Origin of the sequence: Nocardioides endophyticus (assembly GCF_039543845.1) — a bacterium.
GTDB lineage: Bacteria > Actinomycetota > Actinomycetes > Propionibacteriales > Nocardioidaceae > Nocardioides > Nocardioides endophyticus.
Genome location: NZ_BAABKN010000032.1, coordinates 56,610 through 161,046, shown reverse-complemented (window position 1 = coordinate 161,046; position 104,437 = coordinate 56,610). Strand labels below are relative to the sequence as shown.

At 70.9% G+C, this 104,437-nt stretch carries 103 protein-coding genes (1 of these 103 running past the window's edge); 42 read left to right on the top strand and 61 right to left on the bottom strand.

The genetic code is table 11. From position 1 onward, the window contains the following. The first annotated feature begins 173 nt into the window (after positions 1 to 173). The gene (locus tag ABEA33_RS24030) at positions 174 to 1,475 is read left to right on the top strand and encodes an HNH endonuclease signature motif containing protein (RefSeq protein ID WP_345529632.1); all 1,302 of its coding nucleotides are present in this window, start codon (positions 174 to 176) and stop codon (positions 1,473 to 1,475) included. Positions 1,476 to 1,620: 145 nt separating this feature from the next. Continuing rightward, positions 1,621 to 3,633 carry a sensor histidine kinase gene (locus ABEA33_RS24025; protein ID WP_345529631.1) on the top strand — a complete coding sequence of 671 codons (2,013 nt, stop codon included), beginning with the start codon at positions 1,621 to 1,623 and terminating at the stop codon, positions 3,631 to 3,633. 66 nt (positions 3,634 to 3,699) lie between these two features. Here ABEA33_RS24025 and ABEA33_RS24020 read toward each other — a convergent pair whose 3' ends face one another. After that, the gene (locus ABEA33_RS24020; protein ID WP_345529630.1) at positions 3,700 to 4,767 is read right to left on the bottom strand and encodes an LLM class flavin-dependent oxidoreductase; all 1,068 of its coding nucleotides are present in this window, start codon (positions 4,765 to 4,767) and stop codon (positions 3,700 to 3,702) included. A gap of 34 nt (positions 4,768 to 4,801) precedes the next feature. Here ABEA33_RS24020 and ABEA33_RS24015 point away from each other — a divergent pair, with 34 nt between their 5' ends. The 3 genes from ABEA33_RS24015 to ABEA33_RS24005 all read left to right on the top strand — a co-directional run bounded on the left by ABEA33_RS24015 (position 4,802) and on the right by ABEA33_RS24005 (position 10,494). Beyond that, positions 4,802 to 8,029, top strand: a complete 3,228-nt coding sequence (locus tag ABEA33_RS24015) for a response regulator (protein ID WP_345529628.1) — start codon at positions 4,802 to 4,804, stop codon at positions 8,027 to 8,029. 9 nt (positions 8,030 to 8,038) lie between these two features. After that, a complete protein-coding gene (locus tag ABEA33_RS24010) occupies positions 8,039 to 9,316 on the top strand; it encodes a hypothetical protein (RefSeq protein ID WP_345529627.1) in 1,278 nt (425 codons plus the stop codon). Between the two features lie 86 nt (positions 9,317 to 9,402). Beyond that, positions 9,403 to 10,494, top strand: coding sequence for a Glu/Leu/Phe/Val family dehydrogenase (locus ABEA33_RS24005; protein ID WP_345529626.1), 1,092 nt, complete (start codon positions 9,403 to 9,405; stop codon positions 10,492 to 10,494). 145 nt (positions 10,495 to 10,639) lie between these two features. Here the strand turns inward: ABEA33_RS24005 and ABEA33_RS24000 are convergent, their stop codons facing one another. The 3 genes from ABEA33_RS24000 to purF all read right to left on the bottom strand — a co-directional run bounded on the left by ABEA33_RS24000 (position 10,640) and on the right by purF (position 13,608). Next, entirely contained in the window at positions 10,640 to 10,828 is a 189-nt protein-coding gene (locus ABEA33_RS24000; protein ID WP_345529625.1) for a DUF3073 domain-containing protein, read from the bottom strand. A gap of 142 nt (positions 10,829 to 10,970) precedes the next feature. Beyond that, a complete protein-coding gene (gene purM, locus ABEA33_RS23995; RefSeq protein WP_345529623.1) occupies positions 10,971 to 12,035 on the bottom strand; it encodes a phosphoribosylformylglycinamidine cyclo-ligase in 1,065 nt (354 codons plus the stop codon). Positions 12,036 to 12,063: 28 nt separating this feature from the next. Beyond that, on the bottom strand, positions 12,064 to 13,608 hold the full coding sequence (gene purF / locus ABEA33_RS23990) for an amidophosphoribosyltransferase (RefSeq protein ID WP_345529622.1): 1,545 nt from the start codon (positions 13,606 to 13,608) through the stop codon (positions 12,064 to 12,066). An 88-nt stretch (positions 13,609 to 13,696) separates the two neighbouring features. Between purF and ABEA33_RS23985 the strand changes: the two genes are divergently transcribed. Beyond that, positions 13,697 to 15,475: a sensor histidine kinase gene (locus ABEA33_RS23985; RefSeq protein ID WP_345529621.1), complete on the top strand. Its 1,779-nt coding sequence runs from the start codon at positions 13,697 to 13,699 to the stop codon at positions 15,473 to 15,475. 59 nt (positions 15,476 to 15,534) lie between these two features. After that, positions 15,535 to 17,289, top strand: a complete 1,755-nt coding sequence (locus tag ABEA33_RS23980) for a sensor histidine kinase (RefSeq protein WP_345529620.1) — start codon at positions 15,535 to 15,537, stop codon at positions 17,287 to 17,289. A gap of 12 nt (positions 17,290 to 17,301) precedes the next feature. Here ABEA33_RS23980 and ABEA33_RS23975 read toward each other — a convergent pair whose 3' ends face one another. The 3 genes from ABEA33_RS23975 to ABEA33_RS23965 all read right to left on the bottom strand — a co-directional run bounded on the left by ABEA33_RS23975 (position 17,302) and on the right by ABEA33_RS23965 (position 19,665). Continuing rightward, the gene (locus ABEA33_RS23975) at positions 17,302 to 18,639 is read right to left on the bottom strand and encodes a dipeptidase (protein ID WP_345529619.1); all 1,338 of its coding nucleotides are present in this window, start codon (positions 18,637 to 18,639) and stop codon (positions 17,302 to 17,304) included. A 79-nt stretch (positions 18,640 to 18,718) separates the two neighbouring features. Beyond that, on the bottom strand, positions 18,719 to 19,078 hold the full coding sequence (locus ABEA33_RS23970; protein WP_345529618.1) for a sterol carrier family protein: 360 nt from the start codon (positions 19,076 to 19,078) through the stop codon (positions 18,719 to 18,721). Further along, the gene (locus tag ABEA33_RS23965) at positions 19,078 to 19,665 is read right to left on the bottom strand and encodes a helix-turn-helix domain-containing protein (protein WP_345529617.1); all 588 of its coding nucleotides are present in this window, start codon (positions 19,663 to 19,665) and stop codon (positions 19,078 to 19,080) included. The genes ABEA33_RS23970 and ABEA33_RS23965 overlap by 1 nt, the downstream gene beginning before the upstream one ends. Positions 19,666 to 19,734: 69 nt before the next feature. Between ABEA33_RS23965 and ABEA33_RS23960 the strand changes: the two genes are divergently transcribed. Beyond that, a complete protein-coding gene (locus ABEA33_RS23960) occupies positions 19,735 to 20,970 on the top strand; it encodes an MFS transporter (RefSeq protein WP_345529616.1) in 1,236 nt (411 codons plus the stop codon). Here ABEA33_RS23960 and ABEA33_RS23955 read toward each other — a convergent pair. Further along, positions 20,879 to 21,913 carry a helix-turn-helix transcriptional regulator gene (locus ABEA33_RS23955; RefSeq protein WP_345529615.1) on the bottom strand — a complete coding sequence of 345 codons (1,035 nt, stop codon included), beginning with the start codon at positions 21,911 to 21,913 and terminating at the stop codon, positions 20,879 to 20,881. The genes ABEA33_RS23960 and ABEA33_RS23955 overlap by 92 nt on opposite strands. Positions 21,914 to 21,975: 62 nt before the next feature. Between ABEA33_RS23955 and ABEA33_RS23950 the strand changes: the two genes are divergently transcribed. Beyond that, the gene (locus ABEA33_RS23950; RefSeq protein WP_345529613.1) at positions 21,976 to 22,986 is read left to right on the top strand and encodes an ABC transporter ATP-binding protein; all 1,011 of its coding nucleotides are present in this window, start codon (positions 21,976 to 21,978) and stop codon (positions 22,984 to 22,986) included. Further along, positions 22,983 to 23,774 carry an ABC transporter permease gene (locus ABEA33_RS23945; protein WP_345529612.1) on the top strand — a complete coding sequence of 264 codons (792 nt, stop codon included), beginning with the start codon at positions 22,983 to 22,985 and terminating at the stop codon, positions 23,772 to 23,774. Before ABEA33_RS23950 ends, ABEA33_RS23945 begins: the two co-directional genes overlap by 4 nt. Here the strand turns inward: ABEA33_RS23945 and ABEA33_RS23940 are convergent. Continuing rightward, positions 23,771 to 24,415 (bottom strand): SAM-dependent methyltransferase, encoded by a 645-nt coding sequence (locus ABEA33_RS23940; RefSeq protein WP_345529611.1) that lies wholly within the window; start codon positions 24,413 to 24,415, stop codon positions 23,771 to 23,773. The two genes, ABEA33_RS23945 and ABEA33_RS23940, sit on opposite strands and share 4 nt — an antisense overlap. Further along, positions 24,412 to 25,377 (bottom strand): NAD(P)/FAD-dependent oxidoreductase, encoded by a 966-nt coding sequence (locus ABEA33_RS23935; protein ID WP_345529609.1) that lies wholly within the window; start codon positions 25,375 to 25,377, stop codon positions 24,412 to 24,414. The genes ABEA33_RS23940 and ABEA33_RS23935 overlap by 4 nt, the downstream gene beginning before the upstream one ends. Before the next feature lie 67 nt (positions 25,378 to 25,444). Here ABEA33_RS23935 and ABEA33_RS23930 point away from each other — a divergent pair, with 67 nt between their 5' ends. From ABEA33_RS23930 to ABEA33_RS23915, 4 genes are all read left to right on the top strand, one after another. Beyond that, positions 25,445 to 26,008, top strand: coding sequence for a helix-turn-helix domain-containing protein (locus tag ABEA33_RS23930; protein ID WP_345529608.1), 564 nt, complete (start codon positions 25,445 to 25,447; stop codon positions 26,006 to 26,008). 16 nt (positions 26,009 to 26,024) lie between these two features. Then, positions 26,025 to 26,639 (top strand): hypothetical protein, encoded by a 615-nt coding sequence (locus ABEA33_RS23925; RefSeq protein ID WP_345529607.1) that lies wholly within the window; start codon positions 26,025 to 26,027, stop codon positions 26,637 to 26,639. Further along, positions 26,636 to 27,352: a hypothetical protein gene (locus ABEA33_RS23920; RefSeq protein WP_345529606.1), complete on the top strand. Its 717-nt coding sequence runs from the start codon at positions 26,636 to 26,638 to the stop codon at positions 27,350 to 27,352. The genes ABEA33_RS23925 and ABEA33_RS23920 overlap by 4 nt, the downstream gene beginning before the upstream one ends. A gap of 79 nt (positions 27,353 to 27,431) precedes the next feature. Beyond that, positions 27,432 to 27,815 (top strand): DUF6069 family protein, encoded by a 384-nt coding sequence (locus tag ABEA33_RS23915; RefSeq protein WP_345529605.1) that lies wholly within the window; start codon positions 27,432 to 27,434, stop codon positions 27,813 to 27,815. Between the two features lie 3 nt (positions 27,816 to 27,818). Here ABEA33_RS23915 and ABEA33_RS23910 read toward each other — a convergent pair whose 3' ends face one another. From ABEA33_RS23910 to ABEA33_RS23900, 3 genes are all read right to left on the bottom strand, one after another. After that, on the bottom strand, positions 27,819 to 28,577 hold the full coding sequence (locus ABEA33_RS23910; protein ID WP_345529604.1) for an alpha/beta hydrolase family protein: 759 nt from the start codon (positions 28,575 to 28,577) through the stop codon (positions 27,819 to 27,821). 135 nt (positions 28,578 to 28,712) lie between these two features. Then, positions 28,713 to 30,974, bottom strand: coding sequence for a phosphoribosylformylglycinamidine synthase subunit PurL (gene purL, locus ABEA33_RS23905; RefSeq protein WP_345529603.1), 2,262 nt, complete (start codon positions 30,972 to 30,974; stop codon positions 28,713 to 28,715). 30 nt (positions 30,975 to 31,004) lie between these two features. Beyond that, positions 31,005 to 31,553 (bottom strand): TetR/AcrR family transcriptional regulator, encoded by a 549-nt coding sequence (locus ABEA33_RS23900; RefSeq protein WP_345529602.1) that lies wholly within the window; start codon positions 31,551 to 31,553, stop codon positions 31,005 to 31,007. A gap of 123 nt (positions 31,554 to 31,676) precedes the next feature. Here ABEA33_RS23900 and ABEA33_RS23895 point away from each other — a divergent pair, with 123 nt between their 5' ends. Further along, entirely contained in the window at positions 31,677 to 33,134 is a 1,458-nt protein-coding gene (locus tag ABEA33_RS23895) for an MFS transporter (RefSeq protein WP_345529601.1), read from the top strand. A gap of 37 nt (positions 33,135 to 33,171) precedes the next feature. On the opposite strand, the gene ABEA33_RS23890 is transcribed toward ABEA33_RS23895, so the two are convergent. Then, positions 33,172 to 33,333, bottom strand: coding sequence for a hypothetical protein (locus ABEA33_RS23890; RefSeq protein WP_345529600.1), 162 nt, complete (start codon positions 33,331 to 33,333; stop codon positions 33,172 to 33,174). A gap of 205 nt (positions 33,334 to 33,538) precedes the next feature. Between ABEA33_RS23890 and ABEA33_RS23885 the strand changes: the two genes are divergently transcribed. Further along, positions 33,539 to 34,972 carry a glycoside hydrolase domain-containing protein gene (locus ABEA33_RS23885; protein WP_345529599.1) on the top strand — a complete coding sequence of 478 codons (1,434 nt, stop codon included), beginning with the start codon at positions 33,539 to 33,541 and terminating at the stop codon, positions 34,970 to 34,972. 78 nt (positions 34,973 to 35,050) lie between these two features. On the opposite strand, the gene ABEA33_RS23880 is transcribed toward ABEA33_RS23885, so the two are convergent. The 6 genes from ABEA33_RS23880 to ABEA33_RS23855 are packed head-to-tail and all read right to left on the bottom strand — an operon-like array spanning position 35,051 to position 40,223. After that, a complete protein-coding gene (locus ABEA33_RS23880) occupies positions 35,051 to 35,500 on the bottom strand; it encodes a DUF3817 domain-containing protein (protein ID WP_345529598.1) in 450 nt (149 codons plus the stop codon). A 23-nt stretch (positions 35,501 to 35,523) separates the two neighbouring features. Continuing rightward, positions 35,524 to 36,204 carry a phosphoribosylformylglycinamidine synthase subunit PurQ gene (gene purQ, locus ABEA33_RS23875; RefSeq protein ID WP_345529597.1) on the bottom strand — a complete coding sequence of 227 codons (681 nt, stop codon included), beginning with the start codon at positions 36,202 to 36,204 and terminating at the stop codon, positions 35,524 to 35,526. Next, complete coding sequence (gene purS / locus ABEA33_RS23870) at positions 36,201 to 36,464, bottom strand: phosphoribosylformylglycinamidine synthase subunit PurS (protein ID WP_345529595.1); 264 nt, start codon at positions 36,462 to 36,464, stop codon at positions 36,201 to 36,203. Before purS ends, purQ begins: the two co-directional genes overlap by 4 nt. Before the next feature lie 41 nt (positions 36,465 to 36,505). Next, positions 36,506 to 37,417, bottom strand: a complete 912-nt coding sequence (locus ABEA33_RS23865) for a hypothetical protein (protein WP_345529594.1) — start codon at positions 37,415 to 37,417, stop codon at positions 36,506 to 36,508. Next, positions 37,414 to 39,927: a DUF6571 family protein gene (locus ABEA33_RS23860; RefSeq protein WP_345529593.1), complete on the bottom strand. Its 2,514-nt coding sequence runs from the start codon at positions 39,925 to 39,927 to the stop codon at positions 37,414 to 37,416. The genes ABEA33_RS23865 and ABEA33_RS23860 overlap by 4 nt, the downstream gene beginning before the upstream one ends. Continuing rightward, positions 39,924 to 40,223 (bottom strand): hypothetical protein, encoded by a 300-nt coding sequence (locus tag ABEA33_RS23855; protein ID WP_345529592.1) that lies wholly within the window; start codon positions 40,221 to 40,223, stop codon positions 39,924 to 39,926. Before ABEA33_RS23855 ends, ABEA33_RS23860 begins: the two co-directional genes overlap by 4 nt. Before the next feature lie 86 nt (positions 40,224 to 40,309). Between ABEA33_RS23855 and ABEA33_RS23850 the strand changes: the two genes are divergently transcribed. Both ABEA33_RS23850 and ABEA33_RS23845 read left to right on the top strand, forming a co-directional pair. After that, on the top strand, positions 40,310 to 40,813 hold the full coding sequence (locus ABEA33_RS23850) for a YflT domain-containing protein (RefSeq protein ID WP_345529591.1): 504 nt from the start codon (positions 40,310 to 40,312) through the stop codon (positions 40,811 to 40,813). Between the two features lie 8 nt (positions 40,814 to 40,821). Then, positions 40,822 to 41,187: a DUF2200 domain-containing protein gene (locus ABEA33_RS23845; protein ID WP_345529590.1), complete on the top strand. Its 366-nt coding sequence runs from the start codon at positions 40,822 to 40,824 to the stop codon at positions 41,185 to 41,187. A gap of 182 nt (positions 41,188 to 41,369) precedes the next feature. Here the strand turns inward: ABEA33_RS23845 and ABEA33_RS23840 are convergent, their stop codons facing one another. Genes ABEA33_RS23840 through ABEA33_RS23830 form a run of 3 tightly spaced genes read right to left on the bottom strand, consistent with a single transcriptional unit; the run spans position 41,370 to position 44,235 of the window. Further along, positions 41,370 to 42,953, bottom strand: coding sequence for a long-chain-fatty-acid--CoA ligase (locus tag ABEA33_RS23840; protein ID WP_345529589.1), 1,584 nt, complete (start codon positions 42,951 to 42,953; stop codon positions 41,370 to 41,372). Continuing rightward, a complete protein-coding gene (locus ABEA33_RS23835; protein ID WP_345529588.1) occupies positions 42,950 to 43,336 on the bottom strand; it encodes an SRPBCC family protein in 387 nt (128 codons plus the stop codon). The genes ABEA33_RS23840 and ABEA33_RS23835 overlap by 4 nt, the downstream gene beginning before the upstream one ends. Before the next feature lie 14 nt (positions 43,337 to 43,350). Next, on the bottom strand, positions 43,351 to 44,235 hold the full coding sequence (locus tag ABEA33_RS23830) for a phosphoribosylaminoimidazolesuccinocarboxamide synthase (protein WP_345529587.1): 885 nt from the start codon (positions 44,233 to 44,235) through the stop codon (positions 43,351 to 43,353). 85 nt (positions 44,236 to 44,320) lie between these two features. Between ABEA33_RS23830 and ABEA33_RS23825 the strand changes: the two genes are divergently transcribed. Further along, positions 44,321 to 45,280, top strand: coding sequence for a sulfotransferase family protein (locus tag ABEA33_RS23825; protein WP_345529586.1), 960 nt, complete (start codon positions 44,321 to 44,323; stop codon positions 45,278 to 45,280). 21 nt (positions 45,281 to 45,301) lie between these two features. On the opposite strand, the gene ABEA33_RS23820 is transcribed toward ABEA33_RS23825, so the two are convergent. After that, positions 45,302 to 46,189, bottom strand: coding sequence for a glycoside hydrolase family protein (locus ABEA33_RS23820; RefSeq protein WP_345529585.1), 888 nt, complete (start codon positions 46,187 to 46,189; stop codon positions 45,302 to 45,304). A 104-nt stretch (positions 46,190 to 46,293) separates the two neighbouring features. Beyond that, positions 46,294 to 46,848, bottom strand: a complete 555-nt coding sequence (locus ABEA33_RS23815; RefSeq protein WP_345529584.1) for an antibiotic biosynthesis monooxygenase — start codon at positions 46,846 to 46,848, stop codon at positions 46,294 to 46,296. Between the two features lie 59 nt (positions 46,849 to 46,907). Here ABEA33_RS23815 and ABEA33_RS23810 point away from each other — a divergent pair, with 59 nt between their 5' ends. From ABEA33_RS23810 to ABEA33_RS23800, 3 genes are read left to right on the top strand one after another with little or no spacing between them, the layout of a single operon-like run. After that, the gene (locus ABEA33_RS23810) at positions 46,908 to 47,519 is read left to right on the top strand and encodes a hypothetical protein (protein ID WP_345529583.1); all 612 of its coding nucleotides are present in this window, start codon (positions 46,908 to 46,910) and stop codon (positions 47,517 to 47,519) included. A 36-nt stretch (positions 47,520 to 47,555) separates the two neighbouring features. Then, on the top strand, positions 47,556 to 49,022 hold the full coding sequence (locus ABEA33_RS23805) for an MFS transporter (RefSeq protein WP_345529582.1): 1,467 nt from the start codon (positions 47,556 to 47,558) through the stop codon (positions 49,020 to 49,022). Further along, entirely contained in the window at positions 49,019 to 49,591 is a 573-nt protein-coding gene (locus ABEA33_RS23800) for a carboxymuconolactone decarboxylase family protein (protein WP_345529581.1), read from the top strand. The genes ABEA33_RS23805 and ABEA33_RS23800 overlap by 4 nt, the downstream gene beginning before the upstream one ends. A 160-nt stretch (positions 49,592 to 49,751) precedes the next feature. Here the strand turns inward: ABEA33_RS23800 and purB are convergent, their stop codons facing one another. The 4 genes from purB to ABEA33_RS23780 form a co-directional block, all read right to left on the bottom strand. After that, entirely contained in the window at positions 49,752 to 51,197 is a 1,446-nt protein-coding gene (gene purB / locus ABEA33_RS23795) for an adenylosuccinate lyase (RefSeq protein WP_345529580.1), read from the bottom strand. Beyond that, entirely contained in the window at positions 51,194 to 51,751 is a 558-nt protein-coding gene (locus ABEA33_RS23790; protein WP_345529579.1) for a hypothetical protein, read from the bottom strand. The genes purB and ABEA33_RS23790 overlap by 4 nt, the downstream gene beginning before the upstream one ends. A gap of 108 nt (positions 51,752 to 51,859) precedes the next feature. Further along, positions 51,860 to 53,140 (bottom strand): phosphoribosylamine--glycine ligase, encoded by a 1,281-nt coding sequence (purD, locus tag ABEA33_RS23785; RefSeq protein WP_345529578.1) that lies wholly within the window; start codon positions 53,138 to 53,140, stop codon positions 51,860 to 51,862. Further along, positions 53,140 to 54,438 carry an adenylosuccinate synthase gene (locus tag ABEA33_RS23780; RefSeq protein ID WP_345529577.1) on the bottom strand — a complete coding sequence of 433 codons (1,299 nt, stop codon included), beginning with the start codon at positions 54,436 to 54,438 and terminating at the stop codon, positions 53,140 to 53,142. Before ABEA33_RS23780 ends, purD begins: the two co-directional genes overlap by 1 nt. Before the next feature lie 140 nt (positions 54,439 to 54,578). Here ABEA33_RS23780 and ABEA33_RS23775 point away from each other — a divergent pair, with 140 nt between their 5' ends. Next, positions 54,579 to 55,490, top strand: a complete 912-nt coding sequence (locus tag ABEA33_RS23775) for a diacylglycerol/lipid kinase family protein (RefSeq protein WP_345529576.1) — start codon at positions 54,579 to 54,581, stop codon at positions 55,488 to 55,490. A 53-nt stretch (positions 55,491 to 55,543) separates the two neighbouring features. Here the strand turns inward: ABEA33_RS23775 and ABEA33_RS23770 are convergent, their stop codons facing one another. Then, entirely contained in the window at positions 55,544 to 56,545 is a 1,002-nt protein-coding gene (locus ABEA33_RS23770; protein ID WP_345529575.1) for a helix-turn-helix transcriptional regulator, read from the bottom strand. A 262-nt stretch (positions 56,546 to 56,807) separates the two neighbouring features. On the opposite strand from ABEA33_RS23770, the gene lysS reads away from it, so the two are divergent. Next, positions 56,808 to 58,589 (top strand): lysine--tRNA ligase, encoded by a 1,782-nt coding sequence (gene lysS, locus ABEA33_RS23765; protein ID WP_345529574.1) that lies wholly within the window; start codon positions 56,808 to 56,810, stop codon positions 58,587 to 58,589. Positions 58,590 to 58,592: 3 nt separating this feature from the next. Here the strand turns inward: lysS and ABEA33_RS23760 are convergent, their stop codons facing one another. After that, on the bottom strand, positions 58,593 to 59,021 hold the full coding sequence (locus ABEA33_RS23760; protein WP_345529573.1) for a DUF3151 domain-containing protein: 429 nt from the start codon (positions 59,019 to 59,021) through the stop codon (positions 58,593 to 58,595). Positions 59,022 to 59,058: 37 nt separating this feature from the next. Between ABEA33_RS23760 and ABEA33_RS23755 the strand changes: the two genes are divergently transcribed. Further along, entirely contained in the window at positions 59,059 to 60,543 is a 1,485-nt protein-coding gene (locus ABEA33_RS23755) for a DHA2 family efflux MFS transporter permease subunit (protein WP_345529572.1), read from the top strand. A 38-nt stretch (positions 60,544 to 60,581) separates the two neighbouring features. Here the strand turns inward: ABEA33_RS23755 and fbaA are convergent, their stop codons facing one another. Then, the gene (gene fbaA, locus ABEA33_RS23750; protein ID WP_345529571.1) at positions 60,582 to 61,613 is read right to left on the bottom strand and encodes a class II fructose-bisphosphate aldolase; all 1,032 of its coding nucleotides are present in this window, start codon (positions 61,611 to 61,613) and stop codon (positions 60,582 to 60,584) included. Between the two features lie 149 nt (positions 61,614 to 61,762). Between fbaA and ABEA33_RS23745 the strand changes: the two genes are divergently transcribed. Genes ABEA33_RS23745 through ABEA33_RS23735 form a run of 3 tightly spaced genes read left to right on the top strand, consistent with a single transcriptional unit; the run spans position 61,763 to position 63,390 of the window. Beyond that, complete coding sequence (locus ABEA33_RS23745) at positions 61,763 to 62,416, top strand: hypothetical protein (RefSeq protein WP_345529570.1); 654 nt, start codon at positions 61,763 to 61,765, stop codon at positions 62,414 to 62,416. Next, positions 62,413 to 62,907 (top strand): SigE family RNA polymerase sigma factor, encoded by a 495-nt coding sequence (locus tag ABEA33_RS23740; protein ID WP_345529569.1) that lies wholly within the window; start codon positions 62,413 to 62,415, stop codon positions 62,905 to 62,907. Before ABEA33_RS23745 ends, ABEA33_RS23740 begins: the two co-directional genes overlap by 4 nt. Positions 62,908 to 62,916: 9 nt before the next feature. Further along, positions 62,917 to 63,390, top strand: a complete 474-nt coding sequence (locus ABEA33_RS23735) for an SLOG cluster 4 domain-containing protein (protein ID WP_345529568.1) — start codon at positions 62,917 to 62,919, stop codon at positions 63,388 to 63,390. Between the two features lie 134 nt (positions 63,391 to 63,524). On the opposite strand, the gene ABEA33_RS23730 is transcribed toward ABEA33_RS23735, so the two are convergent. After that, a complete protein-coding gene (locus tag ABEA33_RS23730; RefSeq protein ID WP_345529633.1) occupies positions 63,525 to 64,163 on the bottom strand; it encodes a TrmH family RNA methyltransferase in 639 nt (212 codons plus the stop codon). An 86-nt stretch (positions 64,164 to 64,249) separates the two neighbouring features. On the opposite strand from ABEA33_RS23730, the gene ABEA33_RS23725 reads away from it, so the two are divergent. Next, on the top strand, positions 64,250 to 65,005 hold the full coding sequence (locus tag ABEA33_RS23725) for a DedA family protein (RefSeq protein ID WP_345529567.1): 756 nt from the start codon (positions 64,250 to 64,252) through the stop codon (positions 65,003 to 65,005). 175 nt (positions 65,006 to 65,180) lie between these two features. Here ABEA33_RS23725 and pyrE read toward each other — a convergent pair whose 3' ends face one another. Then, positions 65,181 to 65,705 carry an orotate phosphoribosyltransferase gene (gene pyrE, locus ABEA33_RS23720; protein ID WP_345529566.1) on the bottom strand — a complete coding sequence of 175 codons (525 nt, stop codon included), beginning with the start codon at positions 65,703 to 65,705 and terminating at the stop codon, positions 65,181 to 65,183. Positions 65,706 to 65,850: 145 nt separating this feature from the next. On the opposite strand from pyrE, the gene ABEA33_RS23715 reads away from it, so the two are divergent. Further along, positions 65,851 to 67,020 (top strand): pyridoxal phosphate-dependent aminotransferase, encoded by a 1,170-nt coding sequence (locus ABEA33_RS23715; RefSeq protein WP_345529565.1) that lies wholly within the window; start codon positions 65,851 to 65,853, stop codon positions 67,018 to 67,020. On the opposite strand, the gene ABEA33_RS23710 is transcribed toward ABEA33_RS23715, so the two are convergent. Further along, the gene (locus tag ABEA33_RS23710) at positions 67,009 to 68,007 is read right to left on the bottom strand and encodes a serine/threonine-protein kinase (RefSeq protein WP_345529564.1); all 999 of its coding nucleotides are present in this window, start codon (positions 68,005 to 68,007) and stop codon (positions 67,009 to 67,011) included. The genes ABEA33_RS23715 and ABEA33_RS23710 overlap by 12 nt on opposite strands. Before the next feature lie 30 nt (positions 68,008 to 68,037). Next, the gene (gene clpB, locus ABEA33_RS23705; protein WP_345529563.1) at positions 68,038 to 70,635 is read right to left on the bottom strand and encodes an ATP-dependent chaperone ClpB; all 2,598 of its coding nucleotides are present in this window, start codon (positions 70,633 to 70,635) and stop codon (positions 68,038 to 68,040) included. 255 nt (positions 70,636 to 70,890) lie between these two features. On the opposite strand from clpB, the gene ABEA33_RS23700 reads away from it, so the two are divergent. Next, the gene (locus ABEA33_RS23700) at positions 70,891 to 71,652 is read left to right on the top strand and encodes an Ig-like domain repeat protein (RefSeq protein ID WP_345529562.1); all 762 of its coding nucleotides are present in this window, start codon (positions 70,891 to 70,893) and stop codon (positions 71,650 to 71,652) included. Between the two features lie 86 nt (positions 71,653 to 71,738). Here the strand turns inward: ABEA33_RS23700 and ABEA33_RS23695 are convergent, their stop codons facing one another. From ABEA33_RS23695 to ABEA33_RS23670, 6 genes are all read right to left on the bottom strand, one after another. Next, complete coding sequence (locus ABEA33_RS23695; RefSeq protein ID WP_345529561.1) at positions 71,739 to 72,203, bottom strand: heat shock protein transcriptional repressor HspR; 465 nt, start codon at positions 72,201 to 72,203, stop codon at positions 71,739 to 71,741. Positions 72,204 to 72,207: 4 nt separating this feature from the next. Continuing rightward, a complete protein-coding gene (gene dnaJ, locus ABEA33_RS23690; RefSeq protein ID WP_345529560.1) occupies positions 72,208 to 73,386 on the bottom strand; it encodes a molecular chaperone DnaJ in 1,179 nt (392 codons plus the stop codon). 48 nt (positions 73,387 to 73,434) lie between these two features. Further along, positions 73,435 to 74,037, bottom strand: coding sequence for a nucleotide exchange factor GrpE (gene grpE / locus ABEA33_RS23685; protein ID WP_345529559.1), 603 nt, complete (start codon positions 74,035 to 74,037; stop codon positions 73,435 to 73,437). After that, positions 74,034 to 75,884 (bottom strand): molecular chaperone DnaK, encoded by a 1,851-nt coding sequence (gene dnaK / locus ABEA33_RS23680; RefSeq protein WP_345529558.1) that lies wholly within the window; start codon positions 75,882 to 75,884, stop codon positions 74,034 to 74,036. Before dnaK ends, grpE begins: the two co-directional genes overlap by 4 nt. A 139-nt stretch (positions 75,885 to 76,023) precedes the next feature. After that, positions 76,024 to 76,941, bottom strand: a complete 918-nt coding sequence (locus ABEA33_RS23675; RefSeq protein ID WP_345529557.1) for a sulfotransferase domain-containing protein — start codon at positions 76,939 to 76,941, stop codon at positions 76,024 to 76,026. After that, complete coding sequence (locus ABEA33_RS23670) at positions 76,938 to 77,372, bottom strand: NUDIX hydrolase (protein WP_345529556.1); 435 nt, start codon at positions 77,370 to 77,372, stop codon at positions 76,938 to 76,940. The genes ABEA33_RS23675 and ABEA33_RS23670 overlap by 4 nt, the downstream gene beginning before the upstream one ends. Positions 77,373 to 77,427: 55 nt before the next feature. Between ABEA33_RS23670 and ABEA33_RS23665 the strand changes: the two genes are divergently transcribed. Then, positions 77,428 to 78,273, top strand: a complete 846-nt coding sequence (locus ABEA33_RS23665; protein WP_345529555.1) for an aldo/keto reductase — start codon at positions 77,428 to 77,430, stop codon at positions 78,271 to 78,273. A 249-nt stretch (positions 78,274 to 78,522) separates the two neighbouring features. Here the strand turns inward: ABEA33_RS23665 and ABEA33_RS23660 are convergent, their stop codons facing one another. Both ABEA33_RS23660 and ABEA33_RS23655 read right to left on the bottom strand, forming a co-directional pair. Then, entirely contained in the window at positions 78,523 to 79,041 is a 519-nt protein-coding gene (locus ABEA33_RS23660; RefSeq protein ID WP_345529554.1) for a MarR family winged helix-turn-helix transcriptional regulator, read from the bottom strand. Next, the gene (locus ABEA33_RS23655; protein ID WP_345529553.1) at positions 79,034 to 79,498 is read right to left on the bottom strand and encodes a universal stress protein; all 465 of its coding nucleotides are present in this window, start codon (positions 79,496 to 79,498) and stop codon (positions 79,034 to 79,036) included. The genes ABEA33_RS23660 and ABEA33_RS23655 overlap by 8 nt, the downstream gene beginning before the upstream one ends. Positions 79,499 to 79,538: 40 nt before the next feature. Here ABEA33_RS23655 and ABEA33_RS23650 point away from each other — a divergent pair, with 40 nt between their 5' ends. Further along, positions 79,539 to 80,498: an EamA family transporter gene (locus tag ABEA33_RS23650; protein ID WP_345529552.1), complete on the top strand. Its 960-nt coding sequence runs from the start codon at positions 79,539 to 79,541 to the stop codon at positions 80,496 to 80,498. On the opposite strand, the gene ABEA33_RS23645 is transcribed toward ABEA33_RS23650, so the two are convergent. Genes ABEA33_RS23645 through ABEA33_RS23635 form a run of 3 tightly spaced genes read right to left on the bottom strand, consistent with a single transcriptional unit; the run spans position 80,421 to position 81,963 of the window. Continuing rightward, positions 80,421 to 80,987, bottom strand: coding sequence for a hypothetical protein (locus tag ABEA33_RS23645; protein WP_345529551.1), 567 nt, complete (start codon positions 80,985 to 80,987; stop codon positions 80,421 to 80,423). The genes ABEA33_RS23650 and ABEA33_RS23645 overlap by 78 nt on opposite strands. A gap of 40 nt (positions 80,988 to 81,027) precedes the next feature. Beyond that, positions 81,028 to 81,519, bottom strand: coding sequence for a nitroreductase/quinone reductase family protein (locus ABEA33_RS23640; protein WP_345529550.1), 492 nt, complete (start codon positions 81,517 to 81,519; stop codon positions 81,028 to 81,030). A 3-nt stretch (positions 81,520 to 81,522) separates the two neighbouring features. Beyond that, the gene (locus ABEA33_RS23635) at positions 81,523 to 81,963 is read right to left on the bottom strand and encodes a nuclear transport factor 2 family protein (RefSeq protein ID WP_345529549.1); all 441 of its coding nucleotides are present in this window, start codon (positions 81,961 to 81,963) and stop codon (positions 81,523 to 81,525) included. A gap of 45 nt (positions 81,964 to 82,008) precedes the next feature. On the opposite strand from ABEA33_RS23635, the gene ABEA33_RS23630 reads away from it, so the two are divergent. From ABEA33_RS23630 to ABEA33_RS23610, 5 genes are all read left to right on the top strand, one after another. Then, on the top strand, positions 82,009 to 82,899 hold the full coding sequence (locus ABEA33_RS23630) for a TIGR03619 family F420-dependent LLM class oxidoreductase (RefSeq protein WP_345529548.1): 891 nt from the start codon (positions 82,009 to 82,011) through the stop codon (positions 82,897 to 82,899). A gap of 82 nt (positions 82,900 to 82,981) precedes the next feature. Beyond that, entirely contained in the window at positions 82,982 to 84,136 is a 1,155-nt protein-coding gene (locus ABEA33_RS23625) for a hypothetical protein (RefSeq protein ID WP_345529547.1), read from the top strand. Between the two features lie 16 nt (positions 84,137 to 84,152). Further along, on the top strand, positions 84,153 to 84,992 hold the full coding sequence (locus ABEA33_RS23620; RefSeq protein ID WP_345529546.1) for an SDR family oxidoreductase: 840 nt from the start codon (positions 84,153 to 84,155) through the stop codon (positions 84,990 to 84,992). A 70-nt stretch (positions 84,993 to 85,062) separates the two neighbouring features. Next, positions 85,063 to 86,220, top strand: coding sequence for a sulfotransferase family protein (locus ABEA33_RS23615; protein ID WP_345529545.1), 1,158 nt, complete (start codon positions 85,063 to 85,065; stop codon positions 86,218 to 86,220). A gap of 104 nt (positions 86,221 to 86,324) precedes the next feature. Beyond that, positions 86,325 to 87,395 (top strand): NAD(P)H-dependent amine dehydrogenase family protein, encoded by a 1,071-nt coding sequence (locus tag ABEA33_RS23610; RefSeq protein ID WP_345529544.1) that lies wholly within the window; start codon positions 86,325 to 86,327, stop codon positions 87,393 to 87,395. A 309-nt stretch (positions 87,396 to 87,704) separates the two neighbouring features. Here the strand turns inward: ABEA33_RS23610 and ABEA33_RS23605 are convergent, their stop codons facing one another. After that, on the bottom strand, positions 87,705 to 88,640 hold the full coding sequence (locus ABEA33_RS23605) for an AraC family transcriptional regulator (RefSeq protein ID WP_345529543.1): 936 nt from the start codon (positions 88,638 to 88,640) through the stop codon (positions 87,705 to 87,707). Between the two features lie 86 nt (positions 88,641 to 88,726). Between ABEA33_RS23605 and ABEA33_RS23600 the strand changes: the two genes are divergently transcribed. Continuing rightward, positions 88,727 to 89,182 (top strand): anthrone oxygenase family protein, encoded by a 456-nt coding sequence (locus tag ABEA33_RS23600; RefSeq protein WP_345529542.1) that lies wholly within the window; start codon positions 88,727 to 88,729, stop codon positions 89,180 to 89,182. Positions 89,183 to 89,526: 344 nt separating this feature from the next. Here the strand turns inward: ABEA33_RS23600 and ABEA33_RS23595 are convergent, their stop codons facing one another. Then, a complete protein-coding gene (locus ABEA33_RS23595) occupies positions 89,527 to 90,006 on the bottom strand; it encodes an RrF2 family transcriptional regulator (RefSeq protein ID WP_345529541.1) in 480 nt (159 codons plus the stop codon). 97 nt (positions 90,007 to 90,103) lie between these two features. On the opposite strand from ABEA33_RS23595, the gene ABEA33_RS23590 reads away from it, so the two are divergent. Continuing rightward, positions 90,104 to 90,829: an SDR family oxidoreductase gene (locus tag ABEA33_RS23590; RefSeq protein WP_345529540.1), complete on the top strand. Its 726-nt coding sequence runs from the start codon at positions 90,104 to 90,106 to the stop codon at positions 90,827 to 90,829. Here the strand turns inward: ABEA33_RS23590 and ABEA33_RS23585 are convergent, their stop codons facing one another. From ABEA33_RS23585 to ABEA33_RS23565, 5 genes are all read right to left on the bottom strand, one after another. Further along, the gene (locus ABEA33_RS23585) at positions 90,830 to 92,833 is read right to left on the bottom strand and encodes an ice-binding family protein (protein ID WP_345529539.1); all 2,004 of its coding nucleotides are present in this window, start codon (positions 92,831 to 92,833) and stop codon (positions 90,830 to 90,832) included. Positions 92,834 to 93,014: 181 nt separating this feature from the next. Then, positions 93,015 to 94,400 (bottom strand): cytochrome P450, encoded by a 1,386-nt coding sequence (locus tag ABEA33_RS23580; RefSeq protein WP_345529538.1) that lies wholly within the window; start codon positions 94,398 to 94,400, stop codon positions 93,015 to 93,017. A gap of 33 nt (positions 94,401 to 94,433) precedes the next feature. After that, positions 94,434 to 95,369: an alpha/beta hydrolase gene (locus tag ABEA33_RS23575; protein WP_345529537.1), complete on the bottom strand. Its 936-nt coding sequence runs from the start codon at positions 95,367 to 95,369 to the stop codon at positions 94,434 to 94,436. Beyond that, complete coding sequence (locus ABEA33_RS23570; RefSeq protein WP_345529536.1) at positions 95,366 to 95,977, bottom strand: TetR/AcrR family transcriptional regulator; 612 nt, start codon at positions 95,975 to 95,977, stop codon at positions 95,366 to 95,368. The genes ABEA33_RS23575 and ABEA33_RS23570 overlap by 4 nt, the downstream gene beginning before the upstream one ends. Then, complete coding sequence (locus tag ABEA33_RS23565; RefSeq protein ID WP_345529535.1) at positions 95,974 to 97,335, bottom strand: flavin-containing monooxygenase; 1,362 nt, start codon at positions 97,333 to 97,335, stop codon at positions 95,974 to 95,976. The genes ABEA33_RS23570 and ABEA33_RS23565 overlap by 4 nt, the downstream gene beginning before the upstream one ends. A gap of 109 nt (positions 97,336 to 97,444) precedes the next feature. On the opposite strand from ABEA33_RS23565, the gene ABEA33_RS23560 reads away from it, so the two are divergent. Continuing rightward, on the top strand, positions 97,445 to 98,011 hold the full coding sequence (locus ABEA33_RS23560) for a CG0192-related protein (RefSeq protein ID WP_345529534.1): 567 nt from the start codon (positions 97,445 to 97,447) through the stop codon (positions 98,009 to 98,011). Here the strand turns inward: ABEA33_RS23560 and ABEA33_RS23555 are convergent. The 4 genes from ABEA33_RS23555 to ABEA33_RS23540 all read right to left on the bottom strand — a co-directional run bounded on the left by ABEA33_RS23555 (position 97,995) and on the right by ABEA33_RS23540 (position 100,448). Further along, a complete protein-coding gene (locus ABEA33_RS23555; RefSeq protein WP_345529533.1) occupies positions 97,995 to 98,885 on the bottom strand; it encodes a ferredoxin family protein in 891 nt (296 codons plus the stop codon). The two genes, ABEA33_RS23560 and ABEA33_RS23555, sit on opposite strands and share 17 nt — an antisense overlap. Beyond that, entirely contained in the window at positions 98,882 to 99,997 is a 1,116-nt protein-coding gene (locus ABEA33_RS23550; RefSeq protein ID WP_345529532.1) for a cupin domain-containing protein, read from the bottom strand. The genes ABEA33_RS23555 and ABEA33_RS23550 overlap by 4 nt, the downstream gene beginning before the upstream one ends. 1 nt (position 99,998) lies before the next feature. Further along, positions 99,999 to 100,226, bottom strand: a complete 228-nt coding sequence (locus tag ABEA33_RS23545) for a hypothetical protein (protein ID WP_345529531.1) — start codon at positions 100,224 to 100,226, stop codon at positions 99,999 to 100,001. Between the two features lie 69 nt (positions 100,227 to 100,295). Next, positions 100,296 to 100,448, bottom strand: a complete 153-nt coding sequence (locus ABEA33_RS23540; protein WP_345529529.1) for a hypothetical protein — start codon at positions 100,446 to 100,448, stop codon at positions 100,296 to 100,298. Here ABEA33_RS23540 and ABEA33_RS23535 point away from each other — a divergent pair. Continuing rightward, complete coding sequence (locus ABEA33_RS23535; RefSeq protein ID WP_345529528.1) at positions 100,435 to 100,626, top strand: VOC family protein; 192 nt, start codon at positions 100,435 to 100,437, stop codon at positions 100,624 to 100,626. The two genes, ABEA33_RS23540 and ABEA33_RS23535, sit on opposite strands and share 14 nt — an antisense overlap. Positions 100,627 to 100,671: 45 nt before the next feature. Here the strand turns inward: ABEA33_RS23535 and ABEA33_RS23530 are convergent, their stop codons facing one another. From ABEA33_RS23530 to hutI, 3 genes are all read right to left on the bottom strand, one after another. Next, entirely contained in the window at positions 100,672 to 103,602 is a 2,931-nt protein-coding gene (locus ABEA33_RS23530) for a helix-turn-helix transcriptional regulator (protein ID WP_345529527.1), read from the bottom strand. Between the two features lie 55 nt (positions 103,603 to 103,657). Continuing rightward, a complete protein-coding gene (locus ABEA33_RS23525) occupies positions 103,658 to 103,810 on the bottom strand; it encodes a hypothetical protein (protein ID WP_345529525.1) in 153 nt (50 codons plus the stop codon). A gap of 120 nt (positions 103,811 to 103,930) precedes the next feature. Then, positions 103,931 to 104,437 carry the 3' end of an imidazolonepropionase gene (hutI, locus tag ABEA33_RS23520; RefSeq protein ID WP_345529524.1) on the bottom strand. It continues 657 nt past the right edge of the window, so only the last 507 of its 1,164 coding nucleotides appear in the window; the start codon falls outside the window, past its right edge; it ends in the stop codon at positions 103,931 to 103,933.

The window sequence follows — 104,437 nt, the reverse complement described above, 5'->3', positions numbered from 1 at the left end:
CCACTCTGCCAGCCAGCCCCGGGCCAGCCATCACCAACCCTCACAGCCTCGAAACCACCCACCGAAGACCACGCCGAAATCTCTCTCGAACTATCTCCGAAAAGTGTCCACATCCCGGTCGAACAAGGGGTTCTGAGCATCCCACTGTCGGTGGCCAGTGCTTGGCTAGACCTATGAGCGAAGCACAGCACCACCCCGGTTCCGGGGACGAGTTCGAGGAGTCGTACGACTCCCCGGACCAGGTGCTGGCCGCGCTGCACTCCCACCACCAGGTCGTGAATACAGCGGAGGTCGCCAAGCTGAGACTCGCGGTCCGGTGGGCGGTCATGCACCCCGTCGAGTCCATCACCCATGGCGCCGCGACAGTCGAGGGCACCGAAGGCGAGCTCGCGATCGCCGGGCCGGGGGCGCCGCTGGTCGCGGAGTTCTGCGTCGCCGACCTCGCACTGGCTCTGGGGATGTCGACCGACGCCGGACGGACGTACCTCGGCGACGCCCTCGAGCTCCGGTACCGGCTCCCCAAACTCTGGGCAGTGGTGACCACCGGGCGGGTGCCGGTGTGGAGAGCCCGCAAGATCGCACACGCCACCAAGAGCCTGTGCCCCGAGGCCGCCGCCTACGTCGACACCCACCTCGCACACCAGGCGCACCGGTGCTCGTTCGCCCAGATCGACCGCGCCGTCGCCGACGCCCTGCGGCTGTTCGACCCGGCCGAGGCCGACAAGCGCCGCCGGGAAGCCGCCGACGCCCGCCACTTCGACATCGACACCAATCAGGTCTCCTTCGACGGCACCGTGCACGTCGACGCCGACCTCGACCTGGCTGACGCGCTCGACCTCAACGACGCCATCACCACCGGCGCCGCCCAGCTGGGCCGCCTGGGCTGCGACGAGTCCCTCGACGTACGCCGCTCCCTGGCCGCCGGCGCCCTCGCCCGCCGCGACCTCACCCTCGACCTCCAGACCGACCAGGACACGGATCGACCCGCACCGCCCGTCCGCAAGCGGGAGCTGATGATCTACCTCCACCTCTCCGACCGTGCCGTGGATGGTGCGGTCGCCGGGGTCGAGAACACCCGCTCCGCGATCAGCGTCGAGCAGGTCAAGGACTGGTGCGCCGGCACCAACACCCGCGTCACCATCCGCCCGGTCATCGACCTCAACGACAACCTGCACACCGACGCCTACCGGCCCACCGACGCGCAACGCGAGCAGGCGGTCCTCACCAACGCGACCTGCGTCTACCCGCACTGCAGCCGACCATCCCGGTCCGCCGACCTCGACCACGTCACCGAGCCCCAACGCGGCTGCCCCACCGACAGCGCGAACCTCGCCCCGCTATGCCGAGGACACCACCGCTACAAGACCCACGGCGGCTGGACCGTCGAACGCACCGGACCCACCACCTTCACCTGGACCAGCCGCTACGGCTACTCCTACGACTGGGACACCCGCCACACCCGACATACCCTCTGAGACCACCTCGCCGGCACCGCCGGCGGGGCTAGCGCCATGTCCGCCCCGGGCGAATCCCGGCCGACCGGGGCAACCAGCCCTCGCGACCGGGACACCTGCGGCACGATGATGCCCCGGGGGCCGGCGGAGGACGGGAGGGTGCGGCGTGGTCGACGTCGATGTCGCGCCCGGTGGACCCGGTCGGCGCGGTGCCGCGCTGGCCGTCGGGGTCGCCACGTCGATGGTGACCCTCGCCGCGCTCGTGCTCGCGGTGGTCAACGTGGGCGCGCCGGACCCGGAGTTCACCGTCCACCGCCAGTTCTTCCCGACCGACGTCCTGATCGCGATCGTCTACGCGCCGTTCGGCGTCTTCGTGCTGGTGCGCAGCGGCCACGTGATCGGCTGGGCGCTGCTGCTGGTCGGGCTGGGCTTCAGCCTGACCTCGCTCGGGATCCAGTACGCCCTGCTCGGCGTCGAGCACGGCTCCCTGCCGGCGTACGCCTGGATCGTCCAGCTCGTCATCTCCGGCTGGATCGTCGGTGTCCTGACCTGCACCCTGGTCATCCCGTGCCTGATCGGGCAGCGCGCGCCGACGGGCCTGCGCCGAGTGCTGGCACTGCTCGCCGTCCTGATCGCCGTATCAGCCGGGATCGTCCGCTACCTCATGCAGATCGAGGACGGGCCGCCGAACCCCATCACGGCCGGCACCGAACTGGCCGATGCCGCCCAGGCGTACGACGACTGGGTGATCCCGATCTACTTCCTGCTCGGCCTCGTGGCCGTCGCCGCACTCGCCGTACGGGTCCGGCGCGGAGGCGTCGACCAACGACGTCCGCTCGGCTGGGTGCTCGCCAGCGTCGCGACGACCACGTTCGCCTACCTCGCCTTCGAGCTGGGCCTGAGCCTCGGGCAGCCGATGCTCACCATCGGCGCCGGGACTCTCACCGCTGCGATGCTGATGCTGCCGGCGGCGATCTTCGTCGTCGTGCGCGGATCGTCGTGGAACCTCGATCTCGCGGTCTCGCGGGCCACCGTCGGCGCGTTGCTGACGCTCTTCGTGATCACGGCGTACGTCGTGCTCGTCTGGCTCGGCGGCCAGCTGCTGCCCGTCGGCCGTGACTCCGCCGGCCTGCTGGCCGTCGCGCTGCTGGCCGTCGGCATCATGCCGATGCGGGCCTGGCTGCAGCGCCGGGTGGAGCGGCTGGTGTTCGGGTCCACCTCGGACGCCGGCGAGCTGCTCGAGCGCCTCGGCGCCGACGTCGGCGCCGCCACCGACGAGCGCACCGTCCTCGAGGGGCTGACCGAGGCGCTGCGGCACAGCCTGCGGCTCGCTGCCGTCGTGGTCGACGCCGACGAGGGCGCCCTGACGGTGACGGTCGGCGAGCCCGGCGAGCAGCTCGTGGCTGTGGTGCTCCGCAGCCGGGGACGCCAGGTCGGCACGCTGTGGCTCGGCCCGCCGGCGGGCGAGCGGCTCGACCTACGGACGCTGCAGCTCGTGCAGCAGATCTCCGGCCTGGTCGCGAGCGCCCTTGACCTCGCGCTGGTCAACGCCGATCTCGAGCGCGCCCGCGGGCGGCTGCTCGACGTGCGGCAGGAGGAGCGCCGGCTGCTGCGCCGGGAGCTCCACGACAGTCTCGGACCGTCCCTGGCCGGGATCTCGCTCGCGCTGGCGGGCATCGACCGGACCTCGACGCTGACTCCGCCGGACTCCGACCTCCTCGCCCAGCTGCAGGAGGAGCTGACGCACCGCGCGCAGGACGTGCGCCTGATGGCGCGCGCGCTGCTCCCGCCCGCGCTCGAGGAGGGCCGTCTCGGTGAGGCGCTCGAGGCGCTGGGCCGCCGGTTCTCGAGCCCCGAGTTCTGCGTGCAGGTCGAAGCCGACAACCCCGATCTGATCGACAGCCGCCGACAGGTCGCGATCTACCACGTGGCGGCGGAGGCCGTGCTCAACGCGCACCGGCACGCCGGCGCGCGCCGGTGCTCGGTGCGGCTGGCGCGGCCGGACGAGCGTCGGCTCGTCCTCACGGTCACCGACGACGGCGACGGGGTGGTCGACGGCAGCGGCGCGGGCATCGGCCTGCGCTCGATGCGCGAGCGGTCCGTCGAGCTGGGTGGCACCCTCGAGGTCACCCCGGCGACCCCCGGCCGCGGTACGACGGTCCGGATGCTGCTGCCCTGAGGGTGGTCACGGGTGGTTGAGGTGCGAGCCGCGCTAGCGGCGAGCCTCGAAACCACCCCACAGGACTCACTCCGCCAAGAGCTCGCGGACGCGTGGGACGACCTCGGTGCCGTAGAGGCGGATCGACTCCATCCGCTGCTCGTGGGGCAGGGTGCCGACGGCGTACTTGAGCTGGAAGCGGGAGAGGCCGAGCGTGCGGATCGCCCAGGCGATCTTGTGGGCGATGGTCTCCGGCGAGCCGACGAACAGAGCACCCTGCGGTCCGGCCCCGGCCTCGAACTGGTCCGGAGTGTAGGGACCCCAGCCGCGCTCGCGGCCGATCTTCGTGAAGGCGGCGGCCTGGTGGGGATACATCTGCTCGCGGGCCAGCTCGTCGGTCGCGGCGACGTGACCCGGGCTGTGCATCGACACGGGCAGGATGCCGTGGCCGTAGTGCGCCAGCGCGCGGTGGTAGAGCTCGACGAGCGGCACGAACTGCCCGGGTGAGCCGCCGATCACCGCGACCACCAACGGCAGTCCGTACGACGCGGCACGGGCGACCGACTCGGGGGTGCCGCCGACGCCGACCCAGGCGACCAGGCCTCGCTCGGTCCGCGGGAACGCCTGGATGCCGTCGAGCGGTGGGCGGATCGTACCCTCCCAGCTGACCGGCTCCTCCCGCAGCAGCCGGGCGAACAGCTCCAGCTTCTCGGAGAACAGCACCTCGTAGTCGTCGAGCGACAGCCCGAAGAGAGGGAACGACTCGGTGAACGAGCCGCGGCCGAGGGTCACCTCGGCCCGGCCCGACGAGACGGCATCGAGGGTCGCGAACCGCTGGTAGACCCGGATCGGGTCGTCGGAGCTGAGCACGGTGACCGACGTACCGAGCCGGATCCGGGAGGTCTGTCCGGCGATCGCGGCCAGCACCACGTCCGGGGCGCTGATCGCGAAGTCGGGCCGGTGATGCTCACCGACCCCGAAGAAGTCGACTCCCACCCGGTCGGCCAGGACCGCCTCGGCGACCACCTGCCTGATCGCTTCCGGATGTCCGACCAGCGGCCCGTCCGGCCCCGTGGCGGGGTCGCGTTCGAGGTCGCCGAAGGTATCCAGACCGAAGGTCGGCGCGTCCGGGGTGCCCAGGGATTCGATGTTCACGCCACCATCCTCGTCGGTCCGGTAGGAATGAGTCATGGCAACCGGGGGTGAGCAGCGACCGTGGGACGACCCGGCGCTGGTTCGGCGACTCCTCGACGCCAACCCGGACGGCCTCTGGCTCTTCGACGACAGCGGTGTGACGAAGTGGGCCAACGCCAACATGGCGCGCCTGCTCGGCCGTGATCTCGACGAGCTGTTCGGTCTCCACGTGCACGACGTGTTCGACGAGCAGGGCCGGCGCGACTTCGACGCGCACCTCTCCGAGATGCTCGTCAGCGGCACCGGCGCCGAGAACTTCGAGGCCTACTTCGTCCGCCCGGACGGTACGGCGGCCTGGGGCCTGATCAGCTACACGCCGGTCCACGACGACGACGGCACCCGGATGGGCTGGCTGCACCGCGTCACGCCGTACACCGAGCGCAAGGAGCTGGTCGAGGCACTCGTGGAGCGCGAGCAGCAGCTCGCCACGGCCCAGCAGATCGCCCACATCGGCAGCTGGGCCTGGGACGTCCGGGCCGACCGGGTGCAGTGGTCGGACGAGATGTGCCGGATCTTCGGAGTCGCGACCGGCACGTCGCCCGACTTCGAGACCTATCTGTCGCTGCTGCACCCCGGGGACCGCGAGCATGCGAGCGCGGTGATCCAGGGCGCCGCCGAGTCCGGTGCCGGCGAGTACGAGTTCGACCACCGGGTGCTCCTCCCCGACGGCCAGGTCCGCTGGCTCCGCGGCCGCGGCGTCATCGAGCGGGCAGCGGACGGCGAGGCCGTCCGGATGAGCGGCACCACGCAGGACATCACCGACCTCCGCAACGCGGACGTGTACGCGGAGGAGTCGACCAGGCGCCTCTTCCTGCTGCAGCAGATGGCGATGGCGGCCAACCGGGCGACCAGCCTGCGCGATGCGCTGCTGATGGCGGGCGCCGGCGTCCCAGAGCACACGACCTGGGCCGCGGTCTGCGCCTACCTGTACGACGTGCCCGGCGACCAGCCCGAGGTGCTGGACCTGGGCGGCATCGGGCTCGGCGTCGCGGCCGACCCCGCGCTGGCCGAGACAGCGCGCGCGACGCATGCAGTCACCGTCGGGACGCCGTCGGTGCTGGCGGACACGCACTCGCTGGTCGCCATGCCGGTCGTGCTCGGCGACGAGGTCGTCTGCGTGGTCGAGCTGATCGCCGACGAGCTCCCGCCCGACGACAACTCCCACCAGATGATGTCGCAGATCGCCCACCAGCTCAGTGTCGTCGCGGAGCGCGAGCGCAGCGCGGGCGAGCTCGCTGAGGCGCGCGACGACGCCATGGAGGCCTCCCGGCTGAAGTCGGAGTTCCTCGCGACGATGTCGCACGAGATCCGCACGCCGATGAACGGCGTCATCGGGCTCACGGACCTGCTGATGCGCACCGACCTCGACGAGCACCAGCGGCGGCTGACCGCGAACCTCCAGAACGCCGGCATGACCCTGCTCGGCATCATCAACGACATCCTCGACCTCTCCAAGATCGAGTCCGGCAAGCTCGAGCTCGAGGCAGCGGACTTCGACGTCCGTGCGGTCTTCGACCAGGTCGCGTCCGTGCTCAGCGGTCCGGCCCACGAGAAGGGCCTCGAGCTGATCATCGCCTGCCACCCCGACGTCCCGATGCAGCTGCGCGGCGACTCCGTGCGCTTCGGCCAGGTGATCAGCAACCTCGGGTCCAACGCGGTCAAGTTCACCGACAGCGGCGAGGTCGTCATCGAGGCGCGCGTCGAGCGGCAGACCCCGCGCGAGGTGGTGCTGCGGGTCGACGTCACCGACACCGGTGTCGGCATCGAGCCGGCCTCGCGCGACCGGCTGTTCGACGCCTTCACCCAGGCCGACCCGTCGACCACCCGCCGGCACGGTGGCACCGGTCTCGGCCTCGCGATCTCCCGCCAGCTCGTCGACGCTCTCGGCGGTGAGCTCTGGGTGACCAGCGAGCCGGGCTCCGGCAGCACGTTCTCCTTCACCGCCCGGCTCGAACGGGTGGCGGGTGCCGCGGACCGGGGGTTCGACGTCCCGGTCCAGCTGCGCGGCCGCCGCATCCTGGTCGTCGACGACAACGAGACCAACCGGTTCATCCTCGAGGGCCAGCTCTCCGCCTGGCGGATGCGCGCGTACGCCGTGCCGTCCGCCGCCGAGGCGCTCGAGGCGCTGCGCGAAGGCGTCGCGATCGGCGACCCGTTCGAGGTGGCCCTGCTCGACCTGCAGATGCCCGACGTCGACGGGCTCCAGCTGGCACGCCAGGTGCGGAGCGAGCCGTCGTACGCCGGCCTGCAGCTGCTGCTGCTCAGCTCGGAGCAGGTGCCACGGCAGCAGGTCGCCGACGCCGGGATCCGCAGCAGCCTGAGCAAGCCGGTGCGCCAGGTCGAGCTGCACGACGCGCTCCTCGGCGTACTCGCCCCGCGCTCGCTCCGTGCGGCCCGCGCCCGCAGCCGAGGCGCGGATCCGGCGCTCGGCATCCGGGTGCTCGTGGTCGAGGACAACCCGGTCAACCAGATGGTCGCGACCGGACTGCTGGAGAACCTCGGCTGCACCGTCGACCTCGCCGGCGACGGCGTCGAAGCGGTCGAACGGCTGACGCGGCCGCACGAGTACGCGGTGGTGTTCATGGACTGCCGGATGCCCCGGCTCGACGGGTTCGACGCGACCCGCCAGGTCCGGGCGCAGGAGCCGCCGGGGCAGCGGGTACCGATCATCGCGATGACCGCCTCGGCGCTGGAGGGCGAGCGGGAGCGCTGCATCGAGGCCGGCATGGACGACTACCTCACGAAGCCCGTCGACGCGGGCGAGGTCGAGCGTGCCCTGCGCACCTGGGCCGACCTGCCCGCCGCTGCCGCCGTCGAGCCGCCGACGACGCGCGAGCGAGCTCCCGAGGCCGCCGCGGTGATCGGCGTCCTCGACGCCGACCGGGTGCGGATGCTCGAGGGCCTGGTGAAGGATGGGACGTCGTTCTTCGAGCGCACCGCCGCGTCGTTCATGGGCCGCGTCGGCGACCAGCTGGTCTCCATCCGGGGATCCGTGGAGCGGCAGAACGCCAACTCGCTGCTCACCTCCGCCCACCAGCTCAAGGGCAGCGCACTCAACCTGGGGCTGCCCCGGGTGGCCGCCGCCGCGGCCCGCTTGGAGGCACTCGGGACCGCCGGACGCACCGACGGCGCGGAGGCGATGCTCGACGAGCTGACCGCCGAGGTCGACGTCGCCGTCTCTGCGCTGCAGCAGGCGACGGCCAAGGGACCAGGCTCTCCCTAGACTTCGGCGGTGCCCGTGCTCCCCCGATTTGTCGAGGCCGGCCGCAGCCGACCGGTCGACCTGGTCGTCCCGGGCTCGTCGATCGACGAGGTGGTCGCGCCGTACGCCGCCGCCACCGGTCCGGGCACCGTCGCCCTCGAGTCCGGCGAAGACCGTCTGGTGGCGAGGTACGACGGGGATGCGGTGTGGCTCGAGGTCACCACCCGTGGACGCACCACCGAGCACCGGTCGCGACGGCACGCCCGGCCGGACGGCCCGGTCGACGCGGTCGGCCTCGCCCTCACCGGGACCCACGTCACCGCGCTGACCCGCCACGGCGGAGCCTGGGTCGCTCGCGCCCGGGTGGACCTGCAGCACCGGATCGACACGCGGGACGAGGCCTGGCTCACCCGCCTGACCAGCGACGCGCCGGTCGCCGGGCGCTTCGGCCAGCTCGGGCTGCGCGACATCCGGGTCGCGAGCAACGCCGACGGGACGCCGTACCGGCTCGAGGGCCGGGTCGTCCTGACCGCCACCAGCGCCGGCCCCGGCTTCTTCGACACCGCGCACACCTCGGTCTGGGCGCTCGACCCCGCGACGCTCGACCTGGAGCACCTCTCGGACCTCTTCTTCCGCCGGCCGGACGCGCCGGGTGCGTACGGCGACCACGCCACGCACCTGGTCCGCGACGGCGACGGCTGGCTGGTCGCCACCAGCACCTGGGGCGACTTCGACCGGCGTCGGCCCGGAGCGAGCGTGGGCGTCAACCTGGCCGAGGCCACCGCCGACCTGCTGACCGGTCGGCACCTGCTCGACACCCGGGCACTCTCCCTGCCGACCGAGGGGTTGCGCTCCGTCGGGGTCTGGGACCCACACCTGGTGCGCACCGACGACGGCTGGCTGGTCGGCTTCGTGAGCGCGCCGGCCTTTTTCACCTTCCACCCGGCGCTGGCGAGCGGCCCGTCGCTCGACACCCTCACCCTCCGGTCGGCGGCGACCGACCGGATCGCGACCGAGGGCACCACCCTGCTGCGCATCGGCGGCGACTGGCGGGTGCTCGCGAGCGACGGCCCGGATAGCCGGCGACGCCAGCGCCGGCGCTACCCGATCTTCGACCTGGACCTGCGTGAGACCGGCACCGTCGCGGCGCCGTACCCCACCAACATCCCGTGGCCGACCCTCCTGCCCGAGGGCGACTCCTGGCTGCTCGTCGCCTTCGACGGCACCCGGCACGGCGGTCCGATCCCGGGCTACGGCACCCATGGCGACGTGGTTTTCCTGCGCCCGGAGGCACGGACTACCGTGTGACGTGGAGCACGCGCCATCCCTGCGTGCACCTACCCGTCACCGCGCCACACCACCCCGTGGCCGACACCAGAAAGCAGGACCATCCCATGTCTGCATCCGGCTCCGTCGACGTCTTCGACCAGGGCTTCGAGCACGAGCAGGTCGTCTTCGCGAACGACCCGGCCACCGGACTCAAGGCGATCATCGCCGTCCACTCGACCGCCCTCGGCCCCGCACTCGGCGGCACCCGCTTCCACCCCTACGCCTCGACGTCCGACGCGCTGCGCGACGTCCTCAACCTCTCGCGCGGGATGTCCTACAAGGCCGCGCTCGCGGGTCTCGACCTCGGCGGCGGCAAGGCCGTGATCATCGGCGACCCGGCGAGCCTGAAGTCCGAGCCGCTGCTGCGTGCCTACGGTCGGCACGTCCAGTCGCTCGGCGGCCGCTACTACACGGCGTGCGACGTCGGCACCTTCTCGGCCGACATGGACGACATCGCGCGCGAGTGCTCGTTCGTCACCGGCCGCACCGTCGCCCACGGCGGCGCGGGCGACAGCTCGGTGCTCACGGCGTACGGCGTCTTCCAGGGCATGCGCGCCGCGGCCCAGGTCGCGTGGGGCACGACCTCGCTCGCCCGCCGCACGGTCGGCGTCGCCGGCGTCGGCAAGGTCGGGCGGCACCTGGTGCGGCACCTCGTGGAGGACGGCGCCGCGGTCGTGGTGACCGACGTCTACGCGCCGGCCCTCGAGCGGATCCGTGACGAGCACCCGACCGTGCGGGTGGTGGCGTCCGAGGCGGACCTCATCGCCTCCGAGCTCGACGTCTACGCGCCCTGCGCGATGGGCGATGCGATCACCGACGACGTCGTCGATGCCCTCTCCGCCACGATCGTCTGCGGGGCGGCCAACAACCAGCTCGCCCACCCGGGTGTCGAGAAGGCGCTCGAGGAGCGCGGGATCCTCTACGCCCCCGACTACTGCGTCAACGCCGGCGGCCTGATCCAGGTGGCCGACGAGCTGGAGGGCTTCTCGTTCGAGCGCGCCCAGCAGCGCGCCACCGGCATCTTCGACACCACGCTGCGCGTGTTCGAACTCGCCGCGTCGGAGGGCCTACCCCCCGCTATCGCCGCCGACCGGCTGGCCGAGCAGCGGATGCGGGAGGTCGGCCGACTGCGCGGGATGTGGGTCCCGCGGGGTTGAGCCGGCGCGCGGGTTTCCCCGGTCGGCCGGGGAGACCCGCGCGACACGCCGCATCGTCCCGGCGTGTCGTGCGGTTTCCCCGGTCAGCCGGGGAAACCCGTGACACGTGGGACCAGGCCCCGACGCACCCGCTGGCGCGGCTGCGTCAGTCTCGCCGAGAGTCGGAGTAGTCCGACCACTTCTCGAGCTCTTCGGGCTCTACCTGCCCGCTGTCGTCTTCGCCGCTGGAGCCGTGTAGCTCACTGGCGAGCGCACCGAAGTCCGTCTCGTGAGTGCGGTACTTCAGGTCGCGAGCGACCTTCGTCTGCTTGGCTTTCGCTCGGCCGCGCCCCATAGGGTCAGCCCCCTCGCACGCTCGGCCGGGGCACAGAGGCACCCGGGCTGGTCTCAAAGAGTTCTCGTGGTCCCAACGCTACCTGTTGCCTGGCTGTTCCTGCACATCGGTTCCAGCGATTCCGCATGGAATCACCCGAATGTCACCAGCCGGGGTGCTGACCGACCAGCTCGACGGCCCCGCCACGACCCGTCGCCGCGCCGACCTCGCCGGCGACCCAGGCCCGGACGCCGTGCTCTGCGAGCACGGCGATCGCGGCGTCCACGTCCTCGGGATCAGTCAGCGAGACCATGCCGACGCCGCAGTTGAGGGTCATCTCCAGGTCGGGCTGGGGTACGTCGCCGATCCGACGGACCAGGTCGAAGATCGGCTGCGGGGTCCATGAGGACCGATCCAGGGTGGCTGAGAGCTCGACGGGCATGACCCGCTCGAGGTTGGCGGCCAGGCCACCGCCGGTCACGTGGGACATCGCGTGCGTGCGGGTGCGGTCGGCCAGCGCGAGGCAGGCCTTGGCATAGATCCGGGTCGGCTCGAGCAGCTCCTCGCCGAGCGTGCGGCCGAGCTCGTCGTGGTGCCCCTCGAGCGCGAGGCCGGACTTCTCGAGGAGCACGTGCCGCACCAGGGAGTAGCCGTTGGAGTGCAGGCCCGACGCCTCCATGGCGATCACCACGTCACCGGGGCGGACCCGGCCGGGGCCGAGCAGCTTGTCGGCCTCGACCACGCCGGTGGTCGCGCCGGCGACGTCGTAGTCGTCCGGGCCGAGCAGTCCCGGGTGCTCCGCGGTCTCACCGCCGACGAGCGCGCACCCGGCCAGGACGCAGCCCTCGGCGATGCCCTTGACGATCGCCGCGATCTTCTCGGGTACGACGCGGCCGGTCGCGATGTAGTCGGTCATGAAGAGCGGCTCGGCGCCACAGACGACCAGGTCGTCGACGACCATGCCGACCAGGTCGAAGCCGATGGTGTCGTGAATGTCCATCGCCTGCGCGATCGCGACCTTGGTGCCCACGCCGTCGGTCGAGGTCGCCAGCAGCGGACGGGTGTAGCGCGTCAGCGCGGACGCGTCGAAGAGCCCCGCGAAACCACCGAGACCACCGATGACCTCAGGCCGACGGGACTTCTCGATCCAGCCCTTCATCAGCTCGATGGCCGTGTCGGCGGCCTGGATGTTGACGCCGGCCTCGGCGTACGCGTTGGACTCGCTCACGGGGGCTCCTGGTCAGCGTTGTTCGGAGTCAGGGGTTGTTCAGGACGGGCAGTGCCTTGCCCACCGTCGGCGACGTCAGGGTCGCCTCGAGGAGGTGCTTGCCGAGGAGGCTCTCGTCGGGCAGCTCGATCGGGTATGCGCCGGTGAAGCAGGCGGTGCACAGCGTGTCCCGCTTCTGTTTGGTCGCGTCGATCATCCCGTCGAGAGAGATGTAGCCCAAGGTGTCGGCGCCGACGCTGGCGGCGATCTCCTCGGGCGTCAGACCGTTGGCGATCAGCTCGGCGCGGGTCGCGAAGTCGATGCCGTAGAAGCACGGCCACTTCACCGGCGGGCTGGAGATCCGCACGTGCACCTCGAGGGCGCCCGCCTCGCGGAGCATCCGCACCTGGGCGCGCTGGGTGTTGCCACGGACGATCGAGTCGTCGACGACCACGATCCGCTTGCCCCGGATCATGTGCTCCAGTGCGTTGAGCTTGAGCCGGATGCCGAGCTGACGCAGGGTCTGGCTCGGCTGGATGAACGTGCGGCCGACGTACGCGTTCTTGACGAAGCCCTGGCCGAACGGGATGCCCGACTCCTCGGCGTACCCGGCGGCAGCCGGGGTGCCGGACTCGGGCACCGGGATGACGAGGTCGGCCTCGACGGGGAACTCACGGGCCAGCTGGCGACCCATCTCGACCCGCGACTCGTGGACGCTGCGGCCGCTGATGGTGGCGTCGGGACGGGCGAGGTAGACGTACTCGAAGACACAGCCCTTGCGGTCCGGCTCGGCGAACTTGTGCGAGCGCAGGCCGTTCTCGTCGATGACGATCATCTCGCCGGGCTCGACCTCGCGGACCACGCTGGCACCGATGGTGGCCAACGCCGCGTCCTCGGATGCGACGACCCATCCCCGGTCGAGGCGGCCGAGCACGAGCGGACGGATGCCCTGTGGGTCGCGGGCGGCGTACAGCGTGTTCTCGTTCATCCAGACGAAGCAGAACGCCCCCTGGAGCAGGGGCAGTACCTCGAGCGCTCGCTGCTCCAGCGAGGTGTCGGGGTGGTGGGCGAGCAGCGCAGTGACCAGGCTGGTGTCGTTGGTCGAGGTCTCCTGCGGGCGCGTGTGCAGCTCGAGCTCGTCGTCGGGGCCGGGGAGGTCCACGACCATCTGGGCGAGCTCGGCGGTGTTGATCAGGTTGCCGTTGTGGCCGAGGGCGATGGAGCCGTCGGCGGTCGGCCGGAACGTCGGTTGCGCGTTCTGCCAGGTGCTCGCGCCGGTCGTCGAGTAGCGGCTGTGGCCGATCGCGAGGTGGCCCTTGAGCGAGGCCAGCGTGGTCTCGTCGAAGACCTGTGAGACCAGACCCATGTCCTTGTAGACCAGGATCTGGCGGCCGTTGCTGACGGCGATGCCCGCCGACTCCTGGCCACGGTGCTGGAGGGCGTAGAGCCCGAAGTACGTCAGCTTGGCGACGTCCTCGCCCGGCGCCCAGACACCGAAGACGCCACACGCGTCCTGGGGACCCTGGTCGTGCGGGTCGAGCGCCGCGGTCAGCCTGCCGTCGCCACCCTTGCGGGGGCTGTGTTGGAAGGGCACGCTCCGAGTCTAGGGCCGCCCGTTCATACCACCCAGTCCGGGGCGCGCGCATACCATGACGTCGACCACTCGAAGAAGACGAGGAACCATGCCCCGGGACACCCCGGCGGAGCCGACCCGCCAGCGCGCCCGCCTGTCGGACGCTGCGTCGCGCGACGCTCTCCAGCTGATCGCCGAGGGCGTCACCCAGCTCGCGGGATTCGGGATCGCGGCCATCAGTGTGGTGCGCGGGGACGGCAACCTCGAGTCGGTGGCGATCGCGGGCAACGAACAGGCCCGCGCCGAGCTGGAGGGCACCCGTGCGCCGGTCGACCGCCTCCTCCAGGAGCTGGCGAACGCCGACGACTGGGGCCTGCTGCGGTTCGTCCCGCACGAGCGGCTCGACTCGTCGACCGGGGACACCTGGGGCTGGATCCCCGACATCGAGCCGATCGAGGGCCCCGATGCCTGGCACCCGCTCGACCTGCTGATCGCGCCGTTGTACGACGACGGCGGGGTGCTGCGCGGCAGCCTCGCCATGGACCTGCCCCTCGACGGCAAGCGGCCGAGCCTGGCGCAGCGCGCCCTGCTCAACCAGTACGCCGAGCAGGCCGGTCGAGCCGTGGTGATCGCCCTCGAGCGTGAGGAGCTCGCCGAGCGGGTGAGAATGGCGGAGGCGGCTCGCCGGATCGTCCGGCGCGCGAGCGCCCAGCTCAGCCTCGACCGCATCTTCGCCGACTGCCAGGACGCCCTCATCGAGGGGTTCAGCGCCGCCGGGATGTGGATCCAGACGTTCGGCCGCGATGACGCGGACACCGGGCACATCTACTCCTCCGACGGCGCCGAGGTGAGTCTCGACGACCACCTTGTCGAGATCGCGGAGGCCACCGCGGTCCTGGCATGGCAGCAGCAACAGGCGGTCGTCATCGCGCCGGACCGCCCGGTCGACCCGCTCAGCGAGCAGGAGGGGCGAGCCGTCCTCGACTTCCTCCGGTCGATCGAGGTCGAGTCGCTGCTCTTCATCCCGCTCGGCGCCGGCCCGGAGTGCCTCGGCAACCTGGTGCTGACGCGCGAGACCGGGGCATCGGGCTGGACCGAGGCAGAGGCCACGGCGGCCCTCGACATCGGCCACGACCTGGGCCGCGCCATCCTCAACGCGCGCACGTTCGAGCGGGAGCACCGGCTGGTCGTCGAGCTCCAGGAGCTCGACGCCTACAAGGGCCAGCTGATCGCCACCGTCGCCCACGAGCTCAAGAACCCGCTCTCGTCCGTGCTGGGGCATCTCGAGATGCTCGAGACCTCGACGGGCCTCTCGGACCGGGTGACCGGCTCGCTCGCCGCGATGGAGCGCGGAGCCCAGCGGATGGTGAAGGTGATCGACGACCTGCTGCTGCTCTCGAAGGTCGGCGACCCGGACAACCCTGTCATCGCCAGCCCGGTCGACCTGAGCCAGGTCGTCGAGGACGTGATCGACCTGGTCGGGCTGTCGGCCCAGCAGAAGCGGATCGAGCTGCACGTCGAGCTGCCCGAGCAGCCGGTCTTCGCCCTCGGCGACTCCGACGAGCTGGACCGGGTGTGCGCCAACCTGATCAGCAACGCGGTCAAGTACACCCCCGAGGGCGGCGACGTGACGGTCCGTCTCGAGCTCGTCGGCGACGACGTCGTGCTCAGCTGCCAGGACGAGGGGATCGGGATGTCCGCGGAAGACGTCGCCCAGCTCGGCACGGAGTTCTTCCGCTCGTCGAACCCGCTGGCCCTCGCCCAGCCGGGCACCGGCCTGGGCCTGGCGATCGTGCGGCGCATCGTGGAGCGGCACGACGGGCGGCTGGACATCGAGTCCGAGCTCGGCCGCGGCAGCACGTTCGAGGTCCACCTGCCGGCCGCCTGAGCCCGCAATCATGGGCAACTGGCGGCGGCCGGGCCGTCTCGCTCCATAGGATCGGCCCGATGTCCGAGCAACCGCCCGCCTTCCAGCGGCCCGTCCGCGGGTCGCGGTGGTCGGACGACCAGGCCCGCGAGTCGCTGCTCCCGATCATCGACACGCTGGCCCAGGTGACCGGCTTCGAGGTGATCGGCGTGAGCGGCGTACGCGACGACGGCTACCTCCACCAGCTCTCCGTGGTCGGCCCGGACGACGCTCGCGAGGCGCTGCTGGACACCCTCGCCCCGGCCGACCTGCTCGTCGAGGCGCTCGCGGCAGCGGACGTCTGGGGTGCGCTCAGCTTCCTCCCATACGATCGGCATCAGCTGGACCTCGACCGCTGGGGGTGGACCTCCGACGCTCCCCGCGACGGCGTGCCGGGGGTGTGGCACCCGGAGGACATCCTGGTGGCGCCGATGCACCACGCCGACGGAACCCTGCGCGCCGTGCTCGGCTTCGACGCGCCCCGCGACGGCCGGGTGCCGGACGGCGCCGAGCGCGTCCTCATGGACACCTACGCAGGTCAGGCCTGCCGGGCGATCGAGGCGATCCTGGACCGGGAGCGCCTGGCCGAGCAGATCCGGCTCGCGAGCGCTGCCGCCGACATCGTGCGGCGCGCCACCGGCTCGATGTCGGTCAACGACGTCCTCACGCAGTGCGGCTCGGCCATCGTCGACGGGTTCCGGGCGCAGACGCTGTGGACCCATCTCTTCGGCACCGAGCCACGACCCGTCCACGACGTCGACCCGCACTCACCGCCGCCGGTCCTGACCGACATCCTCGCGAGGTACGCCGCCGCCGCGTGGGAGCACCAGACCGTCGGCGTCTTCGCCCCGGACCGACCGCCGCCCGAACCCCTGGGTCCGGAGGAGCTCGCGCTCGTGCTGGGCTTCCTGGCCGCCGAGTCGCTGCTCGTCGTACCTCTCGGCGCCGGGGCGGACTGCCTCGGCTGGATCGGGCTGACGCGCGGGGCCGGCGATGCGGAGTGGAGCACCGGCGAGGCCGAGGTCGCGCTCGACATCGGCCGCGACCTCGGGCTGGCGCTCGCCACCGCGGGCAACTTCGAGCGCGAGCACCGGCTGGTCCAGGAGCTGCAGGAGCTCGCGGACTACAAGACCCACCTGGTCGCGACCGTCTCGCACGAGCTGCGGACGCCGCTGACCAGCATCATCGGGTTCCTGGAGCTGCTCGAAGGCGACCCTGGCCTCTCGGACCTGTCCCGCTCGGCGGTCGAGGCGATCCAGCGCGGCAGCGTGCGCCTGGCACGGGTCGTCGAGGAGCTGCTCGTGCTGCACCGGACCGCCAGCGGCGAGCTCGAGGCACCGCGCCAGGTGGACTTCACCGCGATCGTCGCCGACATCGTCGACCTCAACACGGGTCCGGCGGAGCGCCGCAGCATCAGCGTCGTCCGCGAGCTGCCCGACGAGCCGACCTGGGTGCTCGGCGCCGCGCACGAGCTCGAGCACATCGTCGCCAACCTGGTGAGCAACGCCGTGAAGTACACCCCCGATGGGGGGCACGTCGTTGTGACCCTCGAGACCCTCGACCAGGAGATCGTGCTGACCTGCGCCGACGACGGGATCGGCATCTCAGCGGCGGACCAGGCCCACGTGTTCGAGGACTTCTACCGGTCCGCGGACCCGGCCGCGACCCATCGCTCGGGCACCGGCCTGGGCTTGGCGATCGTGCAACGGGTGGTGGACCGGCACGGCGGCAGCATCGAGCTCGAGTCGACGCTGGGCAGCGGCAGCACGTTCCGGGTTCGGCTGCGCGCGGCCTGAGGGGTCGGCGGGTCAGCCGGCGAGGTTGCGCAGCAGCAGCGCCTCTGCCAGCACGACCTTCTCGAACTCCGCGAGGTGCAGGCCCTCGTTGGCGCCGTGGGCGCGGGTGTCGGGGTCCTCGACGCCGGTCACCAGCACGCTCGCCTCAGGGAACGCCTCGAGGAACTCGGCGATGAACGGGATCGAGCCGCCCACGCCCATGTCGACCGGCGCGGTGCCGTCCCAGGCCTCGGTGAACGCCGCCCGCGCCGCGTCGTACGCCGGTCCGCTGGCGTCGATCTGCGTCGCCTCGCCGGTGTCGACGACGGTGTGGGTGAGCGTCGCACCCCACGGCACGTTCGCCTCGAGGTGGCGGAGCAGGCAGTCGAGGGCGTTGGCGGTGGTGTCGCCGGGGGCGATCCGCAGCGAGATGCGGGCGCGCGCTGCCGGGACGAGGGTGTTGCTGGCGCCCGCGACCTTGGGCGCGTCGAGGCCGGTGATGCTGAGCGCGGGCTTGGTCCAGAGCCGCTCGACGGTCGACCCGGTCCCGATCCACTCGATGCCGGGGGCGCCGCCGGACTCGGCCCGCAGCCGCTCCTCGGGGTAGTCCACGTCGGCGGCCGGGCCGCTGTACAGGCCGTCGATCACGACGTCGCCGGCGTCGTCGTGGAGCGACGCGATGACTCGGCTCAGGGTCATCAGCGAGTCCGGCACCAGGCCGCCCCACATGCCGGAGTGGACGGCGTGGGTGAGGGTGCGCACCTCGATGTCGACGCGGACGAGTCCGCGCAGGCTGGTCGTGAGTGCCGGGACGCCGATGTCCCAGTTGCCGGAGTCGGCGATCACGATGACGTCGGCCTCGAGACGCTCCTGGTACTTGCCCAGGAGCTCGACCAGGGTGTCGGAGCCGACCTCCTCCTCGCCCTCGATGAAGAGGCGCACGGTCACGGGCAGGTCGTCGCCGTACACGCGCAGCGCCCCGACGTGCGCCATGATGCCGGCCTTGTCGTCGGCGGCACCGCGGCCGTAGAGCCGGCCGTCGCGCTCGGTCGGCTCCCACGGCGCGGAGTCCCAGTCGGCGTGGTCGTTCTCGGGCTGCACGTCGTGGTGGGCGTAGAGCAGCACGGTCGGCGCACCCTCCGGGCCCTTCTTCTCCCCGATGACCGCGGGCGGCGCGCCGTCGTACGCTCGCACGATCTCCACCTCGACGCCCTCGGCCGCGAACAGCTCGGCCGTCTTCTGAGCGCTCTTCTCGACCTCGCTCAGGCGCTCCGGGTCGGCACTGACCGACTGGATCCGGACCAGGTCCTCGAGGTCCTTGCGGACCCCGGGCAGCACGGACTGGATCTTCGCGCGGATGTCGTCGCTCATGTCCGCCAACCTAAACGTCGGGGTAGTCCCTGACGATACGGACCCCTGGGCGGCCGCTGGCGAACCATCCCGTCGGGGACTACCCCAACGGGAGGTACGGCGCCAGGTCGGCCCGCTCCCCGCTGGCACGGACTCGGCCGGCCGACTCGGCGTCCGCCCAGGAGACGGTGCCGGAGGCCAGGGCGATCCAGGTGCCGGCGTCCATCTCGACGACGGCGGGCGGGGTGCCGCGCGTGTGCCGGACGCCGGGGATCACCTGCACGGCGGCGTACGGCGGGACGCGCACCTCCACCGAGTGGCCGGGCGCGCGGTCCTCCAGGACGGCGAGGAAGTGCTTGGTGAGCAGCCGGAGGTCGACGCGGTCGGCCTCGTCCGCGGCCACCCGGCCGAGGGCGGCGGCGACGTCAGCCGGGTCGGCCGGCCGGAGGCGAGCGGCCATCAGTCCTCCTCCGCCGCGAGGGTCTCGGGATAGGGCTGCAGGACGGAGAACCACAGGTAGGTACGGCGTTCCGGACCGCGGCCGCGGGTGCGCTTGGTCCACGCCGCGATGACGGCGTCGAGCTCTTCGGCGAGCTGCCCTGCCTCCTCCTGGGTCAGCCGGACCGCGCTCTCGTTGACGGTGCGCAGCGTCTCCGGGTCGCGGGGGCCGTGGTACGCCGCGTCGACGACCGCGTGTCCCCAGCTCGCAGCGTTCTGCCGGAAGACCGCGGACGCTGCCTGCCCACCAGGTTGCTGCTCCAGGTCGTCGAGCCGGACCGTCAACCCGTGCTCCGAGGTCGGGCGCCAGACCCGGTCACGTTTGTCGCGGGCGGCGTCCGGATCCTCCTCCACCAGGCCGTACTTCGCGAGCTGCCGCAGGTGGAAGCTCGCCTGGTTGGCGGGGATGCCGAGCTCGCGGGCCAGGTCGGCGGCCCTCATCGAGCCGCTCGCGGTCAGCTCGGTGAGGATCCGGTTGCGGACCGGGTGAGCGATCGCCCGGAGGATCTTCGGGTCGTGGACCGGCTGACCCTGGGAGTGGTACGGCATGCCGCCCAGCCTAGCGGAATTGCGCACGCATCATTGCGCAACCTTACTTGCGCAACATATGGTGCGGATGTGCCCGGCTACCGCAACCTCGCCCGCAACCACGACTTCACGGTGCTCTGGGTGGGCCAGACGATCAGCGAGCTCGGCAGCCGGGTGAGCATGTTCGTCTTCCCGCTCATCGCCTACGCCCTCACCGGATCGACCCTCGTCGCGGCTGGCGCCGAGGCCGCGCATCTGCTCGGACTGGCCGCCACCCTGCTGCCCGCCGGCGTGCTGGCCGACCGCTTCGACCGGCGGCGGATCATGCGCGCGTCGACCGGCACCGGCGTGCTGCTCTACGCGTCCCTGGTGGCGGCCGACCTGGCGGGGACACTCACCGTCCCCCACCTGCTGGTCGTCGCCCTGCTGACCGGCGCTGCCGCCGGGCTCTTCTCACCGGCGGAGATGTCGGCGCTGCGGACCGTCGTCGCCGACGAGGACCTGCCGACCGCGATGAGCCAGAACCAGGCCCGCCTCCACGTCGCCGGCCTGATCGGTGCGCCGCTCGGTGGCGTGCTGTACGCCGTGACGCGGTGGCTGCCGTTCGCCGCCGACGCCGTCAGCTTCGCGGTGTCGTGGCTGCTGCTCGGCCGCGTGCGCACCGACCTGTCCGCCCCGACCACGACATCGCCTCGGCGGCCGGCCCAGGACATCGCCGAAGGCGTCCGATTCATCGCGTCCCGCCCGTTCTTCCGGGTGCTGACCGTCTGGGGCGCCCTCACCAACCTCGCCGTCAACGCCCTCTTCTTCGTCGCTGTGCTGCGGTTGATCGAGGGCGGCTTCCCGGCCTTCCAGATCGGCCTGGTCGAGGCGGCCGCGGGCCTGTGCGGCATCGTCGGCGCGGTCCTCGCCCCCTGGGTCATCGAGCGTACGGCGACCGGGCGGCTGACCATCGCGGTCGCCTGGAGCTTCCTGCCCCTCGTCGTACCGCTGGCACTGTGGAACCAGCCCGCCGTCGTCGCCGGCGCACTGGCCATCGGGATGCTCCTCAACCCGGCCGGCAACGCGGGCATCGGGTCCTACCGAGTCGCGGTCACCCCACCCGAGCTGCTCGGCCGGGTCCAGGCCACCAGCCAGTTCGTGTCGATGTCGGCCCTGCCGCTCGCGCCGCTGCTCGCGGGTGCCCTGCTGTCCGGCATCGGCGGCGGACCGGCGATCGCGGTGCTCGGCGTACTCACCGCCGGGGTCGCCCTGATCCCGACCCTCTCGGTGAGCGTCCGGTCGGTGCCGCGTCCGGCGGCCTGGGACCGCTGGGCTGCGGCCTGACCGACGCGCGGCCGAACCGCGCCGCTGCCCCCGCCACCAGGTCGACCAGCTCAGGCGGGCTCTCGACGGTGAACTCACTATCGAGGTGGGCAAGCACCATCAGCGGCCAGTCCAGGGTGTCGGTCTGCATGGTCATCACGCAGCCCGACCCGTCGGGCTCGATGGTGGCCCAGCGGCCGACGTACGCCTCGACCCCGTCGGCGCCGGCCGTCAGGCGGACGCGTACGACGTAGCGCTGGCCGACTGCCTTGATCCCGGCCCGCACGAATGCAGGCGCGTCCTCGGCCGGCAGCTCGCGCGGCCGGAACCGCACCTCGGTGGCCTCGGGCACGGAGATCCGGTCGACCCGGAAGGAGCGCCAGTCCTGGCGGTCGCGGTCGTAGGCGACCAGGTACCAGCGCCGACCAAGTGAGACCAGGCGGTGCGGCTCGACGCGGCGGTGCGTCGGCTCCTTGTCGCGCGCCTGGTAGCCGAAGGTCAGCAGCTCGTCGTCGCGGCAGGCCTGGGCGAGGACCGTCAGCACGCGCGCGTCGATCACCGGGCCGCCGCCCCAGGCAACGCCGTCGGTCTGGGAGCGCAGGGCGTCCATCCGTCGGCGCAGGCGAGGTGGCATCAGCGCGATCACCTTGGTGAGCGCCTGGACCGACGTCTCCTCGAGACCGGCGACCGCACCGGACGCGACGGTGTGCAGGCCGACCGCGATGGCGACCGCCTCGTCGTCCTCGAGGAGGAGCGGCGGCAGCGCGCCCCCGGCGCGTAGCTGGTAGCCGCCGGAGACACCACGGACCGCGTCGACGGCGTACCCGAGCTCGCGCAGCCGGTCGATGTCGCGACGCAGGGTCCGGGGGCTGACCTCGAGCCGTTCGGAGAGGTCTGCCCCCGGCCAGTAGCGATGGGTCTGCAGCAACGAGAGGAGCCGCAGCATGCGGGCGCTGGTGGACATGGATCCAGGGTAGACCCGATTGAGGCCAGAAACTGACCGCATGTCTTCCTAGCGTGGAGGACATGACCCAGACACCGATGGCTCAGCCCATGATTCGGACCCGGGGACTCACCCGGCACTTCACCCGTCAGAAGCAGACGATCGAGGCCGTCCGCGGCCTCGACCTGGAGATCGCCGCCGGCGAGCTGGTGGCCTTCCTCGGCCCCAACGGCGCCGGCAAGTCCACGACCCTGCGGATGCTCACCACGCTGATCGCCCCGACCTCCGGCAGCGCCGAGGTGGTCGGCCACGACGTGGTGCGCGAGCGCGCCGCCGTACGCCGGTCCATCGGGTACGTCGGCCAGGGCAACGCCGCCGGTCACCAGCAGCGCGGCCGCGACGAGATCGTCAGCCAGGCCCGCGCCTACGGCATGACGCGGAGCGCGGCCCGCGTCCGGGCCGAGGAGCTGCTCGCGGCGTTCGACCTGACCGAGCACGCCGACCGTCCGGTGTCCACGCTCTCGGGCGGCCAGCGCCGCCGGCTCGACGTGGCGATCGGCCTGGTCGCGTCGCCGCCACTGCTCTTCCTCGACGAGCCGTCGACCGGCCTCGACCCGCAGAACCGGGTCAACCTCCAGGAGCAGGTCCGCCGGCTGCACCAGGACCTCGGCACCACGATCGTCCTCACCACGCACTACCTCGAGGAGGCCGACGCCCTGGCCGGCCGCGTGGTCGTGATCGACCACGGCGAGGTGATCGCCGACGACACCGCACCGCGCCTCAAGTCGACGCTCGGCGACCTGATCTCGCTCGGCTTCGCGGACCCGTCGTACGCCGTCGCGGCGGCTGCCCGGGCCGAGCGGATCGACGGAGCTCAGGTGTCCGTCGACGGGACCGACCTCACCGTCCGGGTGGCGCACGGGCGCGACCTGGCGTCCGGCCTGGTCACCGACCTGCCGGCCGTCGGCGCTCCGGTGAGTCGCATCGAGGTCGTCGGGCCCACGCTCGACGACGTCTTCCTCGAGCTCACCGGGCGCAGCCTGCGCGAGACCAGCACGAGCACCGACACCGAGCTCGAAGGAGCAGCAGCATGAGCACCCTCACCGTCCCGCACGTCGACCTCGACCGCGACCCCGGCTCCGTCGCGGACACCTGGAACGTGATGACCCGCGAGCTCAGGCCGGTGCTCCGGCAGCCGGTCTCGGTGCTCTTCGCGATGGTCCAGCCGCTGGTGTTCCTCGGCCTGTTCGCCCCGCTGCTGCCCGACGGCGGCCCGGGGGGCGACTCGGCGCTGCAGTGGTTCGTGCCCGGCATCGTCGCGATGACGGCACTGATGAGTGCGAGCTTCACCGGCGCCAACCTGATGGAGGAGATCGTGACGGGCTCGCACGAGCGACTGCTGGTCTCCCCGCTGTCGCGACCCGCGCTGCTCGTCGGCCGCGCCCTGAAGGAAGTGGTGCCGATGCTCATGCAGACCGCCATCATCCTGCTCGCGGTGACGCCGTTCTCCTTCGAGCTGCACCTGGGCGGCGTGCTCGTCGGGATGCTGGTGCTGGCGCTCTTCGCCGTCGGCATCGGGGCGCTCAGCTTCACCCTCGCCCTGGTGGCGAAGGACCAGCAGTGGCTCTTCTGGACCGTCCAGCAGACGCTGATCTTCCCGATCCTGCTGCTCGCCGGCGTCCTCCTCCCCCTCGAGGGCGCGCCTGGGTGGCTGCAGGCGGCGTCGGACGTCAACCCGCTGACCTACATCGTCGAGGCAGAGCGCGCCCTCTTCTCGGGCACCTTCCCGGCCGACACCGTGCTCACCGGATTCGTGGCCGCCGGCGTCACCGCCGCACTCGGACTCGTGGTCGGAGTGCGCGCGATGAACCGGTCCAGCTAGCGCCGCCGGGCGACGAGCACCGCATCGGTGACGGTGTGCGTCTCGTCGTGGCGGGTCTCTGTCCGCGTCGGCGCCTCGGCCCGCACGTCGAACCGCTCGGCGTCGACGGCCGGCACGAGCTCCTCCGCGGTGAACATCACGCCCGGCATCGACCAGCGCAGCCCGGTGTGCTCGTCGTCGGGGTGGTGGCCGGCGACGAGCAGGGTGCCACTGGGGGCGACCGCCTCCGCCATCTGGCGGGTGGCCTCGACCATCCCGTGGTCGAGCAGGTGCAGGAAGCAGGACGTGACCAGGTCCCACTGCTCGCCCTCGGGGGTCCAGGTCCGCAGATCGGCCTGGCGGAACTCGATGCGGTCGGCCACCCCACGCTCCTGCGCGTGCTCGGCGGCCTTGCGCAGCCCGGCCTCCGAGAAGTCGATCGCGGTCACCTGCCAGCCCCGCTCGGCCAGCCAGATCGCGTCGCCACCCTCGCCGCAGCCCAGGTCGACCGCGCGGCCCGGTGTGAGGTCGGTCGCCTCGGCCACCAGCACGGCGTTCGGCCGGCCGCTCCAGGTGCGGGCCTCGCCGGCGTACCGCTCGTCCCAGGACGACTGCTCGAAGTGCTCGCGGGCGATCTCCCCGTGGCTCTGGCCGTGGCTCATGCTGAAACCTTCCGGTACGTCGCGACCGCCGCGGCGGTCTCTTCCTCGATGAGGTCCATGTTGATCATGGCACCCGCGTTCAGGCCCCCGGCGGCGGCGGAGATGACCTGCGCGCGCAGGTCGGTGACGTTGCCGGCGACCCAGACACCGGGCACCGTCGTCCGTCCGTTGGGGTCGGCCGGCACGGCGTACCCGAAGACCACGCCGTTCATCTCCACCGCCGCCGGCTCGAGGCCGAGCGAGGAGAGCAGATCGGAGTTGGCGACGAACGTCGGTCCCGCGACCAGAGCCTCGCGCCGTACGACCTCACCGGACTGCAGGCGTACGCCGGCCAGTCGGTCGTCCTCGATGACGACCTCGGCGATCGGACCCTCCACCACGGTCACGCCGCGCGCGGCGAGCTTCTCCGCGTCCTCTGGCGACAGGTCCAGGTGGTCGTTGAGGAACAGCGTCACGTCGTCGGTCCACTGTCCCCAGAGCTGGGCGCCGTGCACGGCGAACGCATTGCTCGCGACGATGCCGATCGCCTGGTCGCGCACCTCGAACCCGTGGCAGTAGGGGCAGTGCAGCACGTCGCGGCCGAACCGCTCGGCCAGCCCTGGCACGTCAGGGAGCACGTCGGTCAGCCCCGTCGTCACCAGCAACCGGCGCGCTGCGACGGTGGCGCCGTCGTCGAGCGCGAGGTCGAACCCGACATCGCTCCGGGTCGCCGTGGTGACGCGGCCGCGCCGCACCTCCACGCCGTACGCCGCCACCTCGGCGCGGCCGATCTCCAGCAGCTCGGCCGGCGGGGTCCCCTCCCGGCCGAGGTAGTTGTGAACGTGACCGGCCGGGGCGTTGCGGGGGTCGCCCGCGTCCACGACCAGGACCGTACGGCGAGCGCGACCCAGGGCCAGCGCTCCGCTCAGGCCGGCGGCTCCGCCGCCGACGACGACCACGTCGTACTCGTGTGTTTTCTCCATGTCGCCGAGTGTGCGGAGTCGTTCGCCGTATTGACAACTTCTGTTGCCGAAGTGGCAAACTAGACCCGTGAGCGACTTCGAGGACGTCCTGGAGGCGGTCGGCCCGCGACTGCGCGCGGCCAGGCTCGAGCGCGGCGCGACCCTGGCCGAGCTGGCCGAGTCGACCGGCATCTCGGTCAGCACGCTGTCGCGGCTCGAGTCCGGCCAGCGCAAGCCCGCGCTGGAGCTGCTGCTGCCCCTGGCGCGGGCGCACCAGATCCCGCTCGACGAGCTGGTCGACGCCCCGGAGACGGGTGACCCTCGGGTCCGCGCCAAGCCGATCGTCCGGCACGGCCGGACCTACATCCCGCTGACCCGGCGACCGGGCGGGCTCCAGGCGTTCAAGGTCATCTTCCCGAAGGACGAGAAGCTCCCGTCGACGCTCGCCACGCACGAGGGCTACGAGTGGATCTACATCCTGTCGGGCCGGCTCCGCCTCGTGCTCGGCGACCAGGACCTGGTCCTCAAGGCGGGCGAGGTGGTCGAGTTCGACACCCGGACCCCGCACTGGCTCGGCAACCCGGGGCCGCACCCGGTCGAGCTGCTCGCGCTCTTCGGGCCGCAGGGCGAGCGGATGCACGTCCGCACCTGACGAATAGGGTTCGCACATGACCGAGAGCGCGGACGGCGATCGCCTTGCCACCTGGCTCGAGGGGCTCGGGCTCGCGGACCACCTGGCCGAGGCCGGTCTGCCGACCTTCACCCGCGACGACGACGGCCGCGCCGTCTGGACCGAGCCCGATCGGATCGACGAGCTCGACCGGTTGCTGCGCAGCGAGGGGAGCGAGCCCGAGCACGCCGTGCCGGTCGGCCTGGTCCTGATCGCCCGGCAGGCCAGGCTGAGGGCCGCGCTGCTCGAGACGCCGTGGTTCACGTACGAGACGCTGGCGGAGCTGCGCGGGGCGTCGGTCGACGCGACCCGCTACGCCGTGCACAAGGCCGAGCAGACCCATCGCCTGGTCGTGGTGACGGTCGAGGGCCGCGCCATCGTGCCGGCCTTCCAGCTCACCGCCGAGGGCGAGATCCGACCCGACATCGCGCCGCTGCTGGAGCCGCTGCTCGCCGCCAGGATGGACCCCTGGCGCGCCTGGGCCTGGCTGACCCAGCCCGCCGCGCTCACCTTCGGCCGTGCCCCCGAGGAGGCCGTCACCGACCCGGAGATGACCGACCTGGTGCTGCACGCCGCCGTACGCCTGGCCGAGCGCGCCGGTCGGTCGTCATGACCGAGAGCGCGGCGTCCGAGCAGCTCAAGGTCGAGCCGGTACGCCGTACCGTCGCGCTGCTGCACGACCGGATCCAGGCCAGGTTCCCGACGCGGGGACTACGGCAGGCCTGCGCCGACCTGCTCTCCCTGGTCGACGAGGTAGGCGCCGTCTCCGAGACCACGCAGGCCCGGGTGCGGATCGCCCGGATCTGGTCACGGGCACTGATGTGGCTGATCCTCGCGGCAACCCTGGTCGCGATGGCGCTCGGGATCCACGACGCAACGGTCAGCGACGAACGCCTGCGGACCTCCCTCGACTGGCTGCCCCTGATCGAGACCGTCATCGCCGATCTCGTGTACGCCGGCGTCGCGGTCTACTTCCTCTACTCGTTCCCCGAGCGGATCCGTCGCGGGCGGACGCTCGCACTGCTGCACCAGCTCCGGTCGATGGCGCACGTGATCGACATGCACCAGCTCACGAAGGACCCAGAGATGCTGCGCGAGTCGTTCCAGCCGACGGCTGTCAGCCGGCCGCTCGACCTGAGCCGCGACGAGATGGAGCGCTACTTCGAGTACTGCTCGGAGATGCTCAGCCTCGTCGGCAAGACCGCCGCGCTGTGCGCCGAGGAGTCGCGCGACGTCGTCGTGCTCGACACGGTCAGCACCATCGAGTCACTCACCGTCGGCATGTCGCGCAAGATCTGGCAGAAGATCTCGATGCTGCCGCGCTAGCTGTCGATCTCGGCATCGGCTGTTCGTGGACAGGGTGACGGGGCGGCACGGAGCCGCTCCCCACACCGAGGAGCACGACATGACCACCATCACCGCAACTGCCCCCGCCGCCGTCAGCTCGCGCGTCTCCTGGCGCTCCGGCCTGGTCACCGTCGTCGGCGGCGCCGTGTCCACCACGCTCGTCGCCCTGGTCCTCCAGGCGATCGGCGTCGGACTGGAGGTCGGCGGCGAGCCGATCCCGGCGCTCGGCTTCACCCAGATGGTCGCGCTCGGCGGCGTCATCGGCGTCGTCCTGGCCCGCCACCTGGGTCGTACGGCGTACCTGCGGACCACGGTCGTCCTGACCGCTCTCTCCTGCGTCCCGTCGCTCGCCCTCGGCGACACCGTCGCCGACAAGCTCGGCCTGGTGCTGACCCATGTCGTCGCGGCCGCGATCATCGTGCCGCGACTGGCGCGGCACTGAGCGCTACGTCAGCGTCTCGAGGTGGGCGAGCGTCGTGGCCCAGGCGTCCGAGTCGGGGTCGATGACCACGAAGTGGTCGCCCTCGACCTCGACCAGCTCGACGGTCCCGCCCCCCTTGCGCGCGGCGGCGACGTACGACCGGGACTGCTCGATCGGCACGAACTGATCGCTGGTGCCGTGGACGCACCAGACGGGCACACCGAGCGGCACCTGCCGGATCGGGTCGACATCGGCGTCGGCAGGCCCGGGCGGGTGGCCGAGGAACGCCTCTACCGCGCCACCGCCCAGGCCCTCGTCGTACGCCGCGGTCAGGTCGAGCACGCCGGCCTGGGACACGACGTGAGTGAGACCCCCGTGGCCGGCGGCCCAGGTGACCAGGTGACCGCCGGCGGAGTGCCCGACCCCGACGACGACGTCGGCCTCGACCGGGCAGGCGTCGATCGCGGCGCGGACGTCGGCCAGGGTGTCGGCCGCGCCGGTGCGGCGGTACTCGATCGCCCAGACCGCCCACCCGGCCGCCACCAGGCTCGGCACCATCGGAGTCGCGTATTCGACGCCGTACTCGGGCTTCCAGAAGCCACCGTGCACCAGCACCACGACGCCGCGCGGGTCACCGACCGGGAGGGTGAGCTCGCCGTACTGCTCGGGGTCGTCGCCGTACGCGATGGTGCGCGTCACCGGGCGCACCTCCTCGTCACCACAGCCGGTCAGGGCGGCAAGCCCGCCGAGCGCAGGCAGCATCAGGAGGGTACGGCGTCGCACGGGGGTGGTTCGTCACGAAGGCCCGGCTCGATTGCCCCACCCGCCACACTCCTCAGGCAATCCCGTCACTTCTCAGGCGTTGCGTTGCCCGGGAAGTGACGGTTTCACCGGTGCACCGGTGAAACCGACACACGCTCAGCCCAGCGCAGCCGGCAACGTCGCGGTCCAGGCGGACCGCAGCTCGTCGAGCGGGATCTCGAAGACCCCGTCGACACCGAGCACGTCGCCGCCGGTGACGCCGAGGGGCGCGATCGTGACGCCGTGCTCCGCGGCGAGCTCCACGAGCCGCTCCGCGTCGCCGTCGGCCACGGTCACCAGCACCCGGGCGGTGGACTCACTGAAGAGATCGACGAACGCGTCGTCCGACACGGAGACCGTGACGCCGATGCCGTGCCGCAAGGAGGCCTCGGCGAGCGCCTGGGCCAGGCCGCCGTCGGAGAGGTCGTGGGCGGAGGTCAGCAGGCCGACGCCGGCGTGCAGCAGCTCCGCCAGCGAACGCTCCGCCGACAGGTCGACCGTCGGCGGCAGCCCGCCGAGGTGGCCGTGGACCACGTGCGCCCACTCGGAGCCGGACAGCTCCTCGCGGGTCTCGCCGAGCAGGAAGACCCGCTCTCCCCCGGCCGCCCAGGCCGACGGCGTACGACGGGTGACGTCGTCCACCACGCCCAACACCGCGACGACCGGCGTCGGCAGGATCGGCGTCTCGCCGGTCTGGTTGTAGAGGCTGACGTTGCCACCCGTGACCGGGATGCCGAGCTCGAGGCAGGCGTCCTTCAGGCCGCGGCAGGCCTCGGCGAACTGCCACATCACCGCCGGATCCTCGGGCGAGCCGAAGTTGAGGCAGTCGGAGATGGCGAGAGGTACGGCGCCCCCGGTCGCGACGTTGCGATAGCTCTCAACCAGGGCGAGCTGCGCTCCGGCGTACGGGTCCAGCTTGGCGAAGCGACCGTTGCAGTCCGTCGAGATCGCGACCCCGAGGTTGGTCTCGGCGTCGACGCGGATCATCCCGCTGTCGCTGGGCTGGGAGAGCACGGTGTTGCCGCGCACGTAGCGGTCGTACTGGTCGGTGATCCAGGACTTGTCGCAGAGGTTCGGCGACGCGACGAGCTGCAACAGGGTGGACCGCAGCTCGGCGCCGGTCGACGGACGGGCGAGCGCCTCGGCCGCGTCGGCCTGGAGGTCGTCCTGCCAGTCCGGGCGCGCGAGCGGCCGGTGGTACGTCGGGCCGTCATGGGCGACCGAGCGCGGGGGGACGTCGACGACGCGCTCGCCGTGCCAGTCGATCTGCAACCGGCCGGTGTCGGTGACCTCGCCGATGACGACGGCTTCGACGTCCCACTTCGCACAGATCGCCATGAAGCCGGCGACGTCGTCGGGCTCGACGACCGCCATCATCCGCTCCTGCGACTCGCTCATCAGGATCTCTTCGGGCGCGAGCGTGGAGTCGCGCAGCGGGACCCGGTCGAGCTCGACGTGCATGCCGCCGTCGCCGGCGGACGCGAGCTCGGAGGTCGCGCAGGAGAGGCCGGCGCCGCCGAGGTCCTGGATGCCCGCCACCAGGCCGGCCGCGAAGATCTCGAGGGTGCACTCGATGAGCAGCTTCTCCATGAAGGGGTCGCCGACCTGCACGCTCGGCCGCTTGGCCGGCCCGTCGGCGTCGAAGGTCTCGGACGCCAGCACCGAGACGCCGCCGATGCCGTCGCCGCCGGTGCGGGCGCCGTACAGGATCACCTGGTTGCCCGCGCCGGACGCCTTGGCCAGGTGCAGGTCCTCGTGGCGCAGGACGCCGACGCAGAGCGCGTTGACGAGCGGGTTGCCGGCGTACGACGCGTCGAAGACGGCCTCGCCACCGATGTTGGGCAGGCCGAGCATGTTGCCGTAGCCGCCGACGCCCGCGACGATCCCGGGCAGCACCCGGTGGGTGTCGTCGGCGTCGAGCGGGCCGAAGCGCAGCGGGTCCATCACCGCGACCGGGCGGGCGCCCATCGCGAGGATGTCGCGCACGATGCCGCCGACGCCGGTCGCGGCACCCTGGTAGGGCTCGACGTACGACGGGTGGTTGTGCGACTCGACCTTGAACGTGACGGCGTAGCCCTGGCCGATGTCGAGGACGCCCGCGTTCTCGCCGATGCCGGCCAACATGTTGCCCACCGGGGTGGTCTGCGGGATGTCGCTGAACTGCTTGAGATGCACCTTGGAGCTCTTGTAGGAGCAGTGCTCGCTCCACATCACGGAGTACATCGCGAGCTCGGAGCTGGTCGGCCGGCGACCGAGGATCTCGCGGATCTCGGCGTACTCGTCGGGCTTCAGCCCGAGGTCGGACCAGGGCTGCTCGCGCTGGGGGTCCTCGGTGGCGACGGCGACGGTGTCGAGATGGGCGATGCGAGTCTCTGGCACGGGCGTCAATCTACCGGCGAGGCGAGTCGGTCAGCGCATCAGCCCGTCGGCGAGGACCTCGAGCATCGGTCGTACGGCGTCGGCGTCGAGCCCAGCCTGGTCGGCGACCGTCGCCACCCCGCCCACGAGGCGGCAGACCTGGATCACGTCGACGTCGTCGCGCAGCGCGTTGTGCTCGCCCAGGCGCTCGATGACGCGGCCGTTGGCCTCGGACAGCACCTGGCACTTCGTCATGATCGGGGAGTCCGGGTTGCCCATGGCGGAGGTGATCTTCGCCGGGCCACCCTTGTGCTGGCTGATCAGAGCGACGTACTCCTCGAACCAGTTGAGCAGCAGCTCGCGGTCCGAACCCTCGTGGGTGAGCGCCTTGTCGGTGGTCTCGTGCACCCGGTCGACCCAGGACTGCATGACCGCGTCGAGCAGGTTCTCCCGCTTCGGGAAGTGCCGGTAGAGGGTGCCGGGACCGACCTCGGCCCGCTTGGCGATCTCGTCGAGCGAGGCGTCGTACCCCTGGTCACGGAACACCTCGCGCGCGACCTCGACGATCCGGTCGTAGTTGCGCTTGGCATCGGCACGCACGGAAATTCACCTCAACGGGTTGCTAAACGGAGACAGTCTCCGTATCGTAGCGGAGGAAGCGGAGCCATCCTCCGGATCAAGAGTACCTCGGCCCTCCGGGCCAGAACAGGACTTCCACCTCACATGTCCTCAGACATCCTCAACAACCCCGTCACCCACGCGGGTCCGCCGACCGAGCTCCCGCCCAACGCGGGCCGCGCGGCAGCCGGCATCGCGATCGTCCTCATCGCCCAGCTGATGATCGTGCTCGACGCTACGGTCGTGAACGTCGCCCTTCCCCGCATCGACGCCGACCTCGACTTCGGGCCCGCGTCGTTGTCGTGGGTCCTCAACGCCTACACGCTCGCCTTCGGCGGTCTGCTGCTGCTCGGCGGCCGGCTCGGCGACGTCTTCGGCCGACTGCGGGTCTTCGAGATCGGCCTGGCCGTCTTCACGGTCGGCTCCGCACTCGGCGGACTCGCCCAGACACCGGGTCAGCTGGTCGCGGCCCGCACCCTGCAGGGCGTCGGAGCGGCGCTGGCCGCGCCGAGCGTGCTGGCCCTGCTCACCACCAGCGCCCCCGACGAGGCCGCCCGCAACCGGGCACTCGCGCTCTTCGGCGCGGTCTCGTCCGGCGGCGCCTCGATCGGCCTGATCCTCGGTGGCCTGCTCACCGATGTCGGGTCGTGGCGCTGGACGCTCTTCATCAACGTGCCGCTCGGCATCGCCGTGCTGCTCCTCGCCCGACGCTTCGTCACGGAGACAGCACGGCGTCCCGGACGCTTCGACCTGGTCGGCGCCGCCAGCGCCACCATCGGTGCCGTGTCGATCGTCTGGGCCCTGATCGGCGCCCCCGACCACGGCTGGACCTCTGTCCGCACCATCGGCGGCATCGTCCTCGGCGTCGCGTTCCTGCTCCTGCTGGCTCGTACCGAGACGCGGCACCCGCACCCGATGATCCAGCCGCACCTGGTCCGCAACAAGCGTCGCGTCGGCGCGCTGGCCGTGATGGCGCTGGTGATCGGCGCGAACCTCTCGATGTTCTTCCTCGTCGTGCAGTACGCGCAGCGGGTGCTGGGCTTCGGTCCGCTCGCGTCCGGCTTCGCGTTCCTCCCGTTCAGCCTCGGCATCTTCGGGATGTCCCGACTCACCCCGTGGCTCATCGGGCGGATCGGTCCGCGCGCCATGCTGATGAGCGGCACGGCGGCCATGACGATCGGCTACGCCTGGCTCAGCGCCGCCGGCACTGACGGCACCTACTGGGGCTCGATCTTCGGCCCGATGCTGATCGCGGGTCTCGCCACCGGCCTGGTCTTCATGCCCATCTCCGTGACGGTGCTGAGCGGCGTCGAGCCAGAGCACGCCGGATCGGCGTCCGGCCTGCTGCAGACCACGCAACAGCTCGGTGCCGCCGTCGGCATCGCCGTCATCGTGTCGGTGTACGCCGCCGGTGCGACGCCCGGCGAGTTCGTCCCCGGCCTGCAGGCGGCGTTCCTGACCTCCGCGGCGTTCTGCGCGATGGCGCTGGTCGTGTCGGCCGTGGTGCTGCGCCCGGCTCGGCCGGTCGCGACGCCGGAGCCGGCGTACGTCGAGGCAGCCTGACCCGGCGTACGACGCCAACGACGCAGCCGGCCCTCGCTCAGGCGAGGGCCGGCTGTTCGCCCGTCACCGGCGTCCAGGTGCGCCCGTCCCACCACCAACGGCCATCGGTGCTGATGACCGGCGCACCCCCCTCAACCGGGTCCAGGTGGAAGTGCGGCCCATGGCCCAGGCACGGGAGCGTGCTCCAGCTGTCATCCATGATCGATCCCCCCGATCGCTCGCGTGCCGACCACGGTGCTCCCGAACGACGCGTCGCGACAAGCGGATTGAGCAAACCTTGCGGAAGCCGGCGATCGAATTACAGGCTGGTAGTTAGCCGCGAAGGCTGTGACTGGTGTGATCAGTGAGGTTATGGTGACGTGGCCTCGGCCGCGAGGCAGTGACGACTTTCTCTGGAGCACCACATGCCTCGCCCGGTCCTTCCCCTTGCCCGACGCGCCGCCAGCGGCATCCTGCTGGGCGCGCTCGCGATCACCGGCCTCACGGTGGTGAGCAGTGCCGAGCAGGCCACTGATGCGGCGACCCCCGTGCCCGCACCGACGTCCCAGAAGGTGAAGAAGGCCAAGTTGGTCAACGTCGTCACGCCCGGGGACTTCACGGGATACGGCTTCGACCAGTGCCAGGCACCGAGTCAGGCCAAGATGGACCGCTGGTTGGCGAGCTCGCCCTTCCTCGCGGTCGGCATCTACATCGACGGCAACTCCCGCGCCTGCCGCAACCAGACCTACCTGGACGCGACCTGGGTCAGCACCCAGCTCGCCAACGGCTGGCGGCTGCTGCCGATCACCCTCGGGCCGCAGGCGTCGTGCCAGCCGCGGTTCCCGCGCTACGACGACGACTTCAAGATCAGCCCCAAGGCAAACGCCAACGGCACCTTCTCGACCGCGCTGCAGCAGGGCATCGCCCAGGCCAGCCAGTCGGTCGCCGCGGCCACCGCCCTGGGCATCGCGCCGGGCAGCACGCTCTGGTACGACCTCGAGGGCTTCGACCACAACAACACCAACTGCCGCGAGTCGGCGCTGTCGTTCCTCAGCGGCTGGACCCAGCAGCTCCACGCCCTCGGCTACGTCTCCGGGGTCTACTCCAGCGCCGGCTCGGGCATCAAGGCCCTCGACGACGCCCGAGTCACCCGCCCGACGGCGTTCGTCCTCCCGGACCAGATCTGGATCGCCCGCTGGGACGGCATCGCCAGCACCACCACGCCGTACATCCGCAACAGCGGCTGGAAGCCGCACGCGCGGATCAAGCAGTACCAGGGCGGCCACAACGAGACGTGGGGCGGCGTCACCATCAACATCGACCGCAACTACCTCGACCTCGGCCAGGGCTCGGTGGCGCCGCGCGAGGTGTACTGCGGCGGCATCGCCGTCCCGTCGTACGGCTTCAGCGCGCTCCGTCCCCCGACCGCGACGTCGGTGCCGCCGGCGAACCAGGTCAAGGCCCTGCAGTGCCTGCTCCAGGAGCAGGGCCTGTACGCCGGCCGCATCCACGGCAAGTTCGGCCCACGGGTCCTCGCGGCGGTCAACGCCTGGCAGAGCAACCACCGGATGCGCGTGCAGTCTGCCTGGTCGCGTCGCAACTGGGTGTCCCTGCTGAGCGCCGGCGACACGCCGGTCGTGAAGTTCGGCTCCACGGGGCCGGCCGTACGCCGTCTGCAGCGGGCGCTCTCGGTCGCCGGCACGGACGCCACCGCGAAGGCGGTCCGCGCGACCGGGGTCTTCAACGCGAAGACCGACAAGGCGCTGCGCGCCTGGCAGAAGCGGGTCGGTGTCGAGGTCTCCGGCGTCGCCGCCGCCAAGACCTGGAAGGCGCTCCAGGCCGGCAAGGTCAAGCGCTGAGCGTCCTACGCCGGCCGCGGCCCCCGGACGTCATACCGACGGAGCAAGCGGACACACTGACCGTATGACCTCCGGCGGTCAGCTGGCGGGCGGCCCGACCAGCAGCGCGACGCCAGTGAGGGCCGCGACGGCCACCAGGCCGGCGACCGTGCCGCGGACCGGGTTGCGCAGCAGCCAGGCAACGGGCCGGTCGAGGCGACCGGTCGGCTCCGACGAGGTCAGCCGCCAGGCGTCGGCGAGCGCGCCCTTCTTCTCGGCGTACCAGTCGAAGATCACCGTGAAGAACGGCGGGACCGCGGCGGCCAGGCCGATCAGCGTCCGGCCGAGGGACCAGCGCTGGTCGACCGCGACCACGACCGTCGTGAGGCAGTAGGCGACGAACACGACACCGTGCACCATGCCGAAGACCCGCACCCCGAGCTCGGTGGTCTCGGTGACGTACTTGAGGAACATGCCGGACAGCAACAGGGCCCAGGTGATGCCCTCGGCGACCGCGACGGCGCGGAACAGCCGCCGCGGGTCGGACACGATTGAAGGTGACGGAGAGCGGTTCACGAGAAGACAGACTCCACGATCGAGGGGGTCAGGCTGGTGAAGAAGCCGAGACCGTCGGTCCCGGCGCCGGTGAGGTCCTCGACCGCGTGCTCGGGGTGCGGCATCAGGCCGACCACGTTGCCGCGCTCGTTGCTGATCCCGGCGATGTCGCGCAGGGAGCCGTTGGGGTTGCCGTCGAGGTAGCGAGCCACGACCCGACCCTCACCCTCGAGCCGGTCGAGCGTCGCGACGTCGGCGACGAAGCCGCCCTCGCCGTTCTTGAGGACGATGGTGATCTCCGCGCCCTCGGCGTACGACGACGTCCAGGGCGTGCGGGCGTTCTCGATGCGCAGGCGCTGGTCGCGGCAGACGAACTTGCGGTGGTCGTTGCGGATCAGTGCGCCCGGCAGCAGGTGGGACTCGCACAGGATCTGGAAGCCGTTGCAGATGCCGAGGACCGGCATCCCCTTGCCGGCGGCGTCGATGACCTCGGCCATCACCGGGGAGAAGCGCGAGATCGCACCGCAGCGCAGGTAGTCGCCGTACGAGAAGCCGCCCGGCAGGACGACGGCATCGACGCCCTTGAGATCGTGGTCGCCGTGCCACAACGGGACGGCCGTGTGGCCGCCGATGGTGACGGCGCGCTGGGCATCGACCTCGTCCAGGGAGCCCGGGAAGGTGACGACGCCGATCTTCACTGCGCCACCACGGGGGCGTCCTCGACGCGGACCGCGTAGTTCTCGATGACGGGGTTGGAGAGCAGCGTCTCCGCCATCTTCTCGACCTCGGCGAGCACCGCGTCGGTGACCTCGCCGTCGATCTCGAGCTCGAACCGCTTGCCCTGGCGGACATCCGTCACGCCGGAGAAGCCCAGCCGCGGCAGCGCGCCGAGCACGGCCTTGCCCTGGGGGTCGAGGATCTCGGGCTTGGGCATGACGTCGACGACGACACGGGCCACAGGGGCGCTCCTTCACGAGGGCTTCGGGTGCACCGCTGAGTCTAGAGGCCGGTCGCAGCCGCCTCGACCGCCGGGACCAGGTCGAGCGCCGGGTACTGGTCGACGATGCGCTGCCAGTCGTCGTACGCCGGGTCGCTCTCGCTGATCTTGGGCAGCCGCTCGCCGGACGCCTGCAGGAGACTGGCCGGCAGCATGCTCACCGGGATCCGGGTGTACGCCGCACCGCGGAGGTAGCGGCCCACGAACTCCTGGGTCTGCTCGATGCGCTCGTCGCAGCCGGTGTCGTCGGCGGCACACTGCGCTCCGAGGACGGTGCCGAGCGCGGTCCCGATGGGGGTCGTCCAGTCGGTCTCAGCCTGCGCCATGGCGTCGTCCCAGCCGGCCTCCGTCACGCCCGCGAGGTCGGCGTCGAGGCCCTCCTGGACGGCGTCGATCGCGGCCTGCTCGAAGTCGGCGTAGACGTCGTCCGACCGGCCGACCTGCGCCAGCACCGCACTCAGCGCATCGGGGTCGAGGCTCGGCCCGGTGGGGACCGGTGCTCCATAGGCGGCGATCACCGCGTGGAAGTCGTCCACGAGGAGCTGCGCGACCGTGTCCCGCAGCTCGGGATGGATGTCGTCGTCGGCCCGGCCAGCCGCCTCGACCAGGTCGGCGAGCAGCGTCGGGTCGTCGGCAGCGGCCTCCTGCAGCCCCTCGGCGACGTACACAGAGTCGGCTCCGGACCACGGCACGCCGGTCAGCAGCAGCTCCAGGCGGTCCACCCGGTCCCGGGGTACGCCGTCGATCTCGTCGCCGTCGACCGTCCCGTCGGCGACCAGCGCGGTCGCGTCGCTGTCGGCCGCGTCCGCGAGTGCCTTCGGGGTGTCGCTGTCGTCGCTGCAGCCGAGCAGGGCGCCCGCCAGGAGAACGGCGACGACGACCCGCTGACGCAGACGCCGCCGGCGTCGGGTCACTCGCCGGACTCCTGCTCGGTCTGGGAGGTGCTGCCGACCAGCTCGTCCTCGAGGTCGTCGGCGAGCTGGGAGTAGAGGCCGCCGTAGCCGGTCTCGGACTGGTAGTTGGTCCAGGCGTCCCGCTGCTCGGCGTCCCACTCCGACATCGGGACCCGGTCGCCGTCCTGGACGAGGGCGTCCGGCAGCTCGCCGACCGGGAGGTGGCTGTAGATCGACTCCTGCGCCATCGCCGCAGCGGTGCCGTGGTTGTCGGCGATCAGGTCGCCGACGTGCTGGCGCACCTCATTGGTGGTGTCGACGTCGTTGAGCCCGGTGAGGTGGTCGGTGAGCGGCCCGGTCACGCCGGTGTTGATCGCGTCGGCCCCGATGTCCCCGACGAACGGGATGGCGCCGACACCCTTGTCGACCACCTGCTCCGCGATCCAGCCGCCGACCTCGTAGGCGCCGTCACCCTGCGCGCTCGCGGACGCATCGGCCGCCAGGCCGTCCGCGACCATCTGGTCGGTCGCGCCCTCGCCGAGCGCCGAGATGACCTCGGCGTACGGGCTGTTGACGTTGGCCTTGGCGCCCTCGAGACGAGACTCCCACTTGTCGAAGTCCGTCTGGTCGGCCGTCCCGCTGCCGTCGCTCTCACCACCGAAGTAGTGGTCGTAGCCGTACTGCGCGTACTGGGTCGCCGCCCCGCTGATCGTCGACGACGCGCCGTCGTCGGTGCCGAGCGTCGACAGCACCTGCCGGAGCTGGTGCTCGTCGAACCTCGCCTGCAGGTCGGCCGACTGCTCACCGGGCAGCCACGGGTCGGCGTCGCCGGAGCTGACCGGGTCGGTCCCACCCAGGCTCGAGTACACGTCGGGCATGTAGCCGCCGAGCATCGTGCCCAGCGGCTGCTTGAGCTCGGGCGCCAGGTCGCCACCGGCGCTGGCCGCGCTGTCCACCGCCTGCTCGGCGAGGTGCGGCGAGCGCGCGTCCGGGTCGACCGTCGTCGCGCTGACGAGAGCATCGCCGAAGTGCCGCTGCTCCGAGGGCAGGTCCGGGTACGGCGTGTGCTCGCCGTGCGGCCACTCGCGCTCGTTCATGTAGTAGTCGACGCGGTCACCGTCGCCGCCGGCGAGGAAGTCGCGCGCGGCGTCCGGGTCATGCGACAGGCCCTCCATCAGGCCGCCCATGGGGTCGTAGCCGGTCGCGTGGTCGTAGTCGCGGAGGTCCAGGTAGTCGTCGGGTGCGCCGTCGGTGAGGTCCAGGGCCCGGACGTCGATCATCGGTCCGTGCCACGGCGAGGTGCCGTTCTCGGCGACGAACGCCTTCTCGTAGCTCTCCATCGAGTCGCCGATGGTGTTGAGGAAGTGCGAGGAGTGCCCGTCGTCGCGCAGCAGCGGTCCGAGCAGTTGGTAGCCGGACGGGGAGTAGCCGTTCATCGAGATGCTGTAGGTGTCGTCGATCTCGAAGCGGTCGACCGGCATGGAGCCCTTGCCGGCCGCGTCGACGAGGCCGTCGAGCCAGGCCTGGGACACGTGCTCGGCCGGGCCGGAGTGACCGTCGTCGAGGCCGGACGTCCCGGCCGCGAGCGTCTGACCCCAGAGCTGCTGGGACTCGCCGACCACACCGACCTTGTCGTCCAGCGTCGGCGCCGCCGCGAGCATCGTCTGCTGGACGTGGAGCAACCCCTCGGGGCCGAGGTCGTTGAGCAGGGACGTCGCGACGGTGCTGTCGTCGCCGTACGCCGCGAGCAGGCTGTTGAGCCCTTCGATGTCCTCGGCGCTCGGCGGCTCCTCGCCCTCGTACATCCACGGCTGCCACGACTGGTCGTCGGAGTAGGACGCGTACTTGTCGGCGATCGTCTGGCCGAGCAGCTGCTGTTGCTCCGTGGAGAGCGACTCGAGATCGAAGTCGCGGTCGGGGTGCTCGACGAGGTAGTCGGCGATCTCCTGGTCGGAGAGCCCACGCAGCTCGGGCGGCAGAGCCGCGGTCGCCAGCGTGCCGCTGGCCGCGTCGAACTTCCCGGTCCGGGCGCCGTTGAGCACCGACGCCAGCTGCGCGTCGGCGTCGGCTGCGCGCTGGAGTGCGTCGGCGATCTGCTGGGCGAGCATCGTCATCCGGGCTTCATCGAGCTTCTCGTCGATCGCTCCCAGGAAGTTGGTCTCGGTGCTCGTCGACGCCGGCGCGGAGACCCGGACACTGCCGCCGCTCTCCTCGAGGACCCAACCCTCACCGGCGATCGTGCTCCTCGCCGAGAGCACGGACTCCTTGGCCGCGGAGATCTCCGCCTGCGCGGTGTCGAGGGCACCGACCACCGGCGACACCGCTGCCACCAGGTCGGCGAGCCGGTCGTACAGGCGACCGTGCGACTCCCCGGCAGCGGTGGCGGCCTCGCCCTGCCAGCTGCCCGGCGGACCGCCGCCGTCCATCTCGTCCTGGAGGTCGACGAGGGACTTGCGGTCGGAGTTCAGCCCCTCTGCGCTGGTCCCGAGAGCATCAGGGTTCCAGCTCAGCAGCTGGTCGATCGTGGTCACTGCGCCATCATCGGGCGACCGAACCCTCTCGACACGACCTCGTCGGTCGCCTGGAGGTGGTCGGCCGCGGCCGACATCCGCTCGGCGAGACCGCTTGCGTCGCGGTGCCACTCCGCCACCGCGGTGTCCCAGCTCTCGACCAGCGCCTGCACGGCTCCGGCACTGGTGCTGCCCGGCAGCGCCGTACCGACACCGGCGAGGTGGCTTCCCGGCTTGGTCGCGGCAGCTCCGTCCGCAGCGGCCTGGATCTGCTGCGCGGCAGCATCCACATCGGCCTTGAGCATCTCGAGTGACATCTGACCCCCGTCGCGTCGTCGTACTCCGCTCCGCACATACCCGGGTCCGGCGGGCAGGAAACGCGCCCGTTCGGCACACTGGAGGCATGAGCATCCCCACAGGCCTCCCCGGCGCCAACCCGCTCCGACTCGAGTTCCCCCAGTCCCTGGCGGTCTACGACGACTACCCGGCCGCGCAGAAGACCGTCGACTTCCTCTCCGACAACGAGTTCCCGGTCAAGAACCTGATGATCGTCGGCACCGACCTCAAGCGGGTCGAGCGGATCACCGGCCGGCTGACGACGGGACGCGTCGCGCTCGGCGGCCTGCTCTCGGGCCTGTGGCTCGGCCTCTTCGTCGGGCTGATCTTCTCGTTCTTCGTCGACGAGAACGTCTTCGCGATGATCGTCTCGACGGTCCTCCTCGGCGCCGTCTTCGGCATCGTGTGGGCGCTGCTCGGCTACGCCCTGACCCGCGGCCAGCGCGACTTCTCCTCGATCACGCAGGTGGTCGCCACCCGCTACGAGGTGCTCGTCGAGCACAAGGTCGCCGGCCAGGCCCGCGAGCTGCTCGCCAAGCTGCCCGGCGCGCTGCCGAACCCGTTCGAGTAGGTCCTGCGGTGGCGCACCGGATCTTCACCACGAGCTTCGCGTCTGTCTATCCGCACTACGTCGCGAAGGTGGAGCGGAAGGGCCGGACGAAAGACGAGCTCGACCAGGCGATCCGGTGGCTCACCGGCTTCGACCAGGCGGAGCTGGAGCGCCACCTGGACGACGAGACGACGTTCGAGGACTTCTTCGCCGACGCGCGGCTCAACCCGAACGCCTCGTTGATCACCGGGCTCGTCTGCGGGGTGCGCGTCGAGAACGTCGAGGACCCGCTGATGCAGCAGATCCGCTACCTCGACAAGCTCGTCGACGAGCTCGCCAAGGGCAAGGCGATGGACAAGGTCCTGCGATCGGGGACGCGCCAGCGGACCCGATGATGGTGGTCGAGCAAGCGGCGCGGCTGAGCCTGCGAAGCCGCGACCCGCGTGTCGAGACCTGGGAGAGCCAAGATCCGGCGTCGACCAGGTGATCGCTGCACCAGGCGAGCTGCGGAGGTCTCGACGACGCTCAGGCGCCAGCGCGCCGTCACTGCTCGACCAACGGCGGCATCAAGCTCGAGCTAGCTCAGCTCACGCTTGAGGATCTTGCCGGTGGAGGTCATCGGGAGGGCATCGACGAACTGCACGATGCGCGGGTACTTGTAGTTGGCCATCTGCTCCTTGCCCCAGGCGAGCAGCTCGTCCTCGCTCACCTCGGCACCGTCGGCGAGGATGACGACGGCCTTGATCTCCTCACCGTGACTCTCGTGCGGCACGCCGATCACGGCGGCGAGGGACACGGCCGGGTGGGTCATCAGGACCTCCTCGACCTCGCGCGGGTACACGTTGTAGCCGCCGCGGATGATCATGTCCTTGAACCGGTCGACGATGTAGTACCAACCGTCCTCGTCCCGGCGCCCGAGGTCGCCGGAGCGGAACCAGCCGTCGTGGATGGCGTCGGCGGTCGCCTCCGGGCGGTTGTAGTAGCCCTTCATGATGTTGTGGCCCTTGATCGCGATCTCGCCAATCTCGTCAGCGCCCTCGACGACGTTCCACTCGGGATCGATGAGCTTCATCTCCACGCCGGGGATCGGCAGCCCGATCGAGCCGACGCGCACCGGCTCGCCGTACTTCGAGAACGACGCGACCGGCGACGTCTCGGACAGCCCGTAGCCCTCGAGGATCGTGACCCCGAAGCGCTTCTCGAACTCCTTGTGGACCTCAACCGGGAGGGCAGACCCGCCCGCGACCGCGACCCGGAGGTGGCCCGCGACCTCCGCGACGTCGAAGCCGTCGGCCTGGGCTCCTTCGAGGGCGCCGAGCAGGCCCCAGTACATGGTGGGTACGCCGGCGAAGAAGGTGATCCTCTCCTTCTTCATGAGGTCCAGCGCCGCCCGTGCCTCGAACCGCGGGAGCATCACGACGGTGCCGCCGTACGCGAAGGCGCCGTTCTGGCAGACGGTCTGGCCGAACGAGTGGAAGAGCGGCAGCACACAGAGGTACGTGTCCGGGTTGTCCGCGTCGGCCCCGAAGAGCGGCTCGCCGGACAGCGCGTTGTCGCGCATGTTGCGGTGCCGCAGCTCGGCGCCCTTCGGCTGACCGGTGGTCCCCGAGGTGTAGAGGATGACCGCGGTGTCGTCCTCGTCGGTGGCGACCGTCTCGAACTCCGCGGGCTGACCGCCCATCGCCTGTGCCATGGTCTCGGTGCCCTCGATCGGCGAGGCGTCGCCGAGGCCGGCCGTGATGACGAAGAAGTGCTCGCAGCCCTCGCTCTCCTTGAAGCCGGCGTACCCGGCCTCACCCATCGGCAGCTCGGGTGTGCCCTGGAAGCAGAAGTACGCCTTCGCGTCGGAGTCCTGCAGGTGATAGGCGACCTCGCGACCCCTCAGCAGCACGTTGAGAGGCACGACGGTCGCTCCGGCCTTGAGGATGCCGAAGTAGACGACGGTGAAGTAGGGCAGGTTCGGGCAGGTCAGCGCGACCTTGTCGCCCGGCTGGATCCCCCGCGCCGCCAGCAGATTGGCGACCATGTTGGAGAAGGCGTTGACCTCGGTGTAGGTCAGCCGTGAACTCTGCCCGTCAGCTCCTGCGAACACGACCGCGGTGCGGTCGGAGTAGGTCGCAGCACTGTCCTCGAGGATGCTCGCCAGGTTGTACGTCGTCATGCCCTCAACCTACCGGCCGCGTGGCGCAGATCACCTCGGACGGCGTACGGCGCCACGAGCGAGAGCGCCCGCGCGATCGGGGCAGCGACGCCCCGTCCCCGCACCACCATCGTGGGCTCGACGTTGCAGCCCGTGGTGGTCTCGGTGAAGGTCAGCGTCAAGGTCGCGGAGATGCCGCGCCAGGTCCCGGTCTCGGTCCAGCGATGCGGCCGGTCGAGCTCGGTCGTCTCCATCGCCGGGCGCACCCCCGGCTTCGTCACGTCCACCCAGGTCTGACCGACCCGCGGCTCACCGTCGACGTCCTCGACGCGACTCAGGCTCGACTGCCACTCCGGGCGGCGGCGCGGGTCCACCAGGTAGTCGAAGGCCACCTCAGGTGGCACCGGGAACGCGACCGTCAGAACGTCTCTCCGGTCAGCAGCTCGTAAGCCTCGACGTAGCGGCTGCGGGTGCGGTCGACGACCTCTTGCGGCACCGGCGGCGGGGCCGCACCGGTCGAGCGGTCCCAGCCCGACTCGGGAGACAGCGCCCAGTTGCGCACGATCTGCTTGTCGTACGACGCCTGCGTGCGGCCCGGCTGCCACTCGGCGGCGGGCCAGAAGCGGGACGAGTCGGGGGTGAGCACCTCGTCGGCCAGCACGGTCGTGCCGTCGGGACGGGCCCCGAACTCGAACTTCGTGTCGGCCAGGATGATGCCGCGCTCGCGGGCGATCCCCTCGGCCCGCGCGTAGACCTCGAGCGTCAGGTCGCGCAGCTGCGCGGCGCGCTCGGCGCCGACAGTGGCAGCGACGGCGTCGTACGAGACGTTCTCGTCGTGGTCGCCGAGCTCGGCCTTGGTGGCTGGCGTGAAGATCGGCGCCGGCAGCCGACTGCCGTCCTCGAGCCCGGCCGGCAGCGCGATGCCGCACACCTCGCCAGTGGCGCGATAGTCGAGCAGCCCGGACCCGGTGAGGTAGCCGCGGGCAACGCACTCGACGGGATACATCGCGAGCCGTTCGCACACGACGGCACGGCCGCGTACGGCGTCCGGCACGTCGGTCGAGATGACGTGGTTGGGCACCAGGTCGGCGAGCTGGTCGAACCACCACAGCGACATCCGGGTCAGGATCTCGCCCTTGTCGGGGATCGTCGTGTCGAGAACGAAGTCGAAGATCGAGATCCGGTCGCTGGCGACCATCAGCAGCTCACCGCCGGGGAGCTCGTAGAGGTCGCGCACCTTGCCGGAGTGGAGGTGTTGGGCGCCCTCGATGCTCGGCGCGGGCGGGATGTTGAGTTCGGCCACGCGCACACTCTAGGAGTTGGCCTTTCAAGTCTTTCACTACTGGGTTACTTTGGTTTGAGCCGCTGATCCGCAGAGTGAGGGCCTCATGATCCGACCACCGCGTCCTGACTTCCTGATCGTCGGCGCCCCCAAGGCCGGCACCACCGCCCTGCACGCCGCGCTCTCGCAGCATCCCGAGGTGTTCGTGACCCGGCCCAAGGAGCCGAAGTTCTGGCTCTGCGACGGCGCTCCTCCCCCGGCCTGGCGCGGGCCCGGCGACGCACACTCGCAGCAGGAGTGGATCTGGCGTCACGACGAGTACGCCGCCCTGTTCGAGACCGCCCGGCCCGACACGGTCCGCGGCGAGAGCACGCCGTTCTACCTCTGGAGCCGAGGCGCGCACCGCCGGATCGCCGAGTCGCTGCCCGACGTACGACTGATCGCCGTGGTCCGCGACCCGGTCGACCGGGCGTACTCGAACTGGATGCACCTGTGGTGCGACGGCCTCGAGCCGCTCGCCGACTTCGAGGCCGCCTTCGCCCGCCAGGACGAGCGGGTGCGGGCCGGGTGGGCACCGTTCTGGCGCTACCGCGAGCTCGGGATGTACGGCGAGCAGCTCGCTCATCTGCACCAGTACGTCGACCCGGAGCGGATCCTCGTGCTGCGCTACCGCGACATCGTCGACGACCCGCCGGCCGCCGTCGACCGGGCCTGCCGATTCCTCGGCATCACACCGGGCATGGTGGCCACCATCCCGCGGGACAACTCACGCAGCTATGTCCCGCCGGGTTGGCGGCCGACCGTGCTAGGTCCCGCGATCCGTGCCGGCGCCCACCTCGGCCAGTTCGCGCCGCCGGACGTCTGGCGCCGGGCCAGCGTGCCGCTGGTGGCGAGGCTGCAGACCGGCGACGGTCCGCGCCCGCGGCTCACCCCCGAGCAGCGCGAACGGCTGGTGCGCCACTTCACCGACGACGTCGACCTGCTGTCCGACCTCAGCGGGCAGGACTTCTCCGACTGGCTCTCGCCCGAGCCGAAGGGCTCGTTCGAGGAGCGCCAGCGCGCCTGATCGTCGGCACCTCAACCACCGTCAGCGAACCAGCGTCACCAGGTCATGCGCGCCGTCGGGCCGCGCGGCCTCGACGTAGAAGCGAGTGCGACCGTCGGGCAGCGGTACGGCGGAGGCGTAGCGCCAGGCGCCGTCGGAGTACGGCGACGCGATCGGCTCGGAGTCGTCGGCGACCAGCCGCTCGCCGTCCCAGCGCGCGACACCGGTCGTCTCGTACCAGTTCGAGGCGGCATCGGCGCGGCCGTCGTACAGCACCACGAGCGGGTCGGAGGTCAGCACCGTCGACACCCGCGCGCCGCGGGCATCCCAGCGGCCGGGTCGGCCCGCGAGCACCTCGCCGCGGTCGGTCCAGTCGAGCCCGTCGAGGCTGGTCAGCAACCGCGTCGTCATCCGGTCCTCGTGACCGGCGTCGGTCAGCGGGTGGCAGCAGAGCCACATCCGCCAGCCTTCAGGGGTGTGCTCCACTACCGGGTCCTTGACGGCGACCTCGTCGTCGCCGGGCAGCACGACCCGGCGCTCGCCGGTGGGCAGCTCTGCCGGCGTCGCGGCCGTGAGGCTGTCGACCCACCAGTGCTTCGAGCCCGGAGTGGCGCAGGAGAGATAGAGCCGCCACCCGACGCCGGGGACAGGCACCAGCACCGGGCGCTCGAACGACTCGCAACCGAACGCCTCCCGGTCGACGACGGCGACCTCCTCGAAGGTCACCCCGTCGGGCGAGCTGGCGACAACCACCGAGACGCCGCGCCCCTCGGCGAGAGGGCGGCGCACCCGGTAGGTCAGCCAGTAGGTCCCATCGACGAGCACGGCGCTCGCCGCACCCGCCCAGTTGCCGGGGCCGACACCCGGAGCGGGCACCACGACCTGGAGGTCGTCGTACGACGGGAGCGGTGGCAGCGTGTCAACGGACATTCACCCAGCATAGTCGAGCGGTCCACTATGGTTTCGAGGCTCAGGCCTGGCGGCCTTCGCACCTCAACCATCGGACTCACCAGCGGGTCGGCCCCGACCATCGGTCAGCGGCGCAGCCACCACTCCATGCGCTGGGTGACCCACGGCAGCGCGACGTAGGTCATCACGGGCGTCATCACCAGCACGACGGCGAGCACCCGCAGCGGGAGCGCCCAGTCGGCGATGAGGTGCCCGGCGATCCAGTTCGCCAGCACGCTGAGCGGATAGAAGACCAGGAAGATCACGGTCGCCTGCTTCCACCGCGGCGGCGCGGGGGCAGGCGGGCGCAGGTCCTCGACGTCGTACGTCGCCGGCGGGTCGAACCAGCCCTCGATCCCGGTCCGGCGCTCGACGCTCGACTCGCCGACCAGACCCTGGGCGGCGCCCAGCCACCACTCACGCTGCGGCGAGGCCTCCCACGTCGCGAGCGACTGCTCATCGGCAAAGCGGTAGAGCATGTGCCACTCCTCCGACTGGGTCGACGGGCGCACCCAGCCCGAGCCGAGGAACCCGTCGAAGCGGGTGGCAAGGGCGGAGCCGGCGCGGATCCAGGCGAGCATCTCGTCGCTGTGGCCTGGCGCGATGGTGCGGGTGATCGAGACCGTGACGGGAGCACTCATGAACGCGATGCTCCGGGGGTGCCGAGCCGAAGCGCAAGTCGGGCTGGCACAGTTGGGCCATGCCGGAGTCTGCGTCTGAGATCCACGCCCGCGTCCTCGCCGTTGCCCCCGACGGGCGGCTGCCCGCCCCGTCGATCGCCGGGTGGGAGATCTTCCCCTGGGAGGTCGTCGACGGCGCGATCGCACCGAAGACCCTTGCGGCACCCGGCGTCGAGCAGCCGCGGGTCGGCGACGAGGGCGGTCCCCCCTGCGACACCTGCGCCGGCATCGACCCGGACACCATCGTCTGGGAGGACGAGCACTGGGTGCTCACCACCCGCCCGGCGAGCGGTCTGCCACTGGTGCTCGTCCTGCAGACCCGCGACCACGAGGACGCCGGCCAGATCGACGACGACCTCGCCTCCGAGTTCGGCCGGATCTCCAACCGGCTGGTCCGGATCATCGAGGGCCTGCCCGGCATCGGTCGCGTGCACGTCAACCGCTGGGGCGACGGGTCGTCGCACTTCCACGTCTGGTTCTTCGCCCGTCCCGACGGCTTCGACCAGATCAAAGGCTCGTTCGCCGTGGAGTGGGACGCCATCCTGCCGCTGATCGACGCCGAGGTCCGCAAGGCCGATCTGCACGGCGTCGCGGTCAAGCTCGCCAACTGGGGCGGGCACGCCCGCGCCTGACGAGTACGACGACCACCTGCCGGGCACGGTGGGTGCGTGAGCGAGCACGCCTTCGATGTGCCGAGCGTCGAGACGCCGCACGTCATCGAGCCGACGTACACACCCGACCCCCGGCGCTGGCGGATCCTGGGCGTCTCGCTCGTCATCGGGTTCATGGCGCTTCTCGACGTCTCGATCGTCAACGTCGCGATCCCGTCGATGCGGGAGGGCCTGCACACCTCAGCCGGCACCATCCAGTGGGTCGTCTCCGGCTACGCACTCGCCTTCGGCCTCACCCTGGTCGCCGGCGGCCGGCTCGGCGACGCGTACGGCCGCCGACGCCTGATGCTCGTGGGGCTGATCTGCTTCATCGTCTCCAGCACAGCGGTCGGCTTGGCTCCGAACGTCGAGCTCGTGGTGATCGCCCGGCTCCTGCAGGGCGCCAGCGCCGGACTGCTCACGCCCCAGAACTCCGGCCTGATCCAGCAGCTCTTCCGCGGGCGCGAACGCGGGCGCGCGTTCGGCATCTTCGGGTTGACCGTCTCGATCTCGTCGGCCATCGGCCCTGTCCTGGGCGGTGTCATCATCGCGCTCGCGGGTGAGGAGAACGGGTGGCGCTGGCTCTTCCTGGTCAACGTCCCCATCGGGCTCGCCGCGCTGATCGCCGTGCTCGTCATGGTGCCTCGACGGGTCTCGACGAGCTCGACCTCCGGAGGCACCGCGGCCGACAACCGGATCGACGTCCCCGGCGCTCTGCTGCTCGGCGCCACGGTGTTGTGCCTGCTCTACCCGATCGTCCGGGTCGAGGGCGGTGAGCGGCTGCCGCTGCTGCTGCTCGTCGGCGTCCCGGTCTTCGGCTGGGGGTTCGTCGCGTGGGAGCGGCGTACGGCGCGACGCGGCCACCCGCCCCTGCTGGACCTGGCGCTGCTGCGGGGCCTGCCGGGCTACCTCAACGGACTGGCCGTCGGCGCGCTCTACTTCACCGGCTTCACCGGCGTCCTGCTGGTGACGTCGCTCTACCTCCAGGAGGGGCTGGGGATGGCGCCGCTCCAGGCAGGTCTGCTGCTGGTCCCGTTCGCCGGCGGCTCTGCGCTCAGCGCGCCGCTGGCTGGACGCTACGTCTCCGATCTCGGCCGGCGGCTGATCGTCGCCGCACTCGCGACGATGATCACCGGCGTTGTGCTGGTCGCCCTGCTGGTGCCGGGGCACGACCCGGTCTGGCCGTGGCTGGCGCCGACCCTGCTGCTGGCCGGGCTCGGCGCGGGCGCGGTCGTCTCACCGAACATGATCCTCACCCTCGCCGAGGTGCCGCCCCGGATGGGTGGTGCCGCCGGTGGCGCCCTGCAGACCGGCCAGCGCATCGGCGCGTCCATCGGCGCCGCCGTACTGGTCACCGTCTACCAGCTCGCCGGGGACACCTCCGCCGACACCGGGCTGCGGGCCGCGCTGCTGACCGGCGCGGTCCTGGTTTCATTCGCCTTGGCGATGGCAGTCCGGTCGACGCGGCAGCAGACTGCAGCATGACCTTCCTCGCCGAGCCCGAGCCGACGCCACAAGTCCAAGCGCTGTACGCCGCCGATGTCCAGGACCACGGCTACGTCATGAACCTGAGCCGCGTGTGGGCGCACCACCCCGACGCCAACAGCCGCCTTTTCGCCCTGGTCGCGGAGGTCGCCCGCACAGGTGGCCTGTCGATGCGCGAGCGCGGCATCCTCGTGACGGCCTGCGCGTCCACCCTCGGCGACTCCTACTGCTCCCTCGCGTGGGGCACGAAGCTCGCGGCCGAGACCGAGGACGCAGACCTGGCGGCCGGTGTGCTCACGGGCACCGACGCCGGGCTCTCGGACCGCGAGCAGGCGATGGCCTCCTGGGCACGCCGGGTCGCGGCCGACCCGAACGGCACGACGTCGGCGAACGTCGACGGCCTCCGGGACGCGGGGCTCGACGACGCCACCATCTTCGCGGTCACGGTGTTCGTGGCCCTCCGGCTGGCGTTCTCGACCGTCAACGATGCCTTGGGAGCCGTGCCTGACACCGAGCTGTGGGCGAACGCTCCGAGCGCGGTGGCCGACGTCGTCACCTGGGGACGCTGAGAATCGCGGTGTGGTCCCTCGACATAGCCCTCGTAGCTCTCCGCGAGACCCCCATCACCTCGAGGGACCGACTGCCGTTCTCGTAGGTCATCTCGCCGCTGAGCCGGCCAGGGTCGCGTCTCCGTCCAGGTCCGGCACCGAGGTGAGCGTTGCAGGCGACCTAGAGAATGCTGCCGGGTGCGTACGCCGCGGCCTCGGGGTGACGCGCGGTCACCTCGGCGACGCGTCGTACGACGGCCTGGACCTGGTCGACGGCGGCGCCCGTGAACGTGATCGGCTCGGCGACCAGACTCGCGAGCTGGGCCTCCGTCAGGCCGAGGCGGGGGTCGGCGGCGAGTCGGGCGAAGACGTCGTTGTCGGCCTGGCCCCGGCGCATGTCGAGAGCGGTCCCGACCGCGGCCTCCTTGATCGCCTCGTGGGCGGCCTCGCGACCGACACCGTTGCGCACGGCGGCCATCAGCACCTTGGTCGTCGACAGGAACGGCAGGTAGCGGTCGAGCTCGCGCTGGATCACGGCCGGGAACGCACCGAACTCGTCGAGCACCGTCAGGAACGTCTCGAAGAGGCCGTCGGCGGCGAAGAACGCGTCGGGCAGCGCGACACGGCGTACGACGGAGTCGGAGACGTCGCCCTCGTTCCACTGGTCGCCCGCGAGCTCGCCGATCATCGACAGGTGGCCGCGCAGGACGACGGACAGGCCGTTGACGCGTTCGGCCGAACGGCTGTTCATCTTGTGCGGCATCGCGGACGAGCCGACCTGGCCCTCCTTGAAGCCCTCGGTGACGAGCTCGTTGCCGGCCATCAGCCGGATCGTGGTCGCCAGGTTGGAAGGGGCGGCGACCAGCTGGACCAGCGAGGAGACGACGTCGAAGTCGAGGGAGCGCGGGTAGACCTGGCCGACGCTGGTCAGGACGTGGTCGAAGCCGAGGTGGTGGGCCACGCGCTCCTCGAGCTGCTGCAGTTTGGCAGCGTCGCCCTCGAGCAGGTCGAGCATGTCCTGGGCGGTGCCCATCGGGCCCTTGATGCCGCGCAACGGGTAGCGGGACAGCAGGTCCTCGACCCGGTCGATCGAGATCAGCATCTCGTCGGCCACAGTGGCGAACCGCTTGCCGAGCGTGGTCGCCTGCGCGGCGACGTTGTGGGAACGGCCGGCCATCACGGTGGCCTCGTGCTCGGCGGCGAGTCGACCCAGCCGAGCCAACGCGGCGACGGCCCGGTCGCGGACCAGCGCCAGGGACTGCTTCACCTGGAGCTGCTCGACGTTCTCGGTCAGGTCGCGGGAGGTCATGCCCTTGTGGATGTGCTCATGCCCGGCCAGTGCCCCGCCCAGAAGAGCATTGAACTCCTCGATCCGGGCCTTCACGTCGTGTCGGGTGACCCGCTCGCGCGCCGCGATGGACTCGAGGTCGACCTTCTCCGTGACGTCGCGATAGGCCTCGATCACCCCGTCCGGTACGTCGATGCCGAGGTCGCGCTGCGCCCCGAGCACCGCGATCCACAGCTGCCGCTCGAGCACGATCTTGTGCTCGGGCGACCAGATCTGGGCCAGCTCGGCGGAGGCGTAGCGGGTGGCCAGAATGTTGGGCACGGAGGTCGGCGCGGTCACGTGCCTGATTCTCCCACGGCGACGCCCGTCACCCCTGGGCGCCCGAGCAACGACCACTCCCTGCCGGCACCCGTGGGCCAGCGATGACCGCGCCACGCGTCGAACCACGGACCGGGGTCGGTGAGGTGCAACCGATGCCGACCGTTCGCACCGCTGGTCACATCGACGATCTCGCCTCCCAGCACGACGAAGCCGCACACCGTCGAGACATAGGGAAGCGGTCCGTCCTGATCGATCGACAGACCGAGTAGCGCTCCCGCCCACACGCCGAGGCGGAGATCCTCGACCGCACTCAGGCCGAGTTCCTCGAGACGTCGCACGTCGGTGACCCGGCGGTCGAGGAAGAGCCCGAACGGACACTCGCGGAAGACGGCGCCCGTCGCGACGACCGGCCGGGCCAGGAGATCGTCGATACGCCCGGCCTCGTACAACGTGGCGCTCGAGGTCCGGAGCGGCTCTCCGGCGAGGCCCGCACCCAGGGCCAGGCCTGCCTGTCGTCGCGGCATGCCGATGGTGCTGAGGCGGACTGCCGCTTCACGGGCGCTGACGAGCATGCGTCGACCGTAGGCCGCACCCACTCCTGACGACAGCCGGATGGAGTGAGCCTGTGGACAGTTGGCAATGGGGTCCACGTGGACCCCATTGCCAACTGTCCACGAGCATCAGCGAAGAGACGCACCCTCGACCACCCCGAGCGGCTCGGACGCGATGTCGCTGCGCCGCTGCATGCCGGGAAAGCTGACCAGCTCTGCGGCGGCGTACGCCGTGGCGCGGGCGTCGGCGACGTCGGTGCCGACGGCTCGGACGGCGAGCACCCGGCCGCCGGCCGTGACGAGATCGTCGCCGGACAGCGCCGTGCCTGCGTGGATGACGTCGACGCCTTCGCGGGACGCGGCAAGGTCGGCGCCAGTGATCACGTCGCCCTTCGAGGAGGACTCGGGGTAGCCGGCCGAGGCGAGCACAACCGTGACCGCCGCGCCATCGCGGAACACCGGCGCCGGCACCCCGGCGAGCCGACCTGCGGCGGCGGCGGTCAGCAGCTCACCCAGCGGGGAGTCGAGCACCGCAAGCACGGGCTGGATGTCGGGGTCGCCGAAGCGGACGTTGAACTCGATCACCCGCGGCCCGGTCTCGGTCAGCGCCAGGCCGACGTAGAGGCAGCCGACGAACGGCGTGCCGCGCCCGGCCATCTCCACCAGCGTCGGCCGGACGACCTGCTCGAGCACCACGTCGGCCAGGTCGGGCTGCGCCCAGGTCAGCGGCGTGTAGGACCCCATCCCCCCGGTGTTGGGGCCGCGACCGCCGTCGAAGATCCGCTTGAAGTCCTGAGCGGGCTGGAGGGCGTACGCCGTGGTCCCGTCGCAGATCGCGAAGAGCGAGACCTCGGGACCGTCGAGGAACTCCTCGATCACCACTCGGTCGCCCCCCCGCGATGTGCAGAGGGCCGCGTGCGCCAGCGCCTCGGCCCGGTCCCGGGTGACGACGACGCCCTTGCCGGCAGCGAGCGCGTCGTCCTTGACGACGTACGGCGCCCCGAAGGCGTCGAGCGCGGCCTCGACCTCGGCGCGGGTAGCGCAGGTGTACGAGCCGGCGGTGGGCACTCCGGCAGCCACCATCACACCCTTGGAGAAGTCCTTCGAGCCCTCGAGCTGGGCGGCAGCGCCCGACGGTCCGAAGACCGCGATCCCCCGCTCGCGCACGGCGTCCGCCACGCCCGCGACCAGCGGCGCCTCCGGCCCGACGACGACGAGGTCGGCGCCGAGACGCTCGGCCAGGTCGGCGACCGAGTCGCCGGACATCGGGTCGACGTCGTGCAGGGTCGCGACCGCGGCGATGCCCGGGTTGCCGGGAGCGGCGTGCACCTCGGTCACCGTGGGGTCGAGCGAGAGTGCGTGGGCCAGCGCGTGCTCGCGGCCGCCGCTGCCGATGACGAGGGTCTTCATCAGATCAGGTCGTGGATGACGACGGTGGCGTCGCGCGACGGACCGACGCCGACGGCCGAGATCCGGGCACCGGACATGGCCTCGACGGCCTTCACGTACGCCTGCGCGTTGGCGGGGAGGTCCGCCAGCGTGCGGGCGCCGGAGATGTCCTCGGTCCAACCGTCGAGGTACTCGTAGATCGGCTTCGCGTGGTGGAAGTCGGTCTGGTTGACCGGCATCTCGTCGTGGCGGGTGCCGTCGACGTCGTACGCCACGCAGACGGGGATCGTCTCGAGGCCGGTCAGCACGTCGAGCTTGGTGAGCACGAAGTCGGTGACCCCGTTGACGCGGGCGGCGTAGCGGGCGATGACGGCGTCGTACCAACCGCAGCGACGAGGCCGGCCGGTCGTGGTGCCGAACTCGGCACCGACCTTGCGCAGGTGCTCGCCGTTCTCGTCCTCGAGCTCGGTGGGGAACGGGCCCTCACCGACGCGGGTCGTGTAGGCCTTGACGATCCCGATGACCTGGTTGAGGCGCATCGGCGGGATCCCGGAGCCGGTGCAGGCGCCGGCGGACGTCGCTGAGGACGAGGTGACGAACGGGTAGGTGCCGTGGTCGACGTCGAGCAGCGTGGCCTGACCGGCCTCCAGCAGCACGATCTCGTCGCGGTCGAGTGCCTGGTTGAGCAGCAGTCCGGTGTCGCAGACCATCGGCCGGAGCCGGTCGGCGTACGCGAGCAGCTCCTCGACGGTCTGCTCGACGGTCGCGGCCCGGCGGTTGTAGATCTTGTTGAGGATCTGGTTCTTGAGCTCGAGGACGCCCTCGACCTTCTGGGTGAGGATCTTCTCGTCGAAGATGTCCTGGACCCGGATGCCGATGCGGTTCATCTTGTCGGCGTACGTCGGGCCGATCCCGCGGCCGGTGGTGCCGATCCGGCGGCTGCCGAGGAAGCGCTCGGTGATCTTGTCGATCGTGCGGTTGTAGTCGGCGATCACGTGCGCGTTGGCGCTGACCTTGAGCAGGCTGACGTCGACGCCGCGAGCGATCAGGGCGTCGAGCTCCTCGAACAGGACGGCGAGGTCGACGACCACGCCGTTGCCGATGACCGGCGTGACGCCGGGGCTCAGGATGCCGCTGGGCAGGAGGTGGAGCGCGTACTTCTCGCTGCTGCCGTCCTCCTGCCGGATGACGACCGTGTGGCCGGCGTTGTTGCCGCCGTTGAACTTGACGACGTAGTCGACACGGCTGCCGAGGAGGTCGGTCGCCTTGCCCTTCCCCTCATCGCCCCACTGGGCTCCGATGATGGCGATCGCCGGCATACTTCTCCTACATTTCGGTGGTCGAGCCTGTCGAGACCCCTGAAAACGAAAGAACTCCGGCACAAGGCACCGGAGCTCTTGCGGCCACACGCTACCAAAGGGTGACCCGACCCTCGGACTCGTCAGTTACTGTCCGCCACGTGGATCCACTCCTCGTCATCACCAACTCAGGGGCCGGCACCTCGGACGAGGAGCGCCTGGACTCGGCCCTGGCCGTGCTGCGCGAGCACGTCTCGATCGAGGTCGCGGCGACTGCCAACCCGGGCGAGCTCGACGGGGTGCTGCACCGGGCCGGGTCACGCCGGATCGTCGTCGCGGGCGGAGACGGCAGCCTGCACGCTGTCATCGCCGCCCTGCACCGGCGCCGCGAGCTCAAGGACGCCGTGCTCGGGCTGATCCCGCTGGGCACCGGCAACGACTTCGCCCGCGGCACCTCGCTGCCGCTGGAGCCGGAGGCAGCGGCGCACGTCATCCTGGGCGGGACGCCGCGACCGATGGACCTCATCGTCGACGAGGTCGGCGAGATCGTCGTCAACAGCGTGCACGTCGGCGCGGGAGTCAACGCGAGCCGCCGCGGTGCCCGGTGGAAGGAGCGCCTCCACTCGATCGGAGTCGGCAAGGTCAACCTCGGCAAGCTCGGCTACCCGATCGGCGCCGCGATGACCGCCTGGAGGCCGCCGATCATCCGCGTCCGGATCGAGGTGGACGGCGAGGTCGTGGTCGACCTCGACGAGCCGATCCTGATGGCCGCGGTCGGCAACGGAACGTCGGTCGGCGGCGGTGCGGAGCTGACACCGGAGGCCGACCCCGAGGACGGCCGCTTCGACGTGATGGTGTCCCGCTCGACCGGACCGATCGCCCGGCTGGGGTACGTCGCGCACCTCGGGTTCGCGTCCCACCACGAGCGCGACGACGTGACCTACCTGCGCGGCACCCAGATGTCGGTGTCGGGCGGCCCCTTCTGGTGCAGCGCCGACGGCGAGATCTACGGACCGGAGCGCCAACGGACCTGGCGGCTCGAGCCCGCGGCGTACCAGCTGGTGATGCCCTGACGGTGGTTGAGGTGTGAGGCGCCTCGAAATCACCATCACCCAGGCCGCCACCCCTAGATCCACCCCCGCCGGGCCGCCTCGACGCCGGCCTGGAAGCGCGAGTCCGCACCGAGCTCACTCATCAGCGCGGAGACCCGGCGCCGCACGGTACGCAGGCTGATGCCCAGCTTGCGGGCGATCTGCTCGTCGTGGGCACCGGCGGCCAGCTGCTCCAGCAGGAACTGCCGCAGGTCCAGCCGCGGCTCCGCCTCGGCGAAGGCAGGGACCGCAGCGCGCTCCCACAGCTCCTCGAACCACGACGTCATCGCCTCGACGACACCGCGCTGCCGGACGACGGCGAGCGGCAGGTCCGCCAGCCCCAGGGGCTCGGGCACCACCACGTGCGAGTCCCCGACAACCAGGAGGCGAGTGGGCAGCTCGGGGAGCACCCGGATCTCCTCACCGGCCGCGAGGCGGGCGGCGAGTACGTCGGGGGCGTCGTGGAGCGCACGCACCGGATAGATCGCCCGAGACCGGCGGCCCTGCGCGACCACCTCCGCGACCAGCTGGATCATCCGGTCTTCACGGGGACCGCGCCACTGGTCGGGACGCAGCCACATCACGCCGCCGACGCTTCCCCGGAGCATGGTGCGGACCATGTCGAAGACGTCGCCGCTGACCCACACGTCGCCCTCGACCGGCAGGCTGTCCCCGGGCCGGCCGGTCACCGACAGCCGCTGCTCGGCCGCGAGCAGCTCGATCGCGCGGCTCACCCCGTCGAGCCGCTCCTGCGCCCGCCCGGCGGTGCTCGCCTGCGCCGAGACCACCCTGCGCAGGACCTCGACCGGCGTCGCCACCTCGATCACGTCGCTCTCGACGCGCACCGCACCGGTCTCGACGAGCGGCGCGATGTCGTCGAGGAGCTCCTCCCGCGTGCGGAGCATGGCGGCCGCGACCCGGGAGAGCTCGCGGCCCGACTGAGGCCGCAGCCGCTGGTAGAGCTGCTCGAGCTCGGCGGGGTGGCCGAGCGCCGTCAGCACGCTGTCCCGCGACGTCCGGGTCCGGGATCGAGCCATGGTGGCATCTTAGTGCCAGCGGCCACTTCGCTCGGCATGGCATGGAGAGGTCAGTGCCATGATCGCCGCCACGCGCGCGGCCGCGAGATCTCTCGGGGCATGACCACCCGCGCACGACCCACATCGGGGGATGAGGTCGTGACTGGGGCACGCGCGCGTCGCGAAGTGCCGGGACTGCCACTGGGCGGCGGTCCCGGCACTTGCCAATGCGGCGCCCGGTAGCGTTGGCGGACGACGTCCCCACGACTCAGGAGCAGCACAGATGGCACGAGGCGCCCAGTCCGGCAGCCAGTCGAACGGCGAGCCCCACGACTGGGTCACCCGCGCAGCCGACGACGCGATCCGCCGCGCTCAGCAGCAGCACGGCGACGACCTCGGCGGCCACGTGATCACCTGCGCCTCCGGCGCGAGCCCCTCGGGGCCGGTCCACCTGGGCAACCTGCGCGAGTTCCTGACCGTCCACTTCGTGGCCGAGGAGATCAAGCGCCGCGGGATCCCGGCCCGGCACCTGCACAGCTGGGACGACTACGACCGCTTCCGCAAGGTCCCGGCCGGCATCGACCCGTCCTGGTCCGAGCACATCGGCCGACCGCTGTCCGCCGTACCCGACCCGTGGAGCTGCCACGAGTCGTGGGCCGAGCACTACAAGGAGCCGCTGATCGCCTCGCTGCGCGAGCTCGGCGTGGAGATGGTCGAGGTCTCCCAGACGGAGATGTACCGCGCCGGCGCCTACCGCGAGCAGATCCTGACCGCCGTACGCCGGCGCGACGAGATCGAGCAGGTGATGTCACGCTACCGCACCAAGCAGTTGGAGGCGGGGGCCGCCGCCGCAGGTCCCGAGAGCGACGAGGAGGCGGCCGCCATGGCCGACTCCGTGGCCAACGACGGCGAGTCCGGACTGACCGGGATGGGCGCGACGGACGACCTCGCCCGGTTCCCCTACAAGCCCTACTGCCGCGACTGCGGTCGCGACACCACCATCATCACGTCGTACGACGACGAGACGACCGACCTGGCCTACACCTGCACGGCGTGCTCGTATGACGGCGTCACCAACCTGACCACGGACATTGCTGACACCTCGGGTGGGGGCAAGCTCGTCTGGAAGGTCGACTGGCCGATGCGCTGGCAGTTCGAGGGCGTCGACTTCGAGCCCGGCGGCGTCGACCACGCGAGCCCCGGCTCGTCGTACACCGTCGGCAAGGAGCTCGTGAAGCTGTACGGCGGCCGCGCGCCGTCGTTCGTCGGCTACTCGTTCGTGGGCGCCGGCGGCCAGGTCAAGATGTCGTCGTCGCGTGGCGGCGTGCCGACCGCGGCCGAGGCCCTGAGGATCCTCGAGGCGCCGATCCTGCGCTGGCTCTATGTGCGGCGCGCGCCGAAGCAGGCCTTCAACGTCGACTTCGGCGCCGAGGTGGTCCGGCTGTACGACGAGTGGGACGCGCTCGGCAAGAAGGCCGCCAACCCCGAGAAGCGCGACGCCCAGGTGCTCGCCTTCGAGCGGGCTTCGTCGACGACGTCCGCCGGGACCCTCCCGACGCCGGCCGTAGTGGTCCCCTTCAAGCTGCTGTCGTCGGTGGCGGACGTGACGGCGGGCAGCGCCGAGCTGATCAGCCGGATCGTCGGCGACGTCGGCCACCCGCACGCGTCGGTCGCGGACCTGGAGCCGCGCCTCGGCAAGGCGATGACGTGGATGGCCGACTTCGTGCCGGAGGAGGACCGGACGACGGTCCGCGAGACCCCCGACGCCGAGCGGCTCGCCAGGCTCTCCGAGGACGAGGAGCTCTGGCTGCGCCAGCTGCTCGGCCGGCTGCCGGACCAGCTCGACCTCGAGTCGACCACGTCGTTGATCTACGGCGTGCCCAAGCTGGCGCGGGGGTTGGGCCTCGACGACGCCCCGACGGACGAGGTCAAGCAGGACCAGAAGCGCTTCTTCCGGCTGCTCTACAACCTGCTCGTCGACGCCGAGCGCGGGCCGCGGCTACCCACGCTGTTCCTGGCACTCGGCGCCGACAAGGTCCGGCAGCTGTTGACGCCGCCGGCGTAACGATCAGGCGTCGCCGAGCAGTTCGTCGTACGCAGTGGCGCTGGAGTCACGCAGGAACTCCGAGCAGCGCTCCCACTCGGCCTCCTCGCCGATCGCCCGGGCGGCCAGCGCCAGCAGCGCCAGGCAGGTGAGGAAGCCACGGTTGGGCTCGTGCTCCCACGGCACCGGGCCGTGGCCCTTCCAGCCGTTGCGGCGCAGCATGTCCAGGCTGCGGTGGTAGCCGACGCGTGCGTACGCGTAGATCGTGACCGCGTCGTCCTCGGCGTCGGCGGCGAGCGTGGCGAGCGTCGCCCAGGCGACGGGCGACTCGGGGTGACGGCGTACGACGTCCATCGCGTCGGCGCCCGGCACCAGCTCGGCCGACGCGGGGTCCTCCGGGAGCAGGGTGGGCGGTGGGCCGGCCATCAGGTCATTGCCAGTGAAAGAACTCATGGGAGTGATTGTCCATGGTCGGGTGTTGACTTCTCCCGTGACCGACTCCAGCACCGTGACCGCGCCCCCATTCGCCGGGGACAAGAAGCCGTGGCCGGCCCTCTACGCGCTCTGTCTCGGCTTCTTCATGATCCTCGTCGACATGACGATCGTGCAGGTGGCGACGCCCGCGATCATCGACGACCTCGACGCCGACGTGAACGCCGTGATCTGGGTCAGCAGCGCCTACCTGCTGGCGTACGCCGTGCCGGTGCTCATCACCGGGCGCCTCGGTGACCGCTTCGGGCCGCGACGCCTCTACCTCATCGGCCTGACGGTCTTCACGCTCGCGTCGCTGTGGTGCGGCCTGACCGGGTCGATCGAGATGCTGATCGCCGCCCGGGTGATGCAGGGGTTCGGCGCCGCGATGATGACCCCGCAGACGATGGCGATCATCACCCGGATCTTCCCGGCGGCTGAGCGCGGCAAGGCGATGGCGCTGTGGGGCGCCACGTCCGGGGTGTCGATGGTGGTCGGCCCGCTGCTCGGCGGCGTCCTGGTCGACGGGCTCGGCTGGGAGTGGATCTTCTTCGTCAACGTGCCGGTCGGCATCATCGGATTCGTCCTGGCGATCCGGCTGGTGCCGGTCCTCGAGACCCACCAGCACTCCTTCGACTGGCTGGGGGTGGCGCTCTCGGGTGTCGGCATGTTCCTGCTCGTCTTCGGCATCCAGGAGGGCCACCAGCAGGACTGGGCGACCTGGATCATCGCCATGATCGTCTCCGGCATCGTGGTGCTCGGCCTGTTCGTGTTCTGGCAGTCGAAGAACACCGCCGAGCCGCTCGTGCCGCTGGGTCTCTTCAAGGACCGCAACTTCTCGGTCGGCAACGTCGCCATCACCGTGGTGAGCTTCTCGCTGACTGCGATCGGCTTCCCGCTGATGATCTACGCCCAGGCCGTGCGCGGCTACTCCCCCACCGAGGCCGCCGCGCTGCTGGTGCCGATGGCGGTGATCGTGATCGTGCTGGCCCGTCCGGTCGGCAAGCTCACCGACTCGATCCACCCACGCATCATCGTGGGCGTCGGGTTCGCCTCGATCGCCACGTCGTTCTTCTGGCTCTCCAGCCAGATGACGCCCGACGCCGCCGTCTGGCAGCTGGTCCTGCCGATGATCCTGATGGGCGTCGGCAACGCGTGCATCTGGGCACCGGTCTCCGCGACGACGATGCGCAACCTGCCGATCCAGCAGGCCGGTGCCGGGTCCGGTGTCTACAACGCCAACCGCCAGGTCGGCGGCGTGCTCGGCTCGGCCGCGATCGCCGTCCTCATGGACGCGCGGCTCGCGCACTTCGGCCTCGGCGGTGTCAGCAACCCCGAGGGCGGCACCGGCACGATGCCCGCGGTCGTCGCCGACGAGTTCTCGAAGGCGATGGCCCAGTCGCTGTTGCTGCCCGCCGTCGTACTCCTGATCGGCTTCGCCGCCGCGCTCTGCTTCGAGCGGCCCAAGCACACCGGCTTCCCGGCGGCGACCACGGTGGAGTAGCCCCCGCTGGTCGAGCAGCGAGCGTCGTCGAGCAACGACTACTTGATCGAGGCGCCCGCCGAACGCAGGTGCTCGCACGCCTCGACCACGCGGGCGGCCATGCCGCCCTCGGCGGCCTTGCCCCAGGCTCGGGGGTCGTAGAGCTTCTTGTTGCCGACCTCGCCGTCGACCTTCAGGACGCCGTCGTAGTTCTGGAACATGTGCGTGGCGACCGGGCGGGTGAAGGCGTACTGGGTGTCGGTGTCGACGTTCATCTTCACCACGCCGTAGTCGACGGCGGCGGCGATCTCCTCGGGCGACGAGCCCGAGCCACCGTGGAAGACCAGGTGGAAGGGCTTCGCGCCGGCCTCGAGGCCGAACTCGCTGACGACCGCCTCCTGCGCCTCCTTGAGGACCTCGGGGCGGAGCTTCACGTTGCCCGGCTTGTAGACACCGTGCACGTTGCCGAAGGTCAGCGCGGTCATGTAGTAGCCGCGGTCGCCGTACCCGAGCGCCTTCGCGGTCGCGATCGCGTCCGCGGGAGTCGAGTAGAGCTTGTCGTTGATCTCGGCCTCGACGCCGTCTTCCTCGCCACCGACGACGCCGACCTCGATCTCGAGGATCACCTTCGCCTTGATGCAGCGGTCGAGCAGCTCTTCGGCGATCACCAGGTTCTCGTCGAGCGGTACGGCGGAGCCGTCCCACATGTGCGACTGGAAGAGCGGCGCCTCACCGCGCGACACCCGCTCCTCGGAGAGCGCCAGCAGCGGGCGCACGAACCCGTCGAGCTTGTCCTTGGGGCAGTGGTCGGTGTGCAGCGCGATGTTGACCGGGTAGTTCTTCGCGACCTCGGCGGCGTACGCCGCGAAGGCGACCGAGCCGGACACCATGTTCTTGACGCTCGGGCCGGACAGGTACTCCGCGCCACCGGTCGAGACCTGGATGATCCCGTCGGAGCCCGCGTCGGCGAAGCCCTTCAGCGCGGCGTTCAGGGTCTGCGAGGAGGACACGTTGATCGCCGGGAACGCGAACGCGTTCGCCTTGGCCGTGTCCAGCATCTCGGCGTACTTCTCAGGGGTGACGATGGGCATCTGACTGCGCTCCTCGGACTGACGTCGAATCTCTCCCACCGACCCTAGTGGCTACCGGCCGGTCGCCCGACGGGCCGTTCGTCCCGTGACAACCCAACCGCCCGATGCTCCGTTCTGGAAGTGTCAGGACAAGCAGGCGGGAGAGTGCGATGAGCGGCAGCATCGACGAGTGGGTCGGCACGGAGATAGAGCGGTCCTTCGTAGGAGAGCCACCGCTGCGCGACCCGCGCGAGTACGCCGCGAGGGGGCACCGCGCACAGCGACGGCGCCGCGCCGCCGTCGGCACCCTGGGCGCGGCCGGCCTGGTCGTGGCGACCGTCCTCGTCCTCGGCGGGTCGCATGCCGGTGACGGACCCAGCCGCGGCATCGAGCCCGCGAGGCCGGGCGACGTCGTCCCGGTGCGGGTGACCGCCCCGATTCTCGTGGACCCACTTCAGGCCGAGAAGTGTGCGGCCGGTCGAGTCGGCGGCTGCGGCGACGACATCGGCACCGACGACATCCACCTCGACCGCTCGGGTCGGCTGCTGCGCGGCTACTCCTACGACGTGGTCACCGGCGCCTACTACGACGTGCTCCCCGGCACCTGGGACGCTTCGGCAGCGGTCGAGCTGACCGTGCGCGGCCAGACCGTGTGGGCGCTGCTCAGCGTCGAGGCCGGTGGACGGAGCTCGGCACTCAAGTACGAAGCACCCGACCCGACGCGCACCTTCGACCAGTGGGTGGCCGACAGCGTCGCCAGCGGCGCGTGGTTCTCGTACCGGCCCGACCCGGACGGTCCCGGCGAGGGATCGACGCCACGATGAGGGCACACCTCGAGGAGGAGTACGTCGCGTTCGTGGCGGCGCGGCAGCAGCACCTGCGCCGCATCGCCTACGCCATCTGCGGCGACTGGCACCGCGCCGACGACCTGCTGCAGACAGCCCTCACCAAGCTCTACCTGGCCTGGCCGCGGCTGCACCGCGACGGCCGCGAGGAGGCGTACGTCCGCACGATCCTGGTCCGGGCCGACATCGACGAGCACCGCCGGCCCTGGCGCCGCGAACGGTCGACGAACGCGCCGCCCGATCGGCCGGCACCGGCCCTGCTCGGGTTCGAGGAGCGGGCCACGCTGCTCGACGCGATCCGGCTGCTGCCGGACATGCAGCGGCGCACGGTGCTGCTGCGGCACTGGCTCGGACTGTCGGTGGAGGAGACCGCGGCGGAGCTCGGGATCAGCGAGGGCACGGTGAAGAGCCACACCTCGCGCGCCCTCCATTCGCTGCGATCGCTCCTCGCGGAGGATCGCACGTCGTAGCGTGACCGCATGACGCTCACCGGTCGGTACGTCGCCGTGGTCGGTCCGGCCGATGAAGCGCGGCCGTCCGACCTGGCTCACGCCGAGGAGGTCGGGCGACTGCTCGCCGAGGCCGGCGCGGTGCTGCTGACCGGCGGGCACCACGGCGTGATGCAGGCAGCTGCACGAGGAGCCCGTGACGGCGACGGCGTCTCGATCGGACTGATGTCCGGATCCGAACGCGGCACCGGCTCTCCCGAGCACACCTACCTGCTCCCGACCGGCCTGGGCGAGCTGCGCAACGGGTTGCTCGTCCGCGCAGCCGACGCGGTCGTCGCCGTCGGCTGCTCCTGGGGCACTCTGAGCGAGATCGCCCTGGCCCGCCGGACCGGCGTACCCCTCGTGCTGATCGACCCGTGGGAGCTGCCCGAGGACGTCGGAGTGATCGTCGCAGACGCCACGGAGGCGGTGGCGACGGTCCACGCACTCCTCGCCGGCCGGTGACAACCGATCGACTTCGGGCCCCGCCAGCCGGACCTGCCCGCGCCACGTGACTTCACGCAAGTGGCTGCTGGCGACCCATGAGCTGACCCCGAAGCGGTTCATCGTGGTCTGCTACTCGAAGACCAACCGCTGACTCATCCCCGCCAGGCGTCGTCGCCCGACAGGTCGGCGTGCTCACGCACCCAGGAGTGCATCGCGATCGCGGCGGCCGACGACGCGTTGATCGACCGGGTCGACCCGAACTGCGCGATCGAGAACGTCGCGTCGCAGGCGCCCCGGGCTCCCACGGAGAGCCCGGGGCCTTCCTGGCCGAAGAGGAAGCAGACCCGGCGCGGCAGGGTCGTCGTCTCGAGGTGCAGCGAGCCGGGCAGATTGTCGACGCCGTACAGGACGACGCGCTGCTCGTGGAGGTAGGTGGCGAGATCCTCGACCGTCGCGTGGTGCCGCACGTGCTGGTAGCGGTCGGTCACCATCGCCCCGCGCCGGTTCCACCGCCGGTTGCCGACGATGTGCACCTCGGCCGCCAGGAACGCGTTGGCCGAGCGGACGATCGTGCCGATGTTGAAGTCGTGCTGCCAGTTCTCGATGGCGACGTGGAAGTCGTGCCGCCGGGTGTCGAGGTCGGCGACGATCGCCTCCATCGTCCAGTACCGGTAGCGGTCGACGACGTTGCGGCGGTCGCCCTCGGCGAGCAGCTGCGCGTCGTACTTCTCGTCCTCCGGCAACGGCCCCACCCAGGGGCCGACCCCGACCTCGGGCGGGCCGTGCGGCATCGGGTCGTACGGCGCGCGATCGTCCACCCACGGAACGTTAGGGGACGGGTCCCACGACATTCGGACCCGGCAGGTACCGTTTGTACGTGACCGCGCTCCTCGCGTCCCCCCACTTGAACCCGATGTTGTTCGGCATCAAGTGGATGGACCCCGACTGGCTCCTCTCCGAGTTCGGCTCGAGCCTGATCTGGTTGAGCCTGGTCATCGTCTTCATCGAGTGCGGGCTGTTCTTCCCGTTCCTGCCTGGCGACACCCTGCTCTTCGCCCTGGGCCTCTTCATCGCGGGCGAGCAGATCCACGTGCTGGGCATCGGGTCGCCGCTCATCGAGCTGATCATCGCTGTCGTGCTGCTGACCGTCGCGGCCGTGCTGGGCAACATCGTCGGCTATGAGATAGGCCGCGCGATCGGGCCACCGCTGTACAACCGCGACGGCCGGATCCTGAAGCGCAAGTACTTCGACCAGACGTCGGCGTTCTTCGAGCTGCACGGCAGCAAGGCGCTGGTCATCGGCCGCTTCGTGCCGTTCGTCCGGACCTACATCACCGTCGTCGCCGGCGTGACCCGCATGGACCGCCGCAAGTTCTTCGCCTGGAGCCTGATCGGCGCGGCCCTGTGGGTCTGCTCGATCACGTTGCTCGGCTACTTCCTGGGCAACGTCCCGAAGGTGGGTCCGTTCCTCTCCGAGAACATCGACTACGCGATCCTGGTGATCCTGCTCTTCACCGTTGTCCCGATCGCCTACGAGGCGATCAAGCGCCGCCGGCACCACCACGCCGAGCGCCAGGCCGCCCGCAACACCGTGGCCGTGCCGGACCGCCCCGAGGAGACCGCCGCAGGCTGATGGGCTGGCAGGACACGCGCTCGGAGCGTCTACGACGGAGAGGCTCGGGCTGCAGCAGGTGTGGCGAGGACCTGATCGGGACGACCCGGACCCGGGCGCCGTTCCGGGTCGTGCACCTCGACCGCGATCCCGGCGACGAACTCAGGCGACGCATCGCCGAGCTCTGCGAAGGACCCTAGGGCCGAGCGGCGTCCAGCTGCGCCTTGGTGAGCACCGGGCGCACCTCGAGCCCCACGTCGGCGAGGGGGTTCTGGTCTGCCGGGCTGCGGTCGATCGCGCACACCACGACCTCGACGGTCGCACCGAGGGCGCGCAGCGCATTGGTCGCATCACGTACGGCGCCGCCGGTGGTGATCACGTCCTCGATCAGCGTGATGCTCCGGCCGGCGACGTCGGGGCCCTCGGCCAGCTTGCAGGTGCCGTACTCCTTGGCCTGCTTGCGCACGTAGAGCGCGGGCCGGCCGGTCAGGCTGCTGACCATGGTGGCGATCGGGACGCCGCCGAGCTCGAGACCACCGAGCAGGTCGGTCTCGTCCGGCAGCAGGTCGACCATCTGCCGCGCGACCCGCAGCAGCAGGCCCGGGTCGGCCTCGAAGAGGTACTTGTCGAAGTACTCGGTCGCCTGCTGACCCGAGCGGAGGGTGAACTCCCCGGTCAGTCGGCAGATCGCGTCGATGTCGGCAGCCAGCGTCTCGTCCACGGTGCTGACCCTATCGAGGCCCGACCGCTGGTCGAGCAGCGAGCGTGAGCGAGCGTCGTCGAGGCCCCCGCAACCCGCCCGGCCACGTCGGCTGCGGGGGTCTCGACAGGCTCGACCACCGGGGCTGACCGCTACTGTCAGCCGCATGCTGGCGCACCGCCTCGAGGGCATCCCACCCACGATCTTCTCGGAGATGTCGGCGCTCGCCGTCCGCACCCAGTCGGTCAACCTCGGCCAGGGGTTCCCCGACGTCGACGGCCCGCCGGACGTCATCGCCCACGCCGTGCACGCCCTGGAGTCCGGGCTCAACCAGTACGCGCCCGGCACCGGCACGCCGCCACTTCGCCAGGCGATCGCACGCCACCAGCTGCGCCACTACGGGATCGAGCTCGACCCCGACAGCCAGGTCGTCGTCACCACCGGCTGCACCGAGGGCATCGCGGCCGCACTCCTGGGCCTGGTCGACCCCGGCGACGAGATCGTCGTGCTCGAGCCCTACTACGACTCCTACACGGCGATGATCCAGATGGCCGGCGGCGTACGGCGTCCCGTGACGCTCCGCGGACCCCGCCCAGAAGCCGGGCACAGCCGGCTCGACATCGACGAGCTGCGGGCCGCGGTCACGCCGCGGACCCGCTTCGTGCTGCTGAACTCGCCGCACAATCCGACCGGCACCGTGCTCACCCGCGCCGAGCTGCAGGCCGTCGCCGACCTCGCGATCGAGCACGACCTGGTCGTGATCACCGACGAGGTCTACGAGCACCTCGTGTACGACGGCCGCGAGCACGTGCCGCTGGCGACCCTGCCGGGGATGTTCGAGCGCACGCTGACGCTGTCGAGCGCCGGGAAGTCCTACTCGTTCACGGGGTGGAAGGTCGGCTGGGCGACCGGACCGGCCGACCTGGTCGGCGCCGTCCTAGCGGCGAAGCAGTGGCTGACCTTCACCTCGGGCTCACCTCTCCAGCCGGCCGTGGCGTTCGCGCTCGACGAGGAGCCCGACTTCCCCGGCGTACTCGCCGCCGACCTGCAGTCGCGCCGCGACCTGCTGTGCGCCGGGCTGGCCGACGTCGGCCTCGACGTACGCGTCCCGGAGGGCACCTACTTCGCCACCACCGACATCTCGGCTTTGGGCTGGGAGGACGGCATGGCGTTCTGCCGCGCCCTGCCCGAACGGGCCGGCGTCGTCGCGATCCCGACCCAGGGGTTCTACGACTCCGACGCCGGCCGGCACCTGGTGCGCTGGGCCTTCTGCAAGCAACCCGAGGTCATCGAGGAAGGCCTGCGTCGCCTGGCTGCGGCCGACCTATCGAGGTAGCTCCCGACGTTCGAACCACGGCCGGGTGTCGGCACGCACCAGCATCACGACGACGAAGACGCTCGCGAGGAGCGGGGCGACGAGCACGAAGGCGCCGACCGCGGAGCCGACGAGACAGAACACCGCGCAGGTGGCGGCGGAGACGACCAACACGATCCGGGCCCAGTCGACCCGGCGTAGGACCAGTACGGCGAGGCCGGCGGCGGAGACGCACCACAGGACGAGGCCGGCGATCATCACGTAGGTCGCGACCAGCAGGAGGTCGTCGGAGACGCCCTGAGCGGCCAGGTCCGGGTTGTCCTTGTGCACCTCGTCGAGCATCAGGTCGGGCGAGACAGCAAGAGCCACGGCGCTGGCCACGAGACCCACCGTGACGAACGCGGTGCAGACCCAGGTCAGCACGCAGGCCCAGAGGACGGCCGGCGGACGCGCCGGCGCCCCGGCGATCACGGGCGAGGGCATCGGAGCTGCCGGGGCGCCGGTCAGGTGTGTCGAGAACGCCGTAGGCACGGGCGGTCCCGCGGAAGCAGGCGTCGGCGCCGTACGACGCTCGGGCGGGGGCTTGCCGTCGAACCAGGACCGGGCCGGCTGCAACCACAGGATCGCGGCGGACGCGGCGACGACCGAGGTGATGAACCCGTTGGTGGCCAGGCCGGCGAGGAAGAGGGGTACGGCGAGCACCGTGACCGCCAGGCGAGCGCTCCGACTGCGACGCAGCACGTGGTAACCCAGGATGCCGGCGGCCGTGGCGCAGCCCGCGGTGACCATCAGGAGCGTGCGGAGCGCGGTGAGCATCGCGTCCGCGCTGATCCCGAGCTCGGAGCCCGGAGGCTCCGCGAGCATCCGGTCGATCCGCTGCAGGTTCTCCAGGGTGTGCAGCTCCGACAGCCGCTGGACGACGAGGCCGAGTGCGAACGCCGAGCCGACCATGATCAGCCACCCCGCCATCGTCACTTGGCGGGGTCGCTCCGGGGTCGGCTCACTCACGCCTGCCATTTCATCACGAGAGCACCAGCATCACGTGATCGTCAGTTGGAGGCCATCGCCGGAGTCCGCCCGATCGACGGTCACGCTGCCGCCGTCGGCCACCTCGCCCGAGATCAGCAGCTTCGCCAGCGGGTCACCGATGGCGCTCTGGATCAGCCGGCGCAGCGGGCGGGCGCCGTACGCCGGGTCGTAGCCGGTGTCGGCGAGCCAGCGCTTCGCCTCGTCGGTCACCGAGATCGTGATCCGGCGGACGGCCAGCCGCTTCTCGAGCAGGCCGAGCTGGAGGTCGACGATGTGGGTGAGCTCGTCGAGCGTCAGGGCGTCGAAGATGACGATCTCGTCGAGCCGGTTGAGGAACTCCGGCTTGAACGACCCGCGCACCGTCGCGAGCACCGACTCGCGCTTCTGGTCGGCGTCGAGTGCGAGGTCGACCAGGAAGTTCGAGCCCAGGTTGCTGGTCAGGATCAGCAACGTGTTGCGGAAGTCGACGGTGCGACCCTGACCATCAGTGAGCCGGCCGTCGTCGAGCACCTGCAGCAGGATGTCGAAGACCTCGGGGTGCGCCTTCTCGACCTCGTCGAGCAGCACCACGGAGTACGGGCGTCGACGGACGGCCTCGGTCAGCTGGCCGCCCTCGTCGTACCCGACGTAGCCCGGAGGCGCGCCGACGAGCCGGGCGACCGAGTGCTTCTCGGAGTACTCGCTCATGTCGATGCGCACGATCGCGCGCTCGTCGTCGAAGAGGAAGTCGGCGAGCGACTTGGCCAGCTCGGTCTTGCCGGTGCCGGTCGGGCCGAGGAAGAGGAACGAGCCGGTCGGCCGGTTGGGGTCGGAGAGCCCGGCGCGCGAGCGGCGTACGGCGTCACTGACGGCGGTCACGGCACTGCGCTGACCGATCAGCCGCTCGCCGATGACCTCCTCCATCTTCAGCAGCTTGGCGGTCTCGCCCTCGAGCATCCGGCCGACCGGGATGCCGGTCCAGGCCTCGACGACCTCGGCCACCTGCTCGGCGCCGACCTGGTCGCCGACCAGCGGGTCGATCGTCGAGGAGTGGTCGATCTCCGCGGCGGCCGCCAGCGCCTTCTCGAGCTCGGGGATCTTGCCGTAGAGGATCTCGCTGGCCTCGTCGAGCCTGCCCTCTCGCATGAGCCGGTCGGCCTGGCCCTTGACGGCGTCGAGCCGACGACGCAGCTCGCCCTCGCCCTCGAGCGAGGACTTCTCCTGGTCCCAGCGCGACTCGAGCGCACGCAGCGACTCCTCCTTGTCGGCGAGGTCGGCGCGCAGCTTGTCGAGCCGGTCCTTCGACGCGGCGTCGCTCTCCTTCTCGAGGGCGAACTGCTCCATCTTGAGCCGGTCGACCTGACGGCGGAGCTGGTCGATCTCCTCCGGCGAGGACTCGATCTCCATGCGCAGCCGGGACGCGGCCTCGTCGATGAGGTCGATCGCCTTGTCCGGCAGGTTGCGGCCGGTGATGTAGCGGTCGGAGAGGGTCGCGGCGGCGACCAGCGCGGCGTCGGTGATGCGGACACCGTGGTGCGCCTCGTACTTCTCCTGGATGCCGCGCAGGATCTGGATGCTGTCCTCGACCGACGGCTCGCCGACGAAGACCTGCTGGAAGCGGCGCTCCAGCGCGGGGTCCTTCTCGATCCGCTCGCGGTACTCGTCAAGCGTGGTCGCGCCGATCATGTGCAGCTCGCCGCGGGCCAGCATGGGCTTGAGCATGTTGCCGGCGTCCATGGCGGAGTCGCCGCCGGCGCCCGCGCCGACGACCGTGTGCAGCTCGTCGATGAACGTGATGATCTGCCCGCCGGCGTCCTTGATCTCCTCGAGCACGGCCTTCAGGCGCTCCTCGAACTCACCGCGGTACTTCGCGCCGGCGACCATCGCCGCCAGGTCGAGGCTGAGCACGCGGCGGCCCTTGAGCGAGTCCGGCACGTCGCCCGCGACGACTCGCTGGGCGAGCCCCTCGACGACGGCGGTCTTGCCGACGCCGGGCTCGCCGATCAGCACCGGGTTGTTCTTGGTGCGCCGCGAGAGCACCTGGATCACCCGGCGGATCTCGGAGTCTCGCCCGATCACCGGGTCGAGGCGGCCGTCCTCGGCGGCCTCGGTGAGGTCGACCGAGTACTTCTCCAGCGCCTCGTACGTCGACTCCGCGTCCTGGCTCGTCACCCGGCGGTTGCCGCGCACGGCGGTCAGGCCGTCGCGCAGCCCGGCCTCGGTGAGGCCGGCGTCGAGCAGCACCTTCTGGGCGCTGCTCTCCACGCCGGCGATCGCGATCAGCAGGTGCTCGGTCGCGACGAAGTCGTCCTTCATCCCGTTGGCGAGGTCGAGCGCCGCGGCGAGCACCCGGGTCAGCGACGCCGACCCCGAGGGCTGCTGCACGGTCGCGCCGCTCGCGGTCGGCAGCGCGGCGAGCGTGGCCTCGGCCCGGGCAGTGAGCTCCTTGGCGTCGACCCCGGCCTTGGTGACCAGGTTGCGCGGGGTGCCGTCCTCCTGACGCAGCAGCGCCACGAGCAGATGGATCGGCTCGGTGTGCGTGTTGCCGCCGGTGGTCGCGGCCAGCTGTGCGGCCTCGATCGCCTCCCGGCTACGGGTGGTGAACTTCTCGGCGCCGAAGGTGCTCATGGGCGTGATTCTCCTGTTGATCGGGTGCGTCGGCCACCGTTACGGCGACCTCGTCCATTTCAACGACTCCAAAGTTGAGTGCATTCCACTCAACTCTAGGAAATTTTCGATGCGGCCGGACATTTTCGGACGATACTGGTCTGGACCAGCGATTCGCCCCCTGACGACGCGGGCAAGAGCGTGGGGTCTGACAAAGACGCCGCCTCGGGGGAGCGACTTCTCTGGGGCATGCCATCCCGAGAGAAAGCCGTTCACATGCATCTCGTCCGCCGCTCCGCCGTCGGGGTCGTCGCCGCACTGGCGCTGGCCGTCCCGACCAGCGCGGTCACCCTCTCCGCCACTGCTGCTCCTGGCGCCAGCCAGTCCGAGCAGGCCCCCGCCGCCAAGCTGGTCGCGAAGAAGAAGGCCAAGAAGGTCAACGTCGGGCTCAAGCGCTCGGCCGCCTACTCCCACGTCGGCCAGCCCGGCGTGAAGGTCACCGCCACCGTCACCAAGGGCAAGAAGAAGCTCAAGGGCAAGGTCACGTTCCTGGTCAACGGCGCCGCGGCCACCACGTCGAAGCTCCGCAAGGGCAAGGCCGCCTACCGCCTCGCGAGCACCACGCCGCCCGGTCTCTACACGGTGACGGCGAAGTACAAGGGCAAGAAGAAGTCGACCGAGGTCCGGGTCTACAGCTCGGCGATCTCGGTCTCGGCGACCACCTTCACGATCTCGGCGTCGGCCACCACGCTGCCAACGCTGACCGGCACCGTCCAGTTCAAGGACGCCCCGGCGACCAAGGGATACGTCGACATCTACCAGAACGGCAACGTCAAGGACGGCAGCGGCTCGCCCGACTACTGCTGCATGGCCTCCGTCCAGGCCGGCGGCACCTTCAGCTTCAGCGGCTACACGTTCCTCGGCAAGGTCCAGGACAAGGGCCCCGGCACCTACTCCTACCAGGCGTTCTACACCGACGACGCGGGATTCGACGACTACATCTACTCGACCCCCATCACGGTGACCGTCACCCCCTGACGCACCCCCGTCGCACGACGACGCCCCGCCCGAGTCACTCGGGCGGGGCGTCGCTGCGTATCGGGACTGATCGGCCCGCGCCAGCGTCAGCGTCCGCGACGCCAGACGACCACGGACTGCCCCGGCTGCCCCGAGTTGGACGGAGGCTGGCGGAGGACGGGCAGCTTGTTGGCCGGCCCGTCGGTGCGCCGAGCGGCGGCCGCCTGGCGCAGCGCCTCCTGGGTGGCAGCGAGCTCTGCCTGGAGCTCGTCGTTGCGCTGCACGAGGGCCGCGATGCGGTTCTGGAGGTCGAGGATCCGGCGTACGCCCTCGATGCCGATGCCGGACGATGTGAGGTCGCTGATCTCACGGAGCAGCTCGACGTCGCGGTGGGTGTAGCGGCGACCGCCGCCCCCACTGCGGAGGGGCATGATCAGCCCCATCCGCTCGTAGGTGCGCAGGGTCTGCGGGTGCAGGCCGCTCAGCTCCGCGGCGACGGAGATGACGTAGACGGCGCTGTCCGGGCCCGGCGGCTCGAAGCCTCCCCGCCTTCCAGACGGACGCCCGGCCATGAGCTCAGGCCTCCTCGAACAGCTTCGACCGCAGCGGCTTGCTCGCGGTGGCAGCCCGGTAGGCCTCGACCGCCGCGCGGGCGGCTTCGTCGAGCACCGCGGGCACCTGCACCTCGACGGTGGCGAGCAGGTCACCCTTGCTACCGTCGGACTTCGGGGCACCGCGGCCGCGGACCCGGAAGGTCCGCCCGTTGGGGGTCCCGGCCGGCACCTTGAGGGTGACCGGGGACCCACCGAGCGTGGGGATCTTGATCTCGGAACCGAGCGCGAGCTCGTCGAAGGAGACCGGCACGTCGAGGACGAGGTTGTCGTCCTTACGGCCGAAGAGCCGGTGCCCGGACACCTTCACGGTGACGTAGAGGTCGCCTGCGGGTCCACCGCTCTCGCCCGGAGCGCCCTTGCCCCGCAACCGGATCCGCTGGCCGTCCTTGACGCCGGCGGGGATGCGGGCCTGGATCGTGCGGGCCGAGGTGCCGCGGCCGCTGCCGTGGCAGGTCGGGCACGCCTCGTCGTACACGAGCTGGCGGCCGCCGCACATCGGGCAGGTCTCGTTGATCGAGAACGCGCCACCGGCGGAAGCGACCACGAAGCCGGCGCCCTCGCACTGGGGGCAGACGTGCGGCTTGGTGCCGGGCTTGCCGCCGGTGCCCTTGCAGTCGGGGCACGCGGAGTCGGAGGTCAGCCGCAGCGAGACGGTCACGCCGTCGATGGCGTCGGTGAAGCTGATCGTCGCGGTGGTCTCGACGTCGGCGCCCTTCTGGGCACGCGTGCGCCGGTTGCGACCGCCGCCGCCCCCGAAGAGGTCGCCGAACATGTCGCCGAAGCCGCCGCCCGAGCCGCCCCGGTCCCGGAGCAGGTCGTTGAGGTCGAAGTTGCCGCCGGTGCCGCCACCGCCGCCGAAGCCACCGGGGTAGCCCCCCCGGAAGCCGCCGGCGTAGGCGCTGCGCATCTCGTCGTACTTGGCGCGCTTCTCGGCGTCTCCGATGACGTCGTAGGCCTCGGCGACCGCCTTGAACTTGTCGTGCTTGGCGGTGTCACCCGGGTTGGAGTCGGGGTGGTTGGCGCGCGCGAGCTTGCGGTAGGCCTTCTTGATCTCGTCGGCCGTCGCGCTCTTGCTGACGCCGAGCTCGGCGTAGAAGTCCTTCTGCGCCCAGTCGGCTCTGAACCCGTCAGTGCTGCTCATCGCGCACCTCCCTCCTCGTCTCTTCGGTGGTCGAGCTCGTCGGAACCGCTATGCCGTGGGCCCGCTGGGCGGGTCCACCACGAGCACCTGTGCGGCCCGGACGACCCGGTTGCCGATCCGGTAGCCGGCCTTGGCAACCACCTTGCAGGTGGTCACCTCGACCTCGGGGTCCTCCCCGATGTGGGAGAGAGCCTCGTGGATCGTGGGGTCGAACGCCTCGCCAGGCGCACCGAACTTGGTGAGCCCGAGCCCGGCGACGACCCGCTCCAGCTGGTCGGCCACCGTCTGGAAGCCGGCGTCCAGGCTCTGCCCACTCTTTTCGCTGTGCTCGCGGGCCCGGTCGATGGTGTCGAGGACCTCGGTGATCGGGGCGAGCGCGGCGTACGTCGCGTTCTCCCGGATCAGGTCGCGGTCCCGCTCGACGCGGCGCTTGTAGTTGACGAACTCGGCCTGGAGCCGCTGGAGGTCGTTGGTCCGCTCGGCGACCGCGATCTGGGCGAGGGTCAGCTCGTCCATCTCGGGCGTCGGCTCCTCGGCCACGGCCTCCTCGACCACGGCCTCCTCGGCTGCCGGCTCCTCGGGCTGAGGAGCAGGGGTCTCCTGCTCCTCAGCCTCCGGGATGCCGTGCTCGTCCTGGGACGGCTCGGTCACTTGGACTCGTCCTCTGGGCCCTCGTCGACGATCTCGGCGTCGACGACGTCGTCGTCCGACTCGCCGGTCGAGCCGGCGGAGCCGCCGGCAGCGGCCTCCTCGGCCTCGGCCGCGGCGTACATCGCGGCGCCCATCTTCTGGCTGGACTCACCGAGCTTGGTGACCCCGGCCTGGATGGTCTCGGCGCTCGCCTCGGCGTCCTCGAGGATCGCCTTCAGCGCGTCGACGTCGGCCTGGACCTCGGTCTTCACGTCCTCGGGCAGCTTCTCGGCGTTGTCGCCGAGGAACTTCTCGGTCGTGTAGACGAGCTGGTCGGCCTGGTTGCGGGTCTCGACCGCGGCGCGCCGGTTGGCGTCCTCCTCGGCGTACTGCTCCGCCTCCTTGACCATCCGGTCGATGTCGTCCTTCGACAGCGCGGAGCCGCCGGAGATCGTCATCGACTGCTCCTTGCCGGAGCCCTGGTCCTTCGCGGTCACGTGCACGATGCCGTTGGCGTCGATGTCGAAGGTGACCTCGACCTTCGGGATGCCGCGCGGGGCCGGCGGGAGGCCGGTCAGCTCGAAGTTGCCGAGGGGCTGGTTCTGCGACCACATCTGACGCTCGCCCTGGGCCACCTTGATCTCGACCGACGGCTGGTTGTCGTCGGCGGTCGTGAAGATCTCGGACCGCTTGGTCGGGATGGTGGTGTTGCGCTCGATCAGCGTGGTCATCACGCCGCCCTTGGTCTCGATGCCGAGAGACAGCGGGGTGACGTCGAGGAGCAGCACGTCCTTGACCTCGCCCTTGAGGACGCCGGCCTGCAGGGCCGCGCCGACGGCGACGACCTCGTCCGGGTTGACGCCCTTGTTGGGCTCCTTGCCGCCGAGCAGCTCCTTGACGACGTCGCTGACGGCGGGCATCCGGGTGGAGCCACCGACGAGCACGACGTGGTCGATCTTGTCGACCGCGACGCCGCCGTCCTTGAGCACCTGCTGGAAGGGCTTCTTGGTGCGGTCGAGCAGGTCGGCCGTCAGCTTCTGGAACTCGCTGCGGCTGAGCTTCTCCTCGAAGTGCAGCGGGCCGGACTCACCGTGGGTGATGTACGGCAGGTGGATCGTGGTCTCGGCGGACGAGGACAGCTCGATCTTCGCCTTCTCCGCGGCCTCTTGGAGGCGCTGCTTGGCGATCTTGTCGGCGCCGAGGTCGACACCGTTGTTGTCCTTGAACTTCTTGACCATCCAGTCGACGACGCGGGCATCCCAGTCGTCACCACCGAGGTGGTTGTCACCGGAGGTCGCCTTGACCTCCACGACACCCTCGCCGATCTCGAGGAGGGACACGTCGAACGTGCCGCCACCGAGGTCGAAGACGAGGATCGTCTGGTCGTCGCCCTTGTCGAGGCCGTAGGCCAGCGCGGCGGCGGTCGGCTCGTTGACGATCCGGCTCACGTTGAGGCCCGCGATCTCGCCGGCCTCCTTGGTGGCCTGGCGCTGCGCGTCGGAGAAGTACGCCGGGACCGTGATCACCGCGTCGGTGACCGGCTCGCCGAGGTAGGCCTCCGCGTCGCGCTTGAGCTTCTGCAGGACGAACGCGCTGATCTGCTGCGGCGTGAAGTCCTTGCCGTCGACGTCGGTCTTCCAGTCGGTGCCCATGTGGCGCTTGACCGAGCGGATGGTCCGGTCGACGTTGGTCACGGCCTGGCGCTTGGCGACCTCGCCGACCAGCACCTCGCCGGACTTGGCGAAGGCGACGACGGACGGGGTCGTCCGGGCGCCTTCGGCGTTTGCGATGACGGTGGGTTCGCCACCCTCAAGGACGGCGACGACGCTGTTCGTCGTGCCGAGGTCGATGCCGACCGCACGTGCCATGGTGTCTGTACCTCCGGGTTGAGTCCTGCTTCAGCGGCCATCGTGCTCCGCCGACGTCAGTTTGCCAAATAGGTTGAGTCCGATCAACTCAACTTTGCTTACTCGGCTCAACGGAGGTCCTGGGCGATTCATTCCTGGATCAGCCGACGAACTTCGCTCCGTCGCCGACGCCGAGCAACGCCGCCGCTGCCGACGCCTCACCGGGGGCGGCGTACCGCTTCGCCAGGCGACGGACGCGGTCCTCGTACGCCGCCAGGTCGGCCGGGTCGAGCACTTCTCGTCCGGCGCCCGGGCGTCCGCGTCGGAAGAAGGCGGCCGGATCCTTGAGAACGCCGCGCGCGCCGGGCGCCCGGTCGGCGGCCCGTCGGCGCATGGAGTCGAACGAGGCCGCCACGACCAGATCGGACCAGGCCTCGCCGGCGACCGGGATCTCCAGGGCGCTGGCCAGGGCCCGCATCTCGCCCTCGAGGTCGGCCACCATGTCGGCGTACGCGACGACGTGGACCAGGCCGGAGCCGCAGCGGCCCCAGGCGTCTGACGCGTGGTGGACGACCCCGTCGAGCGAGTCCATCGAGACCGTCCGGTCCACCTCCGCGAGCGTCCAGTCCCGCAGCCACCCGGCGAGTGGTGGACGCGGCGACGACGGGCGCACCGGCTCGCCAGTCAGCTCCGCCACCCGCTCGCGGTCGATGTTGTCGCCCTGGTGGAAGAGCGAGACGGCCACGTCGAGCGGGTCGCGCACGACCACGACGTACGCCGCCCGGAGGTCGAGCACCACGCCGTCCAGGGGCGTGTGCGTCTTGACGACACGCCGACCCGCCTGCTCCTCCAGCCGTTGGAACAGTGCGTCCTCGGGCTCCACCAACCAGTCGACCCACGGCGACAGCTCTCCCAGCGGCGCCGGCAGGTCGGGCGAGCCGTGGATCATCGAGACCAGGATCTGCTGCATCCACGTCGTGCCGCTCTTGGAGCGCGTGCTGACGACGATGTCGCCGTCGCGGAAGGGGAAGCGCCGCCAGCGGTCGCTGTCCTCCTCGGAGCTCCGGTAGCGGATCACCCGACGAACTTCTGGACCAGCCCGATGCGCTCCAGGCCGCGGACGTCGGCCATCGGGATCCAGCGCGCCTCGTCGGTCGTGCCGTCCAGCTCCTTCGTGAGCTCGCCGCCCACGACGTGCGCGCGGAACACGACGCGCACGTTCTTCTGCCAGCGCTCGGACGACAGGATCCGCTCGTCCGGAGCGTTGACCAGCGTGTCGACACCGAGCAGCCCGTCGAGCTCGACGTCGTACCCGGTCTCCTCGCGCACCTCCCTGACCGCGCCCTCCTCAGCGCTCTCGTGCAGGTCCACCCCGCCGCCCGGCAGCGTCCACAGCGGCTCCTCCGGCTCGTTCCACAGCGCGAGGAGCACCCGGTCCTGGTCATCGACGATCACGGCGTACGCCGCCAGTCGGGTGTCGTACTCGGTGAACTCGGCTGGCGATCCCATGAGTCCATCCTCACTCATGGGAATGTTCGACCCCCCGCCCGGAGATGGAACAGGTATGACCGTTTCCAACGTCGTCCTGAACAACGAGACCACCATCCCGCAGCTCGGCTTCGGCGTCTTCCAGGTACCGCCCGACCAGACCGCGCAGGTGACCGGCACCGCGCTCGAGGTCGGCTACCGACACATCGACACCGCGCAGATGTACGAGAACGAGGCTGGTGTCGGTGAGGCGATCAAGGCCTCGGGCATCGCCCGCGACGAGCTCTACATCACCAGCAAGCTCAACAACACCTTCCACGAGCCCGACGCCGCGCGCCGGGCGTTCGACGAGACGCTCACCCGGCTGGGTCTCGACCGGATCGACCTCTTCCTCATCCACTGGCCGCTCCCGACACGGTACGGCGGCGACTATGTGTCCACCTGGCGCACGCTGAACGAGTTCGTGGCCGACGGTCGCGCGACCTCGGTCGGGGTCTCCAACTTCCAGCCGGCCCACCTGGACCGGATCATCGAGGAGACCGGCCTCGTCCCCGCGGTGAACCAGATCGAGGTGCACCCCTACTTCACGAACGAGGCGGCCCGCGCCGCGTCGATCCGCCACGGTGTCGAGGTCGAGGCCTGGTCGCCGATCGCGCAGGGCAAGGTGCTCGACGACGCCGTCATCGGCGAGATCGCCACCGCGCACGGCAAGACTCCGTCGCAGGTGACGCTGCGCTGGCACATCGAGCGCGGCGACATCGTCTTCCCCAAGTCGATGCGCGAGGAGCGGATGCGCGAGAACTTCGACATCTTCGACTTCACGCTCACCGAGAGCGAGGTGGCTGCCATCGACGCGCTCGACCAGGGCGAGGCGGGCCGCACCGGCCCCAACCCGGACACCTTCGACTGGATCCCGAGCTAGGCGGTCCCGGACGGCGGCGCCGCCCACCAGGTGGCGCCGCCCACCACTCCGCCTGGCCTGTACCGGCCGCCGCCCGCGACACCTGGCCTGCCGAACACCGGTGGGCCGAACGGTGGACTCGTCGGCCTCGACGCCTTCCTGCAGCTCGCCGGCGTGGTGCTGGTCCGGCGAGCGGGCCGGATCACCAGAGACGGATAGGGCGCGAGTAGTCCCGAGCCCGGGGCCAGGCATCGGGGCCAGGCATCGGGGCTACTCGCCGAGCGCCCGGCCCCAGGACTCGAGGATCGCGGCGAGCCGGGACCGGTCGGCGTCGTCGAGCAGGCCGACCAGCCGGTGCTCGTTGGCCATGTGGGCGACGAACGCCCGGTCGATGACGTCGCGGCCGGCGTCGGTCAGCGCGACCACCCGGCCGCGGGCGTCGTTGTCGCTGACCCGACGGGTGACCCAGCCCTGCTCCACGCAGCGGTCGACCCGCTTGGTGACCGCCCCCGACGAGACCATCGTCCAGTCGGCGAGGTCGCCCGGCGTGAGCTCGTACGGCGCACCCTCGCGCCGGAGCGTGGCCAGGATGTCGAACTCCCCCTCACCGAGCCCGAACTCGCTGTAGACGGCGACCAGCTCCTCGGTCAGCCTCGCGGCCAGCCGGTGCAGCCGGCCGATGACGCCCTGCGGCGACACGTCGAGGTCGGGCATGGCGTCGTTCCACTTCGCCATGATCCGGCCGACGTGGTCGAGCTCCTCGGGTTCGCCGGTCGGGCGACTAGTCACGGATGCGATCGACGTCGGCGGAGTGCTCGTCGCGAACGACGACCACCGGGCAGGCGGCGTGCCGGACGCACTGCTCGCTCACCGATCCCAGCGCGAGGCCCCGGAAGCCGCCCTTGCCCCGGGCTCCCACCACCAGCAGGTCGGCGTCACGAGACGCCTCGATCAACCCGTTGGCCACCGCTCCTCGCACGCAGTCGCAGTCCACCTCGACGCCGGCCCCTCGCTCGGCGACGACGCGCTCGACGTCCGACCGCAGCCGCTGCCGTACGGCGTCCTCGAACTCCTCGAGCGGGGGTACGTACCCGAGCGTCATCGACGCCGGGCGCGGCGCCGTCGCCATCGTCCAGCCGCGGATCACCCGGATCCGGGCGTCGCAGTGACGCGCGTAGTCGAGCGCCCAGGCGAGCGCGACATCAGCGGTGGACGACCCGTCGTACCCGACGATCACGGTGCGCATGCCTCGGAATATATCTCACCTGGAAACTATTATGTCTTCCGTGGAAACTACAACGCCTGCCCGCTGGGGCGGCACCCTCACCCTCGCGGCCCTGGCCCCCATCGCGTGGGGGTCCGGCTACTACGTGACCGAGACGTTACTGCCGCCGGACCGCCCGCTCTTCGGCGCGATGGTCCGCGCACTGCCGTTCGGCCTGCTGCTGCTCGCGTTCCGCCCCCAGCTGCCGAAGGGGATCTGGTGGTGGCGGGCGCTCGTGCTCGGCACCCTCAACATCGGCGCCTTCTTCGTCCTCATCTTCATCGCCGCCTACCGGCTGCCGGGCGGCACCGCCGCCACCCTCACCGCGACCGCGCCGATCATGGTGATGCTGGTCGCGTGGGGACTGATCGGCGAGCGGCCCCGCGCCGCCTCGCTGGCGGGCGCCGCCGTCGGCGCCGCCGGCGTGGCCCTGCTCGTGCTCCGCGCCGACTTCGCGGTCGACCCGATCGGTGTCGCCGCGTCGTTCGGCGCCGTCGCCATGTCGTCGGTGGGCTTCGTGCTCGTCAAGCGGTGGCGGCCGCCGGTCGACCTGCTCGCCTTCACCGCCTGGCAGCTGGTCGCCGGCGGCCTCGTGCTGCTGCCGATCGCCCTGATCGTCGAGGGCACCCCGCCGACCCTGAGCGCGAGCGCGATCGGCGGCTTCCTCTACCTCGGCATCGCCGGGACGCTCGTCGCGTACGTCGTCTGGTTCCGCGGCCTGCGGCAGCTGCCGGCCGGCGCCGTGTCACTGGTCGGTCTGCTCAACCCGGTCTCCGGGACGATCATCGGCGTCGTGCTGGCGGGCGAGACGTTCGGCGGCAGCCAGGCGCTCGGCCTGGTGATGGTGCTCGCCGGCATCGTGGCCGGTCAGCCCGCCGTGATCGACCGGCTCCGACGGCGTCGGTCAGCCGACGGTGACGCGGACCTCGCCGGACTCCAGCCCGGAGTCGGTGTCGACCACCCGGAACCGGTTCACGCCTGACTTGCTGGTCTGCACGGCGATCTGGAACGCCTCGCCGCTGACCGAGCCGGTCGCGGGGAAGTCGACCCACGACCCGTCCTGCATCCGCTGCACGGTGAGGATCGCGCCCTCGCCCATCGGATAGACGCCGGTGAGCTGGAACTGCTCCATCGGGCCGACCTCGGTCATCGAGGCGGACAGCGTGATCTCGCGCTCCGGCGACTCGCTCACCGACGGGTCCTCGGACTCGCTCGGACTCTCACCCTCCGGCGCGAGGGACGTCTCGGGGTCGGTCGCCTCCGAGGTCTTCGACGGGGTCGGCAGGTAGATGCTCGCCTGCTCGTCGGCGCTCGAGCCGTCGTCGTCGCCACCGATGCCCAGCACCTTGGTGCCGGCGAGCACCACGAGACCGATCACGAGCCCGACGACCAGCCCGACGCCCACCAGGGCGACCAGCCCGGCGATGATCGGGTGCTCCTCGCTGGGTCGGTCCGGCAACTTGTCGACCACGTCGTTCCTCCCGGTGCTAGACGTACGCCGACATCCTCCCTCAGCGCGGCTCGAGGAGCACGATCGGGATCTCGCGGTCGGTCCACTTCGCGTACTTGGCGAAGTCGGCGTACAGCTCGACCAGGCGCGGCCACAGCTCGGCGCGCTCGTCGGCGTCAGCGGTGCGCGCGCGGACCCGGCGTACGCCCTGCTTGCGGACGCGGACGGCGGTGTCGGGGTGGGCGACCAGGTTGGGGTACCACTGCGGGTCCTTCGGGAGCCCGCCCTGGGACGCCACGATCACGAGGTTCGGGCCGTCCTCGAGATAGAGCAGCGGCGTGGTGAATGTGGTCCCAGACTTGCGGCCGACGTGGTCGAGCAGCAGCGTCGGCACCGGCTTGCGGAAGCCCGCACCGATCCGCCACTTCGAGCCGACCCGGCCGTTGGTGAGCTTGAAGAGCCGGACCTGGGCACGCGCCATGTACTTGATGACCTTCACGGTCACCGGGGAGTCGAGACCCTCGGGCTTCTCCTCAGGAAGTCCGAACCCCATGGGTCAGATGCCTCGCTTCCAAACGATCTCCTCGTGCAGCTTGCGGCTGCGCCAGCCGTCCGGCGTACGTGTCATCGTGTGGTGGTAGATGCCGCCGAACTCCACGACCTTCTCGACATCCTTGCCGCCATCCTTGTCGGGCACAGTCAGGGGCATCGGGTTGTGGAAGTACGCCGAACAGGTCGCCTCGTCGCCTTCGATGCTGATGTCCAACTGGTGCAGGGAGTGCATCCGCTTCGGGAAGAACGCCGGCAGCACCTCGGCGAGCCATGGCTTCACCGCCGGGTAGCGCTCGGCGATCCCGCCCGACTCGGTGTAGTCGATCTCGGCGTCCGCAGTGAAGACCGTGTCGAGCAGGTCCCACGCCCCGGTGTCGATGCCGCGGGTGTAGCGGATGACGACGCCCTCGATCTCGAGCCGGTCACTGATCTCCTGCACATCCATGTGTGAACTCTGGCACAAAACTGGAACACGTTCTAGTGTGGCGTCATGCGATTCAGCTACGCCGAGGCGATGACGCAGGCGACGTACTACGCCCCACTGGCCCAGGCGGCGGAGGCTGCGGGCTACACGAGCATGACCGTGGCCGACAGCGTCATCTACCCGAAGGACTCCGACTCGAAGTACCCCTACACCGACACCGGGGACCGCGAGTTCCTCGACGGCAAGGAGTTCATCGAGACGATGGTGCTGTGCGCGCACCTGTTCGCGGTGACGACCACGCTCCGGCTCACGCCGTTCGTGCTCAAGCTGCCGATCCGGCCGCCGGTGCTGGTCGCCAAGCAGGCCTCGTCGCTGGCGTTCCTGTCCGACAACCGCCTCGGCCTCGGTGTCGGCATCTCGCCGTGGCCCGAGGACTTCGACGCGATGGGCGTCGACTGGGCCAAGCGCGGCAAGCGGATGGACGAGTGCATGGACATCCTCCGCGGGCTCACCACCGCGCAAGATCAACAGAGCTTCTTCGAGTATCACGGGGACTTCTACAAAGTGGACGCGCTCAAGCAGTGCCCGGCGCCGACAAAGGCACTCCCGCTGCTGGTCGGTGGCCACGCCGACGCCGCCCTGCGCCGCGCCGTACGCAAGGGCGACGGCTGGATGCACGCCGGCGGCGACGGCGAGGAGCTCGACCGGCTGCTCGTCCGCCTGGCCGAGATCCGCAAGGAAGAGGGTGACACCCGCGACGACTTCGAGGTGCACGTCATCTCCTACGACGCCTACACCGTCGACGGCATCAAGCGCCTGGAGGACAAGGGCGTCACCGACTGCATCGTCGGCTTCCGGGTCCCCTACATCAAGGGGCCCGACACCGAGCCCCTCGACAAGAAGGTCGCTCACCTCGAGCGGTACGCCGAGGACATCATCCACAAGGTCAACGGATGAGCCCGGGCATGGCCGAAACGGCGGTCGAGGTGCGAGGCGCGCCAGCGCCGAGCCTCGAGACCACCACCACAGGAGCGACCCGATGAGCGAGTCCTACAACCTGACCAAGGTCCTCCAGGACGCGATCGCGGAGGCCGAGGAGCTGGTCGCCAACGCGCCGTTCATCAAAACCGAGCAGGACCGCCTCGAGGGCTACGACTACCTCGCGGGCCGGATCCGGATGGCCATGCAGATGGCCTTCGACCACGACCTCGACCGGCCGCTCTTCATCAACCCGACGCACCAGTTCTCCCGGCAGGGCCTGGACAACCCGGACGCGATCTACTTCAACGCCTATCTCAAGGAGGGCGTCGAGTACGTCGTACGCGGGCGTCGCGGCACGTCGGCCGACCTGTCCTTCCAAGTCATGTCGGGCTCCTACTCCGCGGACTCGGCGGCCGGCTCGTTGATGGCCTTCGACGACCGTGAGCTGGAGAAGGACGCCGACGGCAACTTCGAGTTCACCTACGTCGCGGAGCCAGGCGCCAAGACGATGATCGTGCGCGAGGTCTTCAACGACTGGGACACCGAGGAGCGCGGCCTGATCACCATCGAGCGGGCCGACACCCTCGGCCAGCCCGCGAAGCCGCTGCGCAGGGAGCGGCTGGCCCAGCGCTACGAGGTCGCCGCGAAGAGCCTGGTCGGCTCGATCCAGACCTGGATCGCGTTCCCGCACTTCTTCCAGTACAAGGAGCCGGTCAACCAGCCGACGGCACCGCAGTCGACGCCCGGCGGGCTGTCCTCGCAGCGCTCGTCGATCGGCCACTACGCGCTGGCGGAGGACGAGGCGCTGGTCATCACCGTGCCCGAGTGCACCGACTGCGCCTACCAGGCCATCCAGATCGGCTCGGACTGGTATGCCTCGACCGACTACGAGACCCACCAGACCTCGCTCACGAAGGCGCAGGCCGTCACCGACCCGGACGGCAAGATGAGGTTCGTGATCTCGGAGGCGCCTCCCGGCGACACGCCGATCGCGAACTGGCTGGAGACCACCGGCCACCGCACCGGCGCCCTGATGCTGCGCTGGCAGCGCCTCACCCGCGACCTCGACGCCTCGGACGGCCCCGTGGCCGAGGTGATGCCGCTCGCGGACGTACCGACTCGGGTCCCGCACTTCACCCCCCTCACCCCCGAGGAGTACGCCGAGCGGATCGCCGCCCGGCAGCGCTCCGTTGCCCGAAGGATGCTGAGTTGAACAGGAAGACATGCCGATGAGCGAGCTTGGCTACGCCGAGGCCCACGACACCTCGATCGAGGAGCGCTACACCGCCGCACCCCTGCTCAAGGGGAAGGTCATCGTCATCTCGGGCATCGGCCCCGGCCTCGGCCGGTCGCTGGCCGACGAGGCCGCCAAGATGGGCGCAGACCTGGTGATCGCCAGCCGCACCGAGTCCCGGCTGCTCGAGCTCCAGGCCGACCTCGAGGGCCACGGCGTGAAGGTCGTCAGCGTCGTCACCGACGTGACTGACGAGGACTCCCGGATCAACCTGCGCGACAAGACCCTCGAGGCGTTCGGCCGCGTCGACTGCGTGATCAACAACGCGTTCACGATCCCGCCGATGGACCCGATCACCCAGATCGAGCCGCGCAAGCTCGCGAAGGTCAACGAGACCAACGTCTTCGCGCCACTGCGGCTCTCTGCGCTCTTCGCCGACGCGCTCGCGGAGAGCAAGGGCTCGATCATCATGCTGAACTCCTGCGTCTCCTTCAGCTCCCAGCCCGAGTACGCCGGCTACAAGCTCTCGAAGGGCGCGCTCGAGCACCTCGCCTCGTCGCTCGCCACCGAGCTCGGCCCGCGCGGCGTCCGGGTCAACAGCGTGGCGCCGTCGTACATCTATGAGGACGTCAACCGCGGCTACTTCGACTTCCTGGCCGCCGTCGAGAGCAAGACGCACGAGGAGGTGTACGCCGAGAAGGCGGCGCCGACCGACCTCAAGCGGCTCGCCTCCTCCGAGGAGGTCGCCCGCGCGACGCTCTTCCTCGCCAGCGACCTGGCCTCCGCGGTCACGGGTCAGATGCTGACCGTCGACTGCGGCGAGTTCCACGACTGATGACCGGGTCGTCCGCTTCTCGGCTAGCTATAGGTGCTCGTGAAGCGGACGACCCGACTGGGAGAGACCGATGAGTGACAACATCATGGTGCGCGAGCGGCCCGAAGTCGGGTCGTACGACGACATCGTCGCGGCCGCCGTACGCACCACCGGCATGTCCGACTTCGGCGGCCGGGTCCACGAGGAGGGCCTGCGGGTTCTGATCGAGGACCTGTCGTCCCCGGAGGCCGGGCTGACGCCACGCGGCAACTACTTCCAGCGCTCCGAGGTGAAGTCGGCACTGGTCGGCGTACTGCTCACGCAGGCACAGTTCGCCGTCCACCCGGAGCACAAGGACGTCCCGATCGAGCGGCCGATCTTCCTGATGGGCCTGCCGCGCACCGGCACCACCGCGCTGCACCGCTACCTGCACGCGGACCCGAACGCCCAGGGTCTGGAGATGTGGCTGACGCAGTACCCCCAGCCGCGCCCGCCGCGTGAGACCTGGGAGTCGGACCCGATCTTCAACGGCATGCAGCAGGCCTTCTCGGCGCACCACGTCGAGAACCCGGAGTTCATGGGCATCCACTACATGGATGCCACCACCGTCGAGGAGTGCTGGCGGTTGCTGCGCCAGACCGGCAAGTCCAACTCCTACGAGGCTCTGGCCAACGTGCCGCGCTACACCGAGTGGCTCAAGCAGCAGGACTGGACCGACGCCTACGCGCGGCACAAGGAGAACCTCCAGCTGGTCGGCCTCAACGACCGGGACAAGCGATGGGTCCTCAAGAACCCGTCGCACATGACCGCGATCGACGCCCTGATGACGGTCTATCCCGACGCGCTGATCGTCTACACGCACCGCGACCCGGTCACCTGCATCGCGTCCTCCTGCTCGCTCTCCGCGGAGACGACGGCCGGCCACAGCTCGACGTACGTCGGCGGCGTCATCGGCCACACCCAGCTGGATCTCTGGTCGCGAGCCTTCCACGCGTTCCACGACGCGCGTCCGGCGTACAACCAGGACCAGTTCATCGACATCGCCTTCAAGGACCTGGTCGCCGACCCGCTGAGGGTGACCCGGCGCGTCTACGACCAGTTCGGGCTCGACTGGACGCCCGAGGTGCAGTCAGCGATCGAGGAGATCGACCAGGAGTCCAAGCAGGGCAAGGCGAAGCCCTCGCACACGTACACGCTCAAGGACTACGGCCTCACCGAGCACCGGGTGCGTGCGGCCTTCGACCGATAGCCGACTTGCCGGGATAGTCCCTGACGTTTCGGGCCCGGGGAGCGCTCCCAGCCAACCGAAGAGTCAGGGACTACCCCGCCGCTCGTCTCAACCAGGGAGAGAACATGAAGAAGCGCATGGTCGTCTGGGGCACCGGTGTCGTCGGGTCGATGGTGATCGCGGAGATCGTGGACCACCCGGTCTTCGAGCTCGTCGGCGTGGGCGTGTCCAACCCCGCGAAGGTCGGTGTCGACGCCGGCACCATCTGCGGGATCGCACCGACCGGAGTGATCGCGACCGACTCGGTCGACGAGCTGATCGCGCTCGAGCCTGACGCGCTGGTGCACTACGGGCCGACCGCGCAGTACGCCGACGACAACATCCGCGTCATGTCCGCGTTCCTGCGTGCCGGCATCGACGTCTGCTCGACCGCGATGACGCCGTGGGTCTGGCCCGGTATGAAGCAGATCCCGTCGAACTGGCTCGACCCGATCACCGAGGCGTGCGCCGCCGGGAACGCATCGTGCTTCACGACCGGCATCGACCCCGGCTTCGCCAACGACCTGTTCCCCCTGACGCTGATGGGTCTCTGCGGCCGCGTCGACTCCGTGCGCGCGTCGGAGCTGCTCGACTACACCGACTACGAGGGCGACTACGAGGACGAGATGGGCATTGGCCGCTCGCCTGACTTCACGCCGCTGCTGGAGATCCCGGAGCTGCTGATCATGGCCTGGGGCGCGACCGTCCCGATGATCGCGCACGCCGCCGGCATCGAGCTCGACGACATCACCACCACCTGGGAGAAGTGGGTGACGCCGACCGACCGCAAGACCGCCAAGGGCGTCATCTCCGCGGGTCAGGTGGCAGCCATTCGCTTCACGATCAACGGCGTGTACGGCGGCCGCGAGGTGATCAGCCTCGAGCACGTCAACCGGATCGGCCTCGACGCCGCCCCCGACTGGCCCGCGGGCTCGGCCGACGACGTCTATCGCGTCGACATCCACGGCTCGCCGTCGATCAGCCAGGAGACGGCGTTCCGGTTCGCCGACGGCTCCGGCCGTGCCCCGGCGGTGGCCGGCTGTCTGGCCACCGGGCTGCGCGCGCTCAACGCCGTACCTGCTGTCAACGACCTGCCCGCCGGCTGGGTCACCGCGCTCGATCTGCCGCTGATCCCGGGGGTCGGCACTATCCGCTAGCCGCGGCCGACGCTGTTTCATCAAGGGATGAAGTCGGAACGACACTTCCCACGGCGAGCACCGCACGGGGAGTGCCGCCTCGCCTTCATCCCTTGATGAACCCGCACTCCCACGACGCGGGTCCCTCATACCGTCTAGCGCGACCCCGGCACGAAGACGGCGTCGTACGCCGGCACGCAGGTCAACGCCGTTATGACACCGTTATGCACCTCGACGGCGACCGGAGCGCCTCCTGTCCGTCGATCTCTCCCTGCGCCCCGCCGTCGAGGTCATCGACGGCCGGTCGAGGTGGGCGGAAGGTTCCCCCGGCTACGCGACGAAGGCCCGATGGTCACGCGGGCTGACGCCGTACGTCCGCTTGAAGGCGGTGCTGAGAGCGAACGGCGTGGAGTAGCCGACCTGGCGCGCCACCGTGGCGAGGGTGGCCCCGGGCTCACGGAGCAGGTCGGCGGCGAGGGCCAGGCGCCAGCCGGTGAGGAACGCCATCGGCGGTTCGCCCACGACGTCGGTGAAGCGACGGGCGAACGCCGCGCGGGAGACGCCCCCGGCTGCCGCCAGCTCGGCGACCGTCCACGGGTGCTCGGGGTGGTGCTGCATCAGCCGGAGTCCGGGACCGACGACGGCATCGCCCTGGCCGACGTACCAGGACGGCGGCGCCGCCTCGGGCCGCGCGAACCACGCGCGAAGCACCGCGATCAGGAGCAGGTCGAGCAGCCGGTCGAGTACGGCGTCCTGACCGGGCTCGTCCTTGACGATCTCGTCGGCGAGCAGCGCGACCAGCGGCGAGCCGAGGTCGCGCTCGCTCAGGACCACGAAGCGCGGCAGCGCCCGCAGCAGCCGCCGGCTGACCTCGCCTTCGAAGAGATAGGCGCCGGTGAGCATCACCGTCTCGCCGACAGCGCTGTTGCCCCAGCTGCGCACTCCCTGGTGCATCTCCTCCTCGAGGGAGCGACCGTCCGGCGTCGTGCAGTGCTGACCCGGGTGGATGACCGCCTGCGGCGCGGTCGAGGTCTCGTCGGCGATCGTCCAGTGGTCGGGTCCCAGCGCGACGACCACGTCACCGGCAGCGAGGTGGAACGGTGCACCCCCGTCCGGCATCGCCCACACCCCACCGCGCACCACGGCGGTCAGCGACAGCGGCGACTCGTCCTCCAGCCGCACCGACCACGGCGGGTCCATCAGGCAGCGGAGAAGGAACTCGCCGCGGGCGCGGGGTCCGTCGAGGAGTGCGGCCAGGCCGTCCATGGGACGACCCTAGGCCTGGACGCTCGCGTATGGAAGAGCGGCGTACGACGATGGATCGTCTCGCGCATTCACGATGTGCTGGCACCATGAACGATCTCCTCGAGGCCCTCCGTGGTCCGGCCCTCCTCGCAGCCACTGTCGCCGCCGGCCTCCAGGCCGGCACCTACTACACCTGGGCGAGTGGGGTGACGCCCGGACTGGCACGCACCGACGACCACACGTTCACCTCGTCGATGAACCACATCAACGTCGCGATCGTGAACCCGGTCTTCTTGCTCAGCTTCCTCGGCGCCCCAGCCCTCTCCGCGGTGGCTGTCGCGACGACGACGGGCAACGCCCGCGCCTGGGCCATCGCCGGACTGGTGTGCGCCGTCGGCACCGTGGCCGTCACCGCGATGGGCAACATCCCCCTCAACGACGCCCTGGCGGCGGGTGGCTCTCGGGCTGACTTCGAGACCGCCTGGGTGCGCTGGAACATCGTCCGCACCACCACCTCGACCGCGGCGCTGGCCTGCCTGGCCTGGGCGGCCTGGCGGTCCTAAAGGTCATCCCGCAGGCCCACCAACCATCGCCGAGGTCGAGCGGGTCGGCGCAGATCTGGCCGTGCATGTCACTCCCCCAGGGACCGTCGAAGTAGCCGCCGGCATTGTCGGCGAACGCGTACCACGGGGGGGGGAAGAACAGCATCCCGCCCTGGCCACGCGCGCTGCCCATCGCACTCAGCGGCCGGAGCGCGAACGGGAGATCCACGAAGGCGTAGGAGTCATCGGTCTGCGCCGTACGAGCGGCTCGCTCGTAGAGCGGTCAGTGCACCTCGAAGTACGCGGCGGGCGCCGCGGCCGACCACCGAACGACGACCCGACACGGCGACATATGCGGGACGCGATCAGCCCTGTCCGGCGAGCCAGTCACGCAACGCCGGGAACGTCCCCGCCCCCACATCGGCGGTGACGCCCGCGGCCAGGTCGGCGACCGTCACCTGCTTCAGCGAGGCCCGCCAGGCCTGCTCGGCGGCGTGCATCACCCGCGCCACGCCGCAGGGCCGCGCACAGGCCTCCGCGGAGGCCGGCAGCGGCCCGTTCTGCCGGATCTCCGTGCAGCGGAAGGCCTGCTCTCGGCCATCGACGGCGAGGACGATGTCGAGGACCGTCACCTGGTCAGCCGGTCGGGTGAGCACGTAGCCACCGACCCGTCCCTCGGTCGAGCTCACGAGCCCGGCCCGCGACAGTGCCTGGAGGTGCTTGGCGAGGTAGGTGCGCGAGATGCCGTGGAACTCGGCCAGGCGTTGCGCCGGCACCGGCCCCTCCGCCTCGCTCAGGACCACGCAGCAGTGCACGGCCCACTCCACCCCACCCGACATCTTCATGCCGCCATCGTACGCGGATACGCGGATGACAAGTGTCCGCGTTCATGATCTAATCGCGGACATCAGTCATCCGCGTTAAATCGATCAGGAGAACGACATGAAGATCGCCATCGCCGGCGCCACAGGCCGCATCGGCTCCCAGCTCGCCGCGCTCGCCCGCAAGGAGGGCCACGAGGTCGTCGAGATCGCCCGGGAGACCGGCTTTGACCTGCTCTCGCCAGACACCGGCCTCGAGCAGGCGCTGGTCGGCGTCGACACCGTGGTCGACGTGACCGCATGCCCACTGGACCAGGCGGCGACGTTCTTCCCGACCGTGGCCCGCAACATCGGCACCGCCGCGACCGCCGCCGGCGTACGCCGCAGCGTCGTGCTGTCGATCGTCGGCGTCGACCGGAGCCCGGACTACGACTACTACGTCGCCAAGCTCGCCCAGGAGCAGGCCTACCGCGAGATCGCGCCCGGTGTCGTGGTGCTGCGCGCGACGCAGTTCCTCGACTTCGCCGCCCAGATGCTGGAGTGGAACACCCAAGACGGCGTCGCCCAGATCATCGACGTGCCGACCCAGCCGGTCGCGACCGGCGAGATCGTCAGGCTGCTGCTCGACGTCGCCACCGGTGCGGTCGAGGGTGACGTCGAGCTGGGCGGACCGAAGCAGGAGAACCTGGTCGACCAGGTGCGTCGGCTGGTCGCGAAGTCCGGGCGGGACGTCCGCGTCGAGCCGGTCGCGGCGCCCGAGAGCCTGATGAACGGCGCCATGCTGCCGGGCGCCGGCGCACTCCTGCGCGGCCCGAGCTTCGACACCTGGCTGGCCGAGCAGGCCTGATCAACGCCGTACGACGGCCGCCACGGCGTCCCGTTCGAGCGACGGGTGCGACGAGGTCGCGCGAACCTCGAAGACCCGCCGGTCACCGCGACGGGACGCCCCGGTCCTGGTGATCTTGATGGCCAGCACGACGGACTCACCCGGCGCGAGGCTGGCGGTCCGGAAGGTGCCGGACACGATCTCGCTCGTCACGTTCCTGCCCCCGAGTCGGTAGGTGACCGCGAACCTCTTGCTCCTCGACGTACCCCGGACTGCAAGTCGGTCCTGAGAGTCACCGTCGTTCGTCAGGCGCGCGGAGAACGTCGCGGAGCGGGCGCGGACAACCCTCGCGGTCGTCCGCTGCTCGCGAGAGGAGCCGTACCTCCCCGCGCCCACGAAGGGCCCCTTGGCGCCACGGATCGCACCGTCGGGTTGGTAGCGCGGCTTCGGCTCGGGCGGGACGACCGGCACCACCGGCACGACCGGGGCGGTGCCGACGGCAAGCAGCTGGGGGGCGGTGCCGGTGTTGCCGGCGGCATCCGTGATCGACGCGACGAGCTGGTGCGCCCCCTCGGGGAGGGTCGTCGCGCTGACGCCCCAGGTCCCGGCACTGGTCACCGTGGCGGTGAGCAGCTGCCCGCCGACCGCGACGACGACCCCGGTGCCAGCCTTCTCGCCGGTCGCGCCGTACGTCCAGGGTGAGGAGTCGTTCGTCGCGCGCGAGGCACCGCCGTCGATGGTGACGACCGGCTTCGTCAGGTCGACCGTGAGCACCTGGGTCGCGGAGCCGGTGCTCCCGGCAGCGTCGACGATGGAAGCCACGACGCCGTGGGCGGTCTCCGCCAGGGCGTCCGCCGTGACGGTCCAGACGCCACCGGCACCGGACGTCGTGGTCAGCCGCTGGCCGGCCGCCTCGACGGTCACGCTCGACCCGGCCGGCTCGTCGGTGGTGCCGGAGATGACGGGCGAGGTGTCGTTCGTCGCCAGCTGCGCACCGCCGTCGATCGTCACGACCGGCACCGTCGTGTCGACGGTCAGGACCTGGGTTGCCGTGCCGGTGTTGCGTGAGGCGTCGGTGACCGACGCGGTCACGGTGTGCGGGCCCTCCGGGAGCGCCGCCGCGCTGACGCTCCAGGCGCCGGCGGCGCCGACCTGCGTGGTGAGCGTCTGGCTCCCCACGGTGACGGACACCGGTGAGCCGGCGGACTCGTCGGTCGTGCCCGAAATGGCCGGAGTCGTGTCGTTGGTGGACCGGACAGGACCTCCGGCGAGGGTGACGACCGGTGCGGTGAGGTCGTCGATCGGCCTGGTCACCGGGCTGTTCGCCAGCGCGACCGTGCCCGGCGTCAGGATCCGACCCTTGAGGGAGGCACCCTCTCCGAAGGAGACGACACCTGCGGCGAGGAACGTGCCGACGTACCTGGCCCCGGCGCCGAGCGACACGGCGCCGACCACCTGCCAGTAGACGTTGTTGGCCAGCGCGCCGTCCGTGAGGACGACCTTGCTCGCTGCGGCGGAGCTGAGCGCGGCACCGATCTGGAAGACGAACACCGCGCTCGAGTCTCCGTCGGCGTCGAGGGTCATCGTGCCCGTGTTCGTGAAGGCGGCCGCACTGGTGTGTACGCCGGGCTTGAAGGTCACGCCCGCCTGGTCGCCCGCGAACGGGGTCCCGCCGGGCTGAGCGGCGGCAGCGGCGTACGCCGCCTCCCTGTCTTCCTGCGCGGCCTCGGCAGCGGAGTCCTTGTCGTGGGTCGTCCCGGTCACGATGCCCGGCGGGAACCCGGCGATCGCACCCGTCGGGCTGAGCCCGAGGTCGAGGGCGAGCACGGTGTCCTCGCCGGTGTTCGAGACTCCGGCGCCGGCGAGCACCGAGTACGACGCGGCGCTGCCCAGGTCCACGAATGCGGCCGGGCCTGCGGCACCGGCGTGCGGTAGCGGGCCCAGCGGACCCACGACCAGGAGAGCGCAGGCACTGACAGCGACTCGGGCGATCCAGGTCGGGAGGTGACGAGCAGGAAGCGACATGAGGTGCCTTCGGTCGAGGCACCTGATGGTTGCTGGTCACCGGCCGAGAGAGGTCTCGACGGTTGCCTTGTGCCTGACAGTACCGGTGATGTCCAGCCCCGGCTCAGCGCTCGCCGGCCACCGCTGACGATCGCACCGACCGCGATCGACCACTGGGTTCTCTACAGTTCGCCGCGAACCCTCATCGAGGCGACCGGCGGGTGACCCGGATCTGCGCACCCCGCCGCGGGACGCTGGTGATGTTGCGGACCTTCGGGAGGTCGTCGCCGACGGCGCTCACGTCGTACGCCGCGAACACCTCGCGCAGCACGGCCACCCCCTCCATCTGGGCGAAGCCGGCGCCGATGCAGCGCCGGACGCCGCCCCCGAACGGGATCCACGTGTTGGTGGGCGGGTTGTGCCCGAGGAACCGCTCCGGCCGAAACGCCTCGGGGTCCTCGTGGTTGTCCTCGCGCGAGTGGGCCAGGATGATCGACGGTCCGACCGTCGTGCCGGCCGGGAGGTCGTAGCCCGCGATCGTCGCCGGCTTCATCAACGTGCGGACCACCATCGGGATGATCGGGTGCAGCCGCATGGACTCCTTCAGCACCGCCTCGAGCAGGTCGTCGTCACCCTCGTCCGCCGCGGTCCGGCAGCGGGCCAGCAGCTCCGGGTCGCGGCCGACCTCGTAGAGCGCCCAGGCCAGCGCGCTGGCGGTCGTCTCGTGGCCAGCGAGCAACAGGGTGACGAGCTGGTCGCGGAGCTCGGTGTCGCTCAGTGCGTCACCCTCCTCGCCCTGCACGATCAGCCGGGACAGCACGTCGGTGCGCTCGGCGAGGTCGGGCGCCGTACGCCGCTCGCGGATCTCGGCGTACATGAGCAGGTCGAGCTCGCGCTGGTTGTCGACGGTGCGCTTCCACGGTCCGTACTTCTGCAGCTGTGGGTAGCCCCAGCCCAGCAGGATCGCGGGGCTGACGTTGACGGTGGCGTTGACCCGTGGCCGCAGCTCGGCCAGCCGGGCCTCGTCGCTCACGCCGAAGACGACGCGCAGGATCACCTCGAGGGTGAGCCGGTTCATCCGGTCGAGCGAGCGGAACGTCTCGCCGTTGCGCCAGGTGCCGACCTCGGCCCCGGCGACCTCGGTGACGAGGGTCTGGTACTCCCGCAGCGCGTGACCGTTGAAGGCCGGCATCAGCAGCTTGCGGGCGCGCTTGTGCTGCGATCCGTCCTGGAGGAGCAGCGAGTGCTCACCCATGATCGGACCGAGGATGCCGTTGGCCTTGCCCGCGTGGAAGACCTCGGGGTCGCCCGCGAAGATCTCCTTGGCGTGCTCGGGCCGGGTGAAGAACACCAGCGGCCGAGCACCCGGGGCGATCCGCACGGTGAAGATGTCGCCGTACTTCTTGCGCATGTAGGGGTGGAACCGATGCCGGAACCGCAGCAGTCCGGCCGTCTGGATCAGCACCGGCCACCGCGGACCGGGCGGCAGCGCGGACGCGTCGACGGGCGGCGGCTTCTGCTGGTTGCCGGGGCTCATCCTCCGGAACCGCTGGGTGGTGAGCTGGTCGACGTCGTCCCGGGTCGTCACCCCACCGACGGTACGCCCGCTATTGAATGGTCGTCAATAAGCTCGACGCGGTTTCGAGGCTGACGCCGGCGTCAGCACCTGCCGCAGGAACGCCACCTGGTGCGCCACGACCGCGTCGTGCCACTGCTTGCCGGCGTACACGTCGAAGTGGTCGCAGGGGTAGTGGCGGACGTGGGCACGCGCCTTGAAGGCCGCCTTCATGGACGACTGCGGCGGGGCGCTGCGGTCGAAGTCGGCGATCTGGAAGAGCGCCGGACAGGCGACCTCCTCCGCCAGCTTGATCGGCCTGTGCCCGCCGAGCTCCATGCCGACCGTCGCGTCGATCTCGTTGCGCCAGGTCGGTCCGGCGATCGCGAGGTAGTCCTCCATGGCGCCGTCGAGGGTCAGCGCACCGAGCTGACCCGGACCTGCGACCACCGGCATCATCACCCGCTTGCCGACCTTGCTGCGGAAGGCCGCGACGGTCGAGCGGAGCATCTCGACCTTGGTGTGGTTGGTCAGCGCGTGCCGGCCGGCGGCGAGGCCGTCGACCAGCGGGGTCAGCGCGACGACCGCGGCGACGTCGGCACGGCCGGCCGCGGCGGAGATGACGTGACCGCCGGCGAGCGAGACTCCCCAGAGCACCAGGCGTTGCGGGTCGACGCCGGGCAGCCGGGCGGCGGTCGACATCGCGGCGCGGTAGTCCTCGAGCTGGCCGGCCATCGAGACCGTCTGCCGCGGCGTACCGTCGCTGGCGCCGAACCCGCGATAGTCGAAGGCGAAGACGTCGAGGCCGGCAGCGGCCAGCGCCTCGGCGAAGGGCTGCAGGCCGGAGTCCATCGTGCCTGCCAGCCCGTGTGCCATCACGACCACGGGACACCCGGCATCGGTCGCGAGCTCGTCGCCTTCACCCGTGAAGTGCCAGGCGGCACACTCGACGCCGGCGGACACGAAGGTGAGCTCACCGTGCTTGATCCGGTCCGCCTTCATGCGGCCCTCCCGTAGATGCTGGACAGCCAGATGTGCACGACTGCCTCGACGTGCTTGTCCCAGTCGAAGTCGGCCGGCGCGTGGACCAGCCGCTCGAGGGTCCGATCGTTGAGGTCGAGCAGAGCGGTGGCGATCGCGGTCGGGTCGGCGCCCTCGGGCGCGACGCCCGCGGTGCGCTCACCCTCGATCACGGCCGCGAGCACCACGACGAAGGACTCCTGGAAGGAGTCCCACTGCTCGCGTACGGCGGGGCTGCTCGCGCGGGCCTCGAGCATCGCCCGGTAGATGTAGGTGCGGTGCGACCAGCCGCGGAAGATCGCGCGGATCGCGCTCGTCACCCGCAGCTGCATGCCCTCGTCGTCATCACCGTCCAGCTCGGCGGCGTCCCACGCGTCGTCGTACATCTCCTCCATCAGGGCGGCGACGGCGGCCGCCTTGTTGTCGAAGTAGAAGTAGAACGCCGAGCGCGTGACGCCCGCGTGGCGCGAGAGGTCGGCGACGTTGATGGCGTCGAGACTGGCGCCGGGGCCGGCGTCGCGGAGGTGGTGGTCGAGCGCCTCGAGGAGAGCGGCGCGGCGGTCGTCGCCCCTGGTTGCCGCCCGGGTCACGAGGCCCGACCCGCCAGCGCTCGGCCAGTCAATTTCGGGGAGCCCTGGGCCTTCGCGCGGGCCCGGCCGCTCGGCAGCTCCTTGGTGCGCATCTGGTGCTCGTAGACGAAGTAGTCGAGCTGGTGGGTGTGCCGCGGCCGGTCGAGCATGTGGCCCATGTAGAGCTCGTCGTCGGCCTTGATGACGGCGTGCATCTCGTCGACCGACGGGGGCACGTACTCCCCCACGGCGTACGCCGCGATCAGCCGCGCCTGGCTCTCGACGAACGGGAAGAGCGTGGGCGTCGACTGGGCGAACCCGGCGAAGAGCAGGTCGTCGATGCCGGGCTTGATGATCCGCTTGTAGAGGTCGATCCGGTTCTCGGGAGCACTGAGGAACTCCGGGTCGAAGAAGGGCAAGGTCAGGTTGTAACCGGTGGCGTAGATGATCACGTCGAAGTCCGCCGACGTGCCGTCCTCGAAGTGCACGGTCTCGCCGTCGAGCCGGGCCACGTTGCCCTTCGGGGTCACGTCACCCGACTTCAGCCGCAGCGGCAGCTCGCCGGACTGGGTCGGGTGCGCCTCGAAGAACTTGTGGTTGGGCGCTGGCAGGCCGTAGAGCGTCGGGTCGGAGTAGGTGAACCGCTGGCCCCACTGGGCGGCCTTCCGCTGCCAGGAGAGCGGGAGCTGCGGGATGGTCCGGTAGTTCATGTCGGCGGCCTTGCCACCGACCAGCTTCGGCACGATCCAGGCGCTGCTGCGAGTCGAGAGCGTGACCTCGTTGCGCAGCGACCGCTGAGACAGCTCGACGGTGACGTCGGCGGCGCTGTTGCCCAGGCCGACCACCAGGATCCGCTTGTCCATCAGGTCCAGGGGCGTCCACGGGTCGATGTAGTGGTGGGAGTGGATCGACTGACCGGTGAACTCACCGGGGAACTCGGCCATCCGCGGATCCCAGTGGTGGCCGTTGCCCACCACCAGCAGGTCGAAGCGGCGGGTCTCACCGGCCTGGTCGAGGATCTCCCAGCCGCCACCCGGCAGCCGCTTGGCGCTCACCACGCCGTTCTCGAACTCGATGTGGTCGCGCAACCCGAAGGCGTCGGCGTACGAGTCGAGGTAGTCCTTGATCAGCGTGTGGTGCGGGAAGTCCGGGTAGTCGTCGGGCATCGGGAAGTCCCGGAACGACAGCTGGTGCTTCGAGGTGTCGATATGCAGCGAGCGGTAGGCGCTGCTGTGCCCGTTGGGGTTGCCGAACGCCCAGTTGCCGCCGACGCGGTCGGAGGCCTCGAAGGTCGTGTACGGAACGCCGTAGTCGCCGAGCATCTTGCTGGCCGTGAGCCCGCTGATACCGGCGCCGATAACCGCTGTGGTGGGTAGCACGCAGGGGACGCTAGGCCGTCAGTTGACACGCGTCAACTGACGGGTCGAGGTCGACGGTGACGGCCATCGCCTCAGTCTGCACGTCGGCAGCGGGCTCTAGGGTCGAGACATGGCTCTCCTCCACCACGCGTCCCTGGTCCCGTCGAAGCCCGAGCTGCTCGCCGCCTGGCTGCCGAGCCGGCCGTGGGCGGCCGACCTGCCGGGGCTGAAGCCCTTCGGCAGCTATCGGCTCGACGACCCGGACGGCGAGGTCGGAATGGAGGGCATCCTCCTGCGAAGCACCGCCGGCGACGTCCTGCACGTCCCGCTGACCTACCGTGCCACGCCGCTCGTGGGCGCCGAGGACTTCCTGATCGGCACCATCGAGCACTCGGTCCTCGGCACCCGCTGGGTGTACGACGCGACCGGTGACCCGGTCTGGCGCGCGACCCTCGCGACGACGGTGCTGACCGGCGGCAGCGGCGCGGAGGAGTTCTTCGAGGTCGACGGCAAGCGGGAGACGCGCGAGCCGTCGGTCGCCGTTGCCGGCAGTGGCGCGGTCGGCGCCGAGGTCCCCGCCGACACCGAGATCGTCGTCGTCCGCCGGGTCGGTGAGCAGATCGAGGCGGACGCCGTCCTCACCGGCGCCTGGGACGGTGGCTCCGGCGTGCTGGCCGGCGTCAGGGTCGTCGGCTGACCGACACCAGCTCGTACGCCGGGACCGGGTTGTCCCGGCCGGCCTTGCAGGTGAGCCGAGCCGCGCCGTCTCGGACCGCCCTGACCTGCACGTCGTACGTCGCTCCCGCCACGGCGAACGTGGCGGTGGTGAGGTCAGCGTCGGTCGAGCGGTCGACGAACACGACGTCGTCGCGACGGGTCGCGCCGAGCTCGCGACGGAGCTGGATCTCGGCCGCCTGGACGGCCATCGGGTAGGACGAGCGCCCGCGCAGGTGGTCGAGGTCGAGCTCCCCGGAGAGGTGCGCGCCGGCGGCGGCGATCGCCGAGGCCGGGTCCAACCGCCCGTAGTAGAGCCCGTGCGGCAGGACGACCATGTTGGCCGCGAACCGGTCGCCACCGACGTGCGAGACCTCCCACGTCTCCTCGGGATGCGCCTGGTCGAGCGCCTTCGCGACGGGCCGCCCGCGCTCCGCGCAGCAGGCGTCGTGACGACCGTTGGTGCAGACGCAGAAGACCGATCCGTCGTACGGCGTCAGGCCGCTCGTGCCGCCGCGGCGCAGCGCCCCGAGGTCGATGTCGAACACCTCGCGCGGGTCCGCGAGACGTCCGGCCTCGAGGCGCGGGCTCACCGGGTCGGCGTACGCCGCGAAGACACGGAGCCCGTCACCGTCGGGAGCTGAGCTGTAGCGGCGGATGAGCAGGATCTTGGCGCGGTGCTCGGCCGCGCGTCGTTGGAGCTCGGCACCCAGTCCCTCGGGCAGACGAGCATCGCGCAGCGCCTTGTCGCCCCACGGGCCGACGTGCTCGAGGAGCAGCCAGGTGCGGACGTGCGTGGCGGTGCCGAGGACGGGTTCGTCGCGGAGCACGCTCGCGGCGGCGCAGCGGAAGCTCACGCGATCTCCAAGAGGCCCTCGCGGATCAGGCGGCGGCACAGCACCAGGTTGCTCTCCGGGTCCAGCGGCAGGTCGGCCGGGGTGAGCTCGCCGCGCGCGCGGACCTCGTCGAGCGCCGGGCGGATCCGGGCCGGCACGGTCATCGTCCGGTCGCCGAGCAGCACCTCCACCTGTTCGCCGCGGTCGAGCAGCACGCAGGGGTGCCCGGCCCGGCGACGCAGCCGGGTCGTCGCGTCGATCGCCTCGCGGCCGAGCACGTCGTGGAGCCCGCCGCCGAGCCGCGGCGGTCGACTGGTGAGGAACCGCCGGATCTCGCTCTCGACCGCGGCGGATGCGTCCACCCGGCGTACGGCGGCCGCGAGCTCCTCGAGCCGCTCGGCCAGCCCGTCGGCGAGCAGCGAGGGATCGTCGAGGTAGCCGGCGGGCAGGTGGTCGTCGGGCACGTCGGCGAGCACCGGCTTCATGGTGTGCTCGACCAGGCCGCGCCAGGTGAGCTGGTTGATGCCGAGCGTGACGTGGAGGGACACGGTGTCCTGCGCGCGGGCGGCGTGCGGGGTGCCGGTGGGCAGGTACATCGACAGCCCCGGCTCCAGCAGCACGTCCTCCGGGCCGTCGGCACCATGGATCTCCCAGAGCTTGGAGCCGGCGGTCTGGAACACGAAGACGTCGTGCGAGTCGGAGTGGACCGCGAACCCCTGCGCGCCCGGAGGCGTCAGGTAGGCGTTCGCCTGACAGGGATGGCCGAGCTCGAGCTCGAGCTCGGCGATCAGCCGGGTCAGCGGCGGCCAGTAGCGCTGCAGTCCCTGGAACACGACGGTCGCGCCGCCGTCGAAGAGTGCGAGCGCCTTGCGGGCGTCGACCAGGCCGGTGACGGGCTTGCCGGCGAGCGTGGCTCCTCGGGTGTACGACGACTCCGGCAGCACCGAGCCGTCCTGCGCCATCCGGATGGCGGGTGTGCGGATCGCCGTGGAGGTCAGCAGGTGATCGGCGTCGTCGAGCGAGAGGAGCCCGACGAGCTCAGCCGGGTCCGTGCGGTGCAGATGCACGCGGGATGCCCAGACCTTCGCGAGGAAGGTCTGGGCATCACCGCTGAGCAGATCCAGTGCTGACAACTCAGGAGTCGGTGCCGTCGCTGTCGCCACCGTCGGTGCCGTCGCTGTCACCGCCGTCCGTGCCGTCGCTGTCACCGCCGTCCGTGCCGTCGCCGTCGCTGGCGTCGCCGTCCGTGGTGTCGGTCGCGTCGCCGTCGGTGCCGTCGGCGTCACCACCGGAGCCGGTGGGCACGTCTCCGCCCGGCCCGGTGGTCATCTCGTCGTCGTTGAGGGGCTCTGCGGGGGTCATGGTGGGTCCTCCCTGGGTCGGATGCTTGCTGAGTCGATCATGTACCCATGCGCCCCCGGCGTACACCGGTCAGGGCGCGAGGTCCGCGACCAGGAACGCCGTACCCACCAGCTCGGCCATCCCACGGCGTACGACGAGGGGCACGGTCACCTGGTCACCCGCCCAGCAGCGCGGCGAGATCGCCGAGTGCGGGTGCGTTGACGCGGTAGTGGACCCAGACATCGCGCTTTTCGCGGTCCAGGAGTCCGGCCTGGCGTCGGTCGACGAGCGCGACACCATCTGCTGCTACGCGAAGCAGGACACGTTCTGGGCCGAGGGCGCGCCGAACGGCGAGCAGTGGGAGGTCTACACCGTGCTCGCCGATGCGCCGGCCGCGCCCGAGCAGGCCTGCTGCGCCTAGTGTCGCGCGCACGAGATCCTTGGACGGTTCTCGCACCTAGCTTCGCTAGATCAGCCCCTTGCGACGAGCGATCGCGGCGGCCTCGGTGCGGCCGGAGGCGTCGAGCTTGGCCAGCACGTTGGAGACGTGGACGGAGACGGTCTTCGCGCTGATGAAGAGCTGCTTGGCGATCTCGCCGTTGGAGCGACCCTCGGCCACCAGGGTGAGGATCTCGGTCTCGCGCGGGGTGAGCGTGTCGGTCGCCGACTCGGCCCGGACGGGCGCCGAGCCGAGCGCGCGCAGCTCGTCGAGCAGTGGCTGGGCACCCAGGCCGTGCGCGGCCTCTCGGGCCAGATCGCCCTGCTCGCGGGCACCCGCTGTGTCGCCCGTCGCGCGGAGGATGCCGGACAGCGCCGTACGCACCTTGGCCAGCTCGTGCACGTGTCCGAAGTCCTCGAACAGCACAACGGCGTCGCGCCAGGTGTCGACGAGGACGTCGGCCGGTGGCGCGTCGACGCCCGAGAGCCAGCGCACGCGCAGGGTCTCGGCGTCGAGCCGCTTCATCCACGCGCGGCCCTCCGGACCCCAGTGGCCCGACGGGTCGGAGTAGCGGTGCAGGACGACCAGCCCGTCGCCGTGCAGCCGCCCCACGGTCTCGGCGTACGACGCGCGCTCGGATGCGGAGAGGTTCGGCATCGCCCGGGCGACGGCGCCGACCGCCACGGCGGCCATCCGGATCCGGGCACTGAACCACTCGTGCCAGGTGCGGCCGAGCACACCGACCACGTCGTCGTACACCTGCACGGCCGCTGCCGGGTCGCCCGCGCGGCCGGCCTGGACCATCTCGATCGACGCCGAGTGGATCGCGACGGCACCCTCGCGGGCCCAGAAGCGACGGAGCTTGCGCGCCTCGACACCGACGTCCGCACCCCGGCCCTGCTCGACGGTCAGGTGCAGTGCGCCGAGGACCGCTCGCGGGATCGGTGGCGGCGACGCGTGCCCCATGTCGGTCAGGGCGAGCACCTCGTCCCACTGCCCGCGGACCAGGTTGATCCAGCTCAGCTGGACGCGCGACTCGAGGGCGTACGGCGCCCAGGTCAGCCCGGCGCCGGCTGCCCGGTCGATCGCGCTGCGGAACCAGGTCTCGGCATCATCGAACTCCGCCCAGTCCTCGAAGGAGCGACCGAGCAGGAACCGGCCGCGCAGCTCGGCGTGGATCGCTTCGGACATCTGGGCTCGGTCGACGGCGTCGACGAGCGCGGCCCGCAGGCCCTCCTTGGGGCCGGCCTTCTTCAGGCCGCTGAGGGTGGTGATCGCCTCGGAGGCGAGCTGGTGGAAGTCGAGCCGTTCGCACAGGGCCAGCGCCTCCATGCCGACGACCTGGGCCTCCTCGTAGCGGCCCATGCCGGCAAGGACGCGGGCGTGGGTCGTGAGCGCTCGGGCGCGCAGCTTGCTCTCGCCCTCCGGCGCCAGCGCGAGCGCCTCGGCGGAGACCTCGGCCGCATCCTCGTCGGTGTCGACCACGATCAGGATGCCGGCGCGGGAGGTGAGCATCCGCGAGCGCCAGGCGGGCGGGGTGTCGGCGGGCAGCCGGTCGAGCTGCTCCTGCAGCAGCGCCACAGCACGCTGCGGGTCACCGCTCTCGCTCAGCGCCTCGGCCGCACTGGTGACCAGCATGGAGAGGTCGACGTCGGCAGCGCCGGTGCGCCGGCCGTCGGCAAGCAGCTCCAGCGCCTGTTGGTAGTGGTACGCCGCCTCGTCGGGGCCGCCCACATCCCAGGCCTCGTCCCCGGCCCGGACGCTGGCCGAGAGCGCCGCGTCGAGGTCCATCGCGAGCCGGGCGTGCCGGGCCAGCTCCGCCGCGGTGCCGCGGGCGGCACCCGACTGCAGTGCGGCGACGTACTGCGCGTGCAGCCGCACCCGCTCGCCGGGCAGCAGGTCGTCGTACACCGCCTCGCCGAGGAGCGCGTGCCGGAAGGAGTAGTAGCCCTCGCTGGCGACCAGCACGTTCATCTCGACGGCCTTGCGCAGGCCCTCGTCGAGCTCGTCGCCGCCGAGCCCGGACGCGGCGGTGAGCATGTCGTGGGAGACCTTGCGGCCGGAAGCGCTGGCGGCGCGGACCACCAGGCGTGCGTTGTCGTCGAGTCGGTCGAGCCGGACGAGGAGCACGTCGGCGAGGTCGGCCGGCACCCATCGGCCGGGGCCGGCCGCGGCGCTGGTGAGCTCCTCGACGAAGAACGCGTTGCCCTCGGCCCGGTCGACGATGTCGGCCAGCTCCTTCTCGGCCAGGCCCTCGGGGACGAGCTCGGCGATCAGCGCGCGCACGGAGTCGTCGGTCAACGGGGAGAGGGCGACCCGGTGGACACCGCGGAGGCGGGACCACTCGGCGACCTGGCGGCGGAGCGGGTGGCGGCGGTGCAGGTCGTCGGAGCGGTACGACGCGACCACGGCCACCGGCCCGGCGAACGGGCGGGAGAAGAGGAAGCTGAGGAGGTCGCAGGTCGACTGGTCGGCCCAGTGGGTGTCCTCGATGACCAGCAGGACCGGCGCCTTCTCGGCGGCGCTCTCGAGGAGCACGTGGACCGCCTCGAAGAGGTCGGTCCGGTCGAGTGCCGAGCTCTGCTCGCTGCCGCGGTCCTCGCCACCCATGACCCGGCGCCCGGGCTGGAGCCGAGTGAGCGCGGGGTACTGCGCCGTGACCTGGTCGACCACGTCGGGCAGGTCGACCGCGAGGCGGCCGAGCACCTCGGAGAACGGGAGGTACGGCAGCGCGCTGTCGCCGAAGTCGAGGCAGTGGCCCGCGAAGACCTGCCAGCCCTCGGTGAACGCGAGGTCACGCAGCTCCACGAGCAGACGGGTCTTGCCGACGCCGGCGTCGCCGGACAGCAGCACGACCTCCGCCGTACCGTCGCCGGACGCACGGACGCCGAGTGCGGATGCAACTTCCGTCAGCTCGGCGTCTCGTCCGACCAGGGTGCGACTCGTGTGTGCTGCCACGTCGTCCATGATCCCGTTTTCTGTTGTGGTGTGCGTGCCCATATCGGGGCGCGGGTCAGCGGATCGTGCCGAACGTGCTCTCCCCGGATGATCCACGCCGGATGATCGACCGGCGCCAGCGCCGGCCGGCGAGCTCGCCCCTGACGCGTCCCAGGCGGTACTCGACCTCGGACTTCACGTAGTCGCGGTAGACGGTGTTGGCGTACATGGTGGGCTCCTCAGCTCCTCGTTGGTGAGACGAGGTTCGTCGTCTGAGGTAGCCCGGCACATCGGGCAGGTGCCCTATCTGAGGTGGCCGTGGGCCTTAGGTAGGCCGGTCCGCCAGCCGTTACATGGATCCCAGCGGTCGCCCACCCACCCAGGTGGCGGCCACGAGGGGTACGCCGGGGCGGTAGGCGAGGTGCACGTGGCTCGGGGCGTCGAGGATCATCAGGTCGGCCCGGCTGCCGACGGTGAGGGCGCCGATGTCGTCGCGGTCGAGCGCCTGGGCGCCGACGTACGTCGCGGCGTGGACCGCCTCGGCGGGGGTCATCCCCATCTCGCGCACCGCGAGCGCGATGCACAACGGGAGCGAGCTGGTGAAGCAGGAGCCGGGGTTGCAGTCGGACGCGAGGGCGACCCTGACACCGGCGTCGACGAGGCGACGGGCGTCCGGGTAGGGCTGCTTGGTGGAGAACTCGACGCCGGGGAGCAGGGTCGCGATGGTGCCGGAGTCGCGCAGCGCGGCGACGTCCTCGTCGGCGAGGTAGGTGCAGTGGTCGACCGCAACCAGGCCGAGCTCGGCGGCGAGCCGGACACCGGGGCCGAAGGTGAGCTGGTTGGCGTGCAGGCGACC

What these genes read in the sequence shown, in the direction of transcription:
- ABEA33_RS24030 (WP_345529632.1), top strand. Translation starts at nt 174, where the DNA reads ATGAGCGAAGCACAGCACCACCCCGGTTCCGGGGACGAGTTCGAGGAG.
- ABEA33_RS24015 (WP_345529628.1), top strand. Translation starts at nt 4,802, where the DNA reads ATGGCAACCGGGGGTGAGCAGCGACCGTGGGACGACCCGGCGCTGGTT.
- ABEA33_RS24005 (WP_345529626.1), top strand. Translation starts at nt 9,403, where the DNA reads ATGTCTGCATCCGGCTCCGTCGACGTCTTCGACCAGGGCTTCGAGCAC.
- ABEA33_RS24000 (WP_345529625.1), bottom strand. Translation starts at nt 10,828, where the DNA reads ATGGGGCGCGGCCGAGCGAAAGCCAAGCAGACGAAGGTCGCTCGCGAC.
- ABEA33_RS23985 (WP_345529621.1), top strand. Translation starts at nt 13,697, where the DNA reads ATGCCCCGGGACACCCCGGCGGAGCCGACCCGCCAGCGCGCCCGCCTG.
- ABEA33_RS23980 (WP_345529620.1), top strand. Translation starts at nt 15,535, where the DNA reads ATGTCCGAGCAACCGCCCGCCTTCCAGCGGCCCGTCCGCGGGTCGCGG.
- ABEA33_RS23975 (WP_345529619.1), bottom strand. Translation starts at nt 18,639, where the DNA reads ATGAGCGACGACATCCGCGCGAAGATCCAGTCCGTGCTGCCCGGGGTC.
- ABEA33_RS23970 (WP_345529618.1), bottom strand. Translation starts at nt 19,078, where the DNA reads ATGGCCGCTCGCCTCCGGCCGGCCGACCCGGCTGACGTCGCCGCCGCC.
- ABEA33_RS23965 (WP_345529617.1), bottom strand. Translation starts at nt 19,665, where the DNA reads ATGCCGTACCACTCCCAGGGTCAGCCGGTCCACGACCCGAAGATCCTC.
- ABEA33_RS23955 (WP_345529615.1), bottom strand. Translation starts at nt 21,913, where the DNA reads ATGTCCACCAGCGCCCGCATGCTGCGGCTCCTCTCGTTGCTGCAGACC.
- ABEA33_RS23950 (WP_345529613.1), top strand. Translation starts at nt 21,976, where the DNA reads ATGACCCAGACACCGATGGCTCAGCCCATGATTCGGACCCGGGGACTC.
- ABEA33_RS23945 (WP_345529612.1), top strand. Translation starts at nt 22,983, where the DNA reads ATGAGCACCCTCACCGTCCCGCACGTCGACCTCGACCGCGACCCCGGC.
- ABEA33_RS23940 (WP_345529611.1), bottom strand. Translation starts at nt 24,415, where the DNA reads ATGAGCCACGGCCAGAGCCACGGGGAGATCGCCCGCGAGCACTTCGAG.
- ABEA33_RS23935 (WP_345529609.1), bottom strand. Translation starts at nt 25,377, where the DNA reads ATGGAGAAAACACACGAGTACGACGTGGTCGTCGTCGGCGGCGGAGCC.
- ABEA33_RS23925 (WP_345529607.1), top strand. Translation starts at nt 26,025, where the DNA reads ATGACCGAGAGCGCGGACGGCGATCGCCTTGCCACCTGGCTCGAGGGG.
- ABEA33_RS23920 (WP_345529606.1), top strand. Translation starts at nt 26,636, where the DNA reads ATGACCGAGAGCGCGGCGTCCGAGCAGCTCAAGGTCGAGCCGGTACGC.
- ABEA33_RS23915 (WP_345529605.1), top strand. Translation starts at nt 27,432, where the DNA reads ATGACCACCATCACCGCAACTGCCCCCGCCGCCGTCAGCTCGCGCGTC.
- ABEA33_RS23895 (WP_345529601.1), top strand. Translation starts at nt 31,677, where the DNA reads ATGTCCTCAGACATCCTCAACAACCCCGTCACCCACGCGGGTCCGCCG.
- ABEA33_RS23890 (WP_345529600.1), bottom strand. Translation starts at nt 33,333, where the DNA reads ATGGATGACAGCTGGAGCACGCTCCCGTGCCTGGGCCATGGGCCGCAC.
- ABEA33_RS23885 (WP_345529599.1), top strand. Translation starts at nt 33,539, where the DNA reads ATGCCTCGCCCGGTCCTTCCCCTTGCCCGACGCGCCGCCAGCGGCATC.
- ABEA33_RS23855 (WP_345529592.1), bottom strand. Translation starts at nt 40,223, where the DNA reads ATGTCACTCGAGATGCTCAAGGCCGATGTGGATGCTGCCGCGCAGCAG.
- ABEA33_RS23850 (WP_345529591.1), top strand. Translation starts at nt 40,310, where the DNA reads ATGAGCATCCCCACAGGCCTCCCCGGCGCCAACCCGCTCCGACTCGAG.
- ABEA33_RS23840 (WP_345529589.1), bottom strand. Translation starts at nt 42,953, where the DNA reads ATGACGACGTACAACCTGGCGAGCATCCTCGAGGACAGTGCTGCGACC.
- ABEA33_RS23825 (WP_345529586.1), top strand. Translation starts at nt 44,321, where the DNA reads ATGATCCGACCACCGCGTCCTGACTTCCTGATCGTCGGCGCCCCCAAG.
- ABEA33_RS23820 (WP_345529585.1), bottom strand. Translation starts at nt 46,189, where the DNA reads ATGTCCGTTGACACGCTGCCACCGCTCCCGTCGTACGACGACCTCCAG.
- ABEA33_RS23815 (WP_345529584.1), bottom strand. Translation starts at nt 46,848, where the DNA reads ATGAGTGCTCCCGTCACGGTCTCGATCACCCGCACCATCGCGCCAGGC.
- ABEA33_RS23810 (WP_345529583.1), top strand. Translation starts at nt 46,908, where the DNA reads ATGCCGGAGTCTGCGTCTGAGATCCACGCCCGCGTCCTCGCCGTTGCC.
- ABEA33_RS23800 (WP_345529581.1), top strand. Translation starts at nt 49,019, where the DNA reads ATGACCTTCCTCGCCGAGCCCGAGCCGACGCCACAAGTCCAAGCGCTG.
- ABEA33_RS23790 (WP_345529579.1), bottom strand. Translation starts at nt 51,751, where the DNA reads ATGCTCGTCAGCGCCCGTGAAGCGGCAGTCCGCCTCAGCACCATCGGC.
- purD (WP_345529578.1), bottom strand. Translation starts at nt 53,140, where the DNA reads ATGAAGACCCTCGTCATCGGCAGCGGCGGCCGCGAGCACGCGCTGGCC.
- ABEA33_RS23780 (WP_345529577.1), bottom strand. Translation starts at nt 54,438, where the DNA reads ATGCCGGCGATCGCCATCATCGGAGCCCAGTGGGGCGATGAGGGGAAG.
- ABEA33_RS23770 (WP_345529575.1), bottom strand. Translation starts at nt 56,545, where the DNA reads ATGGCTCGATCCCGGACCCGGACGTCGCGGGACAGCGTGCTGACGGCG.
- lysS (WP_345529574.1), top strand. Translation starts at nt 56,808, where the DNA reads ATGGCACGAGGCGCCCAGTCCGGCAGCCAGTCGAACGGCGAGCCCCAC.
- ABEA33_RS23760 (WP_345529573.1), bottom strand. Translation starts at nt 59,021, where the DNA reads ATGAGTTCTTTCACTGGCAATGACCTGATGGCCGGCCCACCGCCCACC.
- fbaA (WP_345529571.1), bottom strand. Translation starts at nt 61,613, where the DNA reads ATGCCCATCGTCACCCCTGAGAAGTACGCCGAGATGCTGGACACGGCC.
- ABEA33_RS23745 (WP_345529570.1), top strand. Translation starts at nt 61,763, where the DNA reads ATGAGCGGCAGCATCGACGAGTGGGTCGGCACGGAGATAGAGCGGTCC.
- ABEA33_RS23740 (WP_345529569.1), top strand. Translation starts at nt 62,413, where the DNA reads ATGAGGGCACACCTCGAGGAGGAGTACGTCGCGTTCGTGGCGGCGCGG.
- ABEA33_RS23735 (WP_345529568.1), top strand. Translation starts at nt 62,917, where the DNA reads ATGACGCTCACCGGTCGGTACGTCGCCGTGGTCGGTCCGGCCGATGAA.
- ABEA33_RS23730 (WP_345529633.1), bottom strand. Translation starts at nt 64,163, where the DNA reads ATGCCGCACGGCCCGCCCGAGGTCGGGGTCGGCCCCTGGGTGGGGCCG.
- ABEA33_RS23715 (WP_345529565.1), top strand. Translation starts at nt 65,851, where the DNA reads ATGCTGGCGCACCGCCTCGAGGGCATCCCACCCACGATCTTCTCGGAG.
- clpB (WP_345529563.1), bottom strand. Translation starts at nt 70,635, where the DNA reads ATGAGCACCTTCGGCGCCGAGAAGTTCACCACCCGTAGCCGGGAGGCG.
- ABEA33_RS23700 (WP_345529562.1), top strand. Translation starts at nt 70,891, where the DNA reads ATGCATCTCGTCCGCCGCTCCGCCGTCGGGGTCGTCGCCGCACTGGCG.
- ABEA33_RS23695 (WP_345529561.1), bottom strand. Translation starts at nt 72,203, where the DNA reads ATGGCCGGGCGTCCGTCTGGAAGGCGGGGAGGCTTCGAGCCGCCGGGC.
- dnaJ (WP_345529560.1), bottom strand. Translation starts at nt 73,386, where the DNA reads ATGAGCAGCACTGACGGGTTCAGAGCCGACTGGGCGCAGAAGGACTTC.
- dnaK (WP_345529558.1), bottom strand. Translation starts at nt 75,884, where the DNA reads ATGGCACGTGCGGTCGGCATCGACCTCGGCACGACGAACAGCGTCGTC.
- ABEA33_RS23670 (WP_345529556.1), bottom strand. Translation starts at nt 77,372, where the DNA reads ATGGGATCGCCAGCCGAGTTCACCGAGTACGACACCCGACTGGCGGCG.
- ABEA33_RS23665 (WP_345529555.1), top strand. Translation starts at nt 77,428, where the DNA reads ATGACCGTTTCCAACGTCGTCCTGAACAACGAGACCACCATCCCGCAG.
- ABEA33_RS23655 (WP_345529553.1), bottom strand. Translation starts at nt 79,498, where the DNA reads ATGCGCACCGTGATCGTCGGGTACGACGGGTCGTCCACCGCTGATGTC.
- ABEA33_RS23640 (WP_345529550.1), bottom strand. Translation starts at nt 81,519, where the DNA reads ATGGGGTTCGGACTTCCTGAGGAGAAGCCCGAGGGTCTCGACTCCCCG.
- ABEA33_RS23635 (WP_345529549.1), bottom strand. Translation starts at nt 81,963, where the DNA reads ATGGATGTGCAGGAGATCAGTGACCGGCTCGAGATCGAGGGCGTCGTC.
- ABEA33_RS23630 (WP_345529548.1), top strand. Translation starts at nt 82,009, where the DNA reads ATGCGATTCAGCTACGCCGAGGCGATGACGCAGGCGACGTACTACGCC.
- ABEA33_RS23625 (WP_345529547.1), top strand. Translation starts at nt 82,982, where the DNA reads ATGAGCGAGTCCTACAACCTGACCAAGGTCCTCCAGGACGCGATCGCG.
- ABEA33_RS23620 (WP_345529546.1), top strand. Translation starts at nt 84,153, where the DNA reads ATGAGCGAGCTTGGCTACGCCGAGGCCCACGACACCTCGATCGAGGAG.
- ABEA33_RS23615 (WP_345529545.1), top strand. Translation starts at nt 85,063, where the DNA reads ATGAGTGACAACATCATGGTGCGCGAGCGGCCCGAAGTCGGGTCGTAC.
- ABEA33_RS23610 (WP_345529544.1), top strand. Translation starts at nt 86,325, where the DNA reads ATGAAGAAGCGCATGGTCGTCTGGGGCACCGGTGTCGTCGGGTCGATG.
- ABEA33_RS23605 (WP_345529543.1), bottom strand. Translation starts at nt 88,640, where the DNA reads ATGGACGGCCTGGCCGCACTCCTCGACGGACCCCGCGCCCGCGGCGAG.
- ABEA33_RS23600 (WP_345529542.1), top strand. Translation starts at nt 88,727, where the DNA reads ATGAACGATCTCCTCGAGGCCCTCCGTGGTCCGGCCCTCCTCGCAGCC.
- ABEA33_RS23595 (WP_345529541.1), bottom strand. Translation starts at nt 90,006, where the DNA reads ATGAAGATGTCGGGTGGGGTGGAGTGGGCCGTGCACTGCTGCGTGGTC.
- ABEA33_RS23590 (WP_345529540.1), top strand. Translation starts at nt 90,104, where the DNA reads ATGAAGATCGCCATCGCCGGCGCCACAGGCCGCATCGGCTCCCAGCTC.
- ABEA33_RS23585 (WP_345529539.1), bottom strand. Translation starts at nt 92,833, where the DNA reads ATGTCGCTTCCTGCTCGTCACCTCCCGACCTGGATCGCCCGAGTCGCT.
- ABEA33_RS23575 (WP_345529537.1), bottom strand. Translation starts at nt 95,369, where the DNA reads ATGAAGGCGGACCGGATCAAGCACGGTGAGCTCACCTTCGTGTCCGCC.
- ABEA33_RS23560 (WP_345529534.1), top strand. Translation starts at nt 97,445, where the DNA reads ATGGCTCTCCTCCACCACGCGTCCCTGGTCCCGTCGAAGCCCGAGCTG.
- ABEA33_RS23545 (WP_345529531.1), bottom strand. Translation starts at nt 100,226, where the DNA reads ATGACCCCCGCAGAGCCCCTCAACGACGACGAGATGACCACCGGGCCG.
- ABEA33_RS23540 (WP_345529529.1), bottom strand. Translation starts at nt 100,448, where the DNA reads ATGTCTGGGTCCACTACCGCGTCAACGCACCCGCACTCGGCGATCTCG.
- ABEA33_RS23525 (WP_345529525.1), bottom strand. Translation starts at nt 103,810, where the DNA reads ATGTACGCCAACACCGTCTACCGCGACTACGTGAAGTCCGAGGTCGAG.